Below are 105,473 nucleotides of genomic sequence, written 5' to 3' on the forward strand. Positions count from 1 at the left end.
CGGGAGTGAGGAGATTCAGATCTCCAGGACCGCTTCCGATCAGATGGAGCTGCCCCCGCTGGGGAGCGTGGGGCTGGGGCGCCTGGGCGATCGCCACTGTGGCGGCACCCCGTTCCTGGCTGCTCTGTGGTTTTTCGATCGTTTTGGCCTGCCGGAGTCGGCCCTGTTCACCTGCAGCGAGAAGGGCCGCGGCTTCCGCCACCGATGCCGTGCCCATCTCCGCTTCCACCACCTCGGACGGGTTGGGCACCGCCACGGCCGCCAGTGCTTCAGAGCTCTGCAGGCGCAGGGGCCAGCCGTGCTGCTGCGCCAGGGCGATCAGGGCTGGTTCATCGCCTTTGCGGTCGATGCTGCTCAGACCGGCCACCGCTTCGATCGCCAGGCCGGCGGCTTCGAGCGACCGTTCGATTGCCCGGGTGATGAGGCTCAGGCTGGTGTCCCTTTCGCAGCCCACCCCCAGCCAGAGGCAGGCGGGATGCCAGGCACAGCCGTCGTCGCGGCGCTGCTCCGGGCCGATGGTCAGATCAGCTTCTAGCGCATCATCCGTCGCGCTGCAGTTGTGTTGCGCCCCTGGTGCCAGACGCCAGTGCGGGCTGCCGGCGGTCTGTAGCACACGGCTGCTGCGATTCTGCGCTCGCGCAATCATCAGCGCGCTCCAGCGGCTGCCCTGGCCGCTGCGCTGCCAGCCCCAGGCTTCGCCGAAACCATCCAGGGCCAGGCGGTCGTGGCTGGCGCTGTCGCCCGTGATCACCGCCTTCCCGTTGAGCGCAGCCGCCAGACCATGGGCCCACGGTTCGGCGCCGGCTCGATGGCTGCCGAGGAGAGGAATCACCAGGCCGCCTTCCGCATCCAGAACGAGCACGGCCGGATCGGTGTCCTTATCGGATAACAGGGGCGCCACGAGGCGGGTGGCTGCTCCCACGGCCCCAATCAGGATCAGGCCGCCGCACCGATCCCAGTGGCTCGCCAGCAGATCAGCGGCAGCACCGACCAGCAGGTCGGCCGGTGGGCTGGGCAGAGAGGCTGACGCCTGCGGCGTGAGGGCGATCCAGTGGGCTTCGCCGGCTTGTTGAAGGCGCTGCAGCAGGGGAAGGGCCCGGCTGGAGAGTCCCAGAGCCAGGCAGGGCTTTGGGGCTCGGGTCGGTGACGGGGAAGCGGCGTTCAGAACAGCAGGGTCGAGGGTCAACGCTGGGTGCCGTCTGGATTCAACAGCTCCCGCGCTGATCCTCCCAGGCTGGTGGTCGGCAGCCGCGGTGGTGGTTCGGCGCGCTGGAGGGGGGCGGCGCTGGAGTCGGCCTTGGCCTCCTCTTCAGTTTCAGGGGCGTCCTCATGGGCCATCTCCGGCTCGGGTTCCATGCCCAGCGCCGGCTCCGTTTCAACGTCCGGTTCCGGTTCAGGGTCCGACTTTGCTTCTGGCTCTGGCTCTGGCTCTGGCTTTGGCTCTGCTGGTGCCGGGGTCTCGCCCAGCAGGCGCGCGAGTTGGTTATCGCTCAGGTGGTCTTGCAACCAGATGGGTGCCTGCTCCGAACTCTGCGGTGTGGCGCGCAACTGGTTGTTGAACACGGGCGTGATCGGTTCTCCGAGTTCATCCAGCAGCTCCATCTGCACGGCCTGGGTGCCGCGTCCTCTGGTCTGCAACCACAGGGCCTGCTGCTGGTCCAACAGCACGCTGTCGCCGTTGAGGGTGAGTCGCAGTCGCCAGCGCCCATCCCCCTCGCGCAGGTTCTGCAAGGGGGCATTCCACACCAACCAGTCGAGAAGCAGGGGTTGGCCTTGGCTCAGTTCAGAGGGACTGACCAGCACCAGCCAGGGATCCTCGGGGCCGGGCTGGGTGTTGGGCAGGGCCTGAATCTGGTGCAGCCGCCACTGCAGGCTGGCGCCGGGGAGCTTGACCGCCTCTCCCCATGGCGTGGCGGCGTAGGCCGTGAGCCGATGGCTGCCCGGGCTGAGCGCCGGCAACGTGACCTGGATCCGACCATCGCTGAGGTGGCTGAAGCGTTGAGGAGGTTCTCCGTCGATCTGCAGGGCGATGTGGGCGCCGGGTCCCAGGTCTGGATCGGCTGTGACCGGCCAGTCCTCGATCTGCAGGGTCAGGGTCCAGGAGGCCTCACGGAGCACCGCTCCGTCCGGCGGGCTCACCAGAGACAGCCGGGGCCGCCGGCCGTCGAGGCGCCGCTGCAGTTGTTGGACGGCGCCGGGTGCGGCGACCTCCTGCAGTGTGCCGCTGGCGGCCGGGATCATCGGGGTCGCCCCGTCGCCGCCGGTCGTCTTGGACCAGGGGAGGGACAGGGCGGAAACCGGGCGGGTCCAGCTCAGCGTGATGCAGGCGCAGAGCAGAACCGTCATCAGGCGGCGCAGAGCCGGAGCCCCCATGGACGATGCGGCGGATGAAGGGCATTCTGAAGCTCAGCGGCAGCGCCGCCCAGCCGCCGCTGTTTGTGTTAGTCAGGGCGAAAAGATTCCCGTCAGCACGTGCGGAAAGAGCGCAAAGTTTCACGGGTTCGTTGTTAATCGCTTGCCGGCAGACCCCCTGTCACGACTGGTTCGCGGCGGGATTGAACCTTTGTAACTCCTGGGTCGGGAGATGGATCTTCGCCTCTATGCTTCCGCCAGCGGTCCCCTCTTTGGGGCCCAATGCTCCAGTGAGAGTCAGGGGTTTCTGTTCCTGGCAACCACTGGCGCCCGGGTGCGGTGACGCTCTGCTGAGCTGTGCCCGGGGCCCCGGCGAGCCATTCGGTTTGTCGGAGGGGTGGCCCACCACCTCGATCCCGTCCCTCGAGGAACGACTCGATGACCATCAGCCCACCAGAGCGTGGGAGCACCGCGAAGAGCCAGGTCGAAAAGGTCAACAATCCGGCGACCTTTGAACTGTTCGGCAAGCCCGGGCATTTCGACCGAGCCCTCGCGAAAGGTCCCAAAACCACCACCTGGGTTTGGAACCTCCACGCCAACGCTCACGATTTCGACAGCCACACGAGCGACCTTGAGGAGGTCTCTCGAAAGATCTTCAGTGCTCATTTCGGCCATCTGGCCGTGATCTTCATCTGGCTGAGCGGCGCTTTCTTCCATGGCGCCCGCTTCTCCAACTTCTCCGGCTGGCTCGCCGATCCCACCCACGTGAAGCCCAGTGCTCAGGTGGTGTGGCCGGTGTTCGGCCAGGAAATCCTCAATGGCGACATGGGTGCCGGTTTCCAGGGCATCCAGATCACCTCCGGTCTCTTCCATGTCTGGCGTGCCTGGGGCATCACCAATGAGACCCAGCTGATGTCTCTGGCCATCGGCGCTCTGGTGATGGCCGGCCTGATGCTGAACGCCGGTGTCTTTCACTACCACAAAGCAGCGCCAAAGCTGGAGTGGTTCCAGAATGTTGAGTCGATGCTCAACCACCACCTGGCTGGCCTGCTGGGTCTGGGCTCCCTCTCCTGGACCGGGCACCTGCTGCACGTGTCTCTGCCCACCACCAAGTTGATGGATGCCATCGACGCCGGCCAGCCGCTGGTGCTCAACGGCAAGACCATCGCTTCAGTGGCAGACATCCCCCTGCCGCACGAATTCTTCAACCAGGATCTGCTGGCTCAGCTCTATCCCGGCTTCAGTGCCGGCATCGGCGCTTTCTTCCGCGGCGATTGGGCTGCCTACAGCGACTTCCTCACCTTCAAGGGTGGCGTGAACCCCGTCACCGGCAGCATGTGGATGAGCGACATCGCCCATCACCACCTGGCCATTGCGGTGCTGTTCATCGTGGCCGGTCACATGTACCGCACCAACTGGGGGATCGGTCACTCCATCAAGGAGATCCTTGAGGGGCAGAAGGGCGACCCCCTGCTGTTCCCCGCCACCAAGGGCCATGACGGCCTGTTCGAGTTCATGACCACCAGCTGGCACGCTCAGCTGGCCGTGAACCTGGCGATGCTCGGTTCCCTGAGCATCATCGTGGCTCAGCACATGTACGCGATGCCTCCCTATCCGTACATGGCGATCGATTACCCGACCCAGATCGGTCTGTTCACCCATCACATGTGGATCGGTGGCTTCCTGATCGTGGGTGCGGCGGCCCACGGCGCGATCGCGATGATCCGCGACTACGACCCCGCCAAGCATGTCGACAACGTGCTCGATCGGGTGCTCAAAGCTCGCGATGCCCTGATCAGCCACCTCAACTGGGTGTGCATCTGGCTGGGCTTCCACAGCTTCGGTCTCTATATCCATAACGACACCATGCGTGCCCTGGGACGTCCCCAGGACATGTTCAGCGACTCGGCGATCCAGCTGAAGCCCGTCTTCGCGCAGTGGATCCAGGGTCTGCACGCTGCTGCTGCTGGTAGCACCGCACCCAATGCGCTCTCCAGCGTCAGTGAAGTCTTCAACGGCACCGTCGTCGCCGTTGGCGGCAAGGTCGCCGCTGCCCCGATTCCCCTGGGCACCGCTGATTTCATGGTGCACCACATTCACGCCTTCACGATTCACGTGACGGTGCTGATCCTGCTGAAGGGTGTGCTCTATGCCCGCAGCTCCCGCCTCGTGCCCGATAAGGCCAACCTGGGCTTCCGCTTCCCCTGCGACGGCCCCGGTCGCGGTGGCACCTGTCAGGTATCCGCCTGGGACCACGTGTTCCTGGGTCTGTTCTGGATGTACAACTCCCTGTCCATCGTGATCTTCCACTTCAGCTGGAAGATGCAGAGCGATGTGTGGGGCACGGTGAATGCCGACGGTTCCGTCCAGCACATCACCAACGGCAATTTCGCCAACAGCGCTATCACCATCAACGGTTGGTTGCGTGACTTCCTGTGGGCTCAGGCCGCACAGGTGATCAACAGCTACGGCTCCAACACCAGCGCCTATGGCCTGATGTTCCTGGGTGCCCACTTCGTTTGGGCCTTCAGCCTGATGTTCCTGTTCAGCGGCCGCGGCTACTGGCAGGAGCTGATCGAGTCCATCGTCTGGGCTCACAACAAGCTGAAAGTGGCTCCGGCCATCCAGCCCCGTGCGCTGTCCATCACCCAGGGCCGTGCCGTGGGTGTTGCCCACTACCTCCTGGGCGGTATTGCGACCACCTGGGCCTTCTTCCACGCCCACATCCTTGTGGTCGGCTGATCTCCACCTGTCTTTTCCCTAATGGCAACGAAATTTCCTTCGTTCAGCCAGGGTCTGGCACAGGACCCGACAACCCGCCGTATCTGGTACGGCATCGCCACGGCTCACGACTTCGAGAGCCATGACGGAATGACGGAGGAGAAGCTTTATCAGAAGCTCTTCTCCACCCATTTCGGTCACCTGGCGATCATCGGCCTCTGGGTTTCGGGCAACCTGTTCCATATCGCCTGGCAGGGCAACTTCGAGCAGTGGGTCGCCGACCCCCTGCACGTGCGCCCCATCGCTCACGCAATCTGGGATCCCCACTTCGGTCAGGGCGCGATTGACGCCTTCACCCAGGCGGGTGCGTCCTCCCCGGTGAACATCGCCTATTCAGGCCTGTATCACTGGTTCTACACAATCGGCATGAAGACCAACGCCGAGCTGTACCAGGGTTCCATCTTCATGATGATCCTGTCGGCCTGGGCTCTCTTCGCCGGCTGGTTGCATCTGCAGCCCAAGTTCCGTCCCTCCCTGGCCTGGTTCAAGAACGCTGAATCACGCCTCAACCACCACCTGGCCGTTCTCTTCGGCTTCAGCTCCATCGCCTGGACCGGACACCTGGTTCACGTGGCGATTCCGGAGTCCCGCGGTCAGCACGTGGGTTGGGACAACTTCCTCAACGTGATGCCCCACCCCGCCGGTCTGGGACCCTTCTTCACCGGCAACTGGGGTGTGTATGCCCAGAACCCCGACACCATGGGTCAGGTGTTCGGCACCGCCGAGGGTTCGGGCACGGCGATCCTGACCTTCCTGGGTGGTTTCCACCCCCAGACGGAAGCCCTCTGGCTCACCGACATCGCCCATCACCATCTGGCCATCGGCGTGATCTTCGTGATCGCCGGCCACATGTATCGGACCAACTTCGGGATTGGTCACTCCATCCGCGAGATCCTCGAAGCCCACAATCCCCCCAAGGGCACCCCTGGTGACCTGGGCGCTGGCCACAAGGGTCTCTACGACACCATCAACAACAGCCTGCACTTCCAGCTCGGCCTGGCCCTCGCCTCCCTGGGCGTGGTCACCAGCCTGGTGGCGCAGCACATGTATGCGATGCCCTCGTATGCCTTCATCGCGAAGGACTACACCACCCAGGCAGCGCTCTACACCCACCACCAGTACATCGCCATCTTCCTGATGTGCGGTGCCTTCGCCCACGGTGCGATCTTCTTCATCCGTGACTACGACCCCGAGGCCAACAAGAACAACGTTCTGGCCCGGATGCTCGAGCACAAGGAAGCGATCATCAGCCACCTGAGCTGGGTCTCTCTCTTCCTCGGTTTCCACACCCTCGGCCTCTACGTCCACAACGATGTGGTCGTGGCCTTCGGGACGCCCGAGAAGCAGATCCTGGTGGAGCCCGTCTTCGCCCAGTTCGTCCAGGCCGCTTCCGGCAAGGCGATGTATGGCTTCGACGTGCTGCTCTCCAACGCCGGTGGTGTGGCCGCCAATGCCAACGCGGCCTACATGGGTGGCTGGATGGATGCCATCAACAGCGGTGGCAACGATCTGTTCCTGCCGATCGGCCCTGGTGACTTCCTGGTGCACCACGCCATCGCCCTGGGCCTGCACACCACGACCCTGATCCTGGTGAAGGGCGCCCTGGATGCCCGTGGCTCCAAGCTGATGCCCGACAAAAAGGACTTCGGCTACTCCTTCCCCTGCGACGGCCCCGGCCGTGGCGGCACCTGCGACATCTCCGCCTGGGACGCCTTCTATCTGGCCGTCTTCTGGGCTCTGAACACCGTGGGTTGGGTCACCTTCTACTGGCACTGGAAGCACCTCGCCATCTGGCAGGGCAACGTCGCTCAGTTCAACGAATCCAGCACCTATCTGATGGGCTGGTTCCGCGATTACCTGTGGCTCAACAGCTCCCAGCTGATCAACGGTTACAACCCCTTCGGCAGCAACAACCTCGCCGTCTGGGCCTGGATGTTCCTGTTCGGCCACCTGGTGTGGGCGACCGGCTTCATGTTCCTGATCTCCTGGCGTGGTTATTGGCAGGAGCTGATCGAGACCATCGTCTGGGCTCATCAGCGCACGCCTTTGGCCAACCTGGTGGGATGGCGCGACAAGCCTGTGGCTCTGTCGATCGTTCAGGCTCGTGTGGTGGGTCTTGCCCACTTCACGATCGGCTACATCCTCACGTACGCCGCTTTCCTGATTGCTTCCACCTCTGGCAAGTTCGGCTGATTGTCAGTCGCTTGATTCGCCAACCAGCGAGTCCTTCATCCACCCCGTCCGGTATATCGGGCGGGGTTTTTTGATGGCGGCTGTGGCTTTCGTGTGGCCATAGGATCCGCCCTCTGCGGCCGCGATCGGATGACCAGTCAGTGGGACAACTTCCTGCGCAACCTCGGCGAGTGGCACGGCACGTTTGCGTCGCTTGATTCCCAGCAGCGAGAGCAGTCACGCACCTCCTCGATTCTCACCTTGGAGCAGGGAGACGATGCGCGTCTGGTGCGCTTCGGGTTGCAGCGCTGGGAGGACGCGGCGCTTTCAGGCCCGGCGGCTGAGCGTGGCACTCCCAGCAGCGCCATGCAGCAGGACTACCGCACCCTTGGCAAGCAGGTGGTGTTCTTCCCTTCCGGCACGTTCTGCAAAGGGTCCCAGCAGTTGGCGCCTGGAACGGCCTTCGGTGGCGAATTCGGCTTCCTCGCCGGCGACCGGCGCCATCGCCTGGTGATTCTTTACAGCGAGGTCGGCCGCTTTGAGCGTTCGGTGCTGATTCGCGAGTTCCGAGCCGGCACGACGACTGAGGAGCAGCCCTCCCTTGCGGCCGAGCAGTTACTCGGCTCTTGGCAGGGAGAGGAGGCCACGATCAGCGCAGACTGGCTCGAGCCCAGTGTTCAGGCCATCACGACCACGATCGAATCGGCTGATCTTGCCGGCGTCCGCTGGCTGCCCGACGCCGGTGGTTTTCGCGTGCCGGAGCAGGTGAGCCATCGCCAGGCCTTCCTGGTTGAGGCCTGGTGGAAACCGGGCCTCAACCAGTTGGAGCATTTGATGCGTCGCTACGACGGCAGCGGCGCCTGGCAGTCGGCGACTCTGCGGCGCCTGCGGCGCTGATTCAGGCGCTGAAGGTGATGTCTAGGGTGCGCAGGTAGGTGTGCAGGCCGGCATCCTGAATCGGCAGCACATAGGCATCGGCGCCCGAGTTGTTGTGGTGCGAATGCCAGTAGCCCGGCGGCGTCACAAAGGCGGCGCCCTCCACCCAGTTTTCCCGGTGGGGATTGCGGATACTTCCATCAGGATTCAGCTCGGTGCCGATCAGGGTGTAACAGCCCGGTTGGCAGGCCACCGCGAAATCGAGGGCGATCGATTGGTGCCGGTGCGGTTTCTGCACCTGACCCGCCGGCAGAATCCCGAGCATGGCCCAGAGGGTGTGGCTCACGGTGCGCGACTGGGGAAAGGCGCTGTTGCCCATGAGGATGCTCACCCGATTGGCCCTGGCACCGCTCGGACTGGCGGCAATCTCGGCGAGGTGCCTCTGGCTGTCGTGATGGCTGTAGAAGGTGGGGGCGAAGCGGGCTTCGCTGGGGATCACGCCGAGATGGCGCAGCAGGGGAGCGTCATGCACCCAGTAGAGACCAGCGCGGCCGTCACTCGCATGCACCGCATCACCTCCTGCCGGCAGCACGAGCATGTCGCCCTTGCTCCAGCGGAACTGGGCGCCGCAGGCTTCGGTTTCGCCCTCGCCTCCGGCCACGAAGAACAGCTGACTCGTGGCGGTCGCGCTTGTGCGCAGATCACCGTGATCGAGGCGCACGAAATTGGCACAGAGGGAAGGGCCTGTGGCCGGCCCTTCGCAGCCCAGCTCCACACTGAGGTCAAGGGGCAGCACGGCGCTGCCTGGTTCCTGGAAAAAGTCGGGCGAGAAGGCGCGGTAGGGCACTGCAGCCGTAAGGCCGTTGCGGATTGGATTGGCTGCTTCTCCATAAGGAAAAAACTGCGCCTGCTTTGAGGAGGCTGACCCTTCAGTAGGGCTGCTGCTCACCATGACCTGCTTGCTCCAGAACGACGAAGCTCTTACACCCTACAAATGGATGCGCCTTGTTTTGGTATGGATCGCGTCGCTTTGACCCTGTTGAATCAGCCGGCCGTGGCCACTTGCCCTATCACTTCGTTGGGTGAGATGAGTTGGTGTCCTTCCCGATCCCAGAGAATCAGACTAAAGCATTGACCCAGATCTTTGATCTGAAGGCGGTGCACCCCATGCAATCGATCGCGGTTGGCTTGATGACAACGCTTCAGTTTGTAGTTGGGAATGCGTTCGGACAGGTGGTGGATGTGGTGGTAGGCGATGTCTGCGGTGAACCAGTTCAGAAAGGCAGGAAGCTGCAGAAAAGAGGATCCTTCCAGAGCTCCCTTGAGATAGCTCCAGTTTTCACTGCCGCTGGTGTAGGAGCCTGGGAAGTTGTGTTGAACAAAAAAGACGGCGATCATGACTGCCGCGCTGCAGCTCATCACCACGGTGTAGAGGATCCAGAAATGCCAATGGCCGATCCAGCTCCCGAGCTGCCACCACAACAGTGTCACGATCAGTGTGTTGGCGGCAATATCGATGAGCTCGCCGCTCGTATAGAAGAAGCTTGACCGGTAGCTCTTGGCAACTTCTATTGGTGTCTGCCATTGACCAGTCTGCAGCATCTTGAAGAGGCTCGTCAAGCTGTGCGCCGTGAATTCAAAACTGCTCAACAGCAGCGACAGCCTTGGTTTGATGATGAGGTAGTAGAAGCCGCCGGGAAATAGCAATAAAGGATGGCGAAGGGCCCGGTAGATCCACTGCGAGAATGGTGTTTTTTCTTGGTATTGTTGGCGTGTGATCAGTGCGGATGGGCCTCGATAGAGGTCCCAGTTTCCATTGTGTCGGTGATGAAAGGCATGGCCACGGGACCATGGGTGTTGGGGCATGCCGTGAATCAGGCTCAAGCCAAAGGCCGCCATTCGATTGGCGCGTTTGGAGCGAAACAGGCTCCCATGGCCGCAGTCATGCATCAGGGAGAAGCTTCTGCTCAGCAGCAGAACCATCAAGGTGATCAACACAGGTGCGCTCATGAGGCTCCAGGCCTGCAGCGTCTCGGTGATTGCCGCCAGAGCGATGGCGACGGCGATGATCGGGATCACGGTGCTCGCCAACTGCCAGATGGCAATGCCGTTGTTGCTCTCCATGAAGGGAGCGAGTTCGAAGTCGATCCTGCGAAGCGAAGCTGAAGGTGCAGCTGGATCGACAACGTTGTTCAAGACGGTTGCTCTCGGGGGATCCCGTTGATGGCACGGTGTCTGAATCTATGCCGTTTCCTGCTGCGTCGGCCTCATCCATCCAGCTGGGGTGTTGGCTCCGGTCGTACACCGCGCCAGCGCTTGAGCAGCAGATACATCGCCGGCACCACAAACAGCGACAGCAGCGTCGACACCAGCAGGCCACTGAACACCACCGTGCCGATACTGATGCGGCTGGCGGAGCCGGTGCCGCTGGCCAGCAACAGGGGCAGGAATCCCGCCAGGGAGGTGACGGCGGTGAGCAGGATCGGGCGCATCCGGTTGATTGCCGCCCCTTCGATCGCGTCCAGCAAGGCCATCCCCTGATCCAGGCGCTGGTTGGCGAATTCCACGATCAGGATGCCGTTTTTGGCGGCCAGGCTCACCAGCACCAACATGCCCATCTGGCCATACACATCGAGTGGCAGCCCCCGCAGCTTCAATCCGATCAGGGCGCCGAGCAGGGCCATGGGCACCGTGAGCAGGATGATCAGCGGGTCGAGGAAGCTTTCGTAGAGCCCTGCCAGGAGCAGATACACCACCAGAATTCCCAGGCTGAACAGAATCCACGACACGTCCTCCGCCTTGGTTTCCTCGTTGGCCAGGCCGGTGAAGGCAAGGCCGAGGCTGCTGCCGCCGGTGCGGTCGCTGATCGCTTCCAGCAGGTCGATCGCCTGGCCGCTGCTGACGCCATCGGCAGGAATCGCCGTGATGCTGATCGAACGACGCTGGTTGTAGTGGGTGATGCTGTTGGCTCCCTCCGCCCGTTCCAGTCGCGCCACATTGGCCACGGAGACCAGCGCCCCCTTGCGGTTGCGCACCATCAAGCCGGTGAGGTCGCCTGGATTGGCGCGCTCATCACCCTCGAGCTGCAGGTAGATCGAGCGGATCTGGCCTCCTTCGAAGGTGTCGTCGATGTAGCGCCCCCCGATCGCCGTGCCGATGTCCCGCAGGGTCTGCCCCACCGGGAGATCCAGGGCCGCCATCTGACTGCGATCGATCTGCAGCCGCCAGCGAGGTGAGCTGGCATCAAAGCGGGTGCTCACCCGCTCGAACTGACCGGTTGCTTCCGCGGCGCGGATGAAGCGCTGGGCCTGCTCCTCAAACTCCTTCAGGCTGAGCTTACCGGCGCTGCGGTCGAGCAGTTCCAGCTGCAGACCTGCCTCACTGCTGAAGCCGCGCACGGTGGGGGGTGTGGTCACGATCACACGGGCATCGCTGATGCGTTGGCGCAGGGCCTGATTCAGGCGGTCTTTCACCGCTTCACTGCTCTGATCCCGGCCCGGACGTTCCTTGAGCGGCACCAGCCTGAGATAAAACGACCCCTTGTCTTCGCCGCTCTGGCCGAAGGAGCGACCGGCATAGAAGTTGCCGGTGCGGATCAGTGGTTCGTCGGCCACCACTTGCCGGATCTGCTCCATCACCGCCTCGGTGCGTTCCAGGCTGGCGCCATCGGGCAGGGTGAAATAGCCACGAACCTGACCCTGGTCTTCGTCGGGGATGAAGGCGGTGGGCATGCTCGCCAGTCCGATGCCCGTGACCACCAACCCTGCCAGCAGCAGTCCAATCACCAGCCGGCCGCGGGGCAGCCAGGTGGCCAGCACGCGGCCATAGGTCTCCTGGGTGCGGCTCATCCCGTTGCGGAGAGAGGCGCTCAAACGCTTCAACGGTCCGGGCAGGCGACCGCCCCCAGGCCCCAGCACCCGGGCACAGGCCATTGGTGTGAAGGTGAGGGCGTTGAAGGTGGAGAACAGAATGGCGCCGGTGATCGCCAACGCGATTGGCTGATAAAGGCGGCCGATCGAGCCTGGAATCAGCAGCACCGGCACGAACACCGCCGCCAGCACCAGGGAGGTGGCAATCACCGCTCCGGCGAGTTCGGCCATGGCATCTTCGGCGGCGCCCTGAGGTTCGGCTCCCCGTTCGATGCGTCCGGCGATGTCTTCACTCACCACAATCGCGTCATCCACCACGATCCCGGTGGCGAGCACCAGGCCGAACAGGATCAGGCTGTTGAGGTTTGAGCCGCTCAGTTTCACGATCACCAGGCTGCCGATCAGGGCCACGGGCACGGCGATGCCGGGGATCATCGCCAGACGCCAACGCCCCAGAAACAGCACCAGCACCACCAGCACCAACAGCACCGCATCGCGCAGGGTGTCGGTGGTGCGATCGAGGTTGGCCTGCACGGTTTCGGCCACATCCACGATCACTTGCATGGTGAGACCGGGCGGGAAGCTTTCCTGCAGCTTCGCCAGCTCCGCCTGCACCGCCCGGCTCAGCTCCAGCGCATTGGCGCCATCCCGCTGGAAAATGCCCACGGCCACGGCGCTCTCACCCTGGAGGTTCATGGCGCTGCTGCCGTAGTTCTCCTTGCCGAGTTCCACCCGGCCCACATCCCGGAGGCGCACCAAACCGCCGCTGTCACTGCGCTTCACCACCATGGCCTCGAACTCGGCCTGACTCAGCAGGCGCCCCTCCGCATCCACCGGCAGGCTGAACACCTGACCCTCCGGCGCCGGCGCTTCGCCGAGGCTGCCCAGGGCCGCCAGCACGTTCTGTTCGGCCAGGGCCGTGGTGATGTCGTTGCTGGTGAGGTCGTATTGCTCCAGTTGGTCGGCATTCAGCCAGAGCCGGAAGGCCAGCTCACTGCTGCCAAACACGCGAATCTCGCCCACCCCGGGCGTGCTGCGGAGCGATTCGCGCAGATTCTGGTCGAGCCAGCCGCCGATGAAGGTGGGGGCATAGAGGCCCTTGGGGGCGCTGAAGCCCAGGATCAAGAGGATGTCATCGGAGGAGCGGCGCACGCTCAGCCCCTGACGCGTGACGGGCTGAGGCAGGCGTCGGTTCGCCAGGTTCACCTCGTTCTGCACCTTGATCGCGTTCAGCTCGGGATCGCCGCTCTCAAAGCGCAGGCTGATGCTGGCGCCCCCCTGACGGCTGCTGGAGCTCATGCTCTCCAGGCCTTCGAGGCCGTTGAGTTGTTTCTCGAGCACCGCGGTCACGCTCTGCTCCACCACCTCCGGGCCCGCGGCCGGGAAGGTGGCGCTGACGCTCACCCGCGTCGGGGCCAGTTGGGGAAGGTCCTCCAGACCCAGGCCCACCAGGGCCACCAACCCTGCCAGCAGCACAAGCAGGCTGCACACGATCGTGAAGACCGGTCGGCGCAGAAACGGCTGGGAAATCGACCGCAAGGCGGGTCCTGCTGAAGAAGCCGCCAGATCCTGGCAGCACAAAGCCCCTTATGGACGGCGTGCCGTTCATCCGGGGCGATGAGGTTGTGACGGGTTCAGTCCAGGGGTTGACCTGGAGAATCAGCCGACGCTCCAGACACCACCAGCAATGTTCACCAGCGGGGCCACGATGGCGGTGCCTGCCAGGAACCAGGCGAAGGCGGCGCCGCCGCAGCCACCCAGCCAGAAGCCGCTGGCGAATTCAGCCCAGCCAGCCTTGGTGAACAGATCGGCGGGAGGATTGTCGATCGTGGCGTCAGCGGGCTGCACGCTCGGGCCATGACCGGCTGTGCCGTAGATCGACAGGCACACGGTCAGGATCGAAACAAGGCCGATGGCGGCGAGCAGGCCAGCGGTGGCGGCGTAGTCGGTGTTGCGCAGGGGGCCGCAGACCGCAAAGGGGCCGTAGAGGAAGAAGCCATGGGCCATGCCCACTTCCAGGCCGCGACGGTTGGGGGAGAGGGCCGGCCGATAGGCCGGAAGGGCGTTGAGGAAGGCCTTGGCGAAGTAGCTGCTGTTCACCGGAGTGGCCAGGTTGCCGACGGTGGGATCGGCGACGGGGGTCACGGTCATGGGAGGAATCGGAAGGACGGAGCTGGACGCAGGGGGAGCGACTCAGTCGCTGGCTTCGATCACGTTGAAGAGCAGCGCCATGGCCACGGCCGGGCCCATGATTCCCACCAGGGGCACGAACACGGAGGGCATCCAGGCGGCGACGAAATCTCCAGTCATGGCGATGGCCAAAGCCAAAAAGGTCCGCCGTTACTGTAGGGATCGCTTTTCCGAGCGCTTGCCGTCGCCTTTCACGGCGACATAAAAGTTCAATCCCACGATGTCTCAGTTCTTCGCTGGTGGCGCTGCCCTCGTTCTGGCTCTCGTGCTCTGGGGCATCGGGCGACGGCCGCGCAAACCGTTGCTGCGCAGCACGGACGCCGGCGCTGTGGCCGCTCTCAATCGCGCTCAGGTGGAGTTGGTGCAAGCCGAGCGGGCCTTGGCGGAGCCAAGCGCCGAGGATCCACTCGACGGTTGGACGGCGCCGGTGACCCCGGCCGAGCGGCGCGCCCTTGAAGAGTGTCTGCGCCATGCCATCGCCGGCGATCCCGATCAGCGGCTCCTGGCGGTGCGTCTCGCCGGCCTCTGGGGACACCGTTCCGGTTTGCCCGTGCTGAGGCGCGGCTTGCGTGATGTCGATCCCCGCGTTGTGGAGGCGGCTGCAGCGGCGATCGACACGCACCGCTGCGCTGGGCCGATTCGCCCGAGCGAGCGACTTCAGCAGGCGCGTCCACCTCGCAACGTGGCCCGGATGCGGTAGATCGGGCGGCCCTGGCTTTCGTGGTAGGTGCGGATCAGCAGTTCCGCCAGCAACCCGAAACAGAACAGCTGCACGCCTGCGAGGCCCAGCACCACCGCCAGTGTGAGCAGGGGGCGGTTGCCGATGTCTTCACCCATCAGCTTGATTGCCAGCAGATAGGCACTGGCCATCAAACTGCCGGCGATCGCCACCAGCCCGCCGAACCCGAACACATACATCGGGCGGGTGAGGAAGCGCTTCATGAACCACACCGTCAGCAGGTCCATCAGCACGCGAAAGGTGCGATCGATGCCGTATTTGCTGCTGCCGTATTGACGAGCGCGGTGATTGACCTTCACCTCCGTGATCCGCGCCCCTTCGATGAAGGCCAGGGCGGGGAGGAAGCGGTGCAGTTCACCGTATAACCGCATGTCGGCCAGCACCTCGCGTCGATAGGCCTTCAGGGAACAGCCGTAGTCGTGGAGGCGCACACCGGTCACGCGCCCGATCAGGCGATTGGCGATGCGGGAGGGGAGCTTGCGTTGAATCGCCGCATCCTGGCGCTGGTGACGCCAGCCACTCACCAGGTCGTAGCCCTCGCGCAGGGTGGCCAGCAGCAGCGGGATGTCGGCGGGGTCGTTCTGGAGATCGCCATCGAGGCTCACGATCACCTCGCCGCGGGCCACATCGAAACCGGCGGCCATGGCGGCGGTCTGGCCGTAGTTCTTGCGCAGCAGGACGGCCACCAGCTCGGGGATCTCCCGGCTCAGTCGCTCGAGCACCGCCGCGGTGCCGTCGCGGGAGCCATCGTTCACCAGCACCAGCTCGAAGCGCTCGCCGCTGGGCCGCAACGCCTGGAGCAGTTGTTGCACCAGCTCCGGAACGCTCTCCTCTTCGTTGTAGAGGGGCACCACCACGGAGAGATCGAGAGCGGCGCCGTCCTGATCCGGGGCGATGGCTGAAACGGCGGCGCTGAGGGGCATCCCGATGTGGAGGGGTGAGGGCAACCTAGATCGGGCTGTCGCGGCCGGAGTTGTTACGGCAGGGTGCTGCCGTCATGGCAGCGCTCCACGCGCCCGGCACCGCGCAGTTCCGCCCGGTAATGACAGGCCACTGGATGCTGATCGCTCGGATGGAGGCTGTCGCAGCCGATGCCGTTGCGGCCGTGCTCCCGGCCGGAGCTGTGCCAGTACTGCCCGCGGCCCCGATGAATCGCCACATGGGTGCAGCGTTGCGGGGTGCCGAAAAAGATCAGATCACCCGGACGCAGCAGGCGGTCGTCACCGGGACGGACCGCGACCGGCGTGCAGAAACGCTCCTGCTGATAGGCGTCGCGTGGCAGCCAGATGCCAGCGCTTGCAAACGCCGTCTGCACCAGGCCGGAACAGTCGAGATCGGGCCCCAGGGTGCCGCCCCAGAGGTAGTGATTCGGTGCCGCGGCGGCGGCGGCAATCCACTCCAGCACCGCCGGCAACCGCCGGCGGATGGTGCCGGCATCCAGCAGTTGGGGCTGCCAGGCCCCAGTCGACACCGCCTGTCCAGCCAGGTCGGCGAGACTCAGCCAGCAGGGGTAGCCGTCTTCGAGCAGGGTTACCCTCACGCGTCCCTGCCGGATCGCCGCGCCGCTCCCTTGCACCCGAAACCGACGGCCGGCCGCCGCCTGGGTGGCGAGGCCATCACCGCCGTTGCGGGCGTAGCCGTTCACAGGCCGCCGCAGTTGCCAGACACTGCCCGGCAGCAGCAGTTCCGGGGCAAGCGGTGTGCCTAAGGTCGGCATGATTCAACAGCCAGTGTGATGGCGTTCTACCGTCCCGACCCGGCGATGCAGGAGCAGCTGGTTGCGCTGCTGCGCCGGCTGGAGGCGGAGGACCGGCCCGGGCTCACGGAGCAGGTGGCGATCACCTGGGTGCGATACGACCGGCAGGAGCCCGGCGCCGGCAGTGGCCGGGGGGCGGCTTGGGCCGACCAACGGATGCTGTATCCCGCCAGCGTGGTGAAGCTGATCTATGCGGTGGCGGTTGAGCACTGGTTGCAGCGTGATCTGTTGCTGGACCACGAGGAACTGCGCCGCGCCCTGCGCGACATGATTGCCGACTCCTGCAATGACGCCACCGGTCTGATCGTGGACCTGCTGACCGGCACCACCAGCGGTCCGATGCTGCGGGGTGAGGCCTGGACCACCTGGCAGCGCCAGCGCCAGTTGGTGAATGACTGGTTGAAGACCCTGGGATGGCCGGAACTGGAGCGGATCAACTGTTGCCAGAAAACCTGGAATGAAGGCCCCTATGGCCGTGAACGTGACTTCTATGGGGCTGGGAACACCAACCGCAATGCCCTCAGCACCGCTGCCACGGCGCGCATGCTGGAAGCGGTGATGACCGATGCGGTGCTGTCGCCGCCGGCCTGCCGTCGCCTGCGGGATCTGCTGGATCGTTCGCTTGATCCGGCCCTGCGGGCGGCCGATCCGGAGAATCAGGTGGATGGCTTCCTCGGGGAAGGTCTGCCGGAGGGGAGCCGGCTCTGGAGCAAGGCCGGCTGGATGAGCCAGGCACGCCACGATGCGGCCTGGTGGGTCTCACCGGAGAGGCCCCCCAGTCTGCTGGTGGTGTTCAGTGAGGGGGTGGATCGGGCGAAGGATTCGAATCTGCTGCCGACTCTGGCGCGGGAGCTCTCGGCCGAACAGGCGATTTAATTCAACGGAGAGGGAGGGATTCGAACCCTCGACAGAAGTTGCCTCCTGTAACTCCTTAGCAGGGAGCCGCTTTCAACCACTCAGCCACCTCTCCAGCGGCGCCACCACCATATCAAGGAGTGGGCGCCGGGGGAATGCGGTTCAGATCACCAGCCGTGGCAGCCGGTGTTTGAAGCCGCAGAGCACCTCCCAGGGGATCGAATCGCACTGATCACTCCAGTCGCGGGGATGGATCGTCAGATCGCCATCCCGCCCCAGCAAGGTGACCACGGCGCCGGGTTCCAGGTTGGGGTGATCGGTGACATCCAGGATCAGCTGATCCATGGTGATCGCACCCACCTGGGGCAGGCGGCGGCCTTGGTGAAGCGCGCAGATGCGGCCCGAGAGGGCGCGGCTGACGCCATCGGCATAGCCGATGGCCACCACCGCCAGCCGGCTGGGTCTTGCGGTGATGAAGCGATGGCCATAGCTGACACCCACTCCGGCGCCCACCTGGCGGATCAGGCTCACGCGCGCTCTCACTGTCATCGCCGGCTCAAGCGCCACGGCGTGATCGAGGTGCGGACTGGGGCTGTGGCCATACAGCGCCAGCCCCACCCTGACCAGATCGTGATGGAGCTCAGGATCGCGCAGGGTGCCGGCTGAATTGGCGAGATGGTGCACAGCGTCTCCTTCGGGCAGCAGACGCAGGGCTTCGCGGAAGCGTTGGTGTTGTTGCTGCGTCACCCGTTCGCCGTCGCCATTGGGGTCGCCATCGGCGAGGGCGAGGTGGCTGTAGATCCCCTCGAGTCGAATCCGGTCGAGCTGCTGAATCGCGTCGACCAGCCGTGGTGCTTCCTGCCAGTCGCAGCCGAGACGGGTCATGCCCGTGTCGAGTTTCAATTGCACGTCGAAGCGTCGCCCGCTGTCGCTGGCCAGGTTCTGACAGAGCAGGGCTTCGCGCATGCCGCTCAGGGTGGGCATCAGCTGCCAATGCAGGCAGCGGCGCAGGTCGTCCGCCTGGGTGAGGTTGCCCATCACCAGCACCGGCTCGCGCAGCCCGGCCTGACGCAGCTCGATGCCCTCCTGCAGGGTGGCCACGCCCAGCTGGGTGGCGCCACCAGCGAGGGCGGCCCGTGCCACGGTGACCGCACCGTGGCCATAGCCGTCGGCCTTCACCACGGCCATCAAGGCACAGCCGGGCCGCAGCAGGCTGCGGATCGATCGGGCGTTGTGGCTGATGGCTGCCGGTGCCACCTCAAGCCAGGCCCGCTGGCGGGGGTCTGGCAGCTCAGGCCCCCGTTGTGGTGCCATCGGTTCGGTCGTGAAGGACACCTTGACGGGCGTGGAATGCCGATAGCATGCCGTTTAAACAGGCGGCTGGCATGGGCCAGGTACTCGTTCTCAATGCGTCCTACGAGCCGCTGAACATCACCACCTGGCGCCGCGCCATGGTGATGATGCTCAAGGGCAAGGCCGAGGGCCTGGAGCACGACCCCAACCACTGCGTGCGAGCCGATCTGTTGGTGCCCACGGTGATCCGTCTACGTCAGTTTGTGCGGGTGCCGTTCCGCCAGCTACCGCTCACCCGCCGCAACCTGTTTCAGCGCGACAATCACTGCTGCCAATACTGCGGCAGCCGCGGTGATCAGCTGTCGATCGATCATGTGATTCCCCGCAGTCGAGGCGGATCCGACACCTGGGAGAACGTGACGACGGCCTGTCTGCGTTGCAACGTGCGCAAAGGCAACCGCACCCCCCAGGAGGCGAACATGCCCCTGCGCCGGGTGCCCCGCCGTCCGCTCAGCAGTCTCAGTTTCGAGGCCACCCGCCAGATCCATTCCGGCCGCCGCAGCGAGTGGGCCAAATATGTGATCGGTGCCTGACCCTCAGGCGTCCGCCTCGTTGCTGAGCGCTTCCAGCTTGGCCCGTTGCTCTTCGGCGATGCAGGCGCCGATCACCTCGTCCAACTGCCCCTCCAGCACGGGGTCAAGCCCGAAATTTCGACCGAGGCGGTGATCGGTGACGCGGTTGTCTTTGGCGTTGTAGGTGCGGATCTTCTCGCTGCGGTCGCCGGTTCCCACCTGGGCGCGTCGGGCCGAGCTCTCGCGGGCGTTGGCTTCGGCCAGCTGCCGTTCGTAGAGCTTGGCGCGCAGAATCTCCAGCGCCCGCTCCCGGTTCTGCAGCTGGGAGCGCTCCTGGGTGCAGAACACCCGGATGCCGGTGGGTTTGTGGAGCAGATCCACGGCCGTTTCCACCTTGTTGACGTTCTGGCCGCCGGCGCCGCCGGAGCGGGCCGTGCTGATCTCCAGCTCCGTGGGGTCGATCTGCACCTCCACCGGATCCGCTTCCGGCATCACCGCCACCGTCGCCGTGGACGTGTGCACCCGTCCCTGGGATTCGGTGGCCGGCACGCGCTGCACCCGATGCACGCCGGCCTCGAATTTCAGTTTGCTGAAGACGGCCTCACCCTTCACCGAGAGGATCAGTTCCCGGTACCCGCCGAGATCAGCGGCATTGGCACTCACCGGTTGCACCGTCCAGTGTTGGCGTGTGCCATAGCGCTCGTACATGCGAGCCAGATCGCCGGCCCAGAGGCAGGCCTCATCGCCGCCGGCGCCGGCTCGGATCTCGAGCATCACACTGCGCCCATCGCGGGGATCCGTGGGGAGCAGCGCCAGGGTGAGTTGCTCGAGCAGTGCGCTGCGACGTACCTCGAGCTGATCCAGTTCCTGCTGCGCCAGCTCCTGCATGGCGGGATCCTCCCGGCTCTCACGCAGCAGCGCTTTCGCCTGGTCCCGTTCTGATTCCACCTGTTGCAGGCTGGCGAAATCCTGAACCAGCGGTTCGAGCCGGGATCGTTCCCGGGCAATCGTTTCCAGCCGCTTCGGATCAGCCGCCACATCGGGATCGGCCAGTTGCCGCTCGAGGTTGCGGAAGCTGGTGCTGGCCGCCTCAAGGCGGCTGATCAGGGTTGAGGTGTCCATCCCTTCCGATCGGTGGGTGGTGATGAAAAACCCCCAACCTCAGACTTCAGTCCGGGGCCGGGGGGGGAGAGTCGCTCAGGAGCGACGTTGGATTGTGATGCACTGAATGCTCAGGATTCAGTTGCAGCTTTCTTTTCGCCAGCGGCTTTGCCAGCACCACCCATGCCGTATTTGCGCATGAAGCGATCGACACGACCTTCCGTGTCGAGGATTTTCTGCGTACCAGTGAAGAACGGATGATTGCCGCTCCACACATCGACGTGAATTTCGGGCTGGGTGGAGCCAGTGGTCATCACCACTTCGCCATTGCAGATGACCTTGGCGTCGGAATACCAGGTGGGATGGATGTCGGGCTTGGGCATGACGGAAATCAGCGCTTGGAGAACTGAGGAGCTTTGCGGGCTTTCTTGAGGCCGTATTTGCGGCGTTCCTTGGCGCGGGGATCGCGGCTGAGATGGCCTTCCACCTTGAGGGGCTTGCGATTGTCGGCGGAGAGCTCGCAGAGGGCCCGAGCTGCGCCCTGCTTGATCGCATCAGCCTGGCCGGTCAAGCCGCCGCCCCGCACGTTCACCAGAACGTCGTACTCAGTGGCGAGACCCAGGGTCTGGAGAGGAGCCTTGACCGCAGCCAGGTAGGCCGGGTTGTAGTTGAGGTAGTTGTCGCCGGGGCGACCATTGATGGTGATCGTGCCACTGCCGGGCACCAGACGGACACGGGCCACAGAGGTTTTGCGGCGACCGGTGCCCCAGTAGACGACGGAGTTGGACATGCTCATTGGGCGGTGGCGGCGGGATCGAGCGCGAGGGGCTTGGGCTGCTGGGCGGCGTGCGGATGTTCGGCACCGCGATACACCTTCAGCTTGCGGAACAGCTGACGACCCAGGGCATTGTGGGGAAGCATGCCCTTGATTGCTTTCTCCACGATGCGCTCGGGGAGACGTTCCTGCAGGTGGGCGAAGGTTTCCACCTTCATGCCCCCGGGACGACCGGAATGGCGGCGATAGAGCTTGTCTTGCGCCTTATTGCCACTGACCCGAATCTTGTCGGCGTTCACCACGATCACGAAATCGCCGGTGTCCAGATGGGGGGTGTAACTGGCTTTGTTCTTGCCCCGCAGCACGGAGGCAACTTCTGTGGCCAGTCGACCGAGAGTCTGATTCTCAGCATCCACCAGATACCACTGGCGGTCGATCGAATCGATGGAAGGAACGGATGTCTTGTTCATCGCGCCGGCATGCCGGTTCGGATATGCCCCACCTGAGCGGGCGGAGCTGGTCAGATGGAATCAGTTCACGCTGGCGTGAACTGATTCGAGCTCAAACAATGAGCTTACCTTGTGGTGGGTGTCCTCTTGAAGAGTGCCGAGCCTGCAAGGGGCGGAGTCAATTGATTCCCGGCAGCGGTGGTGGATCCGGTGGTGGATCCTGGCTTGCCAGAAAAAACCGCGGTTGACAATCATACCATCCGCCTTCTGTAAAAACTGGATCCGGATAGCCGGCGCGCAGTAGGCAGAGACCTTGCGGCGGGGCTGCTTCCTTCACCTCCTGGCGCCGCCGCTGCCGCCAGCGTTGTTCGAAGGCCTGCGGGTGGAGCCGATGCTCACCCACCGCCACCAGCTGACCCGTCAGCAGACGCACCATGCCGTAGAGAAAGCCACTGGCCTGGATCTCCAGGATCAGGACATCGCCCTGTCGCTCGAGGCTCACGTCCTGAACGGTGGTGCGGGCATGGGCCCGGCGGCTGCCGGCCCGCATGAAGGCGCTGAAGTCGTGGCTGCCGATCAAGCCGTCCAGGCCTCGGCGCATGGCGTCCTCGTCGAGACGGCAGTGGTACCGGTGCCAGCTCCAGGGGGCGAGGAAGAGGTTGGGCCGGCGTCCGTTGTAGATCGTGTAGCGGTAACGCCGATAGCTGGCGGAATGGCAGGCATGCCAGTGGAGGGGGCGTTCCACCGCTTCACGCACGCGGATCGTGCCGGGCAGGCGGCCATTCAGGGCTGGGGCCCAGCGTTGGGCCGGAATCGGTCCACAACAGTCGAAATGCACCACCTGCCCGGCGGCATGAACACCGGCATCGGTGCGACCGGCGGCGACAGCCTGCACCGGTCGGTGTGGATCGAGCGCGGCGATCGCCTTCTCCAGTTCACCCTGAACACTGGTGCCCTGGCGCTGGCGCTGCCAGCCGCAAAACGACGAACCCTCATACTGCACGCTGATGGCAATCCGTTGGATGCGGATGCCTTCAGCAGCAGACGAGGGTGACGATTCCGTGGACTCCGTGGGCTTCAGACCAATTCGATGATGGCCATTTCTGCATTGTCACCGCGACGGCGCACGGTGCGGGTGATGCGTGTGTAGCCGCCCTGACGGTCGCCGTAGCGATCCTGCGCTTTGGAGAAGAGGGCATGCACGAGCTGCTTGTCGTACATGTAGCCGATGGCCCGGCGGCGGGAGGCGAGGCTCCCCTCTTTGGCCAGGGTGATCATCCGTTCGGCTTCGTCACGCAGGGCCTTGGCGCGGGCCTTGGTGGTGGTGACGCGGCCTTCGCGGATCAGCTGGGTGGTGAGGCCACGGAGCATGGCCTTGCGTTGGTCAGCCGGACGACCCAGCTGGGGAACTCGACATTGGTGACGCATGGTTCAGGCGCTGGGAGGGGAGAAAACGGGATGGGGGTCAGGCGCTGGTGCGGCTCTGAGGGATGGAGATGCCGATGCGCTCCAGCGCTTCGATCACTTCATCGGCCGACTTGGAGCCGAAGTTTTTGATCTCCAGAAGGTCTTCGTAACTGAAGCCCATCAGATCAGAGACGGAATTGACCTGAGCACGCTTCAGGCAGTTGTAAGCCCGAACGGAGAGGTTGAGTTCTTCAAGAGGAATCTGCGCCTCAGCCGAAGGTTCCGGCTCCAGGCCCGGCTCCTCCACCATGGTGACGGTGGCCAGGGGTTGGAACAGCTCAATCAAAAGATTGGCCGCCTGGGCGATCGCATCGTCGGGAGTGATCGACCCATCGGTGACCACTTCCATGCGGAGACGTTCCCGGGCGGAGCCACCCTCAGCGACAGCCGTTTCGTCAATCGAGAAGTTGACCCGCTGCACCGGCATGAACACGGCATCGATCTGAAGCAAATCGATCGCGCTGGTGTCTTCGTTGTGACGATCCACCGGGCGGTAACCGATGCCGCGCTCGACATGCACTTCCAGTTCGAGGCTGTGCCCGTCGCTGACCGTGGCAATCGGCCGCTCCGGATCCACCACCTGCACCTGGGAGGAAAACTGCAGATCGCGAGCTTTCACTTCAGCGGGGCCGGCCACCACCAGGCGGCCGATCTCCAGCTCGCTGGTGCGGCTGTTGACGCTCAATTGCTTGCAATTGAGCAGAATGTCGAGGACGTCTTCCCGCACCCCGGGCACGGTGGCGTACTCGTGGTTGACCCCAGCGATGCGCACCGCGGTCACCGCACTGCCCTCCAGGCCACCCATCAGCACACGGCGCAGGGCATTGCCCAGGGTGGTGGCCTGGCCGCGTTCCAGCGGACCGATCAGGAACACACCCGTCTGAGCGCGATCATCAGAGATCTGATGCTCGATACGGTCAATCTGGTATTGCAGCACGGTCTGTAGCGGTGAAGAGCGAGGGAAGCCTGGTGATGAAACGTCGATCAGACGCGGCGACGCTTGGGACGACGGCAGCCGTTGTGGGGCAAGGGGGTGACATCACGGATGAGCGTGATTTCCAGGCCGGCCACCTGCAGAGCCCGGATGGCAGTTTCACGACCTGAGCCGGGGCCGCGCACCAGCACTTCGATCTGTCGCATGCCCTGCTCGAGAGCACGACGTGCCGCGGCTTCGGCAGCGGTCTGGGCGGCGAAGGGGGTGCCTTTACGGGCACCTTTGAAGCCGCTGGCTCCGGCGGAGGACCAGGAGATCACCTCACCGGTGGTGTCGGTGATCGACACGATCGTGTTGTTGAAGGTGCTCTGGATATGGGCAACACCGTTGGGGACGTTGCGCTTGGCCTTCTTTGGGCCTGATTTTTTGGCGGGTTTGGCCATGGGCTGGGGCCTGGAGACGGGTGGGAGGGGATGACAGACAGCAGATCCGAGTCGGAGGAAGACTCAGCCTCTGCGGATTACTTCTTCTTGCCGGCGACGGTCTTGCGGGCACCACGGCGCGTGCGGGCGTTGGTGCGGGTGCGTTGACCGCGAACCGGAAGGCTCATGCGGTGACGACGACCGCGCAGACAACCAATGTCCTGAAGGCGCTTCAGGGCCATGCCCTCCTGTCGTCTCAGGTCACCCTCGATGGTGTAGGCCTCAGTGGCACCGCGCAGTTTCTGCACATCTCCGTCATCGAGATCCTTGACGCGGATGTCGGGATTGACACCGGTCTTGGAGAGGATGGTGCGGGCCCGGGTGGGTCCGATTCCGTAGATGTAGGTGAGGGCGACTTCGATCCGCTTGTCGCGGGGAATGTCGACACCAGCAATCCTTGCCACTGAGCGATCAAACGAGGGGGACAGAAAGGTCCGCCCTGTGGGCGGATCCGTTGGGGCTGGGGTGGGATCTGCGGCTGTGAATCAGCCATCAGTCCAGCAGCTGGGCTTCAGCCCTGACGCTGCTTGTGCTTGGGGTTGGTGCAGATCACCATGACCCGGCCGTGGCGGCGAATCACACGGCACTTCTCACACATTTTCTTGACCGAGGCGCGCACCTTCATGGGGTGTGGCTCTCCAAAATTCCAAACAGCTAACCTATCACAACGACCTGATCAAGCCCCTTGAAGGGTGGCTTCAATCCGCTTGGTAATCGCCTCGATGCTGCCCTGCGCTTCCACCGAGCAGAGCAGACCCTGTTGACGGTAGAAGTCGATCAGGGGTGCTGTTTTCTCCCGGTAGACCTCCAGCCGATGGCGGATCACGGCTTCGGTGTCATCGGCCCGGCCGCGCGCCAGCATGCGCTCGATCAGCACGGCATCATCGAGCTCGAGGAGTAGCACCGCTTCGAGGGGTTGTTGGAGTTCCGCCAGCAGCGGGGTGAGGGCTTCCGCCTGGGCCACCGTGCGAGGAAATCCGTCGAGCAGCCAACCGCCTGTGCTGAGGCGGCCGAGCTGGCCTTTCACGATCGCCAAAACCAGCGCATCACTCACCAGTTCGCCGCGGTTCATCACCGCTTCAGCTTCCTGTCCTAGGGCGGTTCCGGCGGCCACCTCCGAGCGCAGCAGATCGCCGGTGGAGAGATGCTGCATGCCATGGGCGGCACACAGTCGGGCCGCCTGGGTGCCCTTGCCGGCGCCGGGAGGGCCGAGGAAGAGGAGCCGTTGCTTCATGGTCGAGACGAGAATTCTGGAAATGGATGCGGCTGCCTGGTGGGCCAGGCGGGGGTCACTGGCGCACGAGGCCTTCGTAACGCTGTGAGATCACATAGGTCTGCACCTGCTTGGCGGTGTCGATCGCCACGCCCACCAGGATCAGCAAGGACGTGGCCCCAAGGCCCTGGAAGGTGGTGACGCCCGTGGCCCTTTCGACGGCCGACGGAATGATGGCCACCGCCCCAAGAAACAGACCACCCAGCAACGTGAGTCGGTTCTGGACGCCAGAGAGGTAAGCCGCCGTTGCGCTGCCGGGGCGTACGCCTGGAATGGCGACGCCTCCTTTCTTGAGGTTGCTGGCGATGTCGGTGGGATTGACGGTGAGTGAGGCGTAGAAATAGGCGAAGCCGAGGATCAGGGCGAAAAAGAGCAGGGCATAGGGCCAGGGATTGGCCGCGCTCGGATTGAGGGCACTGGCGGCTCTGATCAGGAGCGGGTTTTTGGTGACGTTGGCGATCGTGAGTGGCAGGAAGATCAGCGCGGAGGCAAAGATGATCGGCATCACGCCACCGGCATTGAGCTTCAGGGGCAGATAGCTCTGGCGACTGGGCAGCAGGGCTGTGCCACCCACCTGGCGTTTGGCACTCACGATCGGCAGGCGTCGGGCTCCCTCCTGCACAAAGATGATCCCCACGATCGTGACCAGGAACACGAGCACCAGCACGATGATGCCCACCACATCGTTGCGGTCACCGGTCTGCGCTTTCTCGATCGTGGCTCCGAGGGCCTGGGGCAGGGTGGCCACAATGTTGAGGAAGATCACCAGGGAGGCGCCCTGACCGATGCCCCGTTCGGTGATCACTTCGCTGAGCCACATCACCACCATCGAGCCTGTCACGAGCGCCAGGGCGGTCTGCACGACGAACACGGTGTCGCTGAGACCCTCCACCGCGTACTGCCGCAGGATCATCGCGAACACGATGCTCTGGATCAGGCCCCAGCCCAGGGCCACATACCGGGTGATCTGAGCAATCTTGCGTCGGCCCGCTTCCCCCTCATTCTTCTGGAGATCCTCGAGTTGGGGCAGGGCTGCGGTGAGCAGTTGCAGGATGATCGAGGCATTGATGAAGGGCAGGATGCCCAGGGCGAAGACGCCCAGGGTCGAGATGCCGCCCCCGGTGAAGATGTCGAGGAAGCCGATCAACTGCCCTCCCTGCTGCAGAAACTGCTGGAAGGCGACCCGGTCGATGCCCGGCATGGGGATGTAGATCCCGAGGCGCACCAGCATGAGCAGGCCGAGCGTGGTGAGCACCCGGCTGCGCAATTCCCTGTTCTGCACCAGCTGGGTGATCACCTCTCCGGCGCTGGGATTGCGTCCCCGACTGACGAACATGGATGAATGGATGTGGAGTGGGCTGAATGCCAAAAAGCCGTCCGCAGACCGTAGTTCCGCGGACGGCTCAGACCTTAGATCTGCACTGACGACTGCGGTGCGGCCTCAGTCGAGCAGTTCACAGCTGCCACCGGCGGCTTCGATCTTGGCGCGGGCGGAGGCGGTGAAGGCCGCAGCCTGCACGGTGAGTTTGGCCTTGAGTTCACCGTTGCCGAGGATCTTGAGGGGATGCTTCGGGCTGGTGACGATGCCGTCCTTGACCAGGGAGTCGAGGTTGACGGTGCTGCCGGCTTTGAGCTCGTTGAGGGCCGAGACATTCACCACCGTGAAGAACTTGGGGTTCACCAAGGGGAAGTGCTTCAGCTTGGGCACCCGGCGGTAGAGGGGCATCTGGCCACCCTCAAAACCGGGACGGGTGGGACGACCGGAGCGGGATTTCTGGCCACGCATGCCGAAGCCGCAGCTGGCGCCCTGGCCTGCGGCAATGCCACGGCCTTTGCGCAGTTTGCGGCGTCGCGCGCCTTTGTTGGCCTGGAGAGAGTCGAGTCGGAGGGTCATCGGGAATCAGGAATAGATCTGCTCGAGGGAGATCCCCCGTTCCTTGGCGGTCTCCTTGTGGGTGCGGAGCGCTTCGAGGGCCACCATGGCAGCCCGGGCGTTGTTGAGGGGGGTTTTGCTGCCGAGCCGTTTGGCCAGCACGTTTTTGATGCCAGCCAGTTCCAGCACCGTGCGGATCGAGCCGCCCGCAATCACGCCGGTACCGGGAGCGGCGGGGCGGATCAGCACGCTGGCCGCACCATCGCGACCATTGGACAGGGTGGGGATGGAGTTGTGGCGGGTGAGGGGCACCTTGACCAGATGCTTCTTGCCGTCGGCCACGCCCTTGCGCACGGCACCGATCACATCACCGGCCTTGCCGACACCGACGCCCACCTGACCGCGCTCGTTGCCGACCACGACGATGGCGCGGAAACTCATTTTCTTACCGCCTTTCACGGTCTTGGAGACGCGGCGGATCTGCACAACGCGTTCTTGCCATTCGGAGTCACGCTCCTGGTTCCGGCGATCGCCGCGACGGCCGCCACCACGGCGGTCGCGGTCGCCCCGGCCACCACCACGGCGCTGCTCCTGCTGGCCTTCTGCCGCTGCAGGAACATCGGACGCCGCCGGGATGTCGTTGGGGTTGGTCTGGGGGGTTGATTCGGTCATGGTGAGAGCAGGGTCAGAAGTGCAGGCCCGCTTCCCGGGCGGCGTCGGCCAGGGCTTTCACCCGACCGTGATACAGGTTGCCGCCGCGATCGAAGACCACCTGTTGGATTCCTTTGGCGAGGGCACGCTTGGCCACCAGCTCACCGACGGCAATGGAAGCATCGCAGCTGCTGCCATCGGCCTTGAGGCTGGTGCGCAGATCCTTGTCGAGCGTTGAAGCGGAGCAGAGGGTGCTCTGGGCCTCGTCGTCGATGACCTGGGCGTAGATGTGATTGTTGGAGCGGAACACCGCCAGCCGGGGACGATCGGCGGAACCGCTGAGATGACGACGCAGGCGCCGGTGGCGCTTTTGCGTCTGCTGTTTGCGGGAGGAGGTTGACATGGTGAGGGTTGCGGAAGGTGATCTGGCAGGGGCTTATTTCTTGCCCGACTTACCGGCCTTGCGCAGGATGCGCTCGCCCGCATATTTGATGCCCTTGCCCTTGTAAGGCTCGGGTGGACGGATGGCGCGAATCTTGGCGGCCTCGTTGCCCACCAGCTCCTTGTCGCTGCCGGACACGGTGACGTTGGTGTTGTTCTCCACCGCAAACGTGATGCCTTCGGGCGGAACCATCTCGATCGGATGGCTGTAGCCGGCGCTGACCACGAGGGTTTTGCCTTTCACCTGGGCGCGGTTACCCACGCCGACGATCTCCAGCTTTTTCGTGAAGCCGGTGCTCACGCCCTCGACCATGTTGGCCACCAGGGTGCGACAGAGGCCATGCCGTTCCCGTGACTTGCGCTTCTCGCTGCTGGGAGCCACAACCAGGGTGTTCTCTACCTGGCTGATGGTCACACCATCGGGCAGGGTGCGTTTGAGTTCGCCCTTCGGGCCCTTCACGGTGACGGCGAGTCCATCGAGGCTCACGCTCACCTTGTCGGGAATGGGGATGGGGGATTTACCGATACGAGACATAGTTCTGGCTCCGGATCAATAGACGTAGCAGAGCACTTCACCGCCCACACCCTGTTTACGGGCATCGCGGTCGCTCATCACACCTTTGGAGGTGGAGATGATCGCCACCCCAAGGCCACCGAGCACCTTGGGCAGGCCTCGGGTGTTCTTGTAGATGCGTAGACCAGGCTTGCTGACGCGCTGCATGGAGCGAATCGTGGGCTGGCGGTGCTTGCCGCTGTACTTGAGTTCAAGGACGAGATGGGTTTGAACACCCTCGCCTTCCTCACTGATTTCAGCGATGAAGCCTTCCTGTTGCAACACCTTGGCGATGCTGCGGGACATCCGGGAGGCCGGAACTTTGGTGGATTGGTGACGCTTCTCACTCGCATTGCGAATGCGAGTGAGCATGTCGGAAATAGGGTCGTGGTTGGCCATGGTGGGTCCGAGGGGGGCTCAGTTGCTGCGGAATGGCATTCCCATCTCGCGGAGGAGGGCCCGGCCCTCTTCATCCGTGCGGGCAGTGGTCACGATGGTGATGTCCATGCCCCTGATGGCGTCGATCTTGTCGAAGGAGATCTCCGGGAAGATGATCTGTTCCCTCACCCCCAGGGTGTAATTGCCACGTCCGTCGAAACTCTTGGGGCTGACGCCGCGGAAGTCGCGGATCCGGGGCAGCGCCAGGTTGATCAGACGCTCCAGGAAGGCATACATCCGTTCACCGCGCAGGGTCACAGCACAGCCGATCGGCATGCCCTGGCGGATCTTGAAACCGGCGATCGCTTTCTTGGCACGGGTGACCACCACTTTCTGGCCGGTGATCTGTGCCAATTCGCTCACCGAAGCTTCGAGGGCCTTGGCGTTCTGGGCGGCTTCGCCGAGTCCCCGGTTGACGGTGACCTTCACCACCTTGGGAACTTCATGGATGTTGGAGAGACTCAGATCCTTCAGCAATTTGGGCTGAATGGTCTCCCGGTAGCGCTGTTTGAGTGACATGGCTGGGGATAGGGGACTTCTGGGCTTGGTCAGAAGACGGGACGGGTGATCAATCGATCACTTCGCCGGTTTTCTTGAGACGACGTTTTTTGGTGCCGTCTTTTTCGGTCACCATCTCGACACGGCTGGCGACCTTCTGGCTGGTGGAATACAGCATCACGTTGGAGGCGTGCAGAGACGCTTCTTCCGTGACGATCCGGCCAGACTCACCCTCCTGGGTGGGTTTGACGTGACGGGTGCGCAGGTTGATGCCCTGGACCACGACACGGTTTTCATAGGGCAGGGTGCGGAGCACTTCACCTGTTTTGCCCTTGTCCTTGCCGGAGATCACCTGCACGGTGTCGCCTTTGCGCAGCCGCATCTTGATGCGCTGGCTGCTGCTGGATTTGGGAGTTGCTGTTGCCATCTCAGATCACCTCCGGGGCGAGGGAGACGATTTTGGTGAAGTTGCGCTCGCGCAGCTCACGCGCCACAGGACCGAAGACGCGGGTTCCGCGAGGATTGTTGTCGGCGTTAATGATCACCGCTGCGTTGTCATCGAAACGGATCGAGTTGCCCGTGTCGCGACGCAGGGTGGCTTTGGTGCGCACCACCACAGCCTTGACCACATCCGACTTTTTCACGCCCATGTTGGGCATGGCGTCCTTGACGGCGGCCACGATCACATCGCCCACGTGGGCGTAGCGACGGTTGCTGCCCAGAACGCGGATGCACTGGATGCGTTTGGCGCCACTGTTGTCAGCGACGGTGAGGAATGTTTCCTGCTGAATCACTTCGACACCTCCTCTTGGGCGGCTTCGGCCCTGGCGGCACTGGCTTCGGCCTTGGCGGCTTCCGTTTCCGCCTTGGCACTGTGGCTGAGCACTTCGGCGATGGCCCAGCGCTTGTGGCGACTGAGCGGGCGGGTCTCGGTGATCCGAACCCGGTCGCCGACGCGACAGCTGTTGTCTTCGTCGTGAGCCTTGTAACGGGTGGTGCGGCTCACCGTCTTCTTGTAGATGGGATGGGGGAAGCGGTTCTCCACCGCCACCACCACCGTTTTGTCCATCTTGTCGCTGACGACGGTGCCGACCCTTTCCTTGGTTGCCATGTCTGGTTCTCCTTAGGGGATCAGGAAGCGGCGGAGCGCTGGCGCTCCGCTTGCACCGTCAACAACTGGGCCAGCTTGATGCGGCTTTCCTTGAAACGGTGCGTGTTGGTCAGCTGGCGCGTGGCTTGCTGAAAGCGCAGGTCGAACAGCTCGCGGCGCAGGCCATTGATCTGTTCGGTGATGTCTGCGTCGGTGAGCTGGCGCAGCTCGGATGCATTAGGGCGTGCCATCGTCAGGCCTCCACGGTTGCGCTGGACGCAGCCTTGGCATCACTGCCTGAGGCGGCGCTCTCCTGGTCGTCCAGGGAGATGAACTTGGTTTTCACGGGCAGCTTGTATTGCGCCAGGCGCATGGCTTCCCGGGCGATGGATTCGGTGATTTCCGCACCACCCATTTCAAACAGCACCCGCCCCGGCTTGATCACAGCCACCCAGAATTCCGGGTTGCCCTTACCGGAGCCCATGCGGGTTTCGGCGGGGCGCATCGTGATCGGTTTGTCGGGGAAGATCCGGATCCAGATCTTGCCGCCACGCTTGACGTGGCGGGTCATGGCGCGACGACTGGCCTCGATCTGGCGCGAGGTGATCCAGCCGCACTCCTGGGCCTGCAGTGCGAACTGACCGAAGGCAATCGTGTTGCCTCGGGTGGCGACGCCGCGCATGCGGCCGCGCTGCTGCTTGCGGAATTTGACGCGTTTTGGACTCAGCATGGTTCAGGCCTCCTGTTCAACCCTCGTTGGAGCGGTCTTCGAACTGTTGGGGCCTGCGACCGGCCCGCCGCCGTGGGGTTGCGCCCACCGGCAGTTGCTGACGGGCTTCATCCCCCAGCACTTCCCCTTTGAAGACCCACACCTTGATGCCCAGCACCCCATAGGTGGTGCTGGCCACTTTGGTGGCGTAGTCGATGTCGGCACGCAGGGTGTGCAGCGGCACGCGCCCTTCACGCGTCCACTCGGTCCGGGCGATTTCGGCGCCGTTCAGGCGACCGCTCACCTGAATTTTCAGGCCGAGCACGCCAGCCCGTTGCGCCCGCTGCACCGCCATGCGGATGGTGCGGCGGAAGGCCACGCGCTTCTCCAGTTGCTGGGCGATGTACTCGGCCAGCAGGAAGGCGTCGGCGTCCACACGCTCCACTTCCACCACGTTGATCCGCACCTGACGGCTCAGATCACCCACGGTTTTCTGGATGCCGCTGCGCAGCTCCTCGATGCCGCTGCCCTGGCGGCCCACCAGCACGCCAGGGCGTGCGGTTTTCAGTTCCACTTCGAGCTGGTCGGCTTTGCGGGCGATCAGCACTTCGCTGATGCCGGCGGCGCCGTACTTCTTGTGGATGAACTTGCGAATCCGATCATCTTCTTGAAGAAGGGTCGGATAATTGCGGCTGGAGGCGTACCAGCGTGACCGGTGCTCCTGGGTGATCCCCAGGCGTAAGCCGGTTGGATGGATTTTGTGTCCCATCAGTCGGTGTGCTCGGGGGTCAGGAGTCGGTCGGAGCTGCCACAGCGATGCTGATGTGGCAGGTCTGCTTCTTGATCGCGTAGGCGCGACCCTGGGCGCGGGGCCGATACCGCTTCATGGACGGGCCCATGTCGGCGCTCGCCTGGGCGATCACCAGCGTGGAGGGGTCCAGGCCCAGGTTGTGCTCGGCGTTGGCGACCGCCGACCGCAGCACCTTGGTGATCGGGCCGGTGGAGCGGTAGGGCATGAACTCGAGCATGATCAGCGCGTCGCGATAGCTGCGACCGCGGATCTGATCGAGGACACGGCGCACCTTGGACACCGAACCGCGGATGAAGCGGCCATGGGCCCGGGCGGTGGGAGCCGTTGGGGATGACGTTGTCATGGTCTCAGCGGCCTCCTTTCTTGTCTTTGATGTGGCCCTTGAAGGTGCGGGTGGGGGCAAATTCCCCCAGCTTGTGACCCACCATCTGCTCGGTCACGAAAACCGGCACGTGGGTTTTGCCGTTGTGAACGGCAATGGTGTGGCCGATCATCATCGGCAGGATCGTGGAGGCCCGAGACCACGTTTTGATCACCGACTTGTCGTCGGCGGCATTTTGCTTTTCAACCTTGCGAAGCAGGCTGTCGGCGATGAAAGGGCCTTTTTTGAGTGAACGTCCCATGGCGGGTTAGGCGAACGGCAAAACGGTGATGTGCATCAGGAGTCGCGTCCGCCACGGCTCCGCTTGGACGTCTTGCGACGCTTCCGGAGGACGAACTTGTTACTCGGCTTGTTCCGCTTGCGGGTCTTGAGACCAAGAGCGGGTTTGCCCCAGGGGGTCACCGGGCCGGAACGGCCGATCGGGGCCCGGCCTTCACCACCACCGTGGGGGTGGTCGCAAGGGTTCATCACACTGCCGCGCACCTGGGGACGACGACCCAGCCAGCGACGACGACCGGCCTTGCCCAGGCTGGTGTTGCGGATCTCCGAGTTGCCCACTTCGCCGAGGGTGGCGTAGCACTCCCGTCGGACCAGCCGAACCTCGGTGGATGGCAGTTTGAGAGCGACATAGTCGCCTTCCTTGGCCATCACCTGGGCACTGGCGCCAGCGGTTCGCACCATCTGGCCACCGCGACCGGCATAGAGCTCGACGCAGTGCACGCTGGAACCGAGGGGAACCGCCGAAAGCGGCATGGCGTTGCCGTTCTCGATCGGTGCTTCCGGACCGGAGACCACGGTCTGGCCCACGGTCACACCCGCCGGAGCAAGGATGTAGCGCTTCTCGCCGTCGGCGTAGAAGAGCAGAGCCAACCGCGCATTCCGGTGGGGGTCGTAATGGATGGCGGCCACCTTGGCGGGCACGCCGTGCTTGTTGCGCCGGAAATCGACGGTGCGATAGAGGCGCTTGTGACCGCCGCCGCGATGACGGCAGGTGATCACACCGCGGTTGTTGCGACCCTTGCGGCGGTGCTTGGACACCACCAGGGACCGTTCCGGCTTGCGGCCGGTGACTTCACTGAAGTCGGTGACGACCCGGGTGCGGGTTCCGGGCGTATAGGGGCGGAAAGTACGAATTGCCATGACGTTTCAGACCCCTCAGGACTCAGGGAAGAGTTGGATGGAGTTGCCCTCGGCCAGGCGCACCACCGCCTTCTTCACCTGGGCGCGTTTGCCGGCGAAGCGACCAACGCGGCGACTGCGGCGAGGCGGATTCATGGTGCTGATGCCGGTGACCTTCACATCGAAGAGCTGCTCAATCGCAGCTTTGATGTCGGGCTTGGCCGCACGGTGATCCACCTCAAAGGTGTACTGGTTTAGTTCCAGGGCACGGGTGGCTTTTTCAGTGATCAGCGGGCGGCGAATCACATCGGCCAGACGTTCGGTGAAGCGCTCAGTCATCGCCGTAGACCTCCTGAATCGTTGCGAGAGCGTCTTCACCCACCACCAACGCCTGGGCGTTGAGGAGATCGAAGACGTTGAGTTGGTCGGCGGCGATCAGCTTCACCTTGTCGAGGTTGCGCACCGAGCGGCGCACGACCTCGGAGGGGTTCGAGAGGATGATCAACACCTTGCTGTCGGCGGCAATGCCGAGACGACCCAGGGCATCGCTGATCTCTCGGGTCTTCGGCACGTCGAGGGAAGCGCCGAAATCCTTCACCACGGTGATGGCCTCAAAGCGCGCCATCAGGGCTGTGCGCAGGGCCAGGCGCCGCTCCTTGCGGTTCATCGCCAGGTTGTAGCTGCGAGGCTTCGGACCGAAGACAATGCCACCACCGGGGCGCAGGGGGGTGCGAATCGAACCCTGACGAGCGCGACCGGTGCCTTTCTGCTTGTAGGGCTTGCGACCACCACCGCGAACTTCCGCTCGCGTGAGGGTGCTGGCGGTGCCCTGACGCATGTGGGCCTGCTGGCGCAGGACGGCGCGGTGCATCAAATCGGTGGCAGTGGACTCTTTTGCCACCTTCAGGTCGAGGCTCGCCTTGCCGGCGTCCTTGCCCTGCCAGTCACGGACAACACATGTGGCCATCACTTACCTCCAGTTGCGGGCTTGGCGCCCACACGGTTGGCGGGCCGGATGTTCAGGAGCGAACCGGGTTTGCCCGGCACCGACCCTTTCACCACCAGCAGATTGCGCTCGCTGTCGATCTTCAGGATCGTGAGCCCACGGGTGGTGATTTTTTTGCCGCCGTAGCGGCCGGCCATGCGCTTGCCGGGATAGATGCGACCCGGTGTTGTGCCGGCGCCTGTCGAACCCGGTTCGCGATGGTTCTTGGAACCGTGCGTCATCGGGCCACGGCTGAAGCCGTGACGTTTCTGATAGCCCGCGAAACCGCGGCCCATGGAGTCGCCACTCACGTCCACCTTCTGACCGGCTTCGAAATCACCAACGGTGATCGCCCCACCGAGTTCGAGGCCGGCGACATCGTCAACGCGGTACTCGCTCAGGTGGCGCAGCAGCTCCTCGCCTGATTTGGCGAGATGACCCTTGGCGGGTTTATTGACCAGCTTCTCGCGGGTGTCGCCGAAGCCGATCTGAACGGCCGCATAGCCGTCCGTTTCAGTTGTTTTCAGTTGGGTGATGCGGCAAGGTCCCGCCTCGATCAGGGTGACCGGGACGGCTTTGCCTTGCTCGTCGAAGAGCTGGGACATACCCAGCTTCTTCCCAAGGATGCCGATGGACATGGGGGTAGAAACGCCAGCGTGAACAACCTCCATCCAGGTGGATGGTGGCCAGGGGCGCTGATCGAAGTGACGCAGTCATGGCCGGAGTGGTGATCGCCTTCAATGAGGCGCACATCCGGAATGGGGCTAGCGAGCGAATCAGCTGGCTGGGACTTGGCCGGTGGAACCGGTCAGTTTCCCGGCAACGCTTCCGACGTAATCGTCTGAACCATTGCTCTGGCCTGGGGATCCGGCGCAATCGCCGGACCTGCGACACGTTCTGGAGGCCCGGCTAGCGGACGGGCACAGAAGCGCGAAGCAAACAAAAACACTACACCACAGCTTGCCTCCACTTCAGAAGTCTCATCTCTGCTGCCACACTGGCCGCAGTTGGTTCGGTTCCATGCCGCTGCTGCTCTCCGGTCGTGGCTTCCGGCGCGAGCTTGAGTCGGAAGGCTGCATGGCCGTGCATGCGCCGCTCGAGGGTGGGGCGGAAACCCGCTTGCTGCGCCGTCTTCGCGCTGCTGGGTACCGCACACTCCTCACGTCGGCACGGGGCCTCGGGGATCCTGAGATCTATCTCTTTCAAAAGCATGGTGTGCGACCTCCCCACCTGGGGCATCAGAGCGTCGGACGTGGTGCCGCGGTTGGTGAGGTGCACGAGGTGATGCCCTGGCTCGGTGAGCGGCTGCTCGGAGACCAGCCCGTTGTGCTCTGGCTTCTGGAGGGACAGGTGCTGTCACGTTCGGAACTGCTGTCGCTGTGTGCCCTGACGCAGCGGGAGCACCGTCTCAAGGTGGTGGTGGAGATGGGCGGTGCCAGAAGTCTGCGTTGGGAGCCTCTGGCCACCCTGCTCGGAGCCTGAGCCCCTGTGACCGCTCCGGCGTTGTCGGCGGATGCCGCCGAACGCGCTCTGAGCCAGGGGCGTTGGGTCAAGTTGATCTGCGGGGCCAGCAACCAGGATCTGCCTGCGATCGCCGATCTCTGTGCTGTGTACGCCATGGCGGGGGTGCACTGTGTGGATGTCGGTGCCGATCCCGCCGTGGTCCATGCCGCCAGGGCAGGGTTGGCTTGGGCGCAAGAGCGTCAGGCCCATCGTCCCTGGTTGATGGTGAGCATCAGCGATGGTCAGGATCCCCACTTCCGCAAGGCGTTCTTTGTGCCGGAGCGCTGCCCGCCCGATTGCTCCAGGCCCTGCGAGCGGGTCTGCCCGGCGATGGCGATCAGCCCAGATGCAGGGGTGGCACCCAGCCTCTGTTATGGCTGTGGTCGATGTTTGCCTGCTTGTCCTCTGGGGCTGATCGAGACCCGGGAGCATCGAATCGGCAGGGATGGGCTGACCGCCCTGCTGCGAGAGCTCAGGCCGGATGCCCTGGAGATTCACACCGCACCCGGCCGGGCCGAGGCCTTCGAAGCGACGCTCGCCGCCATCGGCGCTGCGACGGTTCCCCTGAGGCGTCTGGCGGTCAGCTGCGGTCTTGAGGGGCATCACTGCACGGTTGCCGACCTGTCGCGGGAGCTCTGGAGTCGTCATGCCGCCTTGCGGGCCAGGGCTCAGCGCCCGCTCTGGCAGCTCGACGGCCGCCCGATGCGTGGTGATGTCGGTGCGGGAACGGCCCGTGCCGCGGTGCGTCTGTGGAATCAGTTGCGTCCACTGGCGCCCCCCGGGCCGCTCCAGTTGGCCGGGGGCACGAACGCGGCCACCATCGATCTGCTGCCCACCAGCCCCGAAGGTGGGCCTGCAGGGGTGGCCTTCGGGGGCATGGCCCGCGCCCTGTTGCAACCGCTGCTGCAGGAGGCCGAACGGCGTGGTCAACGGCTGCGGGACTGGCCGGAGGGATGGTCCGTCGCGCTGCAGCGGGCCAGGGCGCTGATCCGCCCCTGGTTGCAGCGGCCTTCGGGTGCGAAAGCCTGCTAAAAGGCTGTTAAGGCCGGGGACTGGCCGGAGAAGGGCATGAGCACCGAGCGGATCACCGATGACCTGGACCGTCTGCTGGCGCTGCTGCCGGCGGATGTGGGTGAAGCGTTGCAACCCGAGGCGCGCCGCGACCAGCTGCTTGAAGTGGTGCTCGATCTGGGTCGGGTCCCGGAAGCCCGCTATCCGGGCCGCTCCCTGGCGCTGGGCGAACGCTGCCTCACCAGGGAGGATCTTCAGAGCACGGTGGAACGCCTGGGTCAGTTCGGTGCTGACAATCGGGCCGGCATTGAGCGCACACTGCATCGGATCAGTGCGATCCGGAATCGTCGCGGTGATGTGGTCGGCCTGACCTGCCGGGTCGGTCGTGCCGTGTTCGGCACGGTGGCCCTGGTGCGCGACCTGCTCGACAGTGGACAGTCGTTGCTGTTGATGGGCCGTCCCGGGGTGGGTAAGACCACCGCCCTTCGGGAGATCGCCCGTGTCCTCGCTGATGAGCTGGAGAAGCGGGTCGTGGTGATTGACACCAGCAACGAGATCGCAGGCGATGGCGATATTCCCCATCCGGCGATCGGTCGGGCCCGGCGCATGCAGGTGGCGCGCCCGGAGTTGCAGCATCAGGTGATGATCGAGGCCGTGGAGAATCACATGCCCGAGGTCATCGTGATCGATGAAATCGGCACGGAACTCGAAGCTCAGGCGGCCCGCACGATCGCGGAGCGTGGCGTGATGCTGGTGGCCACCGCCCATGGCAATGCCCTCGCCAATCTGATCAAGAACCCCACCCTCTGCGATTTGGTGGGTGGCATCGAATCGGTCACGCTTGGCGATGAGGAGGCCCGCCGTCGCCGCAGTCAGAAAACCGTGCTGGAGCGCGCCGCTGAACCCACCTTTCCCCTGGCGGTGGAGATGCACAGCCGCCATCGCTGGGCCGTGCATGCCGATGTGGGACGCACGGTGGATCTGCTGCTGCGCGGTCAGACGCCCCGGCCTCAGGAGCGCTCCCTTGCGGCCGACGGCTCCGTTCAGCTGGTGGAGTCGCCTGACCCGGTGATCGGGGCCAGCCGCCCCCGCGCGAGGCCGATGCGGCAGCTCCGTCAGGCCCATGCTGCGGCGCCTCAACTCGCCGCTGTGCCCACACCGGATCCTGTGGCGACATCCCTCCCGGAAGCCGTGGATTCCGTCTCGCCTGCGGAGGATGCTCTGCAGGTGCTCTGCTGCGGCTTGACCCCTCGGCTTGTGGAGGAGGCGAGCCGTCGCCATCGCTGGCCGGTGCGTCTGGTTGACGACCTGGCCGAGGCCGATGTGGTGCTCAGCGTGCGCCAGGGCCTGGGCCGTCAACCGGGGCTGCGCCGTCAGGCCCGGGAGGCTCGGGTGCCGATCCTGGTGATCAAGGCCGACACGCTGCCTCAGGTGGAGCGGGCGCTGGAGCGGTTGTTGTCGCGGCGAGCGGGTGCCGAGCCCCCTGCCGTTTCTGAGGATCAGGCCGATGCCCTGGCGGCTCTGGAGGAATGCCGCCTGGCGGTTGAGCGGGTGGTGGTGCCTCAGGGGCGGCCGGTGGAGCTGTTGCCCCGCACGGAGGATGTCCGGCGCATGCAGGCGGATCTGGTGGCCCGCTACCGGCTGCGCAGCGATGTGTTCGGCCGGGCTGATCAGCAGCGTCTGCGGGTGTTTCCGCCCTGACTCCGTGCCGGTGAGCTCACCAATGGATTGACGAAGGTCACTCCGCTGTGGGTAACTATCTGAACGCAAGTCAGCGCGCCAGCAGGCATCAGCCGACCTGGAACGTTGGGCCGTCGCCAAGTGGTAAGGCAGCGGGTTTTGGTCCCGCCATTCCTAGGTTCGAATCCTAGCGGCCCAGTTTTTTCCGATGAGCATCTCCAGGCCTTCCCTCCTGGTCTTCGATTTCGACGGTGTCATCGTTGATGGCATGGAGGAGTACTGGTGGGCGGCCCGCGGCGCTTACCTGCAGCTCAGCCAGGCATCAGCAGGGGGGCTCCCTTCGGCCGTGCCGTCGCTCTTTCGCCAGTTGCGCCCCTGGGTACACCATGGCTGGGAGATGGTCCTGATCGCCGCCCAGCTGCTCGAAGCGGAAAGCCCTTTGCGCCGGCGGGGCGCAGAGGCTTACGCGGCCGACTACGACCGGCAGACAGCGCTGGCGCTTGAGGAGCGGGGTTGGAGTTCGCTCCAGTTGCAGGAGGCGCTTGAAGCGGTGCGCCGTGAGGCGATCGCCAACGATCGTGCCGCCTGGCTGGGGCGCCATCGCCCTTTTCCCGGTGTGGTGGATCGGCTGCGCCATCTGGCGGAGGAGGGGGTGGACTGGGCCGTGCTCACCACCAAGGGGGCGGCATTCACGGCCGAGTTGTTGCAGGCCTTTGCCCTGCAACCGGCCCGCCTTCTCGGCCATGAGGCCGGCCCGAAGCCGCAGGTGCTGTTGCAGTTGCAGGAGGCCTGGCGCTTGCGTGGCTTTGTGGAGGATCGACGGGCGACGCTCGAAACCGTGCGCGGCACCGCCGGCCTGGAGGCCCTGCCCTGTTTTCTGGCCAGTTGGGGCTATCTGCGGCCGTCCGACCGGCAGGGGCTGCCGCGCGGCATTGACCTGCTCGAACCGGATCGCTTTGCGGCCCCCTTGGCGACCTGGGCCTGATTCGTTAACGTACGTTTGTACTACATGAGACGGATGGCGTTCGGCGGGGCACTGGATGGTCTGTCCGGCGCTTCCAGTGCTGTCACGGCACCTGGTCTCAGCGTCTGTCAGCCCCTTACCGTTTGCATCCATGCCACTCGACGTGAAAGCTTCTCCCGCCTCCGGCTCCGACCCCCGTCCAGGTGAGCGCGACAAAGCGCTGAATCTTGTGCTCGGTCAGATCGAGCGCAATTTCGGCAAGGGGTCGATCATGCGCCTCGGGGATGCGTCCCGGATGCGGGTTGAGACCATTCCCACCGGTGCCCTCACCCTGGATCTCGCCCTCGGTGGCGGCTATCCGAAGGGGCGTGTGGTTGAGGTGTATGGACCGGAAAGCTCCGGTAAGACCACGCTGACGCTCCATGCGATCGCCGAGGTGCAGCGCCGTGGTGGTGTGGCCGCCTTCGTGGATGCGGAGCATGCTCTGGATCCGGTGTACGCCGCCTCCCTGGGCGTCGACATCGAGAACCTGCTCGTCTCCCAGCCCGACACCGGCGAGATGGCCCTGGAGATTGTCGATCAGCTGGTGCGATCCGCGGCTGTCGACATCGTCGTGGTCGACTCGGTGGCGGCCCTCACGCCGCGGGCCGAGATTGAGGGTGAGATGGGCGATCTGGCTGTGGGCAGCCAGGCCCGCCTGATGAGCCAGGCGATGCGCAAGATCACCGGCAACATTGGCAAATCCGGTTGCACGGTGATTTTCCTCAACCAGTTGCGACTCAAGATCGGCGTCACCTACGGCAATCCGGAAACGACCACCGGCGGGAATGCCCTCAAGTTCTATGCATCGGTGCGCCTGGATATTCGTCGCATTCAGACGCTCAAGCGCGGCACTGAGGAATACGGGATCCGCGCGAAGGTGAAAGTGGCGAAGAACAAGGTGGCGCCACCCTTCCGCATCGCCGAGTTCGACATCCTTTTCGGCCGTGGGATCAGCACCCTTGGTTGCCTGCTCGATCTGGCGGAGGAAACCGGTGTGGTGATTCGCAAGGGGGCCTGGTACAGCTACGAGGGCGACAACATCGGGCAGGGCCGCGACAACACCATCGGCTGGCTGGAGCAGAACCCGGACGCGAAGGACGCGATCGAAGCCCTGGTGCGTCAGAAACTCACGGAAGGTTCCGAAGTGACCGCCAATTCGATGCGTCCCCTCGCTGCGGCAGCGCGCAGTGCCGCCAGCCAAGCGTCTTCGGCAGCGGCGACCTCGGCAGCGGCGACGTCTGCACCGTCTGCGGCTAGCAATGACAAACCGGCTGCCGCAAACAAGCCGGGCGCTGCCTCGTCAGCTGCCTGAGCTGGCGGCGGCAGCTGTTGCCTCGGCGAAGGGAGCCTGCAGGAACTGGGTGACACGCTGCAGTTCCTGAATGGCTTCCGCGCCTTCCAATTTCACCAGTTCGCGGCCGTTGCGGGATTCCACCCAGCTGATGCCGAAGTCCGACACGAGAAAGCGCACCATGTGCCCGTCGCCGAGGTCGGCGACAAACGAGGCGCCATGGTCGTCGCGGCCGTCATCGCAGACGTAGCAGGTGGCGGTGATCCCGCGTTTTTTCAGGCTGGATGCCAGAGCCTGAAGACTCATCACGAGATCCTGAACCACGGAGCGGTATTGCTGGGCGAGCCGAGGAAACATGGTGACCACCGAGGAGTCCCATGAATCTTAAATGTTTTCTTCAGGTTTCGCAGTTGTGTTCGGATTCGCGGTTCCGGTCGATCAGGGCATGTCAGCCAGGGTCCACCAGCCCGCGGCTGGGCCGATGAAGCGCACCATCACCCAGAACAGCACCAGCGCACCGATGCCGATCCAGGCGCCGCGGGTGGTCACCGCCATGAACTGGCGGGTCTGCCCTTTGCTGAGGGGCAGCCACGAGACGACCCGTTCCGCCTCTGCAGGGTCAGGCCGGGGACGACGGGGCGGAAGTCCTTGGCTGGCGCGGCGGCGTGCTTCTCCCATGCGGTCGCGAAGGGCGGAACTGTCGGAGCCTAGAAGCGACTCAATCGGGAAGCAGTCGATGCAGGGGCGTCCAGGGCTGCAGGGCGCTGAAGACCTGTTCGCCCCAGCTGCGCCCTCGCAGTCGGCCATCCAGTACCGCCAGGCGACCTCCACTGCGGCGCAGGGGGGCGACCGCCGGAGCCAGCAGACTGAGGGCCTCCGGCAGCAGGAGGTCACGGAACCAGTCGCGGCCCTGCCGTTTCAGCGCTTCGACCCGTGCTGCAGTCAGTGGTGCCTCCAGGCTGGCGATCGGCAGCAGGGCGATGATCAGCTGTTCTGGTGGCGGCAGTTGGGTCTGATGCTGCAGCCACCAGCTCCAACGGCAGCAGATCACGCCATTGGCTTCGGGGGCGGTGGCGGCTTCGATCACCCGGCTGCCGAATTCAGAGGCCAGTTCGCTGGTGAGGCGTTGGCGCAGACGGTTGTCGTCGAGAAGGATCACGGTGAGGCCGGCGCGACCGAGAATCAGTCGGCGCGATTGCTCCAGCAGGTGCTGAGCGAACACTTCGGTGTTCGGGAGGGGTTGACGGCGGGGGGCGAAGAGGGGCAGGGGTTCGAGCAGCGTCGGTTCCCGCAGTCGCACCACCACCTCGGCGTCGAAGCCGGCATCGTTGAGTTCGGTCTGTAGCGGAGCAGACTCGCCGGCGCTGCTGATCAGGATCGCCGCCCGTTGGTTGAGCAGGCCTTGGTGCTGCCGCAGCGGTTCGAGCATCTGCAGTTGCCAGCGCCATTGCAGCAGGCGGTGGTCGAGGTCAGCCCAGCAGGCCCAGTGGCTCGGATCCGCCTTCAGCACGCGATCCCATGGGGCGGGCAGGGGATGGAGCACGGTCAGAAGATCGCGCAGCGCCTGCAGCTGCCCGCTCTCCAGCCGCACCGTCGCATCCCGGCGCGTGGCCTGGCGAAACACCTGCCTGCTCAGGCGGTCGTGCAGATCCAGCAGGCTGGCATCGGCATTCGGGTGGGCTTGCCGCAGCCGTTCCCAGTCTTGGCTCTGGAGGGTCAGGGCCAACGCCTGGCGCAGTCGGTGGCTGAGTTGATCCGCGTCGGGAATCAGCAGCAGGTGGTCGTTGTGGAGCTGTCCCTGGCGATGGGCCTGCACCAGCTCCTGCGTGGTGAGCAGCCACAACTGCTCGCCATCCGGTGGCTCCAGGCCTTGCCAGCAGGGGAGATGCAGCCCGGCCTCCCGCAACCTGGGACGCTCCACCTGCAGCAGCCGACGGCGCTGGTCGGCTTCCAGCACCAACACGCAGCGGTGGCGCTGCAGGCAGAGGGGCACCAGCAGGCCCAGCCACCACTGCTCTTCACTGCCGGGTGTCAGCTGGATCAAGGCGCGATCGCCGCGCCGCACGCTGCGGGCGATCAGGCGACTCAGGGTGAGGTGGTGCGGCCAGGCGACCCGGTCGTGTTGCAGCAGGGTTTTCAGCTGCTGATGGGCGCGGGCTTCCAGCATTGATGGAGCCTAGGCATCGTCCTGGGTTCGAACGGTTCAGGCTGATCCGTCAACGAACATGGAACAACCTTGTGGCACAGCGATGCAGCAGCAGGTGGCCGATGTCCCGAAGCTCCCCGCAGCAGTCGGCATCGTTGGCTTGGGCCTGATCGGGGGCTCTCTCGGGCTGGATCTGCAGGCCCTGGGTTGTCAGGTTGTCGGTCTGGTGCATCGTTCTTCCACGGCCGAACGGGCCATGGAGCGGCATCTGGTGCACCAGGTGAGCACCGATCCGGCGATTCTGCGCGACTGCGAGCTGATCATTCTGGCGTTGCCGATCGAGTCTCTTCTCGATCCCGATCCCGGGCTCGTGGCGGCCTTGCCGCCGCATGCGGTGGTCACGGATGTGGCGTCGGTCAAGGCCCCGGTGCTGGAGGTCTGGCGTGATCGGCATCGCCGTTTCGTGGCCAGCCATCCGATGGCGGGAACCGCTGAGTCCGGAGTGGATGCGGGCCTGTCTGGGCTGTTCCGTGGTCGCCCCTGGGTCGCCACGCCGGAGCTGGCCACCGACGCCGAGGCGCTTGCGCTGGTGGCGCAACTGGCGCGTGCCCTGGGCAGTCACTGGCTCACGGCCACGGCCCCCTGCCATGACCAGGCCGTGGCGCTGATCTCCCATGTGCCCGTGCTGGTGAGTGCGGCGCTTCTGCGCGCAGCCGGTTCGGAGCGGGATCCGTCCGTGCGGGAGCTGGCTTGCCAACTCGCATCGAGTGGTTTTGCCGACACCACCCGGGTGGGAGCGGGCAACCCCGCGCTCGGGACGGCGATGGCCGCCCGCAACACCGACGCGGTGCTGCGGGGGTTGGCGGCCTATCGCTGGAGCCTGGAGCAGCTGGAGGGAGCCATCCTCGCGGGGAACTGGGCGCAGCTGGAGCGGGAACTGGAGCACACCCGCGCCCTCAGGCCCGCCTTCCTCGAGGCTGACGGGGCTGGCATCAGTGCTTCAGCTCCAGCGGCAGGCCGCGCTGGGCTGTGAGCTGCCGACAGGCCATCAGGGCCGAAAGGCTGACGCCCGCCGTGCCCTCGCCTGGGTGGATCGCGTCGCCGCAGAGCCAGAGATTGGCCACCGGGGTGCGACTCGCCAGGCCGAACGGACCGAAGCGTGCCGGGCTCTGACCAAGACCGCCCACGATGCCTCGGGGGCGGCCGGTCCAGAAGGCAAAGGAGCGGGGCGTGGCCAGCTCCTGATGCCGCCACTGCTCCGGGGTGATACCGAGCCAGTCCTGGAGGGTGGTCACGATCGTCTGTTGCACGTCCTGCTTGCGTTGCCGGTACTCGGGATCGGCTAGGTCGCACCAGCTGTCGGGATCGGTGAACACGCTGGCAATCAGGGTGGCTTCGCCCTGGGGAGCGCGTCCATCGCCCTCTCGGCTCACCGACACAAACAGCGATCCAGGCGTGTTGCCATCGCGCTGGAGATGGGCGGGGCAGTCGGCTGGGAGCGACGAACGGGAGACGGCTGCATACAGCACCAGGGCGCCGCTGGGGGCGTTCAAGTGCTTGAGATGGCGCCGATAGGAGGGGGGCATCGGGTCGCGGCTGCCGCCAGCGGAGACCGCCGGGATCAGGCTGGGCAGGCACTGGGGCGGCAGGCTGCACACCACATCGGCGGCCTCCAGGTTCAGGGTGTCGCCGTTGGCGCGTTGCGCCCGCACCTGCCAGGCACCCCGCGCCGGATGGCGCTCCAGGGCCACCACCCGATGGCGCAGCAGCAGGGTGCCGCCATCGCGCCTGATGGCGGTGGCCAACTGATCGCTCAGGGTCTGCATGGAGCCCTGAAGATGCCAGAGTCCCTGGGGCTCCTGGGCCATCTGCAGCACCGTGGCGCCATACAGAGCCGCCGTGCGCGCCGCCGGCTCCTGGGAGTAGAGCCGCAATTGCAGATCGAGAAAGCGACGCAGCCGCTCGTGGTGCTGGCAGCTACTGAGTCGGAGCAGATCCGCCACGCTGAGCAGGCTCAGGGGTGCACTGGCGAGGTTGCCGGGCCCGATCGCTCCCAGGGTCTGGAGCAGATCCCAGCCGGAGCGGACCGGCAGCACCGGATCTTGGACGGCGAAGGCCCAGTTGCTGCGATGCAGCCGTTCGCAGAGCGCCCAGAAGGGTGCGCTGCCTGGAAAGTGCCACTCCCGTTCCTGCTTCCAGCGCTCTGGCTGGCGCCAGAGCCGGATCGGTTCCGTGCCATCGGCCAGGTCCACCACGCAGCCGGGATCGAGCGGTTCGGCGGCGGGCAAGGCCAGCTCCAGGTGGGCCAGGATTCGCGCATGGCTGCCCCCCGGCTCCAGCCCGGCCACCTGGGTGGCACCCACATCAAAGGTGTAGGGGCCACGCCGGAAGGTGCCGGCACAGCCACCGAGCTGGTGATGGGCCTCCAGCAGGGTGACCCGCAGGCCATGGCGGGCCAGGAGCGCTGTGGCCGTCAGACCGGCGATTCCGCCGCCGATCACAACCACGTCTTGTGCTGGCTCCATGGGCGCTGGCTCCATGGGGGCATGTTGGCAGCAGTGGCGGCCGGTTCGGGTGCAGGCGGAGTTGGAGCAACTGCTGGATCGCCAGCCCCAGTTGGCTGCAGGCGCCCGGTTGCAGCGTTTTCAGCCGGTGGGTGGCGGCTGCAGTCAGCAGGCCTATCAGCTGCAGCTCAGCGATGGGCGCCTGCTGTTCGCCAAAGCCGGTGACCCTTCGATGCTCAAGGCGGAGCAGCGTGGTCTGCAGGCCTTGCATCGTCATCTCGATCCCACCGACCTGTGGGTGCCGGAGCCCCTGGTGTTCGACGCTGGCACGTCCGCTCGTGGTTGGCTGCTGCTCTCCTGGCATGGGTTCACCCAGGGCGACCAGGCGAGGCTCGGGCGCGGTCTGGCTCGCCTGCATCGGCGATCGGCGCAGCAGGGTTCGCTTGAGAACGGGGCTGGTTGGTTCGGCTGGGCCTGGGATGGCTACATCGGCCTGGGCCATCAACCCGGCGGTTGGTGCCAGAGCTGGGGTGAGGCGTTCGTGGAGTTAAGACTCAGGCCCCAGCTGGAGCAGGCCCAGTCGTGGGGGTTGGCGCTGGCTGATCTCGATCCGTGGCTCGACGAGCTGCGGGATCGGCTCGATCGGCATGGGCCTGACGCTGCCTTGGTGCACGGCGATCTCTGGGGCGGGAATGCGGCCGTGCTGGCGGATGGTCGAGGCCTGATTTTCGATCCGGCCAGCTGGTGGGCCGATCGTGAGGTGGATCTGGCGATGACCCGGTGCTTCGGAGGCTTTTCGCAAGCCTTCTACAGCGGTTACCACCAGGAATGGCCCTTGCCTCCAGGAGCTGACCAACGGGTGGAGATCTACAACCTCTATCACTGGCTCAACCATGCCAACCTGTTTGGTGGTGGCTACAGGCAGCAGTGCCTGCGCTTCCTTCACCACCGGCCGGCGCTGTCGTGGTGAACGGCCCTGCGGGTGGTGAAGGTTGGCGCGTTGGGGATGGGCTGGACGATCAGCCCAGGTAGTCCTGACGCAGGGTCTGGACGCGACTGATCAGGGCCTGACGTTTTTCGCTGGTGGTGAGGTTCTTCCAGCTCCACTGGCCGACCACCACCACACCGAGCAGCTCCAGCAGGCCGGGCACGACAGGGAGCAGATTGATGGTGTCGAGGATGCCCTTGATCAGGATCTGCGCCACGATCACCGCCGCGAAAATGCCCACGATCTTGCCGATGCGACCCACTTGGCTCCAGTCGACCTGATCGAGCGTGGCATTCACCTTGCCCAGCACTTCGCTGTAGCGCTCACTGAAGTTGACGCCCTCAGCAGCGGTGGCCGTGTCGGTTTCAGGGGTTGCGGTAGACGTCGAGTCGTTCACCGCGGTGCTGTCCTCGCTCATGAAACGATCACGGGTGGAAAATGCCAGCCGAGCGTATCGGTCGGCTCTCCGAAATGCCAGAACGGCTGCTCCTCGGTCGGCAATGCCTGATCGTTCTCAAACGCACCCTGGCCGCTCCGGCGCCGGAGGAGGGCTGTGCGCTGCTGCTTGGCTCGCTCGTCATCGGTGGTGCATCAACACGCAGCACCTGGCGGGTGCATCGGGTGTGGCCCTGCTGCAACGTCTGGAGCCCTGGCCTGGCCGCCTTGCCGGAGCCGCCCGATGCCTCCCTCACGCGTCGCCATCGCTTCGCTCTGGATCCACGGGAACAGTTGCATGCGCAGCGCTGGGCCCGCGCCCGTGGGCTGCAGGTGCTGGGGACAGCCCATTCCCATCCGGAAGGGGAGCCGGAGCCGTCACGGCGCGATCTTGACTGGGCGACGACGCCGAGCCTGATGCTGATCCTGGGTGGCTCGGGCGCGTTGGGGGCATGGTGGATCGAGGCGGATGCGGCATCGCCACTCTTGCTCGAACACACTGATGGGGAAGCGAGCTGAGTGTCGATGGTTCCGTTGGATGCTGTGCCCGAAGAGCTCAGTGCCGAAGAGCGCCAGCGCTATGCCCGCCACCTGAGCCTGCCGGAGCTGGGCCTTGAAGGGCAGAAGCGTCTCCGCAGTGCTTCGGTGTTGTGCGTGGGCACTGGTGGCCTGGGGTCACCCCTGCTGCTTTATCTGGCAGCCGCGGGTGTGGGGCGGATCGGCGTCGTCGATTTCGATCAGGTGGAGGCGTCCAACCTGCAGCGTCAGGTGATTCATGGCAGCGCCAGCGTTGGCCAGGCCAAAACCCGCTCGGCGGCCAGCCGGCTCCACGACCTCAATCCTCATGTACAGGTGGTGGAGCACAACACGAGGCTCGATCCGAGCAATGCCCTGCAGATTCTCGAGCCCTACGACCTGGTGTGCGACGGCACCGACAACTTCCCCAGCCGCTACCTCATCAACGATGCCTGTGTGCTGCTCGGCAAGCCTTGCATCTATGGATCGGTGCAGGGCTTTGAGGGGCAGGTGAGCGTGTTCAACCGCACGGCTGACAGTCCGAATTACCGGGACCTGGTGCCGCAGCCGCCTCCGCCGGGCCTGGTGCCATCGTGCGCTGCCGCTGGCGTGCTGGGCGTGATGCCCGGTTTGATCGGTCTGATCCAGGCCACCGAGGCGATCAAGCTGATCGCCGGACTCGGCACCTGCCTGGATGGTCGGGTGCTGTTGGTGGATGCGTTGGCGATGCGCTTTCGGGAGTTGACGCTTGCCCCGTCGCCCACGCGCGAGCCGATCCAACACCTGATTGACTATCAGGCATTCTGCGGCCACTCCGGATCCGCATTCGCCCAGGAGAAGCAAGTGGAAAGCGTGTCCGTGCGGGAGCTCAAGGCGTTGCTGGATTCAGGCGCCGACCTGCTGCTGATCGATGTGCGCAACCCCGCTGAAGTGGAGGTGGCGGTGATCGAGGGATCGGAACATTTCCCCCTCAGCGCCATTGAGAGCGGCGCGGCGATCGAGCCCATCCGCAACCGGGCCAGCGGCCGCAGTCTCTACATCCACTGCAAGCTGGGAAGTCGCTCCGCCAAGGCGGTGGCACTGCTGGCTGAGCACGGCATCGAGGCGATCAATGTCAGCGGCGGCATCGAGGCCTGGTCGTTGGAGGTGGATGAAACGGTGCCGCGCTACTGACGCTCAGCCCGTGAAAGTTTCTGACATAGCGGATCACCCTCAGTAATCCACGCCGCGTTTGAGATCGACGCCCTGTTCGGCGTAGTGCTTGTGGCACACCATCTCGGAGTGCACGCTGGCCAGATCGAAATAGGCGGGAGGGTTCTTGCAGCGGCCGGTGATGATCACCTCGGTTTCCGCCGGCTTGCGCAGCAAGGTCTGGAGGATCGGCTCCACCGGCAGCAGTTCCAGATCCACGCTGGGATTCAGTTCATCCAGGATCACCGTTTTGTAGAGCCCGCTGGCAATCGCGGCGCGCGCTATTTCCCAGGCCCGCTCGGCTTCCACGTAATCGATCGGTTGCTGCTGGCCGCGCCAGACGATCGCATCACGGCCTGAGCGCAGGTGATCCACCAGGTGGGGGTAGCTCTCGCGCAGGGCAGCGATGGCCGCATCTTCGGTGTAGCCGCTGCCCCCCTTGAGCCACTGCAGGATCAACACCCGGTGGCTTTTGTCTTGCGAGATGCCGCGGCCGATGGCCTGGAGGGCCTTGCCCAGGGCGCTGGTGGACTTGCCCTTGCCTTCGCCGGTGTAGATCTCGATGCCTCCCTGGGGTGCCATGGCCGTCACGCCGGCCTCTGAGGGTTCGGGCCGCCGGTGAGCGCGCATCTCTGAATGGAGATCCGCCATCTGCACCAGGGTGCGGGGGGCGGCCCGTCCGGTGACGATGATCTCCATGCCCTCCGGCCGCTCGCGCAGGCTCCGCAACACGTCGTCGAGATCGAGCAACCCCAGCTCCAGCACCGGGTTGAGCTCATCGAGTACCACCACGGAATAGAGGGCGCTGGCGATCGCTCCCTTAGCGATGTCCCAGCCCCGCTGCGCTTCCTGCCGGTCAAAGCGGCTCACCTCATCAGCCCCGAAATACTCGCCACGACCGGTGCGCACCTGGTCGATCAGATGGGGGAACCCCTGCTGCAGGGCTTCGATCGCCGCATCCTCGTCGTAGGCCCGGCCTGGCCCCTTCAGAAACCGCAGCAGCAACACCCGGGTGCGGCGTTGTTCGCAGATGCCAAGCCCGATGGTGCGCAGCACCACGCCAAGCGCAGCCTGGCTTTTGCCCTTGCCCTCCCCGTCGTAGACATGCAGTTGACCGAGGCTGCGTTCGCGGCTGTCAGCGGCAGTCACGATGCCGATGGCTGGTCGTCGATTCCCTGCCATGGCCAGAAGATGGGCTCTCGGAGCTTACCGAGCTCGAACCGCGTTGTGGTTGTGGTTGTGGTGGCGGTTCTGCAGAGTGTGCACACCGCTGGTGGCTCCGAAGGTCGCTTTGCATGGCTTGACCTTGTATGGACATCATTCCGGTTGAAAACCAGGCTCGCCTGTTCTTGGCGATTGCCATTGCGGCCTGGTTACCCGCGGTGATGCCCTGGCTGGTGTTGCCTTCCGCAGTGTTGGAAATCCTTCTCGGCGTGATGCTCGGTCCCCATGGCTTTCAGCTGGACCATCCAGGACCGGCTCTGACCTTGCTCGCCAATCTGGGGATGGGCTTTTTATTCCTGCAAGCGGGATTTGAGCTCGATCCTCGAGGCGTCCTAAGCCGTGGCTTTGGTCAGGGGCTGGGCGCTTGGTTGCTGTCGATTCCGCTCGCGGCACTTTCGGCCTCGCTGCTGATCAGCGTTGGCACCATCCCCCCGGCAGGCGTCATGTGGGTGATGTTGGCCTTGATCACCACATCACTTGGGATCGTCCAGCCGCTCTTGCGGGATCGCGCCTGGTTGCCCACCAACTATCGCTCTCTGCTCATGGTGCACGCCGTGGTGGGGGAAGTGATTCCGGTCGCAGTGCTGAGTGTCCTTCAAAATCATCACTCTGGTCGTGGCATGGCGTTGATCCAGTTGATGGCCTACGCCTTGATCAGTGCTCTCTTGCTGATCTTGCTGCTCAAGCATCGTCAGGCTTGGGAGCAGTTCTTACAGCGCACCATGGGGGGGAGCTCCCAGGTGCCGATGCGCTTCGTCGTCGGTTTGCTGGCCGTGATGGTGGCGCTGGCCCACCTGCTCGAAGTTGACTTGATCCTGGGTGCTCTAATGGCGGGCGTCTTGCTTCGATTTGGCGCTAATACGGCGCTCTGGCCTCAGTTTCAAGCCCGTTTGGATGGGGTGGGCGGAGGTTTTTTGGTGCCGCTCTTTTTCGTGGTGACCGGGATGAATCTCGATTTCCATCCCCTCCTCTCTCAGCCCCAAGACTTGCTTCTGATTCCATGCCTGGTGGTGGTGATGCTTCTGGTGCGGGGGCTTCCGGTGTGGTGGATGAGCCGCCGCGACTGCGCGCAGCCGGCTGCGCGCATTGCCTTGGCCTTCGACGTCTCGACCCAGTTGCCTTTGGTGGTGGCGGTGGTCGTGATAGCGCAGCGACAGGGAGTTTTGAGCATGCGCGTTGTGACTTTATTCATCTCGGCAGCGATGGTGACGGTGATGCTCTTTCCTGGCATCGCGAGCAGGATCCTGGCGTTGATTGACGCTTCCCCCAGGACGCTGAAATCAGAAGTCCCTTAGCGTGAAAGAGTCTGATCAATCCAGGGAGTGGGCCGGTGTGATGGAGGGGACGGCTCGCACATTTCGCCAGCTCGATCTTCTCTCTGATGAGTTGCAGAGCCAGCTCGAGCAGCTGCGCGCCTGGCTGCGCTCACAGCAACGGGTGTGTGTGGCCTACTCCGGCGGGGTGGACAGCAGCTTGGTGGCGGCCATCGCCTGGGAGCAGCTCGGCACTGGGGCGATCGCGATCACCGGGGTCTCCCCGGCGTTGGCGCCTCAGTTGCACGAAGAGGCCCGGCAACAGGCCGCCTGGCTGGGCATCCGCCATCAGGAGGTGGCCACCAGCGAACTGGAGGATCCTGACTACACCAGCAACCCGCCGGAGCGCTGTTTCGCCTGCAAGCGGGAGCTGCATCGGCACTTGGCTGCCATCGCAGCCCAGGCCGGTCAGGCCCAGGTGGTGGATGGGGTGAATCACGATGATCTGGGTGACCACCGCCCCGGCATTGAGGCGGCCAGGCAGGCGGGTGTGCGCTCGCCCCTGGCCGAACTGGGGCTGAGCAAGCTGGCTGTGCGCCAGATCTCCCGCTCGCTTGGATTCCCCTGGTGGGACAAGCCCGCTCAACCGTGCCTGGCGTCACGCTTCCCTTACGGTGATCCGATCGGCGCCGAACGCCTGCGCCGCGTTGGCGCCGCAGAGGCGTGGCTGCGGGGGCAGGGTTTTGACGACGTGCGCGTCCGTTGCCAGGGGGCAACGGCACGGATCGAGGTGCCGAGCGACCAAATCGACACGTTGCTGCTCAGGCTCCCCCGCGTTGCCCTGGTGGAACGGTTTCTGGCGCTGGGGTTCACCAGCGTCAGCCTGGATCTTGAAGGCCTTGTCAGCGGCAAGCTGAACCGTGAACTCGCCCTGGGGGATCACCAGCAGGTGGCGATCCCCTAGCAAGGCCAGCCGGGCAGGCCACCTTCAGGTTCACGCTGCCCGGAGTTCGGCCTGGGGATCCCGAGGGGTGTGGGCCACAGCGGCGGGGGTCTCGCGCCTGAAGCTGCGGAGTTGATGGCGACCGGCCCTCAGTTCATCCCGCAACACGGCGCAGGCTTTCTCGGGCATGGTGTGATCACCGCAGGTGAACACATCCACCGCCGCGTAGCCGCTTTCAGGCCAGGTGTGGATCGAGATGTGGGATTCAGCCAGAAGAGCCAGTCCCGTCACGCCCTGAGGTTCGAATCGGTGGGTGATCAGGTTGAGGAGTGTGGCACCAGCACGTTTCGCTGCAGTGGTGATGGTGGTCCTCAGGAAGGCTTCGTCGTCGAGCTTGGAGGCGTCGCAGTCGTAGAGCTCGAGAATGCAGTGCTTGCCCACCATGTCGGTGGCATTGGGCACGTCGGAACCGGTGGCTGTTGAGGAATCGGCGCCGCCCCATCCCGGGTTGGGATGCAGGCAAGACAGGGTCTGCTCCATCAGGGTATCAAAAGAAAACAGCTATTGATCTTAACGCAGTTCCATGTCGTGGTTCAACAACTCCGCGTTGAGGATCTGGGATCCGGCGCGCCAGCTCCCTTCAAAGGCGTCCAGGTGGGTGGCGCTGATCAGGCATTGATGCGTGCCGCCCACGGCCTCCAGCAGCGCCAGTTGGCGATGGGGATCCAGTTCTGCCAGCACGTCATCGAGCAACAGCAGTGGCGGTTCCCCCCAGAGCTCCTGCACCAGCTGCAGTTCGGCCAGTTTCAGGGCCAGCACCAGGGTGCGCTGTTGCCCGGCGGACGCGAATCGGCGCGCGGCGATGCCATCGAGCATCAGGGCGATTTCATCGCGCTGGGGTCCGACGCGACAGCTCCCCAGCCGAGCCTCTTCGGCACGCTGGGCCAGCAGCTGGGCCGCAATCGCCTGCCGCCAGGGCTCCTCCGCTTCTTCGCCCTCCAGTCGGCTGCCCGCCTCATACCGAAGTTCGAGCGCTTCGTGGCCGTCGCTGAGCTGGTGCTGCCAGGCCGCCGCCAGGGGTTGCAGCCTCGCCAGGGCCCGGCGCCGGCGCCGATGGATCCGGGTGCTCACCAGGGCCATCTGCTGATCAAAGACCTCGAGCAGCTGCTCCCGTTCCGGCGTGGCGGTGCTCTGCCGCCGCCAGAGCTGGGCCCGTTGACGCAGCAAGCGGCCATAGCGACTGATCAGATCGCCATAGACCGGCTCCAGTTGGAGAACCACCCGATCCAGCCATTGGCGGCGCAGCGCCGGCTCCCCCCGCACCAGCTGCAGGTCGAGGGCGCTGAATCCCACGCAACGCAGGGGGCCGATGAGATCGAGCTGACGCTCCAGCACCCGACCGTTGCGGCGGGCCTGCCGACCTCCCTTGCGTCGCAGTTCCAGCTCCAGCTGATCCTGCTCTGCCGCCATGGCTCGGAGCACGGCCCGGCTCTGATCCCAGTGGATCAGATCCTGATCCTGGCTGGCGCGATGGGAGCGCAGGCTTCCAAGCAGCTCGACCGCTTCGAGAAGATTGGATTTCCCCACCCCATTGCGGCCGATCACCAGCAGTCGAGGTGCCTCGATCCTGAGCTGCAGGTGGCCGTAGTTCCGGAACCCCTGCAGCTCGAGCTGGTGTAGCCGAATCGGTCCGGGTGCGACGTGTCGCTAAGGTACAAGGCTTGGGGAGATCTGCGGATGCATCCCCTCTGCAGCGGCATCAGCCGATGTGGGCATGTAGCTCAGTTGGATAGAGCATCAGATTCCGGTTCTGAGGGTCGGGGGTTCGAGTCCCTCCATGCTCGTCATAAGGCGTCGCGACTCAGCGAAGCCACAGCCCCATGGCTCGGATCCCGCCGGGGTCGAGCACGAATCCCTGGTCTTTGAGGGCCTGGAGTGCGGCGGGTGGGGCTGAGATCGAGATGCTGCAACCCGGCAGGTCCCGGCGCAGGATCGCCAGGGAGCGGTGCACCAGCACGGCCATCACCTGCCCCTGGCTCTCGCCCGGATGGGCGCAGAGGTTCCAGAGATTGGCATTCAGGGCCCGATCACTGGTCGCCCGCACAAAGCCGGCGAGCCTGTCGTCGTGCTCCCGGCGCACGCTGAGGCACCAGAGACTTCGCTCCAGGGCCGCCATCCAGCGCTCCTCAGGGATGGAGGGCTCGCCGCAGGCCTGGAGCAGGGCGTCGATCGCCCTGGCGGTCGGCTGGCTCTCGGGCTCCAGCACATAGCCGGGGGGAAGGGCCGGGACGGCTGGTCTGGAGCGAAAGGGAAGCAGCGCCACTCAGCCCGTGTTGCGCATGCCGGCGGCGATGCCATTGATGGTGAGCAGCGCTCCGCGCAACAGTTCACTGCGGCTGTAGGTGCGGCCATCCGGATCGGTGTTGGGGGCCTCGCTCATCGGCGGCTGCCGGTTCTGATCCCGCAGTCGGCGCAGCAGCGCCACCTGCAGGAAGCCGAGTGGAACAATCGTGCGGTTGCGCAGGTCCACCGAGAGCTGCAGGGCTGGATCGGCATCGAGCAGCCGTTCCTGGCCGGTGATGGCGAGCACCAGGCGGCGGGTGAGGCTGTATTCATCAGCGATCGTGGCGTAAATCCGCTCGAACGCCTCCCGGTGGTCGGCGCTGCCGAGACTGGTCACGTAGTGGCGCGCCAGCTCGAGATCGACTTTGGAGAGGGTCATCTCCACCTTGGAGATCAGCATCCGGAAGAAGGGCCAGCGCTGGTGCAGACGGCGCAGGAGTTCCAGTTGTTCCTGGTCGTTGGCCACCTCGTCCGCCAGGGCCGTGCCGACGCCGAACCAGCTGGGAAGAAGGAACCGGCTCTGGGTCCAGCCGAACACCCAGGGAATGGCCCGCAGGCTGGAGAGATCTTTGGCGCCGCTTTTGCGGCGGGCCGGACGGCTGGAGATCTGCAGCTTGCTGATCTCCTCGATCGGCGTCACCTGTTGGAAGAAGGCCACAAGGTCGGGGTTGTCGTGCACCAGGGCTCGGTAGTGACTGCGGGAGCGGCTGGCGAGACGGCTCATCAGGTCGTTCCAGCTCGGTGTGGCGTCCAGCTGGCTGGTGACCAGGCTGTTCTGCACCACGGCGGTGCTCATCGTTTCCAGGTTGTAGAGCGCCAGTTCCGGCAGGCTGTATTTCGAGGCCAGCACTTCGCCCTGTTCGGTGATCTTGATCCGACCCTGCAGGGTGCCGCTGGGCTGGGCCAGGATGGCCTGGTAGGCGGGGCCACCGCCACGGCCGACCGAACCGCCACGGCCGTGGAACAGACGCAGGCCGATGTCGTGGCGACTGGCGAGATCCTGCAGGGCGATCTGGGCCTGATGGATCTCCCAGTTGCTGGAGAGGAAACCGGAATCCTTGTTGCTGTCGGAGTACCCGAGCATCAATTCCTGCAGGGGCTGGGCCTGTTCGCCCGCCCGTGGCAGAAGCTGCCGGTAGAGCGGGTGCTCGAACAGCTGGCCCATCACCTCCGGAGCCCGCTGCAGATCTTCCACCGTTTCGAACAGGGGCACCACCAGAAGATCGGCATGGTGGGCCGCCGGATCGACCAAACCGGCTTCCTTGGCGAGCAGCAGCACCTCCAGCAGATCGGAGACGCTGTGGCTCATGGAAATCACATAGGTGCGGCAGATCCGGCTGCCGAACTCTTCCTGGAGGCGATGCAACATCCGGAAGACCGCGATGGTTTCCGCCGTTGCCGCCGACCATTCCACCGCAGGGGGGATCAGGGGACGGCGGGTCTGCATCTCCTCGAGCAACCACTCCACCCGGGCGCTTTCGTCCATCGCCCCATAGGCGGTGGGGAGCTTCAGGTAGCGGGTCAACTCGTCGAGGGCATCACTGTGGCGTGTGCTCTCCTGACGGATGTCGAGGCTGGCGAGCGAGAACCCGAAGATGTGCACCTGGGTCAGCAGGGTGTCGAGAGGGTCACAAGTGAGCTCTGTGCTCACCAGGCTGTTGCGGATCAGTTCCAGGTCGCTGCGGAACTCGGCCACCGAGCCGTAGTGAAGGGCTTCGCCAGCGCTGGCGCCGGTCGGTTGGCAGGGCACCAGGCCCTCCGGTGGAGTGCGCCAACCCGCTTCCGACAACTGCTGATTGCGCTGTTGGGTGAGCCGGAGCCGCTCCAGCGTGTAGCTGAGCTTGAGCCTGTAGGGCTCCAGCCTGTATCGCGCTGCACGCTCCTCATAGACCTCGGGAAAGCGAAGCCGGTCCATTTCCAGGGACTCCAGCAGCGGCGCGCTCACCTGGCTCCATTGCATGGAGATGCTCAGTTGGTCGCGCAGGTCCTGCACGGCCGAGACGTAGCGATCGAGCATCAGCTGCCGCTGATAACAGGCCGTTCGCCAGGTGATTTCCGGTGTCACGGAGGGGTTGCCATCCCGATCGGATCCCACCCAGGAACCGAAGGTGCAGAAGGCTGCGGGCGGCAGCCTCACATCGGGATAGTTCTGGCTCAGTGCCGCCTGGATGCGGCGACGCAACTGGGGCATCGCATCGAACAGCACCTGCTGGAAGTAGTGCAGGGCGTAATCCACTTCATCCAGCACGCTGGGCTTGAACTGGTGCAGTTCATCGGTGCGCCACCACAGCCGGATCTCCTCTTCCAGCTGGCGGCGGAGGCTCGCCTGATCGCTGCTGGCCATGTCCACCGTGCCCTGCAGCTGCTGCAGCAGGCTGGCCACCCGGCGCTGCTTGTGCCGCACGGTGTGCCGCACGATCTCAGTGGGGTGGGCGGTGAACACCAACCGGATGTCGAGGTTCTGCAGCAGGGCTTCCAGCTGCGCCGGTGGCACATTCAGGCGCCGCAGGCGCTCGAACAGATCCCTGAAGGTGGCTGGTTCCGTCTGGCTGGCGAGGGGCGGGGCAAAGGGGTCCACCCCCTCCGCTTCCGAGGACTCCTGGCAGCGGCTCATGCTGGCCAGATAGCTGTCTTCCTCGATCCGCTGCTCGAGGATGTTCACCAGTTGGAAATAGAGCGAGAAGGCCCGGGCCGCGGCGATGGCCTCCACCAGATCCATTTCACGGATCAGCTGCACCACCGCATCACTGCTGCTGCTGTCGCCGTCGCCAGCCAGGGGTTCGCTGAGCTGCTTCATCCGCAGCAGTCGTTCTGCCTGCTCGGGCGGACATTCGCTGCGGAGCACCGTTTCCCAGAGCTCCTCCACCAGCTCCAGACGCTGTTGGAGGAGCTGGTCGTCGCCATTGGGACACCTTGACATCCCCCGGGAGTCGCACTCGGAGTTGAGGGCGGATGTCGAAGGCATCGGGGTGGGACTGTCTGCAGGTGTGGGCATGATCATCCCAAAGCGCCCATTCCGCTGCTCATCCAGAGCTCTTCGGCGGCCATCGCGGCAATTCCCTCCCGCATCACGTCCCTCAGGCTGGAGCCGCTGCGGATGGCCTTCAGCCAACGCATCGCCTGATTCCCTTCCTGCAGGAGGGTGTCGATCGGCCGCAGGCGCTGGCGCAGGTTCAGCTCCTCCGCCAGTGGGGTGACGTCGGCCAGCAGGGCCTGAATCCAGTCGCTGCAGCGGATCGTGCGGCCATCGCGCCAATGCCGGAGTTCGGCCACCAGGCTTTGCCGGGCGGCTGCCGCCTCATTGGCGTCACAGAGATCGGCCAGCTCTCGGGCCGACAGCGCACTGTTGTGGAGTGGATCGAGTCCGACGGGGTGGCGCAACAGGCTGAGCACCCTCAGTTCCAACAGGGTGGTGACGGCAAGCAGGAGCTGGGGGTCGGTGATCAGATCGCAGATGCGCAACTCGAGCCGGTTCAGATCGTGGGGACGGTTCGGTCCGTTGGGCCGCACGGACGTCCAGAGGTGGCGCACGTTGTGCATCTGACCCAGGGCCATCTGCTCCTCCATCCAGCTCACGTAATGGTTCTGGTCGCGGAACAGGGGCACCCACTGCGGCGTGAGCGGGAACTGCAGCCAGCGCTGCGAATGGGCTGTCATCACCTGCCCTCCAAGGAAGGGCGAACTGGCACTCATCGCCAGCCAGAGGGCGGCTTCACAGCGGATCAGGCGCAGGCTCCGGAACAGGGCCTCCGACTCGGCGATGCCGAGGTTGATGTGGATACTGGCGGTCACGACCCGAGTGCCGTAGAGGCTTTCGATCAGGTCGTGATAGGCATTCTGTGGATCTGAGCGTTCGAAGCGGTTGGGATCGCCGAGGCTGAGGGTGCTGCCCGGCAGCAGGGTGAGGTCCCGTTGGGCCAACCACTGCCTCAAGCGGCGTCGGGGCGCGATCAGAGCCTGTTCCAGCGGCTCGTAGCGCGCTTCCGGTGCTGTGACGTATTCCAGGTTGCGATGGTCCGGTTCGGTGACAAAATCACCCAGGTCCCGGGCGGCTTCCACGGCGACGCCGACGTTCTCTCCGTCGTTGCGGCCGGTGAACAGCTCCACTTCAAAGCCCTTGAGCAGCAGGGGGCTGGTCATGGGGTGGGGTCCCCGAGGCAGGCGATCGCGGTGAGCATGCCCCGGGCCTTGTTGAGGGTTTCCTGGTATTCCGCTGCCGGCCTGGAGTCGGCCACCACGCCCGCACCGGCCTGCACCTGGATCCGACAGCCCCCGGCGGGATCGGGATGCACCACCATGGTGCGAATCGTGATCGCGGTGTTGAGTGCGCCGGCCAGGTCCACGGCGCCATAGACCCCGGAATAGGGCCCGCGGGCCTCAGGCTCCAGCGCATGGATCAGTTGCATGGCGCGGATCTTGGGTGCGCCACTGACGGTGCCGGCGGGGAACGCGGCCATCAGCAGATCCCAGATGTCGTGGTCGTCCGCGAGTCGCCCCTCCACCTCACTCACGATGTGCATCACGTGGGAGTAGCGCTCGATCACCATCAGGTCCTTCACGGCAACGCTGCCGGGCCGACAGACCCGGCCGAGATCGTTGCGTCCGAGATCCACCAGCATCACGTGTTCGGCCCGTTCCTTTGGATCGGCCAGCAGGTCCGCCTCCAGGGCCCGATCCTCCTGGTCCGTGTCGCCACGGGGTCGGGTGCCGGCGATCGGCCTGAGGCTGGCGCGGATGCCCTCCGCATCGGGTTCGGCCTTGACCATCACCTCCGGGCTGGAGCCGATCAACTGCCAGTCGCCGAAGTCAAAGAAGGCCATGTAGGGCGATGGGTTCACCATCCGCAGGCTGCGGTAAAGCTCCAGGGGCTTCTGGGGCACCGTCGTTTCCAGTCGCTGACTCAGTACCAGCTGGAACACATCGCCGGCGGCGATGTGGTCGCGGCCGCTGCGCACGGCGGCCTCAAAATCGTCCTGATCGCGGTTGCTGCTGGTGGGGGGGATCCCGCTGTTGGGTTGCCAGCGAAGGGGGCGGACCGAAGGCAGAGGTGCTGCCATCCGCTCCTCCAGGTGGCGGATTCGCACCATCGCCTGGTCCCAGGCCTCATCGGCGCTGGAGGCACTGCCCCTGCCGCCGCTGAGATCTCCGTAGGCCACGGCTGTGATCAGACGCTTGGCCTGGTCGATGATCAGGATGCTGTCCATCAGCATCCAGAGGCCATCGGGCGGATCGGTTGCGGCCGGGGTGTGAATCGGCACCGTGGGCTCGATCCAGCGAATCAGTTCATAGCCCCAGATGCCGTAGAGCTGCCCCAGTGGTGGCAGACCGGGGATGTGGCCGGGGCGGTAAGGCTTCAGTTGGCTGCGCAGGAGGTCGAAGGGATTGCCCTGTAAAGACTCCACCGCTCCATCACGCCAGCGACGGCTGCATGCCTCGCCGCGAGCTGTCAGCGTCCAGAGCGGGTCACAGGCCACCACGCTCCATCGGCCTAGGTGAACACCGCCTTCGACGGATTCGAGCAGCACACCCGGCGGTCGGCCTTCACCCACCTTCAACCATGTGGTGAGAGGCGTTTCCAGGTCGGCCGGCCAGCTGTGAGCCACCGGAATGAAGGTGGCTCCCGCAGCGGCGGCCTCAAAAAAGGAGGCGCGGTCAGGGCTGAGCATGGAGGGATTCTCGCAGCCGACCGCGCCGCTCGACGTCAGGCGTCGAAGGTGTTGCGTCCGCTGAACTTGAGCGTGGAAGGGTCGGGATTGGCGCCGATTCGTCGGGGGTTGTGGCCCACCATGGTGCGACCGTCATTCACTTTCTCAGGGAACACACCATCCTTGGGATGCAGGAATTCGGTGTCTCCACCCGGGAAAATCCGATAGATCTTGTAGTCCTCGATCCGGGGCTTGAACTTGGTGCGCAGCTGGGTGCCGAGGGCGAGGCACTGCTCCTTGCGAGCGAAATACATGAGGTTTTCGCCTTCATGCATCATGGCGGCACCACCGGTGGGCAGTTCAAAAGCCTGAGCAGAGGCGCTGGTCCAGGTGATGGCGTACTTCTCTTCCGTCTCCGCGGCGTTCAGAAGTCCACCGGTGCTGCCGATGAACTGGGGGAGCTGACCGTTCAACGCCGTTGCTGTCATGGCTGTCCTCGAAAAATCGGCATGCCGTTACGGCTGGAAAGTAGCACCGTGATTCCGGTTGGATCGCCTGTCCTGCAGCCAAGCTTCACACCCGTCAACATTGAGTCGAGCCGGCCACCGGGAAGAACACCGTGAGGCCTCGGTCCCGTTGTTGCGTCAGCCTGCCACCCAGGCTGGCGAGCAGGCGACGGGTGGCTCCCTGGCTGAGCTGCAGGCTGCCGGTGTCTGGATTCCAGCTCAGCACGGGGCCGAGTTCTGCGCTGGGCTCCGCTGCGCTGACGCCGGCACCATCGGGATTGGGATTGTGGCCGCGGATCTGCAGCTTCAGGCGTGCTCCCGCCGCTCGCAGCTGCAGCACCAGCCTGCCGCCGTGTTGCAAGCTGCGACTGCTGCGGTCGATCAGGCCACCGAGCATCGGTTCCAATCGGCCGGGATCACTGAGCACAGCCGGGAGTGCCGCGCTGATGTCGAGCTGAAGGGCAAGCCCGCGCCGCTCGAGCTGTTGTTGCCAGGCTGGTGCCAGCTGGAGCAGCATCGCGCCGAGGTCGGTGCGGGCCAGGCCTGCCGAGTCCTTCGACTGGCGATGGCGCTCGCTGCTCTGCAGTTCGGAGGCATGCAGTTCCGCTGCATGAAAAATCAGGCCGAAGCGGTCGATCTGTTCCGTGCATTCGCTGTCGATCTGGCGCAGGCGATCGGTGACGAGATCCGGCAGGTCACGGCGGCGCAGTAGCGACCGGATCAAGGTGCGGATCGTGGCCAGCGGTGTGCGCACCTCATGGGTGATCGCTTCTAGCAGGGAGAGCTCGGCCGCGGCACCGGCCTGGGGGACGGGGATGGGTGCAGCGCTCTGCGCGGGTGGGTGGTCGGGCAGGGTCTGCAGAGTGAGGCTGGGGGCCATCCGGGCCAACCGCTCCGCCACGGCGGGCCAGAAAACCGTCGCGAAGTCGCGGCTGCTCTGCAGGGATCCCAGGCCCTGGATCGCGTCACGCAGCACGCTCGCCTGCGCAGGGTTCTCGGCCTGCAGGCGTCGGTCGATCCCTTCCAGCACGGCCGCCAGGGAGTTGGGGTCACTGCGCAGAAGCAGTTGACGCTGGTGCTCGGGGCCGTGCAGGGCCAGGGCGACCTGCAGAGACGGGCTGATCACGATCAGCAGGGGGTCATGGCCGTCCTCCGGCTGCAGCCGGAGCTGTTCCAGTCGCTGGATCGGGGCACGGCCGCCGGCCGGTTCCGCTGCTGCCGCAGGGCCCAGCTGCGGCCAGCCGATGGGATGGGGTGTCCAGATCCAGCCGGCCATCCTTTGCAGGAGGCTCGGTTCGTAGAGGGCGGGAAGGGGCGCGGCGAGCCAGACGCCCCGCCGATCGTCCGGCTGCTTGAGCAGGGCGTCCTGCACAACCTCCAGGGCCGCCCACCACAGCCGTCGGGCGCTGGCATCATCACCCCCGCCTGGCGGCACCCCTTCGGCCATCAGGGCTTGGATGGTGGTGAGGTGGGGGCGTGCGTTCACCGGATCAGCCCTTGACGCTCCCGGCGCGCCACCGAGAGGCAAAGGCCCAGGGCGATGAAGTTCACCACCATGGCGGAGCGCCCATAGCTCATGAAGGGAAGAGGAATGCCCGTGACCGGGCCAAGGCCGATGGTCATGAAGATGTTCACCACCACCTGAAACATCAGCATGGTGGCGACGCCGACCACCACCAAGGAGTCGAAATCGGAGCGGGCCCGGTTCGCGACCTGGAGCATCCGAGCCATGAGCAGGGCAAATCCCACCACCACCAGCACGGTGCCCAGATAGCCCGTCTCCTCCCCCAGGGCGCTGAAGATGAAATCGGTGTGCTGCTCGGGGATGAAGCGCAGTTTGGTGAGCTGGCCCTGCAGCAATCCCGTGCCGAACAGGCCTCCGGAGCCGATGCCAACCGTGCTTTGCAGCAGGTGGTACCCACCGCCGAGAGGGTCTTTGCTGGGATCGAGGAACAGCACCAGCCGATCGCGCTGATAGTCCTTGAGGCCATGCATCCAGAGCCAGGGGGTGATGAAGGCCACGGCCCCCTGGATCGCCAGCACCACCACCGCCGCGATGCGTTTCCAGGGAAGGGAGCGAAAGGCGATCGCCATCATCAGCGGCACCCAGAGCAGCAGGGCCCAGGGCAGGAGGCCGGCCAACAACGCGGTGCCCAGGGGCGCGAGCAACAGCAACAGCCATTCGAAGGGCATGCCCGACCAATAGAGCATGACCAGGAGCAGGGCTCCGAAGACCAGGGAGGTGCCCAGATCCGGCTGAATGAACACCAGCAACCAGGGCAGGGAGATCACGCCCAGGGGGCGGAGCAGATCGACCGGACGTTCCACAGGATGGCGATCAAGCACGGCCGCCAGCAGCAGGATGGCGGCGAGTTTGGCGAATTCCGAGGGCTGCACATGCACCCCGCCGATACTGATCCAGCGTTGAGCGCCGAGGGCGGAGGTGCCGATTACCCGCACGGCGATCAGGCTGATCACCGTGAGCGCGTAGATGGGGGCCAGCAGTGGCTTCAAGCGCTCCAGCTTCATGCGCGCCAGCAGCAGCGCCACGCCGATGCCGAAGGCCGCCGTGACCCAGTGTTGGTACCAGTCGGCATAGGCGGCCTGGCGTTGGGTGCTGGCGATCAGCAGCCCCGCCACGGCCACCAGGGTCAGGGGGATGCCCCAAAGCAGGCGCTCCCCCTGGCGTCGCCGACTGCTGAGGCCGGAGGCATCAGCGCGGCGCCGTCTGCGGTTGCCCTGGAGGAAGCCGCTGCCCATGCTCAGTGCGACACGGTGAGCCGACTCGCTACAGCATCGGCCAGAGCCACGAATGCCTGGGCACTGGCGGAATCGGGTTGACTCACCACGATCGGGCGACCCTGATCGCCACCGGAGAGCACCGGCATTTCGAGCGGGATCTGGGCCAGCAGTGTGCTGTCGAATTCATCGGCGAGTTGCTGTCCCCCCCCTTCGCCGAACAAGGGATAGCGCCGTTCCGGTTGGTCGGGCGGAATGAAGGCGCTCATGTTCTCCACCACACCGAGCACGGGGATCTGCATCTGCCGGAACATCGCCAGGCCGCGGCGGGCGTCCTGCAGGGCCACCTGCTGAGGCGTGGTCACGATGATCACGCCGGCCATCGGCACCGCCTGGGCGAGGGAGAGCTGGGCGTCGCCCGTGCCGGGGGGAAGATCGACCACCAGCACATCCCGCTCACCCCAGCTCACCTGATAGAGGAACTGGCGGATGATGCCATTGAGCATCGGTCCTCTCCAGATCACGGGCTGGTCGGGATCGATCAGCAGCCCCATCGACACCATGGCCACGCCACAGCTCTCGATCGGCGTCATGCGTTGCTCACTGCCGCTGCCACGCACCTCGGGCGTCTGCTCTGCCACGCCGAGCATGGTGGGGGCGTTGGGGCCGTAGATGTCGGCGTCAAGCAGCCCGACCCGGTGGCCCTGACGGGCGAGGGCGCAGGCCAGGTTCACCGCCACGGTGCTTTTGCCCACGCCGCCCTTGCCGCTGCTCACGGCGATCACTTGCCTGACCCCCGGAATCGCTTGCCGCTCGGCCATCTGGCCATGGCCGGCCTGACCGATTGCGCCGCTCTGAGCGGAGGCGCCAGCGGCCTGCTGGGGCGGGTTTCCCACTTCAATCTGCACGTCCTGGATGCCGTCGAGCGCCAGCAGGCGCTCCCGGCACTCCTGCACGATCCTGTCGCGTTGGCTCTGGGCGAAGCCGGGAAGATTGAGACGGATCACAGCCCGGGGTGATGTGACCCGGATGCGATCGATCCAGCCCAGTTCCACAGCGGAACGTCCGCTGCCCGCATCACGGATTTCCGTCAGCACCGCTGTTGCCTGCTCTGCCGTCGCCATGAATCCGCACCACCGGCGCGGATCCTAGGGGCGAGATCTCATGACAGACCTTCACGCACTCTTGTCGTGAACGCCCGCAGGCTGAAATGGTCATGCCTGTTCCTGCGGGATGCCGCCCATGGTCCATTCACCCCACCAGCCCGGCAGCGTTCTGACGCCTCCTGCGGGGTCCCGCGACCGGGCCCGGGCCCTCGTGCTCGACCTTCAGGATGAAATCTGCGCAGGCCTGGAGCGTCTCGACGGTCTCGGTCGTTTTCAGGAGGAGAGCTGGGAGCGGCCGGAAGGGGGCGGCGGGCGTTCCCGGGTGATGCGCGACGGGCGCGTCTTCGAGCAGGGCGGCGTCAACTTCTCTGAAGTGCATGGCCAGGAGTTGCCCCCCTCAATCCTGCGCCAGCGCCCCGAGGCGAAGGGGCATGCCTGGTTTGCCACCGGCACCTCGATGGTGCTGCATCCGCGCAATCCCTATGTGCCCACGGTGCACCTCAACTACCGCTATTTCGAGGCGGGGCCGGTGTGGTGGTTCGGCGGTGGTGCCGATCTCACGCCCTTCTATCCCTTCCTTGACGACGCCCGCCACTTCCATCGGCAACACAAACAGGCCTGCGATCAGGTGAGCCCGGATCTCTATCCGGTGTTCAAGCCCTGGTGCGACGAGTATTTCTTCCTCAAGCACCGCGGCGAAACCCGCGGCATCGGAGGGATTTTTTACGACTACCAAGACGGCAACGGCCAGCTCTACAAGGGTCAGGATCCCGAGGGGCCCGCTGCCGCCATGGCCCAAACGATTGGCTCCCGTCCCCTCGACTGGGACGCCTTGCATGATCTGGCGCGGGCCTGCGGGCAGGCTTTCCTGCCGGCCTATGCCCCGATCGTGGAGAAACGGCATCACCTCCCCTATGGCGAGAGGGAGCGTCAGTTCCAGCTCTACCGCCGCGGTCGGTACGTTGAATTCAACCTGGTGTGGGATCGGGGCACGATTTTCGGGTTGCAGACGAACGGTCGCACCGAGTCGATTCTGATGTCCTTGCCGCCCCTGGCCCGATGGGAATACGGCTACGCCGCTCCGGAAGGGTCGAGGGAAGCGCTGCTCACGGATCTGTTCACCCGGCCCCAGAACTGGCTGGAGGATCCGTCTCTGGACGAGCGCTGCCGTCCCCATCAGGCCCTGAACTGAGCGGTGATGGTGCTTGGGGCTTCAGGCCCATGGCCAGAGCCTCAACGATGCGGCGCGCGATGGTGTCGATCACCGGCTGCCGGGATTGGGGGTTTCGGAGACGCTGCTCCAGGTTCCCTTCCAGCTTGCCGATCTCCAGGATGCTGATGCCTCGCCGCGGTGCTCCCAGGCCGCCGCGAAAGGTCCGCGGGTAGCGCCCGAACGCCAGGGCCAGGCTTTCGTCGAGGCGATTGCTGGGTTGCTGGAGGGCGGGGATCAGGCCGGAGCCGAAGCCGTCGGGGCCGTAGGCGTCGAAGTGAATCTCCAGGGCATATCCACCAGCGGCGCTGTGGCGACGCCCCACCGACCAGTTGGTGCGGGGATCGTTCTCATCGTGGATGGTGAGCGCGTCCGGGGTGTAGGCCCGGATGTTCAGGCCCCGCTCACGCCCCAGCGCCACGACGGCATCGCGCACCCTGAGATTCCAGAACAGTTCATCGCGCATGCGGGCATCCATCGGTGTGCCGCCGTGGAGCCCCACCGTGGCGCCGGAGGTGCCGGCTCCCTCGATGGCCTGGGAGTCGGCATGGCCTGCCATCACCAGGATGGGCACATCGGTCGGAAGCGGCCTGGTGCCTCTCCAGTGGGTGCGAAGCGCCACCTGTTCACCGGTGAGCACGTCGGTGTCGGGACTTCCCGGCGCACGGGCTGCCGTCGACAAACCGAGGCTGGCCAGGGCGACAAGGCCAGCGGCCAGGGCCAGACTCAGGTCATGGCGCACCATGGGGTGTCAGATCGGCGACGACAGCAGGGAGCCGTCGCTGGCCAGCTCGAGCGGACCGGCCAGGTCCAGTTCCAGGGCAATCAGTTCATCGCGATGGGCCCGCAACCGGATCGTGCTGCCGCCGCTCTCGTTGGAGCTCATCAGCCGGATCTCCAGACCCTCCTGCCGCAGCGCCCGGCGTCGATAGAGGAGCCCCGCGAGCGGACCGAGCAGGGCGAGCAACAGGGGCCACCAGCCCAGGCCCGGCTGGAGCTGGCGCAGCACCAGGCCCAGGCAACCGGCACCGATCGTGCCCAGGAGGGAGAGCAGCAGGGCGAGCGGCGCACTGGCTGCCACCGTGGCCTGATACCGCAACACCTGGCGTTCGGCATCGACGCCTCGCTGCACCCAGCCGCGTTGCTCCAGCCATTGGCTCAGGCCTTCGAGCACCTCCAGGGCCGGCCGCGGTGATTGCACATCCACCACTGTGGTGCGGTCTTTGCTGGCAGCCCTGAGGAAAAACACCAGACCGATGGCCAGCAGCAGGGTCAACAGCAGGGTGGAGATCTGGAAGGAGGGCATCCGCCGATGGAACCGCGCTGGATCGTTCCGTTCTAGTGCGCCACGGGCCGGTCGCTTTCGGCGAGATGGTCGATCAGCCAACGACGCCATTGCGTCATCAAGCGCTCCGCCGGTTCGCGCGCTTCATGTTGCAGGTGGAGCATGCTGCGGGGGCGTCCGCGGCTCGGGCAGCGTTTGCTGTAGTGGCCGAGCATGCCCTGACCGTCGAGAAAGGCGAGGGCCTGGTGCAGCACCGTTTCCGAGAGTCGCAGTTCCGGGTGTTCGTGCTGGAGACGCTGCAGCAGCCCTGAGGGGTAGCTGTCCTGGCGGAGGAGGCAGTCGAGCACCCAGCACACCGCCAGTTCTAGGTCGAGGAAGCGCGGCGGTGGCTGGTGAAAGTAATGCTCGATATCGGCCAGGCAGGCGCGGGAGGCTTTGCGTTGGGTCTGCACGACGACGCGGATCATTCGTCTCATTCTGCTCTAACCCGATCTCACTCTGATTTTCAAGGGTGTGGCGGAAAGCCGTGCCACCGAGCGCGTCAGAGTGGCGTGATCCAGCGTCTCTCTCCGCGCACCCCATGGCTGACAGCACCGAACCCAGGGATTTCGCCGTGTTTGATGGCGATCTGGATGCCGCCTGGGCCGATCGCTATGCCAAGGCCAGCCGCCTGGCGGTTGACACCGAAGCGATGGGCCTGGTCCACGGTCGGGATCGCCTCTGTCTGGTGCAACTCTGCGATGGCGACGACAACGTGTCGTGTGTGCGCATCGGTCTTGGTCAGTGCGAGGCGCCTCGCCTGAAGGCTCTGATGGAAGCCGCGGCGGTGGAGAAGGTGTTCCATTTCGCCCGTTTTGATGTGGCGGCCCTCGCCAGTGGGTTGGGGATTGCCGTTGATCCGATCTTCTGCACCAAGGTGGCGTCGCGACTGGCCCGCACCTACAGCCCCAAGCACGGTCTCAAGGAGGTGGTGCTCGAGTTAGTGGGCGTTGAGCTCGACAAGCAGGCCCAGAGCAGCGACTGGGGCCGGGTGGAGGAGCTCAGTGAGGCCCAGCTGGCCTATGCCGCCAACGATGCGCGTTATCTGTTGCCAGCGCGGGAGCGACTGGAGGTGATGCTGCGTCGGGAGGGTCGCTGGGAGCTCGCCCAGCGCTGTTTCCGTTGCATTCCTGTGATGTCGGAGCTGGATCGTCTGCGCTTCGCACAGACCTTCGAGCACTGAGTCGAGCAGCGAGTGGTCAGTCTTCGAGCATGAAATGCTCGTCTTCCGGGCTCGCCACCAGCAGGGCATCGAGCCCGGAGCCATCCGCTTCCTCTGGGGTGTCGCGAGCGTTCTGTGCTTCGGCCAGCAGTTGCCTGGCCATCGCTTTGCGCGCCTCCAGATCCCTCACGCCATCGCGGGCGGCAGCGAGTTCCACCCTTCGCCGTGCCGAGGCCTGACTGATGCTCAAGCAGCTGGCTATTTCAGCGCAGAGCCGGAGATAGTCATGGTCCTGAATCGCGGCCATGGCGTGCTGACGGAGAACGTTCAGTATCCGTGATCAGTTGTTGCTGGATCCGTTGGGCGAGGGCGGCGCTGCCGCCGGGAGGTCCCATGCGCTGCCGGCCGATGCGGCCCAGCGCCTCTCGCAGGCGTGCGCTCTCCAGGAGAGCGGCCAGGTGTTGGCGCAGGTCGGCCGCGTTCCGGCATGACCGCACCGCGCCTCCGAGCAGTCGGCTCTGCCGTGTGGCGAAGGCGCGGGTGAACTGGGGACCGGGTCCCGGCAGCGAGAGGCTTGGCACGCCCAGCCCCACCAGTTGCTCGGTGGCCGTGCCTGCGGTGGCCAGACCCACTTCGGCCCAGCTGGCCCAGTCCTGAAAGCGCCCCCGCCCCAGCAGCAGCAACTGCACCCCGTTCACCCAGCAGGCGCTGGCTCCCAGGGCGTCGGCGGGAGGAGGGCAGGGGCGGTAGCCGAGGCGGGTGAGCAGCGAGGCCAGGGGTTGTTGTTCCGGTTGGGATCCCGTGGCCATCAGCAGGGCAATCGGCACCGGGCTCTGCCAGCCCTCCAGGGCTTGGAGCAGCCGTTCGGCATTGCGGAGCGCTTCCGGCATCCGGCTACCGCAGAGCAGCAGAATGCGCCGACAACGCTCCAGGGCTGCCGGCACAGGCGTCGAACGGAAGCCATCCATCATTGGATTGCCGGGGGCCTCGGCCCTGACGCGATGCCGCTGCAGGCCTCGGGCCGTGATCCGGTCGCGCGTCGCCACCAGACGGCAACGGCGGCTGCGCATCAGGAGCCATTCCCATGGATCCCATTCACTGCCCTTGAGGCGGTGGTAGCGGTCGCTGGGGGAACGCCCGGGGCCGCTGCGCCAGGTGTAGTCGCTTTTCGGTGTTCCCACGAATCCGAAGGGGCGTCCCGCCCCCCAGGCCATCAGCAAGGGCAGCAGATCTCCCACGGCCAGCACCGCATCCACGCGCTTTCGCTCTCGACGCAGGCAGCGCCATTGGCGCCAGCTCAGCAGGGCCAGCCCGGAGCTGAGATCAGCCAGCAAGCCCCGCAGGCTCTGATTGCTGAAGCCGCCGCTCGGCAGCGCCGCAGGCGGACCCACCCGCTCGATCCAACCCGCTTGCTCGGCGGCTGTGAAGGTGGCCCCGGTGCCCACCATCGGCAGAACCCGCAGCCTCAGGCCTGGGCAGAGGCGATGCAGAGCTTCGAGGATGCGCAGGGCGATCAGGTCTTCGCCATGGCCGTTGCTCAGCACCAACAGGGAGCCGCTGCCCGCAGGGATCCCCGCGCCCACACTGATACGATCCGCTGATGGGAGCGCGGCTCCCCCGATGGCGGCATGGCCAAGTGGTAAGGCAGAGGATTGCAAATCCTTTATCCCCAGTTCGAATCTGGGTGCCGCCTTTCGTCCGATTGCATCAATAGCTTTCTCTGTCGGTGGGCTGAGGAACGATCGTTGCTGCACCGCGGGCCTGGGCAAAAGGGAAGGACAGGCGGGTCTCCGGATTGAGCCCGCTGAATCCTGTCAGATGCATCGCCGCCGCTCTGCCCTCGATCAGAGCGCGGCCACACCGCGCAGCATGGCACCGTCCTGGAGCTGGGCTTCGCATTGCAGCTGGCCTCGCTGGATCTGGCAGCTGCCCTGCACAGGCCAGGCCTGCGGCACCCCCATGGCCAAACCGATCGGATCGACCCGTCCTTCCGACGCACTGGAGACCTCCCCGCGCCACTCGCTTGCGCTCAGCTGACAGCGCCCGCCTTCGCAGTGCAGTGGGATGGTCTTGGCGGGGCCGATCACCACAAAGGTGAGCTGGTGGTTGGCGCTGTCGTCCGGGCCGGAGCCAGTGAAGCGGAGGCTCAGCACGGCGGGGCCGCGGCGGGTCAGCTCCACCAGGCCGCAGGGCCCCTCGTGTCCTTCGGAGAGGGTGTAGCGACAGTTTGAGCTGAATGTTTTGAACCGACCCACCGCTGATAAGGGTTGGGCCGCAGCGGTGCCGGGTGCGATCAGGCTGATGGCGAGAACGAGCAGGGGCAGCAGCCGATCAATAGTCACTGTCGGCGACGCACATGCCAAGGCAACGAAGTCCATTCTCCGCCGTGCGGCGGCAGTGCCGGCAGAGGATGGTCGCGTTGGCGCCGCGATCGTCCTGGCGATCCTCCGGGTGGCCAGCCGCACCTGGGTTGGCGGTGGTGGGCGGGGCGTCGGAGGTCATGGCGGGTTCCGCGTCGATGGCGATCACAGCACAGAAGGCGATCATGGCGTTCAGCGGCGGTGGCTGGGGTGACGGGAATCGGTTTCGGGACCTGGGCCTGGGGGAATCAATTGCTCTGGGGCTACCAGCCAGACCGGGATGACCCTTTGCTGGTGGAGACCCTTCAGGTGGCCATCGCGTCAGGGCTGTCGCTGGTGGATACGGCCGATTCCTATGGCACCGGCCGCCTCAATGGTCGCAGCGAGTTCTTGCTGGGTCAGGGGCTGGATGGTCTGTCTGTTGCGGAACGCTCCCGCCTCACCGTGGCCACCAAACTGGCTCCCTTCCCCTGGCGCCTCGGGCGTCGCGGCTTTGCGCGGGCGTTTCAGGCCAGCCGTGAGCGTTTGCGGGGGCATTGCGATCGGGTGCAGTTGCACTGGAGCACGGCCCGCTATGCCCCCTGGCAGGAGGGGCCGCTGCTGGAGGGGCTCGCCGATCTGGTGGAGGCGGGTCAGGTGGCGGAACTGGGACTCTCCAATGTGGGGCCGCGGCGTCTGCGGCAGATTCATGCCTGTCTGCAGCGCCGCGGCGTCCGCATCAGCAGCGTGCAGGTGCAGATGTCGTTGCTGGCTCCGGAGCCGATCGCCGCTGACGGTCTGGCGGCGGTGTGTCGGGAGCTCGGCATTGCCCTGCTGGCCTACAGCCCTCTGGCACTCGGAGTGCTGACGTTGCCGCCGGGAGCAGCGGTTCCGGCTTGCACGCGCCTCCGCCAGGGCTTGTTTCGTCGCCTCCTTCCAGGTAGCGAGGCACTGCGGCAAGGCCTGGCCGCGATCGCGGTGGCCCATGGGGTCAGCCAGGCGCAGGTGGCCCTCAATTGGTGCCGTTCCCACGGCGCGATGCCCTTGCCCGGTGTCCGTCGCCCGGACCAGGCCAGCGACGTGGCTGCGGCGTTGACCTGGCAGCTGAGCGATCAGGAGCGCGCCAGCCTGGATGAGCTCGCCCTCACCTGCCCGGTTCGCATGCCCGCCAACCCGTTTCAGAGCGCCTGATCGGCGGGCTCCTCGGGGTCGGGGCTCACCACCACCGGCAGACTGGCGAGCACCGGTTGGAGTGGCACCACGTTGGTGGCGGACGACGGCTCCGGTGCAGGCGGCGCCTCGGCAGGGATCGATTGTTCACAAGCCGCGAGCGCTTCCTGGAGCAGGGAATCAAAGGTGGCGCCGGACAGACGGTGCCGGGCGATTTCCAGAAACGTGCGGGGTAGGGATTCCGATGCCGCACCGCGGATGGCCGGATTGTTGCGGCGTTGCTCCTGCTCGTCGTGAATCGCCCGGAGGAATCGGTGGGTGACGTCCCGTTTGGTGCAGGCTTTGATCAGGGTGTCGCGATCCCCCGCATCGAGGGAGAGATCGCTCTCCAGTTCGCCGATGCGGCGCTCGAGGCTGCCAAGCACTTCCTCAGCTTCCTTGCCGATCTGGGTGAGCTGTCCATCGGAGAGATGGGGGATATCGGCCACGAACACCTTGCCGTGATCCTTGAGGGCCAGATAGGTGGGGCGAGGACCGTGGCGATGCAGGGTGGAGCGTTCGTGGGCTTGGCCGACGGGACGCCGGGGGGGCACAGGACCCGCTGACGAGCGGCGTCGAGTGATCCGCTGGGGTTGATCGAAAGGCATGACTTGGTAAGGGAATGTGACGGCACCGCGATCGACAACCGGATCGATCCGCTTGTGACAAGGGTAGGGATCTCAGGACTGGGTGTGTCCTGGATTACGGAGGATGTTGAAGTCTGACGCATTACGCCGGGAGCCCCAGCACCGGTTCCCTGGCTTGGGGGGCGGCCGGCACGATCTCGCCGATCAGCCAGGCGGGGAGGCCCTGCCGCTCGCTGATGGCGATGGCCCGTTCGACATCGGCTTCAGGAAGAACCACGCAATAGCCAATGCCCAGGTTGAAGGTGTGCCAGAGGTCCCGCTCCGGGATTGCTCCGTGCTCCTGCAGCCACTGGAACAGCTCGGGCCGAGGCCAGCTGGCGTGATTCACCCTGGCCTGGCACCCGGCGGGCAGGCCCCTGGGCAGGTTTTCGGGGAGTCCGCCGCCGGTGATGTGGGCCATGCCGTGGATGGCCACGCCTTCCCGCAGCAGGTTGCTCACCAGTTCGCCATACAGGGTGGTGGGGGTGAGCAACGCCTCGATCAGGGGGCGGTTGTCGGCGCCGAACCGGGTTGAGGCATCGGCGCCACTGTGTTGGAGCACCCGGCGCACCAGGCTGAAGCCATTGCTGTGTACACCGCTGCTGGCGATGCCCACGATCCTGTCGCCGACCGCGACTGTGCGCCCGTCGATCATGGCGTCTTCTTCCACCACGGCCACGCAGAAGCCAGCGAGGTCGTAGCGGCCGGCGGGATAAAACCCCGGCATTTCGGCGGTTTCACCTCCCAGAAGGGCGCAGCCGCTGCGGCGGCAGCCTTCGGCGATTCCCTCCACCACCGTGGCCATGCAGTCGGGGCTGAGGGCGCCGGTGGCCATGTAATCGAGAAAAAAGAGTGGCGCGGCTCCGCAGGTGATCACGTCGTTCACGCACATCGCCACCAGGTCGATGCCCACGTTGTGATGGCCGGCATGGTCCTGCGCCAGCTCCAGCTTGGTGCCGACCCCATCCGTGCCAGACACCAGCAGTGGGCGACGCATCCCGGCCGGCAACCGGATCACCCCCCCGAAACCACCGAGGCCACCGATCACCTCCGGCCGGAAGGTGGCTTCCACGCTGGAGCGAATCCTGTCGACGAAGGCCCGTCCGGCCTCGACGTCCACACCAGCGCTCTTGTAGTCCATCGATTCGGTTGCGGGCGCCGGGCCCACGGCAGTTGTCCCTGATCCTCTCGCCTCATCGCGCACGCCCAGTGGCTGGGTCCAGCTGGGCCAACGTCCACTCCAGTGATCAGCCGGGATTGTGGGCTGCATAAGCCCAGCTCATGCATTTGTCGCGCTGGTGTCGTCGCAATCCCCTGTCACCGCTGGTCATCTGGTCGATCGGCTCTCCAGATCAGGCCCGGGGCGTGGCTTGGGCTCCGGGGTGCCCCGCTGTGGGGAAGCTCCTTACCGTCAGCTCGACCTTTGAGTGCTCAGGTTGTCGCCGCGGAATCCTTCCCGGACTGCGTGGTTCCACAGCAGGCGTCAACCGACTGGCATGCGTTCACCGTTCATTCCCCTTGTTGTTGCAGGCCTCACCACAGCAGGTGCGGTTGTGTTGCCTGTGTTGGCACGCGAGCTCGAGCCTGAGTCGGTGCGTGAGTCTGTGGATCTGGCGCTGAATTCAGCCATCGAGGCTGAGGCGCTGCCCGCAGAGTCAGTGCCTTCGGAGCCACTGTCTTCGGAATCACTCTCCTCGGAATCACAGCCTGCGGCTGAACCAGTTGCCGCTCCGGTCAAGGCCGAGCCTCCCAAGCCCTCCGCACCGGCGGTGGTGTCCGTGAGCACTGGAGAGGCCAGTTGGTATGGCCCCGGCTTTTTCGGGAACCGCACCGCCAGTGGGGAGGTGTTCCGGCCCGGCACTCTCACCGCCGCGCATCGCACCTTGCCCTTTGGCACGAGGGTTCGCGTCACCAACCTGTGGAACGGTCGTTCGACTGTGGTGCGAATCAATGATCGTGGCCCGTTTCATGGTGCGCGGGTGATCGACCTGGCCCATGGCGCCGCCACTCAGCTCGGACTCGTGGCCAGTGGTGTCGCCAAGGTCAAGCTTGAGGTGCTCCGCTGAGCCTTCCCGTTCTCCGAACGCTGGCGGAGCTGACCTCCTGGCGATCGGCAACCGGACGCTCCGTGCATTTCGTGCCCACGATGGGGGCACTCCATCAGGGCCACGCTCACCTGATTGAAAGGGCTGGACAGGTCGGGTCTGGCCCGGTGGATGTGCTGGTCAGCGTGTATGTGAACCCTCTTCAGTTCGGCCCGGGCGAAGACTTCGTGGACTACCCACGCGATGTCGAGGCGGATGTGCACCTGGCGGCCTCCGCTGGCGCCGCAGCCGTGTGGTGTCCAGATGACGGACAGATTTACCCGGGTGGTGTGGCAGAGGCTTTCGGGGTTCAGGTGCCTGCATCCCTCCAGGCCCATCTCTGTGGGCCGGGGCGTCCTGGTCATTTCGATGGCGTCGCCACCGTGGTCTGCCGAATGCTGGCCTTGTGCCGGCCGCAGGGGCTGGTGCTCGGCGAGAAGGATTGGCAGCAGCTGATGATCCTGCGCCAGCTCGTGAAGAGCCTCGGCCTGCCTGTGCGCATCTTTGGTTGTCCGACGCAGCGCGATGCCGATGGACTGGCCTGCAGCTCGCGCAATCGTTATCTCACCCCAGCGGAACGGGAACGGGCCACACGGCTTCCTTCACTGCTCAGCAGCACTGCCCAGGGCGTGCGTGGGGGGCGGCAGCTGGTGGATCCTGGGGCGATCCGCATCGCGTTGGAAGCGGCGGATCTGACCGTCGAGTATGTAGAGGTAGTGGATCCGATCCGTCTGCAGCCGACCCGCTCCGATCAGCCCTTGCGTCTGCTGGCGGCGGCCGTGCGTTGCGGCCGAACCCGTTTGATTGATCACACCTTTCTGATGACCCGTTCGCCCATCGTTGCCATCGACGGCCCGGCAGGTGCCGGCAAGAGCACGGTGACCCGGGCCTTTGCCGAGCGTCTGGGGCTGCTGTATCTCGACACCGGCGCCATGTATCGGGCGGTGACCTGGTGGGTGCAATCCCAAGGGGTGAACCCTGGCGATGGGACGGCGGTGCGCCCTCTGCTTGAGGGGCTGGAGCTGGAACTGGATCCCCTGCAGCAGGGTGTGCAGCGGGTGCGGGTGAATGGTCGCGATGTCACCGAGGCCATCCGCGATCCGCAGGTCACCGCTTCGGTGTCTCTGGTGGCGGCCCATCCTTGTGTGCGCGCCCTGCTCACCAGGCAGCAACAGCGCCTCGGCGAACGGGGGGGACTGGTGGCTGAAGGGCGCGACATCGGAACCGCGGTGTTCCCCGACGCCGAGCTGAAGGTGTTTCTCACCGCCTCACCACAGGAGCGCGCCCGGCGCCGGGCTGCGGATCTGGAGGCGCGCGGCCATGCCGTGCCGGCGTTGGCTGAACTGGAGGCCCAGATCCTTGAGCGGGATCGACTCGATAGCAGCCGCGCAGTGGCGCCGTTGGTGCAGGCCGAGGATGCCACCGAGCTGATCACCGATGGCATGAGCATCGACGACGTGATCGAAGCGCTGGTGGATCTGTTCCGCTTCCGGGTGGCCGAGGAGGTCTGGCCTACGCCCGACGGCTGAGCTCCTCCAACAGACCCTCACAGGCATCCTCGAGCAGATCGAGCACTTGCTCGAACCCGTCCTCACCGCCGTAATAAGGATCCGGCACCTCGCTGACCTGATGGCGACGGGCATAACTGAGCATGGGCCGCACCTGGGCCGTGGCCCGTTCGCCCGCTTCGCGAGCCAGGTTCTGCACCGCCAACAGGTTGTCGGCATCCATGGTGAGGATCAGATCAAACTGCTCCAGATCACCGAGATCCAGCTGCCTCGCCCGGCTGGGCAGGTCAATGCCGCGTCGCTTCGCAGCGGCTTGCATGCGTTGATCGGCCGGACGGCCCACATGCCAGCCGCCGGTGCCGGCCGAATCCACCAGAAAGTGGTCGCCCAGATCACGCTGCTTCACGAGGTGGAGAAACACCCCTTCCGCCGCCGGTGAGCGGCAGATGTTGCCGAGACAAACAAACAGCAGGCGCTGCGGTGGCACGGGAGCGACGGTCATGGTTGCGAAGGGATGGGGAGGCGTTGCAGCGCCAGCCAAGACCGTTGCCGCACGACGGCAATTTCCTCAGCCTCTGGCTCAGCCAGCCGCTGAAGCACGGCAGGAATTCTCCTCAGGCTTGAGGCGGCTTGCTCCGGAACCGGGCCGTGCCGGCGTTCCAGGCCCACCACCACGGCATAACGCACCACCCATTCACCATCCTCGCTGCCTTCCTCGAGGCTTCGGATGCAGAGATTAAGTTGATTGGCGGCCCGATCCGGTTCGGGATTCAGCACCAGATCACCGAGACCGCGGGCGGCGGCGCGACGCACGCTGGGGCCCACATCATGCAGCAGGGCGTCCACCAGCACCTCAAGGCCGCGTTCATCAGCCAAACCCGCCAAGGCTCGCACCGCCCAGGCCCGCGCGCCGTAGTTCCGCCCATCCAGGTTGTTGAGAATCGTGGGCACCGCATCGGGGCCGATGGCCACCAGTCCATCCACCGCGGCCAGGGCGGCACCGGGGTTGTTGAAGGCCAGCACCTGCATGAGTGATTCGGCGGCCCCGGGGTGCTGCAACGCGGCCAGTCGCCGCGTGGCCACGATCAGCCCTTCGCTGCTGCTGGACTGCTCCAGATCAGCGATGGCGGAATCGAGTGACGGTGATGGGGGGCGCATCACATGGGAGGGGTCAAGGGTCACAGCAGAGCATCCATGGCATCCAGCAGGGCGATGTCCGCAGCGGCTGTGGGGGGTTCCCCCATCGGGCTGCGGGGGTGTTCGGCCAGCCCGCGCAGGGCGATCAGTTTGAGGCTGTTTTCGGCCAGGGTCGCCTCGATTGCCGGCAGCGCCGGACGCCAGCCGACGGCGCCCAGGTCCATCAGGGCGGCGCGGCGCACCTGAAGCTGGGGATGGCGCAGCAGGTCGATCAGGGGCTGGGCCCAGTGGGGATCGCCGCTGAGCTGCAGCAGCGCACGGCAGGCGGCGCTACGGATGAGGGGGCGTTCATGGCCGGTGAATGGGGTCACCACGGCGAGCACCTCGGTGGTGTTGTCGCCGATCTCCCCCAGGGCCTCCAACAGGGCTTCGCAGGGTTCCTGCAGCCGGGGGGAGCCGGGTGCAGGCGCTCCGGCCACCGTCGGTCCGCTCTCCAGTCGGCGGCAGAGTGCCGGCACGGCCTCGCGGGCGCCGATCTCACCCAGGGCGCGGGCGGCCACCTCCCGCAGGCCATGGTCTTCGTCGTCCAGGGTGGCGAGCAGATCGGTAATGGCCGCCTCTGCCCGCAACAGACCGAGGGCGCGGGCGGCATTGCGGGCCACGGCATTGGCTTCGACGCCAGCATCAGGTTGGCGGGGCTGACGTTGCCGCAGGGCCTGACAAAGCAACGGCACGGCCTCGGGGTGCTCACTGCGCATGCGGCCAAGCCACCACGCCGCGTAGTACTGAGCAGAGGGATCGTCGGTCTGCCTCAGACGCGCGATCGCTTCGGCTTCGTTGATCGGCGCACCTTCGGCACTCGGGCCTCCGTCGTTGGGGCTGGGGCCGGGCTCCTGCATGGGCCGGACTGCATGGACTGGGCACGATCCTGCCAGAGCTGCTTGTCTGTGCCGGGTCAAGGAGAAAGGACGGCAACAAAAAAGCCCCCTCGTTGGAGGGGGCGATGAGAAGAAGCGAGAACGCGATCAGACGAGAGCGTTGATGGCGTAGTCGATGTAGTTGTTGGCGATGACGCCAGCGTCGCCGGAGACGCCGTGGTTGGCCTTGATGTAGTTGAGGGCTTCGACGTACCAGGAGGGGGAGAGTTCGAAAGCGCGGTTGATCTCGTCGAGACCGGCGATCAGGTACTCATCCATGGGGCCGGTGCCACCAGCCACGAGGCAGTAGGTGACCATGCGGAGGTAGTAGCCGATGTCACGGGCGCACTTCTCTTTGCCACGAGCGTCAGCTGCGTAGTTGTTGCCCTGCATCTGGGTGGTGTAGGGGAACTTGTTGTAGACAGCCTGAGCAGCGCCGTTCACGAGGGAATCAGCGTTGGCGGTGAGGGCCTTGGCAGCAGCCAGAGCGTTGGCGGCGCGCTCGAAACGACCGAAAGCAGCGTTGATTTCGGTGTTGGAGAGGAAGCGGCCCTGGGAATCAGCGGCGGCGACGGCTTCGGTGAGGGGGGTCTTCATGGTTGGAAAAGACGAGGGTGTTCTGGTCGGAAATCGTGAGAGCTGGAGCCGGATCAGGCGACAGCAGCGGCAGCGCGGTCGAAGTAGGTGCCGATTTCAGACATCAGAGCGGAGCAGTCACCAGCGGTGATGCCGTTCTTGTCGTTGGCGATGGAGATAGCAGCGTCCTTCATCTTGCGAACGCCTTCAGCGACGGAAGCGCCGGGAACGCCCAGGGCCAGGTAGGTCTCACGCAGGCCGTTGAGGCAACGGTCTTCCAGCACGGAAGCATCGCCGGTGAAGGCGGCGTAGGTGACGTAGCGGAGGATGATCTCCATGTCGCGCAGGCAGGCAGCCATGCGGCGGTGGGTGTAAGCGTTCCCCCCGGGGGCGATCAGGGCGGGCTGCTGGGCGAAGAGTTCGCGAGCGGCGTTGGTGACGATGGAAGAAGCGTTGGAGGTGATGCGGTTCACAGCATCCATGCGCTTGTTGCTGTCAGCAACCATGGCAGCCAGAGCATCGATCTGGCCGGCGTTGATGAATTCGCCACGGGCGTCAGCCTGGGCAACAACCTTGGTGAAGGCGTCGAACATTGAGAAAAGCTCCTGGTCTCGACGAAGGGTCGGGAGTGGTTGGGGGAGAGAGCCGCGGGTGGGTCCTGGGATCTCGAGCCTGCCAGAGCTGCTTGTCTGTGCCGGGTCAAGGAGAAAGGACGGCAACAAAAAAGCCCCCTCGTTGGAGGGGGCGATGAGAAGAAGCGAGAACGCGATCAGACGAGAGCGTTGATGGCGTAGTCGATGTAGTTGTTGGCGATGACGCCAGCGTCGCCGGAGACGCCGTGGTTGGCCTTGATGTAGTTGAGGGCTTCGACGTACCAGGAGGGGGAGAGTTCGAAAGCGCGGTTGATCTCGTCGAGACCGGCGATCAGGTACTCATCCATGGGGCCGGTGCCACCAGCCACGAGGCAGTAGGTGACCATGCGGAGGTAGTAGCCGATGTCACGGGCGCACTTCTCTTTGCCACGAGCGTCAGCTGCGTAGTTGTTGCCCTGCATCTGGGTGGTGTAGGGGAACTTGTTGTAGACAGCCTGAGCAGCGCCGTTCACGAGGGAATCAGCGTTGGCGGTGAGGGCCTTGGCAGCAGCCAGAGCGTTGGCGGCGCGCTCGAAACGACCGAAAGCAGCGTTGATTTCGGTGTTGGAGAGGAAGCGGCCCTGGGAATCAGCGGCGGCGACGGCTTCGGTGAGGGGGGTCTTCATGGTTGGAAAAGACGAGGGTGTTCTGGTCGGAAATCGTGAGAGCTGGAGCCGGATCAGGCGACAGCAGCGGCAGCGCGATCGAAGTAGGTGCCGATTTCAGACATCAGAGCGGAGCAGTCACCAGCGGTGATGCCGTTCTTGTCGTTGGCGATGGAGATAGCAGCGTCCTTCATCTTGCGAACGCCTTCAGCGACGGAAGCGCCGGGGACGCCCAGGGCCAGGTAGGTCTCACGCAGGCCGTTGAGGCAACGGTCTTCCAGCACGGAAGCATCGCCGGTGAAGGCGGCGTAGGTGACGTAGCGGAGGATGATCTCCATGTCGCGCAGGCAGGCAGCCATGCGGCGGTGGGTGTAAGCGTTCCCCCCGGGGGCGATCAGGGCGGGCTGCTGGGCGAAGAGTTCGCGAGCGGCGTTGGTGACGATGGAAGAAGCGTTGGAGGTGATGCGGTTCACAGCATCCATGCGCTTGTTGCTGTCAGCAACCATGGCAGCCAGAGCATCGATCTGGCCGGCGTTGATGAATTCGCCACGGGCGTCAGCCTGGGCAACAACCTTGGTGAAGGCGTCGAACATTGAGAAAAGCTCCTGGTCTCGACGAAGGGTCGGGAGTGGTTGGGGGAGAGAGCCGCGGGTGGGTCCTGGGATCTCGAGCGGGGAACGAGTCGCTTGTGGCAGCTGTTCTCCTTCGCAAGGCCATTCTTCAAGAAGATGAGAGCGGGGTGCGAGGCTTTTAACAAAAGGTCATTCCCGGCTCGAAATCCATTGCCACAGCTTCGATTTGCCTGTGACGATTGCGTGTGTTCGTGACCCCTGTCTCCCATCAAAAAGCCCCCTGGTGGAAGGGGGCGTGATCGGGTCGGTTGGCCGGGCCTCGGGGGAGAGATCAGCTCAGTCGTCAGCCTTCCTGCGGGTACGACGTGCAGGCTTGGCGGCAGCGGCCTCGCCGCCTCGCTGGTCTCCCAGATCGCCGCCGCTGACGCTGACGTCTTCAATGCGGCCACCCATGCGTTGAATCATGCGCATGGTTTCGTTCATGCGCGTGAAGGGCACCTGCATCACGGTGTCGGCCGTGCGGATGAAGTCGTTGTTGGCGATGCCGGTGACCTTGAAGGTCACCTGACGGCTGGAGGCGAAGGTGGAGGAACGGCTGCCGGCGGAAACTTTCATGGTGTTTGGGGAAGCAAGGAACGGCTGATCCGAGAACGTCAGTTCACGGTGGTGATGCTGGCGATCCGGCCGCCTTCACGCTGGATCTGGCGCTGCACATCCAGCAGCTTGCTGAAGGGAACGAAGCGAACCCGGTTGCTGCGCTTGTGCAGGCGGTAGTTGTTCAGGCCGGTGATTTCGATCCGGAAGGTGCGACCTTCCTCGGCGGCACCAACGCCCTGACGGGTGACGCCATCGGTGCCGACTTTGCGGAACACATTGCCCTTGGCATTGGGGCTCACCACGGGCACCGGCGCTTCGGCGTGCACGGAGGGGTTGAGGCGGGACTGGTTCTTGCAGATATCGCCCTTGATGGAGGCGGCGACACCGCGGCTGAGTTGCAGCATGTAGGAGAACTGCAGGCCTTGCTGGCCAACGCTGTAGTTCCAGCCGTGCAGGTAAGGCACCACCTCTTCACCGAAGCGTTCCTGATAGTCGGCGCTGTCGATGTAGGAATCGATTTCAGCCTCGAAGCCCTGCTCCTGAAGGATGGTGAAGTGGTGCAGCATCTCCGCTTTGTTCTGCGGAGCGCGGCCGAGCAGGTGTTTGTGATTCAGTTCGATGAAGCGATAGGGATTGGAGTTTTCGAAGAAGCGCTTGCGGTAGAGACCACTCTTGGCCAGTTGTCGCACGAATTCGCGGGTGCTGAGGTAGCCGCGACGGAACAGTGACTCGGGCCCTTCCAGACGGTCGCTGCTGAGGATGTACTGATAACCGAAGACCTGCTGGTAGGCGGCGCGGATCAGGGCGGTGCGGTCGTTTTCGGAACTGTTGGTCCAGTTTTCCTGGGTGGGCTGCGTGTAGCGCTCGATGCCCAGATAGGACGCGTTGGCGAGAGTCATTGGAACGGGGTGACGAAGCTTGGTTGAGGCAAAGACCTGCCCCTGGCTCAAGACATGTTCGGTGTGGATCCTATGGAGAGAGTTCGATTGCGATCGAAGCCTTTCAGAATCGTTACAAGCCATGCCAGGAGAGGGTTTTGCCGCAGGGCTGGCCGATGGCTGGATCGTCGATACCATCCGGCCATCCCTCAACCCCTGCGGTGATGGAATCTCTTGACGGTCAACAGTTGTTTCAGAGTCGCCTCTGTCAGCAATTGAGCCTGTTGACGGCGGTGAGTGAATCACTCACCGAGCGGATCATGCACGTGGAGACCCGTCTCCAGGGGTTAGAGGAGGCGTTCACCACGCCGCCTGGCTTGTGTTCAGGGGATTGGGAGGGGGCTGCTGAGCTGCTGTCGGGAACGGAAGAGCGCCTCAGCCGTCTGGAACGTCTTCTGGACAGTGATCCCACGGTGGCTCCCCCCAGCGATTCTGTCGTCGATCAGCTTGGGATCGAGACCGACGACTCCGGGGATGACCCGTTCCCCGTTGATGAGCAACAGGAGTTCCTCGAGGATGAGCCCCAGCTGTTCCCGGAAGAGCGGCAGGGGCTGTTGGCTCACTGAATGGAGGTGCTGAGCATCGAGCCGGCAATGGTGAGCAGCACTCGACCGATTTCCAGGCCACCCACAACCGCAAGGCCCAGCCAGAGCCTCAGGGCCCAGGCGGGTGGTTGGCCTGAAGTCCAGCTGGCAGCGGCCGTGCCGCTGGCACCGGCTGGATTGGCGGGGAAGCGCTTGGCGCTGCTGTCACGCCAATCGGCGGCGTAGCGGGGAAGCCGTTGGTGCGTTGGTTTCTCGCCTTGCGCACGACCGGCCAGGACGCGGTTGCGCTGATGGGGAACGCTGTCATACCCAAAAGCTTCGAGATACTCGCTGCTATTCAGCAGGGTATCCACTGCGGCATTCAAACCTTGTTCGGCGATCAGGATCGACAGGGCGATCCGTTCGGCCTGGCCATGGGGTTGGCGACCCAGGGCTTTGCTGATCAGATGGTCGACCAGTCGGTTGTTGCTGTTGGTGTGAAGATAGCCATCGCGAAACCGTTGGGAGGTGAGAAGGCCACGCATGAAGTCGCGAACAGTGATCCCTCCATCGCGCAGTTTCATCTCCAGCATGGGTTGTCGGTCGACCTTGAGGGGGTGGAAAAACACCTGCCGATAGGCCTGTTCGATCACCAGGTCGCAGCAGTCCTTCTGGGGGTGTAGGCCCTGGTTGCAGCGTCGGTCGCTCTCATCACCCACACTGCCGATGGGTGTCACCAGGGCATTCTGTGTGCGGATTGGGGTTGACAGCAGGGGGAGAACCATGCGGATGAGATCAGATGATCAGGTCAGGACCCTATGGCTGCCCGATGAGCATTTGTTCGGATAGACAAATGCCATTACATCAATTCACTCAACTTCAAGATCGGCTCTTCGCTGGTTCAGCCCAGATTCCAGTCGGCAGGGATCTCGCCGGCATAGGTTTCCAGACGCTGGAACTGAAACGGACCTGCCAGTGACCCCCAGACCTGTTCGTGGGTCTCCGGATCGTGCCCGCGGTCGATGGTGCTCATGCCGGCGGCGTCGATCTCGAACTGGCTCACCAGGTAGGTGGTGCGTCCCTTACGTTCCACCATGCAGCGGCAGCCGGGTTCCACCTCGCCACTGAAGCCATCCCCCTTGGGGCTCACCACATAGGTGCATCCTTCGAGCAGCTGCAGATCGTCGCTGCCGATGGCGGTCAGCTGATGTGGATTCAGGGTGGCGCCCCAGAAGCGCTGCGCATCGCTGAGCGAGTGGTTGCGCACGTGCAGGGCGTCCCCCACTTGGCGCGCTTCGAGCACGCGAATTCGGTAGGGCTCGGCAGGGGCCAGGGCATAGGCCTGCTCGAGCAGGAGCATGCCCGCCTCCAGGTGCGGCAAGGGGCGCACCGTCACGTTGATGTGGGCGTAGAGCGGTGGATTCTCGAAGGCCTGTGCCTCGTTGGTGAAGCTCCCACAGAGCAGGCGCACCAGACGATTCAGAGGAGCAGACATGACGTCAGAGATTGAGAAGTCTCAGGCGGAATTCGGCCACCTGGAGGGCCAGATCCGATGAGCTTTCCATGAAGGGATGTCCCTCCAGGCTGCTCATGACGGAAGTGAGCCGGGTCGTCACATCCTGATCGCCATCGACGTTGACACTGCGCTTCCAGGCCTCGTCAAAGGCCATGGCGAAGCTGTCGGCGTTGTTGAACTGACGGGTGTCGTTGAGCTCTCCGAACTGAGGCATGGGAGAGAAAAAGGCATGCCAGGACCCAGATTTGAACTGGGGACACGGCGATTTTCAGTCGCCTGCTCTACCAACTGAGCTATCCCGGCGCGTCGTCTGCGCGACAGCCAGATCTTAAATCACGACGTTCCGAGCTCGCGCTTCGGCGCGGTGTTCTTGCCAGGCAGACCAGGCCAGCCACGGGCAGGTTCGCCCTGGTGAGTGCCGCCTGGGCGGCAACGGCTGTGGCACCGGTGGTGAGGATGTCATCGACGATCCAGATCCTTCCATTCGGCCGTCCGACATCCGTCGCGACGGGGGCGACGGCGTGAAACGCCTCCTGTTGATTGCTCTGGCGTTGATGCGCCTTCAGGTGGTGTTGCCCCAGGCCGGGCCGACGGCGTTGCAGCAGTTCCAGGGTGGGGCGGTTCAGGCCCTGGCAGAGCAGGGCCGGCAGCGGATTGGCCCGACTGGCGTGTTTCCAGCTGGGGATGGGCACCAGCAGGGCATCGCTGGGCAGGTGGTCGCGGAGGTTGGCGCAGAGCGCAGCGATGGTCTTGGCGTCGGGGCTGCGGCGCAGTTGGAGCAGCACCTGGCGCAGTGCACCGCTGTAGAGCCCGGCGGCGACCCAGGGCAGGGGAGCCCGTCCATGCAACAGCTGGCTGCGGAGCCCCAGGCGGCGGTTGCAGGGCTCACAGGGGCGCTGCTCGTCCTGATCGTCGGTGAGCGGTTGAGAGCAGAGGGGGCAGCTGGGCTGATGAAGCAGGGTCTTGAGGCACGACGACAGGGCGGTGAGCACGGCAACGGGGACGCTGCCTTCAGGATTCCCCGCTGGCCATGGAGCGCAGCATCGCCACCAGGGTGCGGTGCGCATCCTCGCTGTCGCTCAATTCGTGATCAAAACGGATCTCCAGCTTGACCCCATCCACCTCCAGCTCCATCGCATCCGGACGCACGGCGAGCATGGTGGCGGCTTGCGGTTCAGCGACACCTCCGTAGTGCCGGGCGTACTGGAGGACGGCTTCGGCGTGATCGGCATTCATGTGGCGACAGATGCGATCGCTGACGCTGGGGGTGAGGGGATCGGCGGCCATGGAGGTGGAAAGAGGGAGTCGTCAACCGAAGCGCTGCCACAGCAGCAGAGCCAACCGGATGCCACTGAAGGTCACGTATCCGGCCAGAACCAGAAACAGTCCAACGGCCAGGGCATCGCGGAGTTTGGCAGGCACCTGAAGCACTCGGGGACTCAGAATTCTGCCCCGGATCCACCTCGGTTTGCTCCTGGCTTCAGAGCCTGTAGGGCGAGTCGGGCCACCCCCGCTGCCGGAGGGGCATGACAGGTGAGGATCGGGCGGCCCAGCATCCGTTCACGGATCCGGCGCCACTGGGGGTTGCGAGCCCCACCCCCAAGCGTGATCAGCCGACGGGGCTCGGGGGCACCCAGTTGACCAAGCCGTTGCCAGCCCTGGGCTTCAATCCGCGTCAACCCCTCGAGCAACCCGTGCAAATAGAGGGCGTCACTCACCGGTCGCGGCGTGAGCACCGGCTCCAGAGTCGGATCATCCACCGGAAAGCGTTCCCCCCGGCCCGGCAGTGGACGAAACTCCAGCCCACTGCCCTGGTTGGGATCGATCTGTCGGCTCAGGGCGGCGAGGTCGATGGCGCCGAACAGTGATCGCAGCACGGCGCCGCCGGCATTGGACGCTCCTCCGCAGAGCCAGCGCCCGCCGACCCGATGATTGGTCACTCCCGGGGCGTTGAGGGGGGCGTCCACGAACCGCTTGAGCACGATGGTGCTGCCGAGAACGGTGATGCCCTCATCGACGGCTGGGTTGGCGGTCAACACCGCTGCATTGGCGTCGGTGGTGCCGGCCACCACCTGCACCGACTCAGGACAGCCCAGGGCACGGGCGATTGGCGGTGCGATGGGGCCAAGAATGCTCCCACTGGCCTCAATCTCAGGCAGGGCCTCAGCCCAGGCCTGGTCGTGGAAGGTCGCAGGCCAGCTGCTGCGCTGCAGATCCCAACCCAAGCGCAGGTTGTTGCCTTCTTCGCCGAAGCGCCAGTGTTGGAGCAGCCATCCGGTGATCCAATCGGCCTGATGGCGCAGCAGCAGGTGAGAGTCGTGGTGGCTGTCCAGCAGCCGCAGGGCCCGGGCCAGGCTGCCACTGGCGCTTCCGGCAGGATGCTCCGGTGCGATCAGGCGGCGGAGCGTCTCCACCTGCTCCGGGCAGCTCTGCTGATAAGAGAGCGCAGGCCCTAAGGGGGTGCCATCCCGGCGGCAGGCGAGCAGCGTTCCCGATGTGCCATCGACGGCGATCGCGGCCAGGCCGGCGCGCCGATGCTGTGGGATGGCCTGGATCAGGTCAGAGCAGGCCTGACGCCAGGCGAGGGGATTGGTGAAATCGCCTGGATAGGGGGTGGCTTCGCTGTGGACGAGCTCACCCTCCACACTGAGAACGGCCACCCGAACACCACTGGTGCCCAGATCGATGCCGAGCACGGTGGTGTCGGGTGGCACTGGTGGCAATCAGAGGCTGCTGCCTTGTTGCAGCCGGGAGGCTTCTGCCTGCAGGAGGGTGGCGGCTTTGTCCGCCACATCCTCCCAGGGAAGCTTGAGGTCGGGGCGACCGAAGTGGCCATAGGCCGCGGTGTCGCGATAAAAACGGCCTCCGTTCAATGCCGGCATCTCCCGGAGCTTGAACTGTTCGATGATGGCGCCGGGGCGCAGATCGAAGTGCTGATTCACCAGTTCGGTGAGCTCGGCGTTCGACACCTTGCCGGTGCCGAAGGCATCGACAAGAATCGACACCGGCTTGGCGACGCCGATGGCGTAGCTCAGCTGCACTTCAGCCCGTTTGGCCAGACCGGCGGCCACCAGGCATTTGGCGACATAGCGGGCGGCATAGGCCGCCGAGCGATCCACCTTGGTGGGATCTTTGCCGGAGAAGGCACCACCGCCATGGCGGGCATAGCCGCCGTAGGTGTCGACGATGATCTTGCGACCGGTCAGACCCGCATCCCCCTGGGGACCTCCCACCACAAACTTCCCGGTGGGATTGACCAGATAGCGGGTGCTGTCTTTGCTGGGGCGCAGGGGGAGGTCGGCTGTCGCCGGTTCCACCACATGGGTCCAGAGATCGTCGCTGATTTTCTGGCGCACCTCCTGCTCACCACTCATGCCGGCCACCTCGGCGGTGTGCTGGGTGGAGATCAGGATCGTGTCGATCGCCACGGGCTTGTCGTTCTCATACACGACGCTCACCTGCGTCTTGCCATCCGGCAGCAGGTACTCAAGGCTGCCGTTGTGGCGCACTTCGGCCAGGCGACGCGAGAGCCGGTGGGCGAGGCTGATCGGCAGCGGCATCAGCTCCGGCGTTTCGTCGCAGGCGTAGCCGAACATGATGCCCTGATCGCCGGCCCCCACCTTGTCGAGGGGATCACCGGCGTGATCATCGGCCTCGTTCACACCCTGGGCAATGTCGGGTGACTGCTGATCGAGGGCCACCAGCACCGCGCAGCTGTTGGCATCGAAACCGCCGGCCCGGGCACCGCTGTAGCCGATGTCGCGGATCACATCCCGCACCAGATGAATGAAATCCACCTGAGCCTTGGAGGTGACTTCACCCGTGATCATGCAGAGACCGGTGTTGACCACGGTTTCGCAGGCCACCCGGCTGGCACTGTCCTGGGCGAGCAGCGCATCGAGCACGGCATCGCTGACCTGATCACAGATCTTGTCGGGATGGCCTTCGGTGACGGATTCGGAGGTGAAGACGTAACGGCTCATGGGTTGCTGTCGCTGCGGCGACTGTAGGGGGAAGTGTTTTCACGTCAAACACTCCACCTGGAGCTCGCGCCAGTGTTGAATCAGATGGTGGTGGCCGGTGAGGCGTGGTGGTTGCTGCCATCCAGCCACGTAGCCGAGAGTCACCGCCACGCCGGCCTCCCGGGCCATGTGCAGATCGGAATCAGCGTCGCCGATCAGGGCACAACGCCGGTGGTCAAGCTGCATCTGCTCACAGAGGCGATGCACCGCGGCGGGATCCGGCTTGCAGGGAGTGTCGTCGGCGCTCCAGATGGCGCTCACCAGCGCGTGGAGCCCATGGTTAACCAGAAACCGCTCGATTCCCTGGCGCGAATCGTTGCTGATCACCGCACTGCGAACGCCCGCAGCCTGCAAGGCGTGGAGGATGCGATCGGCCTCTGGCAGCAGCGGGCTGGGCTGCTCGGCGAGGGCCTGATCAGCGAGCTGAAAGCAGACCTCGGCCAGTCGCCAGGCCTGGGGCCAGGAGGGTTCCTGCTGGGCAGCGGTGGCAGCCGTGGCGATGAGGTTGTGCTGGCGCGACGCCACCGCCAGCAGGCCCGTGGGGGAGACCCCGGCGGCACTAATGCCATAGAGCCGTTGCAGTTGATCCACCAGGTGCTCGCAAACGCTGGCGGTGTGACCGGCCTGGCGGAACACCGTGGCAGCAGCTTGCAGTCGCTGACGACCAAGGCCGATCAGATGGGGTTCGCTATGGGACAGGGTGCCGTCCTTGTCGAACAGCACCCCGTCAACGTCGGCCAGGGTGATGCCGTTGAGCAGCAACCGGGCCATGAATGGAAGGCTGGGCCGTTGGTCAGCCCATCATGCCGTAGCCATCGTCGCCTTCCTCGGCCTGCTCCAGCAGCATCTGCTTGTAGCGGGCTGCCATCTCCTCGGCCTTCTCGAACACCTTCTGGGGATCGGTGAGCATGTCGCCCGGCTCCGGTTCGAGTGCCTTGGTGGAGAGAGAAATCCGCCCCCGTTCGGCATCGAGGTCGATGATCATCACCTTCATCTGATCATTCACATTGAGCACCGAGTGCGGCGTTTCGATGTGCTCGTGGCTGATTTCGGAGATGTGCAGCAGACCGCTGACGCCACCGATGTCGATGAAGGCGCCGTAGGGCTTGATGCCGCGGACGGTGCCGATCACCACTTCGCCCACCTCCAGGCGATTCATCTTGCGTTCCACCAGGGCGCGGCGATGGCTGAGCACCAGACGGTTGCGCTCCTCGTCGACTTCCAGGAACTTGAGCGGCAGGAAATCGGCGACCAGCTCTTCCTTGGGCTTGCGGGTACTGATGTGACTGCCGGGGATGAAGCCGCGCAGGCCCTCCACCCGCACCAGGGCACCACCGCGGTTGGTGGCAAACACTTCGCTGTAGATGGTGGCATCTTCTTTCTGCAGCTGACGCACCCGCTCCCAGGCCCGCTGGTACTCGATGCGGCGGATCGAGAGAGCAAGCTGCCCGTCTTCGTTCTCCTCACTCATGATGAAGAACTCGCGCACCTCACCGGGCTGAAGCACGTCGCTCAGGCCTTCCACCCGGTTGATCGACACCTCCTGCATCGGCATGAAGGCGGCGGTCTTGGCGCCGATGTCGATCATGGCCCCCTTCGATTCCAGGGCGAACACGGTGCCGTTGACGATGTCGCCAGGCTTGAAGTTGTAGTCGTACTTGCTGAGAAGCGCCGCAAACTCGTCGAGGGTGAAGCCGGCGTTATCCAGATCGCGGCTGCTCGCCCGGCTGCTGGGGTCGTCGGCCGTGGGCACATCCTCCGGAATGCTCAGGTCGTTCTCGTCGAAGGCTTCATCGGCAGTCAGCACCTCAGCCTGAGCAGCGACTGGCTCGGCGGCATCGGTGACGGTTGCAGCTGATTCGACAGCGTGGTCCTGAACCTGGTCGGTGGAGGAAACAGACATGGAGCGATGGCGGTCTGCCCGGAGACAGTGCGAAGGAATGACGTGGTGGCCCGCCGACCACAACGATCGAATCCGTCATTCTGTCAGATCGACTCGGATGAACCGTGGAGAGTAGTTTCAGACCGCTGCCAGGGGGGTGGCCGAGTCGTTCATGCCTTCGAGGGTCTTCACGAAATCGTTGACGCCTCGGAACTGCCGGTACACGGAGGCGAAGCGCACATAGGCCACTTCGCTGAGCTCCTTGAGCTGATTGAGCACCATTTCACCGATCTCCTGGCTGCTCACCTCCCGTCCGTTGCGCTGTTGCAGGGCAAGTTCGAGATCGTCCACGATCGTCTCCAGTCGGGAGGCGGTCAGACCGGTTTTTTCGCAGGCCCGGCTGAGACCGTGAAGCAATTTGCTGCGACTGAAGCTTTCCCGGCTGCCATTGCGCTTGAGCACGGTGATTGGCATGGTTTCCACCCGTTCGTAGGTGGTGAAGCGGAACTCACAGTTGAGACACTCACGCCGCCGCCGCACGCTTCTGCCGCCGTCGGCAGCGCGGGACTCGAGCACCCGGCTGTCTGTGTTTTGGCAGGAAGGGCACTGCACGCCCGGGCAACTCCCAGTTCAAGGTTGTGAGCCGATTGTAGACACCGTGTCCAGAGCTGGAATCACAACAAAAAAGCCCCACCGATTGGTGGGGCTTGAAGCAGGAACTCTGTGGATCACTTGCCGATCTTGGGAGGATCGCGGAAGGCGATCGCGAAGAAGAGCGTGGCAATCGCCAGGGTGAGGATGAGGATGTAAGCGAAGCTTTCCATCGGGGAGTCTCCGGAGGGCGATCAGCTGAGGGTGGAACCGGCCGGGGGCACGTAGCCCTCGGGAAGGCGACGGGTGGAACGGTCGCCCAGTTTCTGGAACAGACCGAACTCCACCTGTTCGCCGAGATCCGGATCGATCCCGGCAAACACATCGCGATACAGGGTCCGAGCGCCGTGCCAAATGTGCCCGAAGAAGAAGAGCAGGGCGAAGGTGGCATGGCCGAAGGTGAACCAGCCCCGTGGCGAGCTGCGGAAAGTGCCGTCGGAGTGGTAGGTCTCGCGGTCGAACTCGAACGCTTCACCAAGCTGGGCCTTACGGGCCAGACGCTTCACATCGGCAGGATCCGTGAAGGTTTGGCCATCGAGAGCCCCACCGAACACCTTGGCAGTCACGCCCTGCTGCTCGAAGGAATACTTGGCTTCAGCGCGACGGAAGGGGATGTCAGCGCGAACGATGCCATCGCTGTCTTCCAGAACCACAGGGAAGTTCTCGAAGAAGTTGGGCAGACGACGCACCTGGAGATCGCGACCATCCTTATCGGTGAAGGCGATATGCCCCAGCCATCCGGTGGGCAGGCCATCACCATTCACCATCGGACCGACGCGGAACAGGCCACCTTTGGCAGGGCTGTTGCCGACGTAGTCATAGAAAGCGAGCTTTTCGGGGATGGCTGCGAAGGCTTCCTGAGCCGTGGCACCCTGATCCATCGCCGTCTGGACGCGACGGTTGATTTCCGTTTTGAAGTAGCTCTGATCCCACTGGTAACGGGTGGGGCCGAACAGCTCGACAGGTGTTGCTGCGGAGCCATACCACATCGTGCCTGCCACGATGAAGGCTGCGAAGAACACAGCGGCAATGGCACTGGCCAGAACCGTTTCAATGTTGCCCATCCGAAGCGCCTTGTAGAGACGCTCGGGCGGGCGGGTGGTGATGTGAAAAATGCCGGCAATGATGCCGACGATGCCAGCTGCGATGTGGTGAGCGACGATGCCACCGGGGTTGAAGGGGTTGAAACCTTCTGGCCCCCAGGCCGGTTGAACCGCCTCGAGGTGGCCGGTCAAGCCATAGGGATCGGAGACCCACATGCCAGGACCGAACACACCGGTGAGGTGGAAGGCGCCGAAGCCGAAGCAACCGAGGCCGGCCAGGAGCAGGTGGATGCCGAAGATTTTGGGAAGGTCAAGGGCCGGCTCGCCGGTGCGTGGGTCCTGCCAGATCTCCAGGTCCCAGTAGGTCCAGTGCCAGATGGCGGCAAGCATCAGCAGGCCACTAAACACGATGTGAGCCGCTGCGACACCTTCAAAGCTCCAGAAGCCAGGATCCACACCGGTTTCTCCGGTGATGCTCCAGCCTCCCCAGCTGCCGGTGACGCCGAGTCGGGCCATGAAGGGCATGACGAACATGCCCTGACGCCACATCGGATTCAGGACGGGATCCGAGGGGTCGAAAATGGCGAGTTCATAAAGGGCCATCGAGCCGGCCCAGCCGGCAACGAGGGCGGTGTGCATGAGGTGCACGGCCAGAAGTCGGCCGGGGTCGTTGATGACGACGGTGTGCACCCGATACCAGGGCAATCCCATGGGTCAGGTTCGGGGGAACGAAGCTGCTGATGCAGCCAGACTTCGCGATCGTAAGGGGTGTGGTCGGTGGGACGGGGGACGCTGTCGCGAGCTGCAATGTCTGCACATGCGCTCTCTCGGCCGTGCCAGCCGCACGGATTGTCTTGACCTGGCTGCTCGAAAGGGCCCCTGAAGGGAGGTTACAAATCGAAATCCCTCGATTCACAATGGTGAGGCAGCTGCCTAAGTCGCCATGCCGGTGATCCGATTTGTTCGAGAAGGTCGCGACGTGGAGTGTTACCCAGGCGAAAACCTGCGCGACGTGGCGTTGCGGGAAGGGATCGCTCTCTACGGGCTCAAAGGTCAGCTGGGCAATTGCGGCGGCTGCGGACAGTGCATCACCTGCTTTGTGGATGTGCAGGAAGGGGGAGCGCTGGGGGCCCTTTCGCCCCGCACGGCTGTGGAGGAGGCCAAGTTGCGCCGGCGACCCCAGTCCTGGCGGCTGGCTTGCCAGACCCTGGTGGAAGGGTCGGTGTTGATCATGACGCGCCCGCAGGCGGGCCTGGCTGATGCTGCGGCCCGGTTGGCCGCTGCACAGGCGACGCCGTTGCCGGCGGGGCCCACCGCCTGGCCGGTCACGCAGGAGCCAGAGGCCTCCTCTGACGACGAGGAGGTGAGCGCATCGCTCGATGAAGCTGCTACGCCCGGTGACGAGGACTGACGTAGCCGCCGGCTTGCCGGCCGAACGGTGATACGTTCCGGTGGAATCTTTCAGCGGTCATGGAAACCAACGATCTCGGTTTTGTTGCCAGCCTTCTGTTTGTGCTGGTTCCGACGGTCTTCCTGATCATCCTGTTCATCCAGACCAACAGCCGGCAGAGCTGATTGCCCCTGGGCCTGAAGGGATCGGTCCCCCCTCAGGAACGCTCCGGCTCCCGGACCAACAGGACGGGCGCCGGAGCATGCACGCGGATGTAGTCGCTCACCGAGCCTCCCAGCAGTTTGTCGAGATCCACCAGGCCTCGAGCCACGAGGGGGCGGCGATCCTGTGAGGCGATCACCACCAGATCGGCATTCACCTCCTTGACGGCTTGGCAGACACCGCGCCCCACGTCATTCGCGGTGATGTGCAGGGGTGTCAACGTGACGCCGAAGCTCCTGGCCCGCTGCACCGCCGCATTCAGCAGGCTGTCACTCTTGCTTGCTGCCCCCCTGGTCGGGGTCACGTCCTGACGGGCGACATGCACACCGGTCAGTTGACCTCCAGGAATGTCGCGCACCATCTCGCAGGCCAGTCGCAGGGCGTCGTCCCCCACGCCGGTGCCATCCACGGTGACCAGCAGCCTGTTCACATGACGGACGTAAAGGTCGTCGCGCACGAGCAGCATCGGGCGGGTCGAGAGCTGGAAGACGTACTGACTGGTGCTGTTGGCCAGGATCGACTGCAGACGTCCCAGTCCGCGGGACCCCATCACGATCAGGTCAGCATTGAGTTCATCGGCGACCTTGAGCACGGTCTGCTTGGCATCGCCGGAGCGGATGATCGCGTTGACCTCGCTGCGATCGAGGCCCAGGCGCTCGGCGGCCTGAGACAACAGCGCCGCTGCAGCACTCCAGTGCTCGTCTGATCCGGATTTGTCCTGTTCCGGCACCACATGCAGCAGGTTGATGCGCGCTGAGCGGAACCCGGGCAGGTCGCGGAGCATCCTCACCATCTCCTCGACGTGCCCCTTGCCGGAGTCGGCGATCAGCAGGTTGTTGAACACGGCAGTGCAGCGGCCTTTGCAGCAGCCTATGGCCGATGAACCGGGTCAGAAACATGGTGATTGAGAGCGTTACGACGCCCCCCTGGTGCTGGCGGAAGCGGGTGCTGCCCCAACACACTGATCATGGTGGCGTGATGTGGCACGGGGCCTATGTGGCCTGGCTGGAGGAAGCGCGGGTGGAGGCCCTGGCTGCCGTGGGCCTGCCCTATGACCGCCTCGCCGCTGAGGGGCTGGAGATGCCGGTGGTGCGCCTGGAGCTGGACTATCGCCAGGCCCTGCACCATGGCGAGCAGGTGGATCTGGACAGCTGGGCGCTGCAGCGTCGGGGCGTGCGCTGGCCCTGGGCGAGTCGGTGGTGTCGTGAGGATGGACAGGTGGCGGCGATGGCCAGGGTCGAGCTGGTGCTGGTGCGGCTGGAGGGGGCGCGGCGCACCGTGCTCCGCCAGGCTCCGCCGGCCTTGCAGGAGGCGCTGGAGCGCCTGCAGCGGGGCCCGTCCGCATGAGAGAGTAATACGCATGAACTAGAGAGAAGGGTTTGGAGGCGCGTGATTGGTGGTGGCTCTGGAGTCGCTGTCCTGGTCTGGGGGCCGTTCGCCTGTCGGCGTTGCAGTCGCTGGCGATGCAGGATCCAGCCGGCCTGGCTGGGCTTTGGTCTTGGCCCTTGCCACGGCTGCAACGTGCCTTGCGGTGGCCAGATTCCCTGACGCAGACGGTCGATGCCTATCGCCGCCGCTGGGGCGACAGCCCGGCCGTGCTGGCTCCTGACAGCGTTCTGATTCCCGGTGATGCCAACTGGCCCCTGGCCCTGGAGGATCTGAAGCGGCCGCCGAAGCTGTTGCACTGGCGCGGCGATGCCGCTCTGCTGCCGACGGTGTCTGCGCGGCAGGCGGTCGCGATCGTCGGCACCCGCCGGCCCTCCAGCCATGGCCTGCGCATGGCGGAAGCTCTCGGCGAAGCGCTGGCACGGGCGGGTTGGCCCGTGGTCAGCGGCCTGGCTGAGGGGGTGGATGCGGCGGCCCATCAAGGCTGCCTGAAGGCAGGCGGTGCTCCGGTTGGCGTGGTGGGTACGCCCCTCACGCGGGTTTATCCGCCTGAGCATGAAAGGCTGCAGGCGGCCGTGGCGAGCCAGGGGCTGCTTCTCAGTGAGCATGGGCCCGAGGCCAGGGTGAGTCGGGCCAGCTTTGCCCTGCGAAATCGGCTTCTGGTCGCGCTTGCCGACTGGGTGGTGGTGGTGGAATGCCCGGAGGGAAGCGGCGCGCTGATTTCAGCCGAGATCGCCCTCGCGATGGAGCGGTCGCTCTGGGTGGTGCCTGGGGATGCCCTGCGTCAGTCGTCCTGCGGCAGCAATCGCTTGCTCACGAGTGGCGCCTGCCCTTTGCTCTCGATCGCGTCGTTTCTCACCGCCCTCGGGCCCGGCCCCTGCGCTGATGGGGCTCAGGCTGCTGCAGCCTGCGGGGGTGGTGGCAGCCCTGTCCCCCAGGTGCAGGATGCGCCGCTGTTGCGGCTTCTGGAAGAGGGAGCCGGCCTCGATCGTCTGGCTCGGGATCTGGGTCGCCCCACCGGGGTGCTTGCCGAGCAGCTCTTGCAGCTCGAATTGCAGGGGCTGGTGCAGGCGGAAGCCGGGATGCGATGGCGGCTTGTCTAGGTTCAGCCCATGACCTTAGTGGAGCTGAGCGGGAACGAGCTTCTGGCCTGGCGCCGGGCCCAGCTGGCCACAGGCGGGCGTGCTGTGGATCTTGATTGGTTGCTCGATCTGGCCGGTGGCTTGCGTTGGGCCGATCTGCAGGCCTTGCATCTCGATCCGGCGGCCCGTCGGGTGCGGCTCGCCTGCGAGCTCTCCGAGCTCGCTTCGCTCTGGCAGCGTCATCGCCTGCAGCATGAACCGCTCCAGCACCTGGTGGGTCGCTGCCCTTGGCGCGATCTTGAGCTCACGGTATCGGCCGCTGCGCTGATCCCCAGGCAGGAGACGGAATCTCTGGTGGATCTGGCCCTGGAGCGCTGGCGGGCGGCGCAACCCGGTGCCTCCCCTCAGCCGTTGCTGCGCTGGGCGGATCTGGGAACGGGCTCTGGCGCCCTGGCCGTCGCCCTGGCCCGTGCCTTTCCCCAGGCCAGTGGGCATGCCGTCGACTGCAGCGAAGCGGCCCTGGCGCTGGCGCGCCTGAATCTTGAACGGCATGGGGTTTCAGCACGCTGCACCCTTCACAGCGGTGATTGGTGGCAGCCCCTGAGGCCCTGGTGGGGGCTGTTGCAGCTGGTGCTCAGCAATCCCCCTTACATTCCCAGTGCGGTGGTCGATCAGCTCGACCCTGTGGTGCGTGAGCATGAGCCTCGGCTCGCTCTGGATGGCGGCGCGGATGGCCTGGCGGCGACGCGCCTGATCGTTGCGGGGGCTCCCGAGGCCCTGGCGCCGGGCGGTTGGCTCCTGATCGAGCATCACCACGATCAGAGCGCGGCGGTGCTGGACCTCTGCGCTGCCGCCGGCCTGGACCACCTGAAGGCTGAAACAGATTGGCAGGGTGTGCGCCGCTTCGTGTGTGCGCGTCAGCCATGCTGAGGCGATGACAGCCGCTTCGCCCCTCGCCACCGACTCCAACGCTCTGCTCCACCAGCTGCGGATGGGAGGGGCTGCCATGCTCCCCACCGACACCCTGCCGGCTCTGGCGTCTCTGCCGGAGCATGCCCGGCAGATTTGGCAGCTCAAGCGACGCCCCCTCCGCAAGCCCCTCATCCTGATGGGGGCCGAACCCGAGAGCCTGCTGGCCCATGTGGCGCCCGAGGTGCGTGGGGAGGCGGCCGCCTTGGCTTCGGCCCACTGGCCCGGGGCGCTCACGCTGGTGTTGCCCGCCTCCGGCCCGACCGTTCAGCACCTCCACCCGGGGGCGGCCACCCTGGGGCTGCGCATTCCCGATTGTGCGCCCACCCGGCACCTGTTGAGCCTCAGTGGTCCTCTGGCGACCACCAGCATCAACCGCTCCGGCGAGCCGGCAGCTCAGTCAGCCCGGGAAGCGACGCAGTGTTTTCCTTCGCTCCCCCTGCTGGGCCCCTTGCCCTGGCCGGAGCCATCTGGCCAGGCCAGCACGGTCCTGGCCTGGCTTGGGCCGGGCCGGTGGCAGTTGCTGCGCCAAGGCGCTGTGATGCCGAAAGGTCTGCTGCTTCAGCCTCCATGCTCTGGTTGATCGCCCTGGTGGTGTTGCTCCAGGCCCTGGCCCAGTGGCCCCTGGAGCCGGTGATGCGCCTTGGCACCTCCGTGCTCAACCTCCAGTGGCTCCCCTGGTTGCTGGCCCTGATCGGGGTGTGGCTGTTGGCGGGTCGCCCTGGCGAAGAACGCTGACAGGGTGCTTGAGGATGGCCTGAAGCCGGCTAACGGATTTGAACCGATGGCCTTCGCTTTACAAAAGCGCTGCTCTACCGCTGAGCTAAGCCGGCGATAGCGGCAGTGTAACGGTCGGTTCAGTGCCCGCGTCCTGGCTCCGGCCGAGCCGCCAGAGCACCAATTCCAGCCGGGAGCGACAGCCTGTTTTCTCCAGCGCATGGCTGATGTGAGACTCCACCGTGCGGACGCTCACCACCTGACGTGAAGCGATGGCCCGGTTGCTGAGCCCTTGGCTGAGCAGATTGAGGATGGTCTGTTCGGTGGGGGTGAGGCGATGGGATGGCAAGGCGTCCTTGGCGACTAATCGAAGGATTCCCCGCTCCTGTCGCTGCTCCGTTCGGTCACTGCCAGTGGTCGGCGGATGGGCAGATTGGCGACCAGGGCGGTCACCCGGTCTTCGGTTTCCAGGCTCACATCGCCGTGGTCCAGGTCGATCTCCACATACTTGGCCACCACCTCCAGAATCTCCCGACGCATCTGCTCGAGCAGTTCAGGACTGAGATCCGTGCGGTCATGGGCCAGCACCAGCTGCAGACGCTCCCTGGCGGTGGTGGCGCTGGCCGGTTGGCGGCCGAGCAGCTTGTCGAGGATGTCGCGCAGGGTCATCGGGTCAGAAGATCTTCTTTTGCATCAGGCGCCGGACCTTGGCCCGCAGGCCGCGGCCTTCCTTGGCGGGGTCGATCAGGGGGACATCCTCACCCTGGAGTCGGCGGGCGATGTTGCTGTAAGCGCGAGCGGCCGGAGACTGGCTCGCACTGAGGGTGAGCGGCTCGCCGCGATTGGTGCTCACGATCACCTGCTCGTCTTCCAGCACCAGGCCGAGCAGGGGCAGGGCGAGGATATCGGTGACGTCATCGACCGCGAGCATCTCCTGATTGGCCATCATTTTTGGCCGAACTCGGTTGAGCACCAGCTGCACGGGGCTGAGCCCCTGGGTGTTGAGCAGGCCGATCACCCGATCAGCGTCACGGACGGCCGAGACCTCCGGTGTGGTGATCACGATCGCTTCCCGGGCGGCGGCGGCCGCATTCTTGAACCCGTCTTCGATCCCGGCAGGGCAGTCGATCAGCACGGTGTCGAACTGCTTCGCCAGCATGCCCACGATCGATTGCATGTCTTCGGGCTTGAGCCACTCGAGCATGCGCGGATTCCCCGCCGGCAGGAGGGCCAGGTTCGGTTCCTGCTTGTGCTTCACCAGCGCCTGGTCGAGCCGGCAGCTTTTGGCGAGCACCTCCTGGGCTGTGTACACGATCCGGTTTTCCAGGCCGAGAAGCAGATCGAGGTTGCGGAGGCCGAAATCGGCATCGAGCACCACGGTCTTCTGACCCTGGCGTGCCAGGGCGATGCCGAGGTTGGCGGTGAGCGTGGTTTTACCCACACCTCCTTTGCCGGAGCAGATCAGGATCGTTCGCGAGATAGACGCCACGGGCTCCCGGGAAGTCGCGTCAGCCTAGAGGTGGTCTGGGCATCTGAGCATCTGCCGCTTCAATCACAATTTCTCCCGCTTCGAGTCGGGCCTGTTCGGCCAGTCCGGGCTGGGGGCGGTCCTCAGGACCGCGCGCCACGGTGTCGGCGATGCGCAGCTGCAACGGTCTGAGTTGTAAGGCCACGATCCGTGCCCCTTCATGGCCGTGAACGCCCGCGTGAGCACTGCCACGCAGGCGTCCCCACACGAGCACGTCGCCGCCGGCGCTCACCCTGGCGCCTGGATTGACATCCCCCAGCACCAGCAGGTGCCCCTGGGCGGTGAGGTGATCACCGGACCGCAGGGTGCCGCGATGGAGGCGGAGGCTGTCATCGGGCTGGGCCATGTCATGGGGCTGGTCTTGATCTGGCTGGTCTGAGGGCGCTTGATCCGGTGGCTCGATCCAGCGTGTGGGAAGGCCGAGGGCGTGGCCGCTCACCACCGTGTCGATGCTCTGAGCCTCCAGGCAACGGATCGGGTGACCCGCTGCTTCGAGTTCGCCCAGCAGTTCCAGGAGCTCACGTCCGCTCAAGGCCCAGTCGGCGCAGACCAGATCCACCGGCCCAGGCGGAAGCCCTGAGAGGGCGGCAGGCAGGACCTCGCGCCAGTGGAGCGTGCGCTGACTGGGCAGCGTCAGCACCGGGTGGCGCTGGGCGGGAGCGGGAACCGGTGATTGGGCATCGAGCGCGTGCATGGGGCAAAGCTAGAGCTGATCTTGTCGTTGAGGCTCGCGCCGAAGAGAATGGAAGGGTTCTTGTTCAACAACGTCGGCGCACCTCGTCGTGCGGCCGTTGCCTCTCATGACGATGCTCGAAGGCCTGGCTTGTGATGTCAGGCACCCTCATCAACGGCTGATTGTGATGCCGAATGATGGGGCGGAAGCGGTTCTCGGTTTGATTGCTCTGGCGCAGCGTGAGTTGCTGCTCAAGCAGTTCAAGCTGGAGTCTCCTGAGGTTCTGCAGGCGCTGGATGATGCCCATGCTCGCGGTGTTCGCGTGTGCGTGATGTTGAATCCCCATACCTCAGGGGGAACGCGTTGGAATGATCCTGCCTTTGAGCGGCTGAAGGCGGCTGGTGTCGATGTGGCCTGGACCAGCGATCGATTCCCGGTGACCCATGAAAAATCAATGGTGATCGATCGCAAGGAGGTTTTGATCTCGACCTTCAATTTGTCCAATAAGTATTTCACGCAGACGCGTGATTATGGGATTGTCAGTTTTGCTACTGAGGTTGTAGAGCAGGTGATCGCCGGATTTGAGGCTGATTGGGAAGATCGTGATTTCGAGCCAGACTTAACCGTTGGTTTGTTTTGGAGTAACGAATACAGTCGCACGCAAATTGCGCGGTTGATTGACGAAGCTCGTCACACCCTTGATATTCAACATCCAAAATTTGTTGACGCTGTTATCCTCGAGCGAATTATTCAGGCGCGTAAGCGTGGGGTGAAGGTGCGGGTGTTGTGTGGAGGTAAGCATGGAATCAGTGACTGGGATATCTATGACACCTTCGCCTCGCTACGGATTATGGAAAATGCAGGCGTGAAGATTCGCCGGCAGAAGCATCTCAAGTTGCACGCCAAACTCATCATCGTTGATGGCCGCTATGCCCAGACCGGTTCCATGAATCTGGATCGCAGTGCATTTGATGTACGGCGCGAGTTGGGTGTTGGCAGTGATGCTGAGGATGTGTTGATGCGCCTGAAGCGTATTTTTGAGGCTGACTGGGATCAGGCGCATGCCTATGAGGCGCCCGATCCTCTCGATCCGGCCGCTCATGATGATGGCGAATTGATTCCTGACCCCGAGTTTGTTCATGAGTGATCCATCCGGGCTTTTGCCTGACTCTCAAGCGAGGCCCACGCTCCGTCAGCTCTTCATCGGCATGATGCAGGTGGCCTTGTCGTCTTTCGGAGGCGGCTTGTCGGCCTGGAGTCAGCGCATCGTGGTGGAGCAGCGCCAGTGGATGACCAACGAGGCGTTCATCACAGGTCTCACGGTTGCGCGTCTGTTTCCTGGTCCTAATCAGGTCAATATGGCGGTGTATATCGGCACAGCCTTCCGGGGGTTACCCGGTGCCGTGGCTGCCTTGGCGGGGCTGTTGTTGGTGCCCTTTACGCTGTTGACAACAGTCGGTTTGCTTTACTTTCGGTTTCACACCATCCCCGCTGTCGACAGGGTGCTGGCTGGTGTGGTGGCAGCCGCTGCTGGGATGGCTCTCTCCATGGGTTTCAAGATCCTCCATGAGTATTGGCGCGACCGGATGGCTTTGCTGCTGGCGCTGGTCACCTTCGTGGCGTTGTCAGGATTCCGCTTTCATCTCATTCCTGTGGTTCTCGTTCTTGGACCTTTGGCCATGGCCTGGTATTGGCCGCGACACCAACAGCAGGGAGATCCGGCTCCATGATCATGACCCTGGAGGGGAGCTTCCATTGGTTGGCCTGCGCGCCGAGGCCGGATGCCCCGATCGCTGAGCTGCTGCGCATGGCCTGGCAATTTCTTTCCCTATCTCTCTTTTCCCTCGGTGGCGGCAACACGCTGCTGGCCGCGTATCACCACCTCAGTGTGGAGCGATTCTGTTGGCTCACCAACAACCAATTTGCCGACATTTATGCGCTTGCCGAGGCGGCGCCAGGCCCCAGTTCCATGATCGCCGGCTTGATCGGCATGAGTTCCGCCCTTGGCGAGGGTCTGCCCTGGGAGCTTGTGTCGGCCTACACGGCTGAAACAGCCCTGCTCTTGCCCTCCACCCTGGTGATGATCGTGGCCTGTCTGGGCTGGAAACGGTTTTCGCATTCACCCTGGAGGGTGGCCTTTGAGCGTGGGATGGGCCCGGTCACCCTCGGAATTCTCTTTTCCGTTGGCCTCAAAATTCTCCGCACGGCAGACAACAACATTGGCGGTGTTCTGGTGTCGGCGATTGTGTGTGTGCTCATGTTGCGCACGCGTATTTCGCCCCTTTGGTTCATGGCTGTCGCCGGGGTGCTGGGGGCGTGGGGCCTGAATCAACGCTGAGCATCGCCTTGTTCAGCGCTTGGCTGATGCTGCCGGGATGGATCAACCAGGCCGTTTCCTCGGGGGTGGAGAGGCTGTTCACCAGAGCTGAACACTGCTCCAGTGCTTGGAGGTGATGGCCGTCCCAGAGACGCAGCCCGCCCTGGTAAGGGTGGTAACCACGCAGCTGCTGATGGCGCAGTCCGCAGGTCAGCGCCGGATCCAGGCCCTCCTGCTCCGCCAGTTGTCGCGCCAGGGCGAGCAATTCCAACTGCGCTCCGGCGGCGAGCTGATTCACCGGCATCGCCTTGAGCAGCCGGCGATGCAGAAATCGCTGGCAGAGCTCCGCCAGGGGTGGCGGAGCCTCCTCGCTCCAGCGCAGCAGGTGATACCCGGTGCGCAGGTCGTCGTTGGCTTCGAAGCTGTCGAGATCCAACGCCTGGGGATCCCAGAGCCAGCGGGCCATGGTGCTGTCGCTCCATACCCGTTCCGGCCCGAGCTGGCGCGCGGTGCGGATCAGTTGCTCTAGCAGCCAGTTGCACACCACGTTCAGGCGGTGGTTGTACACGCTGCGATACATCAGATTGCGCACCACCAGGTAGTGCTCCACGGCCATTAGGCCTTTGGGGTGGATCGCCAGCGCACCATCGGGCGCCAGGGTGAGGGCGGAGAGGATCCGTTCCAGATCGAGTTGGCCGTAGCGGGTGCCGGTGCTGTAGCTGTCGCGGAGAAGGTAATCGAGGCGATCGCAGTCGAGTTGGCTGCTCACCAGCGCCTTGATCACCGGTCGTTCGGCCCGGCCATGGAGCAGGAGATCGGCCACCGCTTCAGCGGTTCCGTGCCCCACTCCATCGAGGATGTTGCGCATCTCCGGGTGGTCGCGCACCAGTCGCGCCGACCAGGTCTCATGGCGCAGGCCAAACATCTCCTCCCCGGTGTGGCTGAGGGGGCCATGGCCGAGATCGTGCAGGAGGGCCGAGGCATAGAGCACCGCGCGTTGCGCCTCCAGGCTTGGATCACGTCGGATCAGCCGCTCAAGGGCCTGGCGGGCGAGGTGAAAGACCCCAAGCGAATGGGTGAAGCGGCTGGATTCGGCGCCATGGAAGGTGAGGAAGGCCGGCCCGAGCTGACGGATGCGCCGCAGGCGTTGAAACGGGCGGCTGTCCACCAGGGCCAGCACCATGGCCTCGGCCGGCTGGTCGCCATCGAGGCGAATGCTGCGATGGAGTGGGTCATGGAAGGTTCGGCTGCCCATCGCATCAGCCGGCTTCGAGGGCTGCAAGCTCTGCATCCGGATCAGCCGGAGCTTCGCTGAGGGATTGGGTCGTGGTCTCCCGATCCAGCAGCGATTCCATGAACCGTTCGGCGTCGAGCAGCCAGCGGTCGCCATCTCCGCCTGGATTGAGCGGTTCCGGTTGATCGAGAAGCCGCTCGGGTTCGATCCCCTGCCCCTGGATGTCGCGCCCACTCGGGGTCACATAACCCGCCACGGTCACCGCCAGGCCGCTGCCGTCACTGAGATGGGTGAGCGTCTGGATCAGGCCCTTGCCGAAGGTGCGGCCGCCGAGCAGTGGTGACCGTCCATCGTCCTGAAGCGCTCCCGCCAGAATTTCACTGGCGCTGGCTGTGCCCCCGTTCACCAGGGTCACCATGGGGCCGTCGTACAGGCTTCCCGTTCCTGCCTGGATCGGGTCCGCGATTCCATCCCGATTGCGGGTCTCCACGATCGGCTGGTTGCTCAGGAAGGCATCGGCCACGCTCAAGCCCGCACTCACCAGGCCACCGGAGTTGTTGCGCAGATCCAGTACCAACCCCTCGATTCCCTTATCCGCGAGTTCTTGCAGCGCTTCGCGCACCTGATCGGGCACCCCCTCGCTGAATTGGGTGATGCGCAGATACCCGAGGGTGTGAGTGTCGCTGCGCAGACGGCGGGTGCGCACGGTGCGAAGATCCACATGGCGTCGCTCCAGGGTCACCTCCTGCTCCGCACCGGTGGGAGTCTGGAGCCGAAGCACCACCTGGGTCCCAACGTCACCGCGTAAGCGGGCGGCGGTGGCCTCCAGGCCGAGGCTGTCGGTGGATTCGCCGTTCACGGCACACACGAGGGTGCCGCTGGTGATCCCGGCATCGGCGGCGGGTGACCCCTCCAGAGGGGCGATGACCACGACGCGTTCATCCTCCCGTCGGTGGCCCAATTGCAGACCCACGCCACTGAGACTGCCTTCGTTGCTCGCCTTCATGGCGTCGTAGTCGGTCGGTCGCAGCAAGCGCGTGTAAGGGTCCCCGATCGGAGCCAGCATCGCGTCGATGGCGTTGTAGGCCTCGTCGCTGGTTTGAATCGATCCCTCCAGGGCCTTCTGGCGCAGCCGGCGCCAATGGATCTGATCGAAGCGGGCCGGGTCGACATAGCTCTGGTTCACCAGCTTCCAGCTCTCCACCACCAGCTGCTGGGCGTCGTTGAGCGCCAGGGCCGGTTGGGCGGCCATCAGGCTGGTCAGCAGCAGGCCAATCAGACCAAAAGCCAGATGCCGCAAGGGGTTGGCCCAGCGGTTAACAGTCGGCAACATCGGCTTCATCGCGGACGCGGTCGCTGGAACGT

The 105,473-nt window shown here is 64.9% G+C and carries 126 protein-coding genes and 6 tRNA genes (1 of these 132 running past the window's edge); 36 read left to right on the forward strand and 96 right to left on the reverse strand.

Annotated elements, in window-relative coordinates:
• Together cobJ and SynRS9909_RS02385 are read right to left on the reverse strand one after the other, a co-directional pair.
• Window positions 1-1,186 carry the 5' portion of a precorrin-3B C(17)-methyltransferase gene (gene cobJ, locus SynRS9909_RS02380; RefSeq protein ID WP_007100662.1) on the reverse strand. Its footprint begins 695 nt before the window's first position, so only the first 1,186 of its 1,881 coding nucleotides appear in the window; it begins with the start codon at window positions 1,184-1,186; its stop codon lies beyond the left edge, outside the window.
• Entirely contained in the window at window positions 1,183-2,373 is a 1,191-nt protein-coding gene (locus tag SynRS9909_RS02385; RefSeq protein WP_007100661.1) for a hypothetical protein, read from the reverse strand. Before SynRS9909_RS02385 ends, cobJ begins: the two co-directional genes overlap by 4 nt.
• Before the next feature lie 417 nt (window positions 2,374-2,790).
• Between SynRS9909_RS02385 and psaA the strand changes: the two genes are divergently transcribed.
• From psaA to SynRS9909_RS02400, 3 genes are all read left to right on the forward strand, one after another.
• Window positions 2,791-5,094 carry a photosystem I core protein PsaA gene (gene psaA, locus SynRS9909_RS02390; RefSeq protein ID WP_007100659.1) on the forward strand — a complete coding sequence of 768 codons (2,304 nt, stop codon included), beginning with the start codon at window positions 2,791-2,793 and terminating at the stop codon, window positions 5,092-5,094.
• A 21-nt stretch (window positions 5,095-5,115) separates the two neighbouring features.
• A complete protein-coding gene (gene psaB / locus SynRS9909_RS02395) occupies window positions 5,116-7,326 on the forward strand; it encodes a photosystem I core protein PsaB (RefSeq protein WP_007100658.1) in 2,211 nt (736 codons plus the stop codon).
• Between the two features lie 129 nt (window positions 7,327-7,455).
• Window positions 7,456-8,202 (forward strand): DUF3598 family protein, encoded by a 747-nt coding sequence (locus tag SynRS9909_RS02400; protein ID WP_007100657.1) that lies wholly within the window; start codon window positions 7,456-7,458, stop codon window positions 8,200-8,202.
• Between the two features lies 1 nt (window position 8,203).
• On the opposite strand, the gene SynRS9909_RS02405 is transcribed toward SynRS9909_RS02400, so the two are convergent.
• The 5 genes from SynRS9909_RS02405 to SynRS9909_RS02425 form a co-directional block, all read right to left on the reverse strand.
• The gene (locus tag SynRS9909_RS02405; protein ID WP_038000851.1) at window positions 8,204-9,133 is read right to left on the reverse strand and encodes a hypothetical protein; all 930 of its coding nucleotides are present in this window, start codon (window positions 9,131-9,133) and stop codon (window positions 8,204-8,206) included.
• 92 nt (window positions 9,134-9,225) lie between these two features.
• Window positions 9,226-10,305: a fatty acid desaturase gene (locus tag SynRS9909_RS02410; protein ID WP_007100655.1), complete on the reverse strand. Its 1,080-nt coding sequence runs from the start codon at window positions 10,303-10,305 to the stop codon at window positions 9,226-9,228.
• Between the two features lie 143 nt (window positions 10,306-10,448).
• Window positions 10,449-13,589, reverse strand: a complete 3,141-nt coding sequence (locus SynRS9909_RS02415; protein ID WP_038001620.1) for an efflux RND transporter permease subunit — start codon at window positions 13,587-13,589, stop codon at window positions 10,449-10,451.
• Window positions 13,590-13,709: 120 nt separating this feature from the next.
• Window positions 13,710-14,201 carry a photosystem I reaction center subunit XI gene (locus SynRS9909_RS02420; protein WP_007100653.1) on the reverse strand — a complete coding sequence of 164 codons (492 nt, stop codon included), beginning with the start codon at window positions 14,199-14,201 and terminating at the stop codon, window positions 13,710-13,712.
• 42 nt (window positions 14,202-14,243) lie between these two features.
• Window positions 14,244-14,360, reverse strand: a complete 117-nt coding sequence (locus tag SynRS9909_RS02425; protein WP_007100652.1) for a photosystem I reaction center subunit VIII — start codon at window positions 14,358-14,360, stop codon at window positions 14,244-14,246.
• A gap of 100 nt (window positions 14,361-14,460) precedes the next feature.
• Here SynRS9909_RS02425 and SynRS9909_RS02430 point away from each other — a divergent pair, with 100 nt between their 5' ends.
• Window positions 14,461-14,940, forward strand: a complete 480-nt coding sequence (locus SynRS9909_RS02430; RefSeq protein WP_007100651.1) for a hypothetical protein — start codon at window positions 14,461-14,463, stop codon at window positions 14,938-14,940.
• On the opposite strand, the gene SynRS9909_RS02435 is transcribed toward SynRS9909_RS02430, so the two are convergent.
• Window positions 14,898-15,902 (reverse strand): glycosyltransferase family 2 protein, encoded by a 1,005-nt coding sequence (locus tag SynRS9909_RS02435; RefSeq protein ID WP_007100650.1) that lies wholly within the window; start codon window positions 15,900-15,902, stop codon window positions 14,898-14,900. The genes SynRS9909_RS02430 and SynRS9909_RS02435 overlap by 43 nt on opposite strands.
• 53 nt (window positions 15,903-15,955) lie before the next feature.
• Window positions 15,956-16,696, reverse strand: a complete 741-nt coding sequence (locus tag SynRS9909_RS02440; protein ID WP_007100649.1) for a C40 family peptidase — start codon at window positions 16,694-16,696, stop codon at window positions 15,956-15,958.
• Window positions 16,697-16,714: 18 nt separating this feature from the next.
• Between SynRS9909_RS02440 and SynRS9909_RS02445 the strand changes: the two genes are divergently transcribed.
• On the forward strand, window positions 16,715-17,611 hold the full coding sequence (locus SynRS9909_RS02445; RefSeq protein ID WP_007100648.1) for a serine hydrolase: 897 nt from the start codon (window positions 16,715-16,717) through the stop codon (window positions 17,609-17,611).
• A 5-nt stretch (window positions 17,612-17,616) separates the two neighbouring features.
• Here SynRS9909_RS02445 and SynRS9909_RS02450 read toward each other — a convergent pair.
• Window positions 17,617-17,705: transfer RNA gene (locus tag SynRS9909_RS02450), tRNA-Ser, on the reverse strand.
• A gap of 47 nt (window positions 17,706-17,752) precedes the next feature.
• Window positions 17,753-18,904 carry an alanine racemase gene (alr, locus tag SynRS9909_RS02455; RefSeq protein WP_038001614.1) on the reverse strand — a complete coding sequence of 384 codons (1,152 nt, stop codon included), beginning with the start codon at window positions 18,902-18,904 and terminating at the stop codon, window positions 17,753-17,755.
• Between the two features lie 71 nt (window positions 18,905-18,975).
• Here alr and SynRS9909_RS02460 point away from each other — a divergent pair, with 71 nt between their 5' ends.
• Window positions 18,976-19,476, forward strand: a complete 501-nt coding sequence (locus SynRS9909_RS02460; RefSeq protein WP_007100646.1) for an HNH endonuclease — start codon at window positions 18,976-18,978, stop codon at window positions 19,474-19,476.
• A 3-nt stretch (window positions 19,477-19,479) separates the two neighbouring features.
• Here SynRS9909_RS02460 and prfA read toward each other — a convergent pair whose 3' ends face one another.
• From prfA to rplC, 30 genes are all read right to left on the reverse strand, one after another.
• Window positions 19,480-20,577, reverse strand: a complete 1,098-nt coding sequence (prfA, locus tag SynRS9909_RS02465; RefSeq protein WP_007100645.1) for a peptide chain release factor 1 — start codon at window positions 20,575-20,577, stop codon at window positions 19,480-19,482.
• 110 nt (window positions 20,578-20,687) lie between these two features.
• Complete coding sequence (rpmE, locus tag SynRS9909_RS02470; protein ID WP_007100644.1) at window positions 20,688-20,939, reverse strand: 50S ribosomal protein L31; 252 nt, start codon at window positions 20,937-20,939, stop codon at window positions 20,688-20,690.
• A gap of 8 nt (window positions 20,940-20,947) precedes the next feature.
• Window positions 20,948-21,352, reverse strand: a complete 405-nt coding sequence (rpsI, locus tag SynRS9909_RS02475; RefSeq protein ID WP_007100643.1) for a 30S ribosomal protein S9 — start codon at window positions 21,350-21,352, stop codon at window positions 20,948-20,950.
• Complete coding sequence (rplM, locus tag SynRS9909_RS02480) at window positions 21,349-21,801, reverse strand: 50S ribosomal protein L13 (protein WP_007100642.1); 453 nt, start codon at window positions 21,799-21,801, stop codon at window positions 21,349-21,351. The genes rpsI and rplM overlap by 4 nt, the downstream gene beginning before the upstream one ends.
• A gap of 157 nt (window positions 21,802-21,958) precedes the next feature.
• Entirely contained in the window at window positions 21,959-22,861 is a 903-nt protein-coding gene (gene truA, locus SynRS9909_RS02485; RefSeq protein WP_038000847.1) for a tRNA pseudouridine(38-40) synthase TruA, read from the reverse strand.
• Window positions 22,858-23,208 (reverse strand): 50S ribosomal protein L17, encoded by a 351-nt coding sequence (rplQ, locus tag SynRS9909_RS02490; protein ID WP_007100640.1) that lies wholly within the window; start codon window positions 23,206-23,208, stop codon window positions 22,858-22,860. The genes truA and rplQ overlap by 4 nt, the downstream gene beginning before the upstream one ends.
• 37 nt (window positions 23,209-23,245) lie before the next feature.
• Complete coding sequence (locus SynRS9909_RS02495; RefSeq protein WP_007100639.1) at window positions 23,246-24,184, reverse strand: DNA-directed RNA polymerase subunit alpha; 939 nt, start codon at window positions 24,182-24,184, stop codon at window positions 23,246-23,248.
• Between the two features lie 47 nt (window positions 24,185-24,231).
• Window positions 24,232-24,624: a 30S ribosomal protein S11 gene (rpsK, locus tag SynRS9909_RS02500; protein WP_007100638.1), complete on the reverse strand. Its 393-nt coding sequence runs from the start codon at window positions 24,622-24,624 to the stop codon at window positions 24,232-24,234.
• Window positions 24,625-24,701: 77 nt separating this feature from the next.
• A complete protein-coding gene (rpsM, locus tag SynRS9909_RS02505; protein WP_007100637.1) occupies window positions 24,702-25,067 on the reverse strand; it encodes a 30S ribosomal protein S13 in 366 nt (121 codons plus the stop codon).
• Window positions 25,068-25,174: 107 nt separating this feature from the next.
• Window positions 25,175-25,288: a 50S ribosomal protein L36 gene (rpmJ, locus tag SynRS9909_RS02510; protein WP_007100636.1), complete on the reverse strand. Its 114-nt coding sequence runs from the start codon at window positions 25,286-25,288 to the stop codon at window positions 25,175-25,177.
• 51 nt (window positions 25,289-25,339) lie between these two features.
• Window positions 25,340-25,897 carry an adenylate kinase gene (locus SynRS9909_RS02515; RefSeq protein ID WP_007100635.1) on the reverse strand — a complete coding sequence of 186 codons (558 nt, stop codon included), beginning with the start codon at window positions 25,895-25,897 and terminating at the stop codon, window positions 25,340-25,342.
• A 55-nt stretch (window positions 25,898-25,952) separates the two neighbouring features.
• Window positions 25,953-27,272: a preprotein translocase subunit SecY gene (gene secY / locus SynRS9909_RS02520; RefSeq protein ID WP_007100634.1), complete on the reverse strand. Its 1,320-nt coding sequence runs from the start codon at window positions 27,270-27,272 to the stop codon at window positions 25,953-25,955.
• 105 nt (window positions 27,273-27,377) lie between these two features.
• Window positions 27,378-27,830 (reverse strand): 50S ribosomal protein L15, encoded by a 453-nt coding sequence (gene rplO / locus SynRS9909_RS02525; RefSeq protein ID WP_007100633.1) that lies wholly within the window; start codon window positions 27,828-27,830, stop codon window positions 27,378-27,380.
• 6 nt (window positions 27,831-27,836) lie between these two features.
• Entirely contained in the window at window positions 27,837-28,481 is a 645-nt protein-coding gene (rpsE, locus tag SynRS9909_RS02530) for a 30S ribosomal protein S5 (protein ID WP_007100632.1), read from the reverse strand.
• A gap of 13 nt (window positions 28,482-28,494) precedes the next feature.
• On the reverse strand, window positions 28,495-28,863 hold the full coding sequence (gene rplR, locus SynRS9909_RS02535; protein ID WP_007100631.1) for a 50S ribosomal protein L18: 369 nt from the start codon (window positions 28,861-28,863) through the stop codon (window positions 28,495-28,497).
• Window positions 28,864-28,896: 33 nt separating this feature from the next.
• Window positions 28,897-29,436, reverse strand: a complete 540-nt coding sequence (gene rplF / locus SynRS9909_RS02540) for a 50S ribosomal protein L6 (protein WP_007100630.1) — start codon at window positions 29,434-29,436, stop codon at window positions 28,897-28,899.
• Window positions 29,437-29,451: 15 nt separating this feature from the next.
• On the reverse strand, window positions 29,452-29,853 hold the full coding sequence (gene rpsH, locus SynRS9909_RS02545; protein ID WP_007100629.1) for a 30S ribosomal protein S8: 402 nt from the start codon (window positions 29,851-29,853) through the stop codon (window positions 29,452-29,454).
• A gap of 18 nt (window positions 29,854-29,871) precedes the next feature.
• A complete protein-coding gene (gene rplE / locus SynRS9909_RS02550) occupies window positions 29,872-30,411 on the reverse strand; it encodes a 50S ribosomal protein L5 (RefSeq protein WP_007100628.1) in 540 nt (179 codons plus the stop codon).
• A 49-nt stretch (window positions 30,412-30,460) separates the two neighbouring features.
• Window positions 30,461-30,817: a 50S ribosomal protein L24 gene (gene rplX, locus SynRS9909_RS02555; RefSeq protein WP_007100627.1), complete on the reverse strand. Its 357-nt coding sequence runs from the start codon at window positions 30,815-30,817 to the stop codon at window positions 30,461-30,463.
• Window position 30,818: 1 nt separating this feature from the next.
• Window positions 30,819-31,184, reverse strand: coding sequence for a 50S ribosomal protein L14 (gene rplN, locus SynRS9909_RS02560; protein WP_007100626.1), 366 nt, complete (start codon window positions 31,182-31,184; stop codon window positions 30,819-30,821).
• On the reverse strand, window positions 31,181-31,501 hold the full coding sequence (gene rpsQ, locus SynRS9909_RS02565) for a 30S ribosomal protein S17 (RefSeq protein ID WP_007100625.1): 321 nt from the start codon (window positions 31,499-31,501) through the stop codon (window positions 31,181-31,183). Before rpsQ ends, rplN begins: the two co-directional genes overlap by 4 nt.
• A 20-nt stretch (window positions 31,502-31,521) precedes the next feature.
• Window positions 31,522-31,731, reverse strand: a complete 210-nt coding sequence (rpmC, locus tag SynRS9909_RS02570; protein WP_007100624.1) for a 50S ribosomal protein L29 — start codon at window positions 31,729-31,731, stop codon at window positions 31,522-31,524.
• A gap of 2 nt (window positions 31,732-31,733) precedes the next feature.
• Window positions 31,734-32,210 (reverse strand): 50S ribosomal protein L16, encoded by a 477-nt coding sequence (rplP, locus tag SynRS9909_RS02575; protein WP_007100622.1) that lies wholly within the window; start codon window positions 32,208-32,210, stop codon window positions 31,734-31,736.
• Between the two features lie 16 nt (window positions 32,211-32,226).
• Window positions 32,227-32,958, reverse strand: coding sequence for a 30S ribosomal protein S3 (gene rpsC, locus SynRS9909_RS02580; RefSeq protein WP_007100621.1), 732 nt, complete (start codon window positions 32,956-32,958; stop codon window positions 32,227-32,229).
• 19 nt (window positions 32,959-32,977) lie between these two features.
• Window positions 32,978-33,343 (reverse strand): 50S ribosomal protein L22, encoded by a 366-nt coding sequence (gene rplV, locus SynRS9909_RS02585; RefSeq protein ID WP_007100620.1) that lies wholly within the window; start codon window positions 33,341-33,343, stop codon window positions 32,978-32,980.
• 4 nt (window positions 33,344-33,347) lie between these two features.
• Window positions 33,348-33,623, reverse strand: a complete 276-nt coding sequence (rpsS, locus tag SynRS9909_RS02590; protein ID WP_006042208.1) for a 30S ribosomal protein S19 — start codon at window positions 33,621-33,623, stop codon at window positions 33,348-33,350.
• A 35-nt stretch (window positions 33,624-33,658) separates the two neighbouring features.
• Entirely contained in the window at window positions 33,659-34,522 is an 864-nt protein-coding gene (gene rplB, locus SynRS9909_RS02595; protein ID WP_007100619.1) for a 50S ribosomal protein L2, read from the reverse strand.
• Between the two features lie 15 nt (window positions 34,523-34,537).
• Window positions 34,538-34,840, reverse strand: coding sequence for a 50S ribosomal protein L23 (locus SynRS9909_RS02600; RefSeq protein WP_007100618.1), 303 nt, complete (start codon window positions 34,838-34,840; stop codon window positions 34,538-34,540).
• On the reverse strand, window positions 34,833-35,468 hold the full coding sequence (gene rplD / locus SynRS9909_RS02605; RefSeq protein ID WP_007100617.1) for a 50S ribosomal protein L4: 636 nt from the start codon (window positions 35,466-35,468) through the stop codon (window positions 34,833-34,835). Before rplD ends, SynRS9909_RS02600 begins: the two co-directional genes overlap by 8 nt.
• A complete protein-coding gene (gene rplC / locus SynRS9909_RS02610) occupies window positions 35,468-36,124 on the reverse strand; it encodes a 50S ribosomal protein L3 (protein WP_007100616.1) in 657 nt (218 codons plus the stop codon). Before rplC ends, rplD begins: the two co-directional genes overlap by 1 nt.
• A 382-nt stretch (window positions 36,125-36,506) precedes the next feature.
• Between rplC and SynRS9909_RS02615 the strand changes: the two genes are divergently transcribed.
• The 6 genes from SynRS9909_RS02615 to recA all read left to right on the forward strand — a co-directional run bounded on the left by SynRS9909_RS02615 (window position 36,507) and on the right by recA (window position 41,998).
• On the forward strand, window positions 36,507-36,968 hold the full coding sequence (locus SynRS9909_RS02615) for an NAD(P)H-quinone oxidoreductase subunit N (protein WP_007100615.1): 462 nt from the start codon (window positions 36,507-36,509) through the stop codon (window positions 36,966-36,968).
• A gap of 6 nt (window positions 36,969-36,974) precedes the next feature.
• Window positions 36,975-38,021 (forward strand): LdpA C-terminal domain-containing domain, encoded by a 1,047-nt coding sequence (locus SynRS9909_RS02620; protein WP_038000842.1) that lies wholly within the window; start codon window positions 36,975-36,977, stop codon window positions 38,019-38,021.
• Window positions 38,022-38,057: 36 nt separating this feature from the next.
• Window positions 38,058-39,701, forward strand: a complete 1,644-nt coding sequence (locus SynRS9909_RS02625; protein WP_007100613.1) for an AAA family ATPase — start codon at window positions 38,058-38,060, stop codon at window positions 39,699-39,701.
• Window positions 39,702-39,807: 106 nt separating this feature from the next.
• A tRNA-Gln gene (locus SynRS9909_RS02630) sits at window positions 39,808-39,879 on the forward strand.
• Between the two features lie 9 nt (window positions 39,880-39,888).
• A complete protein-coding gene (locus SynRS9909_RS02635; protein ID WP_007100612.1) occupies window positions 39,889-40,665 on the forward strand; it encodes an HAD family hydrolase in 777 nt (258 codons plus the stop codon).
• A gap of 130 nt (window positions 40,666-40,795) precedes the next feature.
• Window positions 40,796-41,998: a recombinase RecA gene (gene recA / locus SynRS9909_RS02640; protein WP_038000839.1), complete on the forward strand. Its 1,203-nt coding sequence runs from the start codon at window positions 40,796-40,798 to the stop codon at window positions 41,996-41,998.
• Here the strand turns inward: recA and SynRS9909_RS02645 are convergent.
• From SynRS9909_RS02645 to SynRS9909_RS02655, 3 genes are all read right to left on the reverse strand, one after another.
• Complete coding sequence (locus tag SynRS9909_RS02645; protein ID WP_007100610.1) at window positions 41,987-42,334, reverse strand: DUF1815 family protein; 348 nt, start codon at window positions 42,332-42,334, stop codon at window positions 41,987-41,989. The two genes, recA and SynRS9909_RS02645, sit on opposite strands and share 12 nt — an antisense overlap.
• Window positions 42,335-42,415: 81 nt before the next feature.
• Window positions 42,416-42,655, reverse strand: coding sequence for a DUF2839 domain-containing protein (locus tag SynRS9909_RS02650; RefSeq protein WP_007100609.1), 240 nt, complete (start codon window positions 42,653-42,655; stop codon window positions 42,416-42,418).
• A gap of 40 nt (window positions 42,656-42,695) precedes the next feature.
• Entirely contained in the window at window positions 42,696-44,144 is a 1,449-nt protein-coding gene (locus SynRS9909_RS02655) for a hypothetical protein (protein WP_007100608.1), read from the reverse strand.
• Window positions 44,145-44,226: 82 nt separating this feature from the next.
• On the opposite strand from SynRS9909_RS02655, the gene SynRS9909_RS02660 reads away from it, so the two are divergent.
• A complete protein-coding gene (locus SynRS9909_RS02660) occupies window positions 44,227-45,156 on the forward strand; it encodes a prephenate/arogenate dehydrogenase (protein ID WP_007100607.1) in 930 nt (309 codons plus the stop codon).
• Here the strand turns inward: SynRS9909_RS02660 and crtD are convergent.
• The gene (gene crtD, locus SynRS9909_RS02665) at window positions 45,116-46,648 is read right to left on the reverse strand and encodes a C-3',4' desaturase CrtD (protein ID WP_007100606.1); all 1,533 of its coding nucleotides are present in this window, start codon (window positions 46,646-46,648) and stop codon (window positions 45,116-45,118) included. The two genes, SynRS9909_RS02660 and crtD, sit on opposite strands and share 41 nt — an antisense overlap.
• Before the next feature lie 13 nt (window positions 46,649-46,661).
• On the opposite strand from crtD, the gene SynRS9909_RS02670 reads away from it, so the two are divergent.
• Entirely contained in the window at window positions 46,662-47,597 is a 936-nt protein-coding gene (locus SynRS9909_RS02670; protein WP_116431362.1) for a fructosamine kinase family protein, read from the forward strand.
• Window positions 47,598-47,646: 49 nt separating this feature from the next.
• On the opposite strand, the gene SynRS9909_RS02675 is transcribed toward SynRS9909_RS02670, so the two are convergent.
• A complete protein-coding gene (locus SynRS9909_RS02675) occupies window positions 47,647-48,033 on the reverse strand; it encodes a CAAD domain-containing protein (RefSeq protein ID WP_007100604.1) in 387 nt (128 codons plus the stop codon).
• Window positions 48,034-48,053: 20 nt separating this feature from the next.
• On the opposite strand from SynRS9909_RS02675, the gene SynRS9909_RS02680 reads away from it, so the two are divergent.
• Window positions 48,054-48,569: a M67 family metallopeptidase gene (locus tag SynRS9909_RS02680; RefSeq protein ID WP_240307718.1), complete on the forward strand. Its 516-nt coding sequence runs from the start codon at window positions 48,054-48,056 to the stop codon at window positions 48,567-48,569.
• Window positions 48,570-48,575: 6 nt separating this feature from the next.
• Window positions 48,576-49,739 carry a molybdopterin-synthase adenylyltransferase MoeB gene (moeB, locus tag SynRS9909_RS02685; RefSeq protein ID WP_038001601.1) on the forward strand — a complete coding sequence of 388 codons (1,164 nt, stop codon included), beginning with the start codon at window positions 48,576-48,578 and terminating at the stop codon, window positions 49,737-49,739.
• Between the two features lie 39 nt (window positions 49,740-49,778).
• Here moeB and SynRS9909_RS02690 read toward each other — a convergent pair whose 3' ends face one another.
• The gene (locus SynRS9909_RS02690; protein ID WP_007100601.1) at window positions 49,779-50,939 is read right to left on the reverse strand and encodes a cob(I)yrinic acid a,c-diamide adenosyltransferase; all 1,161 of its coding nucleotides are present in this window, start codon (window positions 50,937-50,939) and stop codon (window positions 49,779-49,781) included.
• A gap of 128 nt (window positions 50,940-51,067) precedes the next feature.
• Between SynRS9909_RS02690 and SynRS9909_RS02695 the strand changes: the two genes are divergently transcribed.
• The gene (locus SynRS9909_RS02695) at window positions 51,068-52,276 is read left to right on the forward strand and encodes a cation:proton antiporter (RefSeq protein WP_007100600.1); all 1,209 of its coding nucleotides are present in this window, start codon (window positions 51,068-51,070) and stop codon (window positions 52,274-52,276) included.
• A gap of 40 nt (window positions 52,277-52,316) precedes the next feature.
• On the forward strand, window positions 52,317-53,198 hold the full coding sequence (gene larE / locus SynRS9909_RS02700; protein WP_007100599.1) for an ATP-dependent sacrificial sulfur transferase LarE: 882 nt from the start codon (window positions 52,317-52,319) through the stop codon (window positions 53,196-53,198).
• 30 nt (window positions 53,199-53,228) lie between these two features.
• Here the strand turns inward: larE and speD are convergent, their stop codons facing one another.
• Window positions 53,229-53,717 (reverse strand): adenosylmethionine decarboxylase, encoded by a 489-nt coding sequence (gene speD, locus SynRS9909_RS02705; protein WP_007100598.1) that lies wholly within the window; start codon window positions 53,715-53,717, stop codon window positions 53,229-53,231.
• A gap of 30 nt (window positions 53,718-53,747) precedes the next feature.
• Window positions 53,748-54,863, reverse strand: coding sequence for a DNA replication/repair protein RecF (gene recF, locus SynRS9909_RS02710; RefSeq protein WP_071933941.1), 1,116 nt, complete (start codon window positions 54,861-54,863; stop codon window positions 53,748-53,750).
• 84 nt (window positions 54,864-54,947) lie between these two features.
• Between recF and SynRS9909_RS02715 the strand changes: the two genes are divergently transcribed.
• Window positions 54,948-55,021, forward strand: a tRNA-Arg gene (locus SynRS9909_RS02715).
• A 17-nt stretch (window positions 55,022-55,038) separates the two neighbouring features.
• Here SynRS9909_RS02715 and SynRS9909_RS02720 read toward each other — a convergent pair.
• The 8 genes from SynRS9909_RS02720 to SynRS9909_RS02755 form a co-directional block, all read right to left on the reverse strand.
• On the reverse strand, window positions 55,039-55,500 hold the full coding sequence (locus tag SynRS9909_RS02720) for a hypothetical protein (protein ID WP_007100596.1): 462 nt from the start codon (window positions 55,498-55,500) through the stop codon (window positions 55,039-55,041).
• A complete protein-coding gene (gene ppc / locus SynRS9909_RS02725) occupies window positions 55,501-58,440 on the reverse strand; it encodes a phosphoenolpyruvate carboxylase (RefSeq protein ID WP_007100595.1) in 2,940 nt (979 codons plus the stop codon).
• Between the two features lie 77 nt (window positions 58,441-58,517).
• A complete protein-coding gene (gene gshA / locus SynRS9909_RS02730; RefSeq protein WP_007100594.1) occupies window positions 58,518-59,660 on the reverse strand; it encodes a glutamate--cysteine ligase in 1,143 nt (380 codons plus the stop codon).
• On the reverse strand, window positions 59,657-61,186 hold the full coding sequence (locus SynRS9909_RS02735) for an anthranilate synthase component I family protein (protein ID WP_007100593.1): 1,530 nt from the start codon (window positions 61,184-61,186) through the stop codon (window positions 59,657-59,659). The genes gshA and SynRS9909_RS02735 overlap by 4 nt, the downstream gene beginning before the upstream one ends.
• Before the next feature lie 35 nt (window positions 61,187-61,221).
• Window positions 61,222-61,653 (reverse strand): photosystem I reaction center subunit II PsaD, encoded by a 432-nt coding sequence (locus SynRS9909_RS02740; protein ID WP_038000832.1) that lies wholly within the window; start codon window positions 61,651-61,653, stop codon window positions 61,222-61,224.
• A 94-nt stretch (window positions 61,654-61,747) separates the two neighbouring features.
• Window positions 61,748-63,157, reverse strand: a complete 1,410-nt coding sequence (locus SynRS9909_RS02745) for a HAMP domain-containing sensor histidine kinase (RefSeq protein ID WP_007100591.1) — start codon at window positions 63,155-63,157, stop codon at window positions 61,748-61,750.
• Window positions 63,154-64,431 carry a rod shape-determining protein RodA gene (rodA, locus tag SynRS9909_RS02750; protein WP_007100590.1) on the reverse strand — a complete coding sequence of 426 codons (1,278 nt, stop codon included), beginning with the start codon at window positions 64,429-64,431 and terminating at the stop codon, window positions 63,154-63,156. Before rodA ends, SynRS9909_RS02745 begins: the two co-directional genes overlap by 4 nt.
• A 2-nt stretch (window positions 64,432-64,433) precedes the next feature.
• On the reverse strand, window positions 64,434-65,534 hold the full coding sequence (locus SynRS9909_RS02755; RefSeq protein WP_007100589.1) for an Mrp/NBP35 family ATP-binding protein: 1,101 nt from the start codon (window positions 65,532-65,534) through the stop codon (window positions 64,434-64,436).
• 118 nt (window positions 65,535-65,652) lie between these two features.
• Here SynRS9909_RS02755 and hemF point away from each other — a divergent pair, with 118 nt between their 5' ends.
• On the forward strand, window positions 65,653-66,708 hold the full coding sequence (hemF, locus tag SynRS9909_RS02760) for an oxygen-dependent coproporphyrinogen oxidase (protein WP_007100588.1): 1,056 nt from the start codon (window positions 65,653-65,655) through the stop codon (window positions 66,706-66,708).
• Here hemF and SynRS9909_RS02765 read toward each other — a convergent pair.
• From SynRS9909_RS02765 to SynRS9909_RS02775, 3 genes are read right to left on the reverse strand one after another with little or no spacing between them, the layout of a single operon-like run.
• Window positions 66,635-67,471 carry a hypothetical protein gene (locus SynRS9909_RS02765; protein ID WP_007100587.1) on the reverse strand — a complete coding sequence of 279 codons (837 nt, stop codon included), beginning with the start codon at window positions 67,469-67,471 and terminating at the stop codon, window positions 66,635-66,637. The genes hemF and SynRS9909_RS02765 overlap by 74 nt on opposite strands.
• A 6-nt stretch (window positions 67,472-67,477) precedes the next feature.
• Window positions 67,478-68,032, reverse strand: a complete 555-nt coding sequence (locus SynRS9909_RS02770) for a cofactor assembly of complex C subunit B (protein ID WP_007100586.1) — start codon at window positions 68,030-68,032, stop codon at window positions 67,478-67,480.
• Between the two features lie 32 nt (window positions 68,033-68,064).
• Window positions 68,065-68,478, reverse strand: coding sequence for a helix-turn-helix transcriptional regulator (locus SynRS9909_RS02775; RefSeq protein WP_007100585.1), 414 nt, complete (start codon window positions 68,476-68,478; stop codon window positions 68,065-68,067).
• A gap of 113 nt (window positions 68,479-68,591) precedes the next feature.
• On the opposite strand from SynRS9909_RS02775, the gene SynRS9909_RS02780 reads away from it, so the two are divergent.
• Window positions 68,592-69,233 carry a ribonuclease D gene (locus SynRS9909_RS02780; RefSeq protein WP_007100584.1) on the forward strand — a complete coding sequence of 214 codons (642 nt, stop codon included), beginning with the start codon at window positions 68,592-68,594 and terminating at the stop codon, window positions 69,231-69,233.
• A 16-nt stretch (window positions 69,234-69,249) separates the two neighbouring features.
• Here the strand turns inward: SynRS9909_RS02780 and SynRS9909_RS02785 are convergent, their stop codons facing one another.
• Both SynRS9909_RS02785 and SynRS9909_RS02790 read right to left on the reverse strand, forming a co-directional pair.
• The gene (locus tag SynRS9909_RS02785) at window positions 69,250-69,519 is read right to left on the reverse strand and encodes a hypothetical protein (RefSeq protein WP_007100583.1); all 270 of its coding nucleotides are present in this window, start codon (window positions 69,517-69,519) and stop codon (window positions 69,250-69,252) included.
• Entirely contained in the window at window positions 69,497-70,795 is a 1,299-nt protein-coding gene (locus SynRS9909_RS02790) for a lipid-A-disaccharide synthase-related protein (protein ID WP_007100582.1), read from the reverse strand. The genes SynRS9909_RS02785 and SynRS9909_RS02790 overlap by 23 nt, the downstream gene beginning before the upstream one ends.
• 39 nt (window positions 70,796-70,834) lie before the next feature.
• Here SynRS9909_RS02790 and SynRS9909_RS02795 point away from each other — a divergent pair.
• A tRNA-Cys gene (locus tag SynRS9909_RS02795) sits at window positions 70,835-70,905 on the forward strand.
• A 151-nt stretch (window positions 70,906-71,056) separates the two neighbouring features.
• Here the strand turns inward: SynRS9909_RS02795 and SynRS9909_RS02800 are convergent.
• Together SynRS9909_RS02800 and SynRS9909_RS02805 are read right to left on the reverse strand one after the other, a co-directional pair.
• Window positions 71,057-71,554, reverse strand: a complete 498-nt coding sequence (locus SynRS9909_RS02800; RefSeq protein WP_007100580.1) for a hypothetical protein — start codon at window positions 71,552-71,554, stop codon at window positions 71,057-71,059.
• Window positions 71,544-71,759, reverse strand: coding sequence for a hypothetical protein (locus tag SynRS9909_RS02805; protein ID WP_007100579.1), 216 nt, complete (start codon window positions 71,757-71,759; stop codon window positions 71,544-71,546). The genes SynRS9909_RS02800 and SynRS9909_RS02805 overlap by 11 nt, the downstream gene beginning before the upstream one ends.
• Before the next feature lie 23 nt (window positions 71,760-71,782).
• Here SynRS9909_RS02805 and SynRS9909_RS02810 point away from each other — a divergent pair, with 23 nt between their 5' ends.
• Window positions 71,783-72,742, forward strand: coding sequence for an aldo/keto reductase (locus SynRS9909_RS02810; protein ID WP_038001590.1), 960 nt, complete (start codon window positions 71,783-71,785; stop codon window positions 72,740-72,742).
• On the opposite strand, the gene SynRS9909_RS02815 is transcribed toward SynRS9909_RS02810, so the two are convergent.
• A complete protein-coding gene (locus tag SynRS9909_RS02815; RefSeq protein WP_007100577.1) occupies window positions 72,730-73,368 on the reverse strand; it encodes a hypothetical protein in 639 nt (212 codons plus the stop codon). The two genes, SynRS9909_RS02810 and SynRS9909_RS02815, sit on opposite strands and share 13 nt — an antisense overlap.
• A 121-nt stretch (window positions 73,369-73,489) precedes the next feature.
• A complete protein-coding gene (gene purM, locus SynRS9909_RS02820; protein ID WP_007100576.1) occupies window positions 73,490-74,527 on the reverse strand; it encodes a phosphoribosylformylglycinamidine cyclo-ligase in 1,038 nt (345 codons plus the stop codon).
• Window positions 74,528-74,882: 355 nt separating this feature from the next.
• Between purM and SynRS9909_RS02825 the strand changes: the two genes are divergently transcribed.
• Both SynRS9909_RS02825 and SynRS9909_RS02830 read left to right on the forward strand, forming a co-directional pair.
• Window positions 74,883-75,452 carry a septal ring lytic transglycosylase RlpA family protein gene (locus tag SynRS9909_RS02825; RefSeq protein ID WP_007100575.1) on the forward strand — a complete coding sequence of 190 codons (570 nt, stop codon included), beginning with the start codon at window positions 74,883-74,885 and terminating at the stop codon, window positions 75,450-75,452.
• A gap of 62 nt (window positions 75,453-75,514) precedes the next feature.
• Window positions 75,515-76,999 (forward strand): bifunctional pantoate--beta-alanine ligase/(d)CMP kinase, encoded by a 1,485-nt coding sequence (locus tag SynRS9909_RS02830; protein ID WP_240307717.1) that lies wholly within the window; start codon window positions 75,515-75,517, stop codon window positions 76,997-76,999.
• On the opposite strand, the gene SynRS9909_RS02835 is transcribed toward SynRS9909_RS02830, so the two are convergent.
• The 9 genes from SynRS9909_RS02835 to SynRS9909_RS02875 form a co-directional block, all read right to left on the reverse strand.
• Window positions 76,983-77,480, reverse strand: a complete 498-nt coding sequence (locus tag SynRS9909_RS02835) for a low molecular weight protein-tyrosine-phosphatase (RefSeq protein WP_007100573.1) — start codon at window positions 77,478-77,480, stop codon at window positions 76,983-76,985. The two genes, SynRS9909_RS02830 and SynRS9909_RS02835, sit on opposite strands and share 17 nt — an antisense overlap.
• Window positions 77,477-78,160, reverse strand: coding sequence for a HEAT repeat domain-containing protein (locus tag SynRS9909_RS02840; RefSeq protein ID WP_007100572.1), 684 nt, complete (start codon window positions 78,158-78,160; stop codon window positions 77,477-77,479). The genes SynRS9909_RS02835 and SynRS9909_RS02840 overlap by 4 nt, the downstream gene beginning before the upstream one ends.
• Window positions 78,157-79,014: a HEAT repeat domain-containing protein gene (locus tag SynRS9909_RS02845; RefSeq protein WP_007100571.1), complete on the reverse strand. Its 858-nt coding sequence runs from the start codon at window positions 79,012-79,014 to the stop codon at window positions 78,157-78,159. The genes SynRS9909_RS02840 and SynRS9909_RS02845 overlap by 4 nt, the downstream gene beginning before the upstream one ends.
• Before the next feature lie 126 nt (window positions 79,015-79,140).
• Entirely contained in the window at window positions 79,141-79,629 is a 489-nt protein-coding gene (gene cpcA, locus SynRS9909_RS02850) for a phycocyanin subunit alpha (protein WP_007100568.1), read from the reverse strand.
• A gap of 53 nt (window positions 79,630-79,682) precedes the next feature.
• On the reverse strand, window positions 79,683-80,201 hold the full coding sequence (locus SynRS9909_RS02855; RefSeq protein WP_007100567.1) for a phycocyanin subunit beta: 519 nt from the start codon (window positions 80,199-80,201) through the stop codon (window positions 79,683-79,685).
• Between the two features lie 176 nt (window positions 80,202-80,377).
• A complete protein-coding gene (gene cpcA / locus SynRS9909_RS02860) occupies window positions 80,378-80,866 on the reverse strand; it encodes a phycocyanin subunit alpha (protein ID WP_007100568.1) in 489 nt (162 codons plus the stop codon).
• A gap of 53 nt (window positions 80,867-80,919) precedes the next feature.
• Window positions 80,920-81,438 carry a phycocyanin subunit beta gene (locus tag SynRS9909_RS02865; RefSeq protein WP_007100567.1) on the reverse strand — a complete coding sequence of 173 codons (519 nt, stop codon included), beginning with the start codon at window positions 81,436-81,438 and terminating at the stop codon, window positions 80,920-80,922.
• A gap of 315 nt (window positions 81,439-81,753) precedes the next feature.
• The gene (locus tag SynRS9909_RS02870; protein WP_007100566.1) at window positions 81,754-82,032 is read right to left on the reverse strand and encodes a phycobilisome linker polypeptide; all 279 of its coding nucleotides are present in this window, start codon (window positions 82,030-82,032) and stop codon (window positions 81,754-81,756) included.
• 38 nt (window positions 82,033-82,070) lie between these two features.
• The gene (locus tag SynRS9909_RS02875) at window positions 82,071-82,913 is read right to left on the reverse strand and encodes a phycobilisome rod-core linker polypeptide (RefSeq protein WP_007100565.1); all 843 of its coding nucleotides are present in this window, start codon (window positions 82,911-82,913) and stop codon (window positions 82,071-82,073) included.
• A 203-nt stretch (window positions 82,914-83,116) separates the two neighbouring features.
• Here SynRS9909_RS02875 and SynRS9909_RS02880 point away from each other — a divergent pair, with 203 nt between their 5' ends.
• The gene (locus SynRS9909_RS02880; protein WP_007100564.1) at window positions 83,117-83,518 is read left to right on the forward strand and encodes a hypothetical protein; all 402 of its coding nucleotides are present in this window, start codon (window positions 83,117-83,119) and stop codon (window positions 83,516-83,518) included.
• Here SynRS9909_RS02880 and SynRS9909_RS02885 read toward each other — a convergent pair.
• The 13 genes from SynRS9909_RS02885 to psbB all read right to left on the reverse strand — a co-directional run bounded on the left by SynRS9909_RS02885 (window position 83,512) and on the right by psbB (window position 93,301).
• The gene (locus tag SynRS9909_RS02885) at window positions 83,512-84,261 is read right to left on the reverse strand and encodes a phycobilisome rod-core linker polypeptide (protein ID WP_007100563.1); all 750 of its coding nucleotides are present in this window, start codon (window positions 84,259-84,261) and stop codon (window positions 83,512-83,514) included. The two genes, SynRS9909_RS02880 and SynRS9909_RS02885, sit on opposite strands and share 7 nt — an antisense overlap.
• 116 nt (window positions 84,262-84,377) lie before the next feature.
• On the reverse strand, window positions 84,378-84,971 hold the full coding sequence (locus tag SynRS9909_RS02890; protein ID WP_007100562.1) for a chromophore lyase CpcT/CpeT: 594 nt from the start codon (window positions 84,969-84,971) through the stop codon (window positions 84,378-84,380).
• A 4-nt stretch (window positions 84,972-84,975) separates the two neighbouring features.
• Entirely contained in the window at window positions 84,976-85,206 is a 231-nt protein-coding gene (locus SynRS9909_RS02895) for a hypothetical protein (protein WP_007100561.1), read from the reverse strand.
• A gap of 16 nt (window positions 85,207-85,222) precedes the next feature.
• A tRNA-Phe gene (locus tag SynRS9909_RS02900) sits at window positions 85,223-85,295 on the reverse strand.
• Window positions 85,286-85,984: a ComF family protein gene (locus SynRS9909_RS02905; protein ID WP_007100560.1), complete on the reverse strand. Its 699-nt coding sequence runs from the start codon at window positions 85,982-85,984 to the stop codon at window positions 85,286-85,288. Before SynRS9909_RS02905 ends, SynRS9909_RS02900 begins: the two co-directional genes overlap by 10 nt.
• Before the next feature lie 19 nt (window positions 85,985-86,003).
• Window positions 86,004-86,279 carry a DUF2470 domain-containing protein gene (locus tag SynRS9909_RS02910; RefSeq protein WP_007100559.1) on the reverse strand — a complete coding sequence of 92 codons (276 nt, stop codon included), beginning with the start codon at window positions 86,277-86,279 and terminating at the stop codon, window positions 86,004-86,006.
• A 152-nt stretch (window positions 86,280-86,431) separates the two neighbouring features.
• On the reverse strand, window positions 86,432-87,706 hold the full coding sequence (locus SynRS9909_RS02915; RefSeq protein WP_007100557.1) for an FGGY-family carbohydrate kinase: 1,275 nt from the start codon (window positions 87,704-87,706) through the stop codon (window positions 86,432-86,434).
• Window positions 87,707-87,715: 9 nt separating this feature from the next.
• Entirely contained in the window at window positions 87,716-88,975 is a 1,260-nt protein-coding gene (metK, locus tag SynRS9909_RS02920) for a methionine adenosyltransferase (protein WP_007100556.1), read from the reverse strand.
• Between the two features lie 39 nt (window positions 88,976-89,014).
• A complete protein-coding gene (locus tag SynRS9909_RS02925) occupies window positions 89,015-89,785 on the reverse strand; it encodes an HAD family hydrolase (protein WP_007100555.1) in 771 nt (256 codons plus the stop codon).
• Between the two features lie 22 nt (window positions 89,786-89,807).
• Complete coding sequence (locus SynRS9909_RS02930; RefSeq protein WP_007100554.1) at window positions 89,808-90,917, reverse strand: 30S ribosomal protein S1; 1,110 nt, start codon at window positions 90,915-90,917, stop codon at window positions 89,808-89,810.
• Window positions 90,918-91,034: 117 nt separating this feature from the next.
• Entirely contained in the window at window positions 91,035-91,508 is a 474-nt protein-coding gene (gene nrdR, locus SynRS9909_RS02935; RefSeq protein WP_038000825.1) for a transcriptional regulator NrdR, read from the reverse strand.
• A 116-nt stretch (window positions 91,509-91,624) separates the two neighbouring features.
• Window positions 91,625-91,720 (reverse strand): photosystem II reaction center protein T, encoded by a 96-nt coding sequence (locus SynRS9909_RS02940; RefSeq protein WP_006042122.1) that lies wholly within the window; start codon window positions 91,718-91,720, stop codon window positions 91,625-91,627.
• Window positions 91,721-91,741: 21 nt separating this feature from the next.
• Entirely contained in the window at window positions 91,742-93,301 is a 1,560-nt protein-coding gene (gene psbB, locus SynRS9909_RS02945) for a photosystem II chlorophyll-binding protein CP47 (protein WP_007100552.1), read from the reverse strand.
• A gap of 232 nt (window positions 93,302-93,533) precedes the next feature.
• Here psbB and SynRS9909_RS02950 point away from each other — a divergent pair, with 232 nt between their 5' ends.
• Both SynRS9909_RS02950 and psbM read left to right on the forward strand, forming a co-directional pair.
• Complete coding sequence (locus tag SynRS9909_RS02950) at window positions 93,534-94,001, forward strand: 2Fe-2S iron-sulfur cluster-binding protein (protein ID WP_007100551.1); 468 nt, start codon at window positions 93,534-93,536, stop codon at window positions 93,999-94,001.
• A gap of 59 nt (window positions 94,002-94,060) precedes the next feature.
• Window positions 94,061-94,165, forward strand: a complete 105-nt coding sequence (gene psbM, locus SynRS9909_RS02955) for a photosystem II reaction center protein PsbM (protein WP_007100550.1) — start codon at window positions 94,061-94,063, stop codon at window positions 94,163-94,165.
• Window positions 94,166-94,197: 32 nt separating this feature from the next.
• Here the strand turns inward: psbM and SynRS9909_RS02960 are convergent, their stop codons facing one another.
• Window positions 94,198-95,046: a universal stress protein gene (locus SynRS9909_RS02960; RefSeq protein WP_007100549.1), complete on the reverse strand. Its 849-nt coding sequence runs from the start codon at window positions 95,044-95,046 to the stop codon at window positions 94,198-94,200.
• A 53-nt stretch (window positions 95,047-95,099) separates the two neighbouring features.
• Here SynRS9909_RS02960 and SynRS9909_RS02965 point away from each other — a divergent pair, with 53 nt between their 5' ends.
• The 5 genes from SynRS9909_RS02965 to SynRS9909_RS02985 are packed head-to-tail and all read left to right on the forward strand — an operon-like array spanning window position 95,100 to window position 98,377.
• Window positions 95,100-95,549, forward strand: a complete 450-nt coding sequence (locus SynRS9909_RS02965; RefSeq protein WP_038000821.1) for an acyl-CoA thioesterase — start codon at window positions 95,100-95,102, stop codon at window positions 95,547-95,549.
• A 32-nt stretch (window positions 95,550-95,581) separates the two neighbouring features.
• Window positions 95,582-96,691: a DNA-processing protein DprA gene (locus SynRS9909_RS02970; protein WP_007100547.1), complete on the forward strand. Its 1,110-nt coding sequence runs from the start codon at window positions 95,582-95,584 to the stop codon at window positions 96,689-96,691.
• Between the two features lie 9 nt (window positions 96,692-96,700).
• Window positions 96,701-97,600: a peptide chain release factor N(5)-glutamine methyltransferase gene (gene prmC / locus SynRS9909_RS02975; protein WP_007100546.1), complete on the forward strand. Its 900-nt coding sequence runs from the start codon at window positions 96,701-96,703 to the stop codon at window positions 97,598-97,600.
• Window positions 97,601-97,604: 4 nt separating this feature from the next.
• Window positions 97,605-98,222: an L-threonylcarbamoyladenylate synthase gene (locus SynRS9909_RS02980; protein WP_186593782.1), complete on the forward strand. Its 618-nt coding sequence runs from the start codon at window positions 97,605-97,607 to the stop codon at window positions 98,220-98,222.
• Window positions 98,210-98,377 carry a hypothetical protein gene (locus tag SynRS9909_RS02985; RefSeq protein WP_007100544.1) on the forward strand — a complete coding sequence of 56 codons (168 nt, stop codon included), beginning with the start codon at window positions 98,210-98,212 and terminating at the stop codon, window positions 98,375-98,377. The genes SynRS9909_RS02980 and SynRS9909_RS02985 overlap by 13 nt, the downstream gene beginning before the upstream one ends.
• Before the next feature lie 23 nt (window positions 98,378-98,400).
• Here SynRS9909_RS02985 and SynRS9909_RS02990 read toward each other — a convergent pair.
• The 5 genes from SynRS9909_RS02990 to minC form a co-directional block, all read right to left on the reverse strand.
• Window positions 98,401-98,472 (reverse strand) — tRNA-Thr (locus tag SynRS9909_RS02990).
• Entirely contained in the window at window positions 98,463-98,705 is a 243-nt protein-coding gene (locus SynRS9909_RS02995) for a response regulator transcription factor (protein ID WP_007100543.1), read from the reverse strand. Before SynRS9909_RS02995 ends, SynRS9909_RS02990 begins: the two co-directional genes overlap by 10 nt.
• Window positions 98,706-98,719: 14 nt before the next feature.
• On the reverse strand, window positions 98,720-99,025 hold the full coding sequence (gene minE, locus SynRS9909_RS03000; protein ID WP_007100542.1) for a cell division topological specificity factor MinE: 306 nt from the start codon (window positions 99,023-99,025) through the stop codon (window positions 98,720-98,722).
• Between the two features lie 4 nt (window positions 99,026-99,029).
• Window positions 99,030-99,845 (reverse strand): septum site-determining protein MinD, encoded by an 816-nt coding sequence (gene minD, locus SynRS9909_RS03005; protein ID WP_038000819.1) that lies wholly within the window; start codon window positions 99,843-99,845, stop codon window positions 99,030-99,032.
• Window positions 99,846-99,864: 19 nt separating this feature from the next.
• The gene (gene minC / locus SynRS9909_RS03010; RefSeq protein ID WP_007100540.1) at window positions 99,865-100,578 is read right to left on the reverse strand and encodes a septum site-determining protein MinC; all 714 of its coding nucleotides are present in this window, start codon (window positions 100,576-100,578) and stop codon (window positions 99,865-99,867) included.
• A 106-nt stretch (window positions 100,579-100,684) separates the two neighbouring features.
• Here minC and SynRS9909_RS03015 point away from each other — a divergent pair, with 106 nt between their 5' ends.
• Genes SynRS9909_RS03015 through SynRS9909_RS03025 form a run of 3 tightly spaced genes read left to right on the forward strand, consistent with a single transcriptional unit; the run spans window position 100,685 to window position 102,895 of the window.
• Window positions 100,685-101,704: a phosphatidylserine/phosphatidylglycerophosphate/cardiolipin synthase family protein gene (locus tag SynRS9909_RS03015; protein ID WP_007100539.1), complete on the forward strand. Its 1,020-nt coding sequence runs from the start codon at window positions 100,685-100,687 to the stop codon at window positions 101,702-101,704.
• On the forward strand, window positions 101,697-102,287 hold the full coding sequence (locus SynRS9909_RS03020; RefSeq protein ID WP_050752443.1) for a chromate transporter: 591 nt from the start codon (window positions 101,697-101,699) through the stop codon (window positions 102,285-102,287). The genes SynRS9909_RS03015 and SynRS9909_RS03020 overlap by 8 nt, the downstream gene beginning before the upstream one ends.
• Entirely contained in the window at window positions 102,284-102,895 is a 612-nt protein-coding gene (locus SynRS9909_RS03025) for a chromate transporter (protein WP_007100537.1), read from the forward strand. The genes SynRS9909_RS03020 and SynRS9909_RS03025 overlap by 4 nt, the downstream gene beginning before the upstream one ends.
• On the opposite strand, the gene SynRS9909_RS03030 is transcribed toward SynRS9909_RS03025, so the two are convergent.
• Window positions 102,846-104,129 (reverse strand): HD domain-containing protein, encoded by a 1,284-nt coding sequence (locus SynRS9909_RS03030; RefSeq protein WP_038001571.1) that lies wholly within the window; start codon window positions 104,127-104,129, stop codon window positions 102,846-102,848. The two genes, SynRS9909_RS03025 and SynRS9909_RS03030, sit on opposite strands and share 50 nt — an antisense overlap.
• 4 nt (window positions 104,130-104,133) lie before the next feature.
• On the reverse strand, window positions 104,134-105,450 hold the full coding sequence (gene ctpZ / locus SynRS9909_RS03035) for a carboxyl-terminal processing protease CtpZ (protein WP_007100535.1): 1,317 nt from the start codon (window positions 105,448-105,450) through the stop codon (window positions 104,134-104,136).
• Window positions 105,451-105,473 lie beyond the last annotated feature (23 nt).

The sequence above is a fragment of the Synechococcus sp. RS9909 genome (assembly GCF_014279595.1).
Lineage (GTDB): Bacteria > Cyanobacteriota > Cyanobacteriia > PCC-6307 > Cyanobiaceae > Synechococcus_C.

What these genes read in the sequence shown, in the direction of transcription:
- prmC (WP_007100546.1), top strand. Translation starts at nt 96,701, where the DNA reads ATGACCTTAGTGGAGCTGAGCGGGAACGAGCTTCTGGCCTGGCGCCGG.
- rpsK (WP_007100638.1), bottom strand. Translation starts at nt 24,624, where the DNA reads ATGGCCAAACCCGCCAAAAAATCAGGCCCAAAGAAGGCCAAGCGCAAC.
- SynRS9909_RS02805 (WP_007100579.1), bottom strand. Translation starts at nt 71,759, where the DNA reads ATGATCGCCTTCTGTGCTGTGATCGCCATCGACGCGGAACCCGCCATG.
- SynRS9909_RS02925 (WP_007100555.1), bottom strand. Translation starts at nt 89,785, where the DNA reads ATGGCCCGGTTGCTGCTCAACGGCATCACCCTGGCCGACGTTGACGGG.
- SynRS9909_RS02430 (WP_007100651.1), top strand. Translation starts at nt 14,461, where the DNA reads ATGTCTCAGTTCTTCGCTGGTGGCGCTGCCCTCGTTCTGGCTCTCGTG.
- SynRS9909_RS02880 (WP_007100564.1), top strand. Translation starts at nt 83,117, where the DNA reads ATGGAATCTCTTGACGGTCAACAGTTGTTTCAGAGTCGCCTCTGTCAG.
- SynRS9909_RS02735 (WP_007100593.1), bottom strand. Translation starts at nt 61,186, where the DNA reads ATGCTCAGCCCTGACCGCGCCTCCTTTTTTGAGGCCGCCGCTGCGGGA.
- rpsH (WP_007100629.1), bottom strand. Translation starts at nt 29,853, where the DNA reads ATGGCCAACCACGACCCTATTTCCGACATGCTCACTCGCATTCGCAAT.
- SynRS9909_RS02910 (WP_007100559.1), bottom strand. Translation starts at nt 86,279, where the DNA reads ATGGCCGCCGATCCCCTCACCCCCAGCGTCAGCGATCGCATCTGTCGC.
- SynRS9909_RS02615 (WP_007100615.1), top strand. Translation starts at nt 36,507, where the DNA reads ATGCCGCTGCTGCTCTCCGGTCGTGGCTTCCGGCGCGAGCTTGAGTCG.
- rodA (WP_007100590.1), bottom strand. Translation starts at nt 64,431, where the DNA reads ATGGGCAGCGGCTTCCTCCAGGGCAACCGCAGACGGCGCCGCGCTGAT.
- SynRS9909_RS02815 (WP_007100577.1), bottom strand. Translation starts at nt 73,368, where the DNA reads ATGCCTTTCGATCAACCCCAGCGGATCACTCGACGCCGCTCGTCAGCG.
- rpsS (WP_006042208.1), bottom strand. Translation starts at nt 33,623, where the DNA reads ATGGGACGTTCACTCAAAAAAGGCCCTTTCATCGCCGACAGCCTGCTT.
- SynRS9909_RS02765 (WP_007100587.1), bottom strand. Translation starts at nt 67,471, where the DNA reads ATGGTGCGCCATGACCTGAGTCTGGCCCTGGCCGCTGGCCTTGTCGCC.
- rpmC (WP_007100624.1), bottom strand. Translation starts at nt 31,731, where the DNA reads ATGGCACGCCCTAATGCATCCGAGCTGCGCCAGCTCACCGACGCAGAC.
- SynRS9909_RS02670 (WP_116431362.1), top strand. Translation starts at nt 46,662, where the DNA reads ATGGGGGCATGTTGGCAGCAGTGGCGGCCGGTTCGGGTGCAGGCGGAG.
- rplM (WP_007100642.1), bottom strand. Translation starts at nt 21,801, where the DNA reads ATGAACAAGACATCCGTTCCTTCCATCGATTCGATCGACCGCCAGTGG.
- speD (WP_007100598.1), bottom strand. Translation starts at nt 53,717, where the DNA reads ATGGAGCAGACCCTGTCTTGCCTGCATCCCAACCCGGGATGGGGCGGC.
- cpcA (WP_007100568.1), bottom strand. Translation starts at nt 79,629, where the DNA reads ATGAAGACCCCCCTCACCGAAGCCGTCGCCGCCGCTGATTCCCAGGGC.
- SynRS9909_RS02655 (WP_007100608.1), bottom strand. Translation starts at nt 44,144, where the DNA reads ATGCTGGAAGCCCGCGCCCATCAGCAGCTGAAAACCCTGCTGCAACAC.
- minC (WP_007100540.1), bottom strand. Translation starts at nt 100,578, where the DNA reads ATGCACGCGCTCGATGCCCAATCACCGGTTCCCGCTCCCGCCCAGCGC.
- cpcA (WP_007100568.1), bottom strand. Translation starts at nt 80,866, where the DNA reads ATGAAGACCCCCCTCACCGAAGCCGTCGCCGCCGCTGATTCCCAGGGC.
- rpsC (WP_007100621.1), bottom strand. Translation starts at nt 32,958, where the DNA reads ATGGGACACAAAATCCATCCAACCGGCTTACGCCTGGGGATCACCCAG.
- SynRS9909_RS02385 (WP_007100661.1), bottom strand. Translation starts at nt 2,373, where the DNA reads ATGGGGGCTCCGGCTCTGCGCCGCCTGATGACGGTTCTGCTCTGCGCC.
- SynRS9909_RS02890 (WP_007100562.1), bottom strand. Translation starts at nt 84,971, where the DNA reads ATGTCTGCTCCTCTGAATCGTCTGGTGCGCCTGCTCTGTGGGAGCTTC.
- gshA (WP_007100594.1), bottom strand. Translation starts at nt 59,660, where the DNA reads ATGACCAGCCCCCTGCTGCTCAAGGGCTTTGAAGTGGAGCTGTTCACC.
- psaB (WP_007100658.1), top strand. Translation starts at nt 5,116, where the DNA reads ATGGCAACGAAATTTCCTTCGTTCAGCCAGGGTCTGGCACAGGACCCG.
- purM (WP_007100576.1), bottom strand. Translation starts at nt 74,527, where the DNA reads ATGGACTACAAGAGCGCTGGTGTGGACGTCGAGGCCGGACGGGCCTTC.
- SynRS9909_RS02855 (WP_007100567.1), bottom strand. Translation starts at nt 80,201, where the DNA reads ATGTTCGACGCCTTCACCAAGGTTGTTGCCCAGGCTGACGCCCGTGGC.
- SynRS9909_RS03025 (WP_007100537.1), top strand. Translation starts at nt 102,284, where the DNA reads ATGATCATGACCCTGGAGGGGAGCTTCCATTGGTTGGCCTGCGCGCCG.
- SynRS9909_RS02775 (WP_007100585.1), bottom strand. Translation starts at nt 68,478, where the DNA reads ATGATCCGCGTCGTCGTGCAGACCCAACGCAAAGCCTCCCGCGCCTGC.
- ppc (WP_007100595.1), bottom strand. Translation starts at nt 58,440, where the DNA reads ATGTCAAGGTGTCCCAATGGCGACGACCAGCTCCTCCAACAGCGTCTG.
- rplO (WP_007100633.1), bottom strand. Translation starts at nt 27,830, where the DNA reads ATGACCCTCCGACTCGACTCTCTCCAGGCCAACAAAGGCGCGCGACGC.
- rplQ (WP_007100640.1), bottom strand. Translation starts at nt 23,208, where the DNA reads ATGCGTCACCAATGTCGAGTTCCCCAGCTGGGTCGTCCGGCTGACCAA.
- SynRS9909_RS02780 (WP_007100584.1), top strand. Translation starts at nt 68,592, where the DNA reads ATGGCTGACAGCACCGAACCCAGGGATTTCGCCGTGTTTGATGGCGAT.
- rpmE (WP_007100644.1), bottom strand. Translation starts at nt 20,939, where the DNA reads ATGCCCAAGCCCGACATCCATCCCACCTGGTATTCCGACGCCAAGGTC.
- SynRS9909_RS02635 (WP_007100612.1), top strand. Translation starts at nt 39,889, where the DNA reads ATGAGCATCTCCAGGCCTTCCCTCCTGGTCTTCGATTTCGACGGTGTC.
- rplP (WP_007100622.1), bottom strand. Translation starts at nt 32,210, where the DNA reads ATGCTGAGTCCAAAACGCGTCAAATTCCGCAAGCAGCAGCGCGGCCGC.
- minE (WP_007100542.1), bottom strand. Translation starts at nt 99,025, where the DNA reads ATGACCCTGCGCGACATCCTCGACAAGCTGCTCGGCCGCCAACCGGCC.
- rplF (WP_007100630.1), bottom strand. Translation starts at nt 29,436, where the DNA reads ATGTCTCGTATCGGTAAATCCCCCATCCCCATTCCCGACAAGGTGAGC.
- psbM (WP_007100550.1), top strand. Translation starts at nt 94,061, where the DNA reads ATGGAAACCAACGATCTCGGTTTTGTTGCCAGCCTTCTGTTTGTGCTG.
- SynRS9909_RS02660 (WP_007100607.1), top strand. Translation starts at nt 44,227, where the DNA reads ATGCAGCAGCAGGTGGCCGATGTCCCGAAGCTCCCCGCAGCAGTCGGC.
- SynRS9909_RS03030 (WP_038001571.1), bottom strand. Translation starts at nt 104,129, where the DNA reads ATGGGCAGCCGAACCTTCCATGACCCACTCCATCGCAGCATTCGCCTC.
- SynRS9909_RS02440 (WP_007100649.1), bottom strand. Translation starts at nt 16,696, where the DNA reads ATGCCGACCTTAGGCACACCGCTTGCCCCGGAACTGCTGCTGCCGGGC.
- SynRS9909_RS02695 (WP_007100600.1), top strand. Translation starts at nt 51,068, where the DNA reads ATGGACATCATTCCGGTTGAAAACCAGGCTCGCCTGTTCTTGGCGATT.
- rplB (WP_007100619.1), bottom strand. Translation starts at nt 34,522, where the DNA reads ATGGCAATTCGTACTTTCCGCCCCTATACGCCCGGAACCCGCACCCGG.
- SynRS9909_RS02895 (WP_007100561.1), bottom strand. Translation starts at nt 85,206, where the DNA reads ATGCCTCAGTTCGGAGAGCTCAACGACACCCGTCAGTTCAACAACGCC.
- SynRS9909_RS02680 (WP_240307718.1), top strand. Translation starts at nt 48,054, where the DNA reads ATGCCAGCCGAGCGTATCGGTCGGCTCTCCGAAATGCCAGAACGGCTG.
- SynRS9909_RS02740 (WP_038000832.1), bottom strand. Translation starts at nt 61,653, where the DNA reads ATGACAGCAACGGCGTTGAACGGTCAGCTCCCCCAGTTCATCGGCAGC.
- SynRS9909_RS02965 (WP_038000821.1), top strand. Translation starts at nt 95,100, where the DNA reads ATGGTGATTGAGAGCGTTACGACGCCCCCCTGGTGCTGGCGGAAGCGG.
- prfA (WP_007100645.1), bottom strand. Translation starts at nt 20,577, where the DNA reads ATGGACACCTCAACCCTGATCAGCCGCCTTGAGGCGGCCAGCACCAGC.
- SynRS9909_RS02435 (WP_007100650.1), bottom strand. Translation starts at nt 15,902, where the DNA reads ATGCCCCTCAGCGCCGCCGTTTCAGCCATCGCCCCGGATCAGGACGGC.
- psbB (WP_007100552.1), bottom strand. Translation starts at nt 93,301, where the DNA reads ATGGGATTGCCCTGGTATCGGGTGCACACCGTCGTCATCAACGACCCC.
- SynRS9909_RS02400 (WP_007100657.1), top strand. Translation starts at nt 7,456, where the DNA reads ATGACCAGTCAGTGGGACAACTTCCTGCGCAACCTCGGCGAGTGGCAC.
- SynRS9909_RS02835 (WP_007100573.1), bottom strand. Translation starts at nt 77,480, where the DNA reads ATGACCGTCGCTCCCGTGCCACCGCAGCGCCTGCTGTTTGTTTGTCTC.
- SynRS9909_RS02985 (WP_007100544.1), top strand. Translation starts at nt 98,210, where the DNA reads ATGCTCTGGTTGATCGCCCTGGTGGTGTTGCTCCAGGCCCTGGCCCAG.
- SynRS9909_RS02770 (WP_007100586.1), bottom strand. Translation starts at nt 68,032, where the DNA reads ATGCCCTCCTTCCAGATCTCCACCCTGCTGTTGACCCTGCTGCTGGCC.
- metK (WP_007100556.1), bottom strand. Translation starts at nt 88,975, where the DNA reads ATGAGCCGTTACGTCTTCACCTCCGAATCCGTCACCGAAGGCCATCCC.
- SynRS9909_RS02410 (WP_007100655.1), bottom strand. Translation starts at nt 10,305, where the DNA reads ATGGAGAGCAACAACGGCATTGCCATCTGGCAGTTGGCGAGCACCGTG.
- SynRS9909_RS02405 (WP_038000851.1), bottom strand. Translation starts at nt 9,133, where the DNA reads ATGGTGAGCAGCAGCCCTACTGAAGGGTCAGCCTCCTCAAAGCAGGCG.
- SynRS9909_RS02425 (WP_007100652.1), bottom strand. Translation starts at nt 14,360, where the DNA reads ATGACTGGAGATTTCGTCGCCGCCTGGATGCCCTCCGTGTTCGTGCCC.
- SynRS9909_RS02865 (WP_007100567.1), bottom strand. Translation starts at nt 81,438, where the DNA reads ATGTTCGACGCCTTCACCAAGGTTGTTGCCCAGGCTGACGCCCGTGGC.
- rpmJ (WP_007100636.1), bottom strand. Translation starts at nt 25,288, where the DNA reads ATGAAGGTGCGCGCCTCGGTCAAGAAAATGTGTGAGAAGTGCCGTGTG.
- rplC (WP_007100616.1), bottom strand. Translation starts at nt 36,124, where the DNA reads ATGTCCATCGGCATCCTTGGGAAGAAGCTGGGTATGTCCCAGCTCTTC.
- SynRS9909_RS02645 (WP_007100610.1), bottom strand. Translation starts at nt 42,334, where the DNA reads ATGTTTCCTCGGCTCGCCCAGCAATACCGCTCCGTGGTTCAGGATCTC.
- rpsE (WP_007100632.1), bottom strand. Translation starts at nt 28,481, where the DNA reads ATGACCGAATCAACCCCCCAGACCAACCCCAACGACATCCCGGCGGCG.
- SynRS9909_RS02600 (WP_007100618.1), bottom strand. Translation starts at nt 34,840, where the DNA reads ATGACTGAGCGCTTCACCGAACGTCTGGCCGATGTGATTCGCCGCCCG.
- alr (WP_038001614.1), bottom strand. Translation starts at nt 18,904, where the DNA reads ATGGCACCACAACGGGGGCCTGAGCTGCCAGACCCCCGCCAGCGGGCC.
- SynRS9909_RS03015 (WP_007100539.1), top strand. Translation starts at nt 100,685, where the DNA reads ATGACGATGCTCGAAGGCCTGGCTTGTGATGTCAGGCACCCTCATCAA.
- rplX (WP_007100627.1), bottom strand. Translation starts at nt 30,817, where the DNA reads ATGGCAACAGCAACTCCCAAATCCAGCAGCAGCCAGCGCATCAAGATG.
- SynRS9909_RS02845 (WP_007100571.1), bottom strand. Translation starts at nt 79,014, where the DNA reads ATGCAGGAGCCCGGCCCCAGCCCCAACGACGGAGGCCCGAGTGCCGAA.
- rplR (WP_007100631.1), bottom strand. Translation starts at nt 28,863, where the DNA reads ATGTCAACCTCCTCCCGCAAACAGCAGACGCAAAAGCGCCACCGGCGC.
- SynRS9909_RS02940 (WP_006042122.1), bottom strand. Translation starts at nt 91,720, where the DNA reads ATGGAAAGCTTCGCTTACATCCTCATCCTCACCCTGGCGATTGCCACG.
- psaA (WP_007100659.1), top strand. Translation starts at nt 2,791, where the DNA reads ATGACCATCAGCCCACCAGAGCGTGGGAGCACCGCGAAGAGCCAGGTC.
- moeB (WP_038001601.1), top strand. Translation starts at nt 48,576, where the DNA reads ATGGTTCCGTTGGATGCTGTGCCCGAAGAGCTCAGTGCCGAAGAGCGC.
- SynRS9909_RS02785 (WP_007100583.1), bottom strand. Translation starts at nt 69,519, where the DNA reads ATGGCCGCGATTCAGGACCATGACTATCTCCGGCTCTGCGCTGAAATA.
- SynRS9909_RS02870 (WP_007100566.1), bottom strand. Translation starts at nt 82,032, where the DNA reads ATGAAAGTTTCCGCCGGCAGCCGTTCCTCCACCTTCGCCTCCAGCCGT.
- crtD (WP_007100606.1), bottom strand. Translation starts at nt 46,648, where the DNA reads ATGGAGCCAGCACAAGACGTGGTTGTGATCGGCGGCGGAATCGCCGGT.
- larE (WP_007100599.1), top strand. Translation starts at nt 52,317, where the DNA reads ATGGAGGGGACGGCTCGCACATTTCGCCAGCTCGATCTTCTCTCTGAT.
- SynRS9909_RS03020 (WP_050752443.1), top strand. Translation starts at nt 101,697, where the DNA reads ATGAGTGATCCATCCGGGCTTTTGCCTGACTCTCAAGCGAGGCCCACG.
- hemF (WP_007100588.1), top strand. Translation starts at nt 65,653, where the DNA reads ATGGTCCATTCACCCCACCAGCCCGGCAGCGTTCTGACGCCTCCTGCG.
- SynRS9909_RS02650 (WP_007100609.1), bottom strand. Translation starts at nt 42,655, where the DNA reads ATGGGAGAAGCACGCCGCCGCGCCAGCCAAGGACTTCCGCCCCGTCGT.
- SynRS9909_RS02445 (WP_007100648.1), top strand. Translation starts at nt 16,715, where the DNA reads ATGGCGTTCTACCGTCCCGACCCGGCGATGCAGGAGCAGCTGGTTGCG.
- SynRS9909_RS02755 (WP_007100589.1), bottom strand. Translation starts at nt 65,534, where the DNA reads ATGGCGACGGCAGAGCAGGCAACAGCGGTGCTGACGGAAATCCGTGAT.
- SynRS9909_RS02625 (WP_007100613.1), top strand. Translation starts at nt 38,058, where the DNA reads ATGAGCACCGAGCGGATCACCGATGACCTGGACCGTCTGCTGGCGCTG.
- SynRS9909_RS02690 (WP_007100601.1), bottom strand. Translation starts at nt 50,939, where the DNA reads ATGGCAGGGAATCGACGACCAGCCATCGGCATCGTGACTGCCGCTGAC.
- SynRS9909_RS02515 (WP_007100635.1), bottom strand. Translation starts at nt 25,897, where the DNA reads ATGAAGCAACGGCTCCTCTTCCTCGGCCCTCCCGGCGCCGGCAAGGGC.
- SynRS9909_RS02930 (WP_007100554.1), bottom strand. Translation starts at nt 90,917, where the DNA reads ATGTCTGTTTCCTCCACCGACCAGGTTCAGGACCACGCTGTCGAATCA.
- rplV (WP_007100620.1), bottom strand. Translation starts at nt 33,343, where the DNA reads ATGACAACGTCATCCCCAACGGCTCCCACCGCCCGGGCCCATGGCCGC.
- SynRS9909_RS02950 (WP_007100551.1), top strand. Translation starts at nt 93,534, where the DNA reads ATGCCGGTGATCCGATTTGTTCGAGAAGGTCGCGACGTGGAGTGTTAC.
- rplD (WP_007100617.1), bottom strand. Translation starts at nt 35,468, where the DNA reads ATGGCCACATGTGTTGTCCGTGACTGGCAGGGCAAGGACGCCGGCAAG.
- SynRS9909_RS02875 (WP_007100565.1), bottom strand. Translation starts at nt 82,913, where the DNA reads ATGACTCTCGCCAACGCGTCCTATCTGGGCATCGAGCGCTACACGCAG.
- SynRS9909_RS02980 (WP_186593782.1), top strand. Translation starts at nt 97,605, where the DNA reads ATGACAGCCGCTTCGCCCCTCGCCACCGACTCCAACGCTCTGCTCCAC.
- recA (WP_038000839.1), top strand. Translation starts at nt 40,796, where the DNA reads ATGCCACTCGACGTGAAAGCTTCTCCCGCCTCCGGCTCCGACCCCCGT.
- SynRS9909_RS02420 (WP_007100653.1), bottom strand. Translation starts at nt 14,201, where the DNA reads ATGACCGTGACCCCCGTCGCCGATCCCACCGTCGGCAACCTGGCCACT.
- rpsI (WP_007100643.1), bottom strand. Translation starts at nt 21,352, where the DNA reads ATGAGCATGTCCAACTCCGTCGTCTACTGGGGCACCGGTCGCCGCAAA.
- SynRS9909_RS02675 (WP_007100604.1), bottom strand. Translation starts at nt 48,033, where the DNA reads ATGAGCGAGGACAGCACCGCGGTGAACGACTCGACGTCTACCGCAACC.
- ctpZ (WP_007100535.1), bottom strand. Translation starts at nt 105,450, where the DNA reads ATGAAGCCGATGTTGCCGACTGTTAACCGCTGGGCCAACCCCTTGCGG.
- SynRS9909_RS02885 (WP_007100563.1), bottom strand. Translation starts at nt 84,261, where the DNA reads ATGGTTCTCCCCCTGCTGTCAACCCCAATCCGCACACAGAATGCCCTG.
- SynRS9909_RS02825 (WP_007100575.1), top strand. Translation starts at nt 74,883, where the DNA reads ATGCGTTCACCGTTCATTCCCCTTGTTGTTGCAGGCCTCACCACAGCA.
- rplE (WP_007100628.1), bottom strand. Translation starts at nt 30,411, where the DNA reads ATGTCACTCAAACAGCGCTACCGGGAGACCATTCAGCCCAAATTGCTG.
- SynRS9909_RS02460 (WP_007100646.1), top strand. Translation starts at nt 18,976, where the DNA reads ATGGGCCAGGTACTCGTTCTCAATGCGTCCTACGAGCCGCTGAACATC.
- rpsQ (WP_007100625.1), bottom strand. Translation starts at nt 31,501, where the DNA reads ATGGCAACCAAGGAAAGGGTCGGCACCGTCGTCAGCGACAAGATGGAC.
- secY (WP_007100634.1), bottom strand. Translation starts at nt 27,272, where the DNA reads ATGTTCGTCAGTCGGGGACGCAATCCCAGCGCCGGAGAGGTGATCACC.